At 32.5% G+C, this 114,681-nt stretch carries 128 protein-coding genes, 6 tRNA genes and 1 pseudogene (2 of these 135 running past the window's edge); 65 read left to right on the top strand and 70 right to left on the bottom strand.

Annotated features, from left to right (window positions below):
• On the bottom strand, positions 1–44 hold the 5' end (the start) of the coding sequence (locus HNP90_RS02690; protein WP_011977322.1) for a flagellin. Its footprint begins 646 nt before the window's first position; the window shows 44 of its 690 coding nt (coding positions 1–44); the start codon lies at positions 42–44; its stop codon lies off the left edge, out of view.
• 43 nt (positions 45–87) lie between these two features.
• On the bottom strand, positions 88–1,296 hold the full coding sequence (locus tag HNP90_RS09390) for an archaellin/type IV pilin N-terminal domain-containing protein (protein WP_011977321.1): 1,209 nt from the start codon (positions 1,294–1,296) through the stop codon (positions 88–90).
• Between the two features lie 304 nt (positions 1,297–1,600).
• Between HNP90_RS09390 and HNP90_RS02680 the strand changes: the two genes are divergently transcribed.
• A complete protein-coding gene (locus tag HNP90_RS02680; RefSeq protein WP_011977320.1) occupies positions 1,601–3,280 on the top strand; it encodes a HEAT repeat domain-containing protein in 1,680 nt (559 codons plus the stop codon).
• Between the two features lie 23 nt (positions 3,281–3,303).
• Here HNP90_RS02680 and HNP90_RS02675 read toward each other — a convergent pair whose 3' ends face one another.
• Positions 3,304–4,200 (bottom strand): coenzyme F420-0:L-glutamate ligase, encoded by an 897-nt coding sequence (locus HNP90_RS02675; RefSeq protein ID WP_048060423.1) that lies wholly within the window; start codon positions 4,198–4,200, stop codon positions 3,304–3,306.
• 50 nt (positions 4,201–4,250) lie between these two features.
• On the opposite strand from HNP90_RS02675, the gene HNP90_RS02670 reads away from it, so the two are divergent.
• Together HNP90_RS02670 and cobM are read left to right on the top strand one after the other, a co-directional pair.
• Complete coding sequence (locus HNP90_RS02670; protein ID WP_011977318.1) at positions 4,251–5,456, top strand: aconitase X; 1,206 nt, start codon at positions 4,251–4,253, stop codon at positions 5,454–5,456.
• A gap of 21 nt (positions 5,457–5,477) precedes the next feature.
• Entirely contained in the window at positions 5,478–6,242 is a 765-nt protein-coding gene (gene cobM / locus HNP90_RS02665; protein ID WP_011977317.1) for a precorrin-4 C(11)-methyltransferase, read from the top strand.
• On the opposite strand, the gene HNP90_RS02660 is transcribed toward cobM, so the two are convergent.
• On the bottom strand, positions 6,239–6,436 hold the full coding sequence (locus HNP90_RS02660) for a hypothetical protein (RefSeq protein ID WP_011977316.1): 198 nt from the start codon (positions 6,434–6,436) through the stop codon (positions 6,239–6,241). The two genes, cobM and HNP90_RS02660, sit on opposite strands and share 4 nt — an antisense overlap.
• Positions 6,423–6,785, bottom strand: coding sequence for a DUF2304 domain-containing protein (locus tag HNP90_RS02655; protein ID WP_011977315.1), 363 nt, complete (start codon positions 6,783–6,785; stop codon positions 6,423–6,425). Before HNP90_RS02655 ends, HNP90_RS02660 begins: the two co-directional genes overlap by 14 nt.
• 84 nt (positions 6,786–6,869) lie before the next feature.
• Between HNP90_RS02655 and pyrB the strand changes: the two genes are divergently transcribed.
• Both pyrB and HNP90_RS02645 read left to right on the top strand, forming a co-directional pair.
• Complete coding sequence (gene pyrB / locus HNP90_RS02650; RefSeq protein WP_011977314.1) at positions 6,870–7,778, top strand: aspartate carbamoyltransferase; 909 nt, start codon at positions 6,870–6,872, stop codon at positions 7,776–7,778.
• A 160-nt stretch (positions 7,779–7,938) separates the two neighbouring features.
• Positions 7,939–8,325 (top strand): 30S ribosomal protein S8e, encoded by a 387-nt coding sequence (locus HNP90_RS02645; protein ID WP_011977313.1) that lies wholly within the window; start codon positions 7,939–7,941, stop codon positions 8,323–8,325.
• A gap of 53 nt (positions 8,326–8,378) precedes the next feature.
• On the opposite strand, the gene HNP90_RS02640 is transcribed toward HNP90_RS02645, so the two are convergent.
• Both HNP90_RS02640 and HNP90_RS02635 read right to left on the bottom strand, forming a co-directional pair.
• A complete protein-coding gene (locus HNP90_RS02640; RefSeq protein WP_011977312.1) occupies positions 8,379–9,551 on the bottom strand; it encodes a bis-aminopropyl spermidine synthase family protein in 1,173 nt (390 codons plus the stop codon).
• A 108-nt stretch (positions 9,552–9,659) separates the two neighbouring features.
• Positions 9,660–9,733: transfer RNA gene (locus tag HNP90_RS02635), tRNA-Phe, on the bottom strand.
• A gap of 116 nt (positions 9,734–9,849) precedes the next feature.
• Between HNP90_RS02635 and HNP90_RS02630 the strand changes: the two genes are divergently transcribed.
• The 6 genes from HNP90_RS02630 (at position 9,850) to pdxT (ending at position 11,013) form a co-directional block, all read left to right on the top strand.
• A tRNA-Asn gene (locus HNP90_RS02630) sits at positions 9,850–9,926 on the top strand.
• A 38-nt stretch (positions 9,927–9,964) separates the two neighbouring features.
• A tRNA-Ile gene (locus HNP90_RS02625) sits at positions 9,965–10,039 on the top strand.
• Between the two features lie 15 nt (positions 10,040–10,054).
• Positions 10,055–10,129, top strand: a tRNA-Glu gene (locus HNP90_RS02620).
• 14 nt (positions 10,130–10,143) lie between these two features.
• A tRNA-Leu gene (locus tag HNP90_RS02615) sits at positions 10,144–10,228 on the top strand.
• A gap of 30 nt (positions 10,229–10,258) precedes the next feature.
• Positions 10,259–10,333: transfer RNA gene (locus HNP90_RS02610), tRNA-His, on the top strand.
• A gap of 116 nt (positions 10,334–10,449) precedes the next feature.
• Positions 10,450–11,013 (top strand): pyridoxal 5'-phosphate synthase glutaminase subunit PdxT, encoded by a 564-nt coding sequence (gene pdxT / locus HNP90_RS02605; protein ID WP_011977311.1) that lies wholly within the window; start codon positions 10,450–10,452, stop codon positions 11,011–11,013.
• Between the two features lies 1 nt (position 11,014).
• Here pdxT and HNP90_RS02600 read toward each other — a convergent pair whose 3' ends face one another.
• A complete protein-coding gene (locus HNP90_RS02600) occupies positions 11,015–14,107 on the bottom strand; it encodes a hypothetical protein (protein ID WP_011977310.1) in 3,093 nt (1,030 codons plus the stop codon).
• 19 nt (positions 14,108–14,126) lie between these two features.
• Positions 14,127–17,192, bottom strand: coding sequence for a hypothetical protein (locus HNP90_RS02595; RefSeq protein WP_011977309.1), 3,066 nt, complete (start codon positions 17,190–17,192; stop codon positions 14,127–14,129).
• Positions 17,193–17,503: 311 nt separating this feature from the next.
• Here HNP90_RS02595 and wtpA point away from each other — a divergent pair, with 311 nt between their 5' ends.
• The 4 genes from wtpA (at position 17,504) to HNP90_RS02575 (ending at position 21,254) form a co-directional block, all read left to right on the top strand.
• Positions 17,504–18,538 carry a tungstate ABC transporter substrate-binding protein WtpA gene (gene wtpA, locus HNP90_RS02590; RefSeq protein ID WP_011977308.1) on the top strand — a complete coding sequence of 345 codons (1,035 nt, stop codon included), beginning with the start codon at positions 17,504–17,506 and terminating at the stop codon, positions 18,536–18,538.
• 81 nt (positions 18,539–18,619) lie between these two features.
• The gene (gene modA, locus HNP90_RS02585; protein WP_011977307.1) at positions 18,620–19,423 is read left to right on the top strand and encodes a molybdate ABC transporter substrate-binding protein; all 804 of its coding nucleotides are present in this window, start codon (positions 18,620–18,622) and stop codon (positions 19,421–19,423) included.
• Positions 19,414–20,196 (top strand): ABC transporter permease, encoded by a 783-nt coding sequence (locus tag HNP90_RS02580; protein WP_011977306.1) that lies wholly within the window; start codon positions 19,414–19,416, stop codon positions 20,194–20,196. Before modA ends, HNP90_RS02580 begins: the two co-directional genes overlap by 10 nt.
• Positions 20,193–21,254 (top strand): ATP-binding cassette domain-containing protein, encoded by a 1,062-nt coding sequence (locus tag HNP90_RS02575; protein WP_011977305.1) that lies wholly within the window; start codon positions 20,193–20,195, stop codon positions 21,252–21,254. Before HNP90_RS02580 ends, HNP90_RS02575 begins: the two co-directional genes overlap by 4 nt.
• Positions 21,255–21,258: 4 nt before the next feature.
• Here HNP90_RS02575 and HNP90_RS02570 read toward each other — a convergent pair whose 3' ends face one another.
• Positions 21,259–22,449: an NAD(P)-binding protein gene (locus HNP90_RS02570; protein WP_011977304.1), complete on the bottom strand. Its 1,191-nt coding sequence runs from the start codon at positions 22,447–22,449 to the stop codon at positions 21,259–21,261.
• Positions 22,450–22,503: 54 nt separating this feature from the next.
• Positions 22,504–23,727 carry a proteasome-activating nucleotidase gene (locus HNP90_RS02565; RefSeq protein ID WP_011977303.1) on the bottom strand — a complete coding sequence of 408 codons (1,224 nt, stop codon included), beginning with the start codon at positions 23,725–23,727 and terminating at the stop codon, positions 22,504–22,506.
• A 301-nt stretch (positions 23,728–24,028) separates the two neighbouring features.
• Between HNP90_RS02565 and HNP90_RS02560 the strand changes: the two genes are divergently transcribed.
• On the top strand, positions 24,029–24,505 hold the full coding sequence (locus HNP90_RS02560; protein ID WP_011977302.1) for a multiprotein bridging factor aMBF1: 477 nt from the start codon (positions 24,029–24,031) through the stop codon (positions 24,503–24,505).
• A gap of 7 nt (positions 24,506–24,512) precedes the next feature.
• On the opposite strand, the gene HNP90_RS02555 is transcribed toward HNP90_RS02560, so the two are convergent.
• The 4 genes from HNP90_RS02555 to HNP90_RS02540 are packed head-to-tail and all read right to left on the bottom strand — an operon-like array spanning position 24,513 to position 27,135.
• The gene (locus HNP90_RS02555; protein ID WP_011977301.1) at positions 24,513–25,286 is read right to left on the bottom strand and encodes an isopentenyl phosphate kinase; all 774 of its coding nucleotides are present in this window, start codon (positions 25,284–25,286) and stop codon (positions 24,513–24,515) included.
• Between the two features lie 23 nt (positions 25,287–25,309).
• Positions 25,310–26,161 (bottom strand): methanogenesis marker 8 protein, encoded by an 852-nt coding sequence (locus HNP90_RS02550; RefSeq protein WP_011977300.1) that lies wholly within the window; start codon positions 26,159–26,161, stop codon positions 25,310–25,312.
• Positions 26,162–26,187: 26 nt separating this feature from the next.
• Positions 26,188–26,574, bottom strand: a complete 387-nt coding sequence (locus HNP90_RS02545) for a cell division protein SepF (protein WP_011977299.1) — start codon at positions 26,572–26,574, stop codon at positions 26,188–26,190.
• 6 nt (positions 26,575–26,580) lie between these two features.
• Positions 26,581–27,135, bottom strand: coding sequence for an Era-like GTP-binding protein (locus HNP90_RS02540; RefSeq protein ID WP_011977298.1), 555 nt, complete (start codon positions 27,133–27,135; stop codon positions 26,581–26,583).
• A gap of 76 nt (positions 27,136–27,211) precedes the next feature.
• Between HNP90_RS02540 and HNP90_RS02535 the strand changes: the two genes are divergently transcribed.
• Complete coding sequence (locus tag HNP90_RS02535) at positions 27,212–28,003, top strand: HAD family hydrolase (protein ID WP_011977297.1); 792 nt, start codon at positions 27,212–27,214, stop codon at positions 28,001–28,003.
• Between the two features lie 5 nt (positions 28,004–28,008).
• On the opposite strand, the gene HNP90_RS02530 is transcribed toward HNP90_RS02535, so the two are convergent.
• The 3 genes from HNP90_RS02530 to HNP90_RS02520 form a co-directional block, all read right to left on the bottom strand.
• Positions 28,009–29,226 (bottom strand): methionine adenosyltransferase, encoded by a 1,218-nt coding sequence (locus HNP90_RS02530; RefSeq protein ID WP_011977296.1) that lies wholly within the window; start codon positions 29,224–29,226, stop codon positions 28,009–28,011.
• A gap of 129 nt (positions 29,227–29,355) precedes the next feature.
• A complete protein-coding gene (locus tag HNP90_RS02525; RefSeq protein WP_011977295.1) occupies positions 29,356–30,540 on the bottom strand; it encodes a bifunctional hydroxymethylpyrimidine kinase/phosphomethylpyrimidine kinase in 1,185 nt (394 codons plus the stop codon).
• Between the two features lie 9 nt (positions 30,541–30,549).
• Complete coding sequence (locus HNP90_RS02520; RefSeq protein WP_011977294.1) at positions 30,550–31,413, bottom strand: radical SAM protein; 864 nt, start codon at positions 31,411–31,413, stop codon at positions 30,550–30,552.
• 196 nt (positions 31,414–31,609) lie between these two features.
• Here HNP90_RS02520 and HNP90_RS02515 point away from each other — a divergent pair, with 196 nt between their 5' ends.
• Positions 31,610–32,302, top strand: a complete 693-nt coding sequence (locus HNP90_RS02515) for a DUF169 domain-containing protein (protein WP_011977293.1) — start codon at positions 31,610–31,612, stop codon at positions 32,300–32,302.
• Between the two features lie 10 nt (positions 32,303–32,312).
• Here the strand turns inward: HNP90_RS02515 and HNP90_RS02510 are convergent, their stop codons facing one another.
• On the bottom strand, positions 32,313–33,683 hold the full coding sequence (locus HNP90_RS02510; protein WP_011977292.1) for an MFS transporter: 1,371 nt from the start codon (positions 33,681–33,683) through the stop codon (positions 32,313–32,315).
• 74 nt (positions 33,684–33,757) lie between these two features.
• Here HNP90_RS02510 and HNP90_RS02505 point away from each other — a divergent pair, with 74 nt between their 5' ends.
• The 3 genes from HNP90_RS02505 (at position 33,758) to HNP90_RS02495 (ending at position 35,279) form a co-directional block, all read left to right on the top strand.
• The gene (locus HNP90_RS02505) at positions 33,758–34,000 is read left to right on the top strand and encodes an MJ0307 family thioredoxin (RefSeq protein ID WP_011977291.1); all 243 of its coding nucleotides are present in this window, start codon (positions 33,758–33,760) and stop codon (positions 33,998–34,000) included.
• 114 nt (positions 34,001–34,114) lie between these two features.
• On the top strand, positions 34,115–34,930 hold the full coding sequence (locus HNP90_RS02500; protein ID WP_011977290.1) for a sulfurtransferase TusA family protein: 816 nt from the start codon (positions 34,115–34,117) through the stop codon (positions 34,928–34,930).
• A 13-nt stretch (positions 34,931–34,943) separates the two neighbouring features.
• The gene (locus HNP90_RS02495; RefSeq protein ID WP_011977289.1) at positions 34,944–35,279 is read left to right on the top strand and encodes a DUF5400 domain-containing protein; all 336 of its coding nucleotides are present in this window, start codon (positions 34,944–34,946) and stop codon (positions 35,277–35,279) included.
• 866 nt (positions 35,280–36,145) lie between these two features.
• Here the strand turns inward: HNP90_RS02495 and HNP90_RS02490 are convergent.
• The 19 genes from HNP90_RS02490 to HNP90_RS02400 all read right to left on the bottom strand — a co-directional run bounded on the left by HNP90_RS02490 (position 36,146) and on the right by HNP90_RS02400 (position 49,281).
• Complete coding sequence (locus HNP90_RS02490; RefSeq protein ID WP_011977288.1) at positions 36,146–36,820, bottom strand: tetratricopeptide repeat protein; 675 nt, start codon at positions 36,818–36,820, stop codon at positions 36,146–36,148.
• A gap of 172 nt (positions 36,821–36,992) precedes the next feature.
• A complete protein-coding gene (locus HNP90_RS02485; protein ID WP_011977287.1) occupies positions 36,993–38,960 on the bottom strand; it encodes a hypothetical protein in 1,968 nt (655 codons plus the stop codon).
• Complete coding sequence (locus HNP90_RS02480; protein ID WP_011977286.1) at positions 38,947–40,608, bottom strand: hypothetical protein; 1,662 nt, start codon at positions 40,606–40,608, stop codon at positions 38,947–38,949. Before HNP90_RS02480 ends, HNP90_RS02485 begins: the two co-directional genes overlap by 14 nt.
• Before the next feature lie 15 nt (positions 40,609–40,623).
• The gene (locus tag HNP90_RS02475; protein WP_052288944.1) at positions 40,624–41,331 is read right to left on the bottom strand and encodes a hypothetical protein; all 708 of its coding nucleotides are present in this window, start codon (positions 41,329–41,331) and stop codon (positions 40,624–40,626) included.
• A 12-nt stretch (positions 41,332–41,343) separates the two neighbouring features.
• Positions 41,344–41,715, bottom strand: coding sequence for a hypothetical protein (locus HNP90_RS02470; RefSeq protein WP_011977284.1), 372 nt, complete (start codon positions 41,713–41,715; stop codon positions 41,344–41,346).
• A gap of 12 nt (positions 41,716–41,727) precedes the next feature.
• On the bottom strand, positions 41,728–42,177 hold the full coding sequence (locus HNP90_RS02465; protein ID WP_011977283.1) for a hypothetical protein: 450 nt from the start codon (positions 42,175–42,177) through the stop codon (positions 41,728–41,730).
• 5 nt (positions 42,178–42,182) lie between these two features.
• Positions 42,183–42,509, bottom strand: coding sequence for a hypothetical protein (locus HNP90_RS02460; protein WP_011977282.1), 327 nt, complete (start codon positions 42,507–42,509; stop codon positions 42,183–42,185).
• Positions 42,510–42,642: 133 nt separating this feature from the next.
• The gene (locus HNP90_RS02455) at positions 42,643–43,134 is read right to left on the bottom strand and encodes a hypothetical protein (protein WP_258558898.1); all 492 of its coding nucleotides are present in this window, start codon (positions 43,132–43,134) and stop codon (positions 42,643–42,645) included.
• An 82-nt stretch (positions 43,135–43,216) separates the two neighbouring features.
• The gene (locus HNP90_RS02450) at positions 43,217–43,465 is read right to left on the bottom strand and encodes a hypothetical protein (protein WP_155810744.1); all 249 of its coding nucleotides are present in this window, start codon (positions 43,463–43,465) and stop codon (positions 43,217–43,219) included.
• On the bottom strand, positions 43,413–44,876 hold the full coding sequence (locus HNP90_RS02445) for a hypothetical protein (protein WP_011977279.1): 1,464 nt from the start codon (positions 44,874–44,876) through the stop codon (positions 43,413–43,415). Before HNP90_RS02445 ends, HNP90_RS02450 begins: the two co-directional genes overlap by 53 nt.
• Positions 44,873–45,217 (bottom strand): hypothetical protein, encoded by a 345-nt coding sequence (locus HNP90_RS02440; RefSeq protein WP_155810743.1) that lies wholly within the window; start codon positions 45,215–45,217, stop codon positions 44,873–44,875. The genes HNP90_RS02445 and HNP90_RS02440 overlap by 4 nt, the downstream gene beginning before the upstream one ends.
• Complete coding sequence (locus tag HNP90_RS02435) at positions 45,214–45,609, bottom strand: hypothetical protein (protein ID WP_011977277.1); 396 nt, start codon at positions 45,607–45,609, stop codon at positions 45,214–45,216. Before HNP90_RS02435 ends, HNP90_RS02440 begins: the two co-directional genes overlap by 4 nt.
• A gap of 19 nt (positions 45,610–45,628) precedes the next feature.
• Positions 45,629–46,087, bottom strand: coding sequence for a DUF2683 family protein (locus tag HNP90_RS02430; protein ID WP_011977276.1), 459 nt, complete (start codon positions 46,085–46,087; stop codon positions 45,629–45,631).
• Positions 46,088–46,477: 390 nt separating this feature from the next.
• Entirely contained in the window at positions 46,478–46,732 is a 255-nt protein-coding gene (locus tag HNP90_RS02425) for a hypothetical protein (protein WP_155810742.1), read from the bottom strand.
• 1 nt (position 46,733) lies between these two features.
• Positions 46,734–46,937, bottom strand: a complete 204-nt coding sequence (locus tag HNP90_RS02420) for a hypothetical protein (protein ID WP_011977274.1) — start codon at positions 46,935–46,937, stop codon at positions 46,734–46,736.
• An 11-nt stretch (positions 46,938–46,948) separates the two neighbouring features.
• A complete protein-coding gene (locus HNP90_RS02415; protein WP_011977273.1) occupies positions 46,949–48,307 on the bottom strand; it encodes a hypothetical protein in 1,359 nt (452 codons plus the stop codon).
• Between the two features lie 16 nt (positions 48,308–48,323).
• The gene (locus HNP90_RS02410; RefSeq protein ID WP_011977272.1) at positions 48,324–48,854 is read right to left on the bottom strand and encodes a hypothetical protein; all 531 of its coding nucleotides are present in this window, start codon (positions 48,852–48,854) and stop codon (positions 48,324–48,326) included.
• Positions 48,847–49,149 carry a hypothetical protein gene (locus HNP90_RS02405; protein ID WP_011977271.1) on the bottom strand — a complete coding sequence of 101 codons (303 nt, stop codon included), beginning with the start codon at positions 49,147–49,149 and terminating at the stop codon, positions 48,847–48,849. Before HNP90_RS02405 ends, HNP90_RS02410 begins: the two co-directional genes overlap by 8 nt.
• Positions 49,150–49,281: a DUF2080 family transposase-associated protein gene (locus tag HNP90_RS02400; protein ID WP_011977270.1), complete on the bottom strand. Its 132-nt coding sequence runs from the start codon at positions 49,279–49,281 to the stop codon at positions 49,150–49,152.
• 238 nt (positions 49,282–49,519) lie between these two features.
• Here HNP90_RS02400 and HNP90_RS02395 point away from each other — a divergent pair, with 238 nt between their 5' ends.
• Together HNP90_RS02395 and HNP90_RS02390 are read left to right on the top strand one after the other, a co-directional pair.
• Complete coding sequence (locus HNP90_RS02395; protein WP_011977269.1) at positions 49,520–49,876, top strand: winged helix-turn-helix transcriptional regulator; 357 nt, start codon at positions 49,520–49,522, stop codon at positions 49,874–49,876.
• A gap of 116 nt (positions 49,877–49,992) precedes the next feature.
• The gene (locus HNP90_RS02390) at positions 49,993–52,005 is read left to right on the top strand and encodes an AAA family ATPase (RefSeq protein WP_011977268.1); all 2,013 of its coding nucleotides are present in this window, start codon (positions 49,993–49,995) and stop codon (positions 52,003–52,005) included.
• A gap of 94 nt (positions 52,006–52,099) precedes the next feature.
• Here HNP90_RS02390 and HNP90_RS02385 read toward each other — a convergent pair whose 3' ends face one another.
• Positions 52,100–53,035, bottom strand: coding sequence for a hypothetical protein (locus HNP90_RS02385; RefSeq protein WP_011977267.1), 936 nt, complete (start codon positions 53,033–53,035; stop codon positions 52,100–52,102).
• Positions 53,036–53,205: 170 nt separating this feature from the next.
• On the opposite strand from HNP90_RS02385, the gene HNP90_RS02380 reads away from it, so the two are divergent.
• The 3 genes from HNP90_RS02380 to HNP90_RS02370 all read left to right on the top strand — a co-directional run bounded on the left by HNP90_RS02380 (position 53,206) and on the right by HNP90_RS02370 (position 55,806).
• Complete coding sequence (locus HNP90_RS02380; protein WP_011977266.1) at positions 53,206–54,228, top strand: hypothetical protein; 1,023 nt, start codon at positions 53,206–53,208, stop codon at positions 54,226–54,228.
• A gap of 295 nt (positions 54,229–54,523) precedes the next feature.
• A complete protein-coding gene (locus HNP90_RS02375) occupies positions 54,524–54,919 on the top strand; it encodes a hypothetical protein (RefSeq protein ID WP_011977265.1) in 396 nt (131 codons plus the stop codon).
• Positions 54,920–55,083: 164 nt separating this feature from the next.
• On the top strand, positions 55,084–55,806 hold the full coding sequence (locus tag HNP90_RS02370) for a hypothetical protein (RefSeq protein WP_011977264.1): 723 nt from the start codon (positions 55,084–55,086) through the stop codon (positions 55,804–55,806).
• A 64-nt stretch (positions 55,807–55,870) separates the two neighbouring features.
• Here the strand turns inward: HNP90_RS02370 and HNP90_RS02365 are convergent, their stop codons facing one another.
• Positions 55,871–56,746, bottom strand: a complete 876-nt coding sequence (locus HNP90_RS02365) for a tyrosine-type recombinase/integrase (RefSeq protein WP_011977263.1) — start codon at positions 56,744–56,746, stop codon at positions 55,871–55,873.
• Complete coding sequence (locus HNP90_RS02360; RefSeq protein ID WP_011977262.1) at positions 56,736–57,287, bottom strand: hypothetical protein; 552 nt, start codon at positions 57,285–57,287, stop codon at positions 56,736–56,738. Before HNP90_RS02360 ends, HNP90_RS02365 begins: the two co-directional genes overlap by 11 nt.
• Positions 57,288–57,426: 139 nt before the next feature.
• Between HNP90_RS02360 and HNP90_RS02355 the strand changes: the two genes are divergently transcribed.
• Entirely contained in the window at positions 57,427–57,975 is a 549-nt protein-coding gene (locus HNP90_RS02355; RefSeq protein ID WP_011977261.1) for a phosphatase PAP2 family protein, read from the top strand.
• Between the two features lie 2 nt (positions 57,976–57,977).
• Here HNP90_RS02355 and HNP90_RS02350 read toward each other — a convergent pair whose 3' ends face one another.
• Complete coding sequence (locus HNP90_RS02350) at positions 57,978–59,627, bottom strand: ATP-binding cassette domain-containing protein (protein ID WP_011977260.1); 1,650 nt, start codon at positions 59,625–59,627, stop codon at positions 57,978–57,980.
• 248 nt (positions 59,628–59,875) lie between these two features.
• Here HNP90_RS02350 and HNP90_RS09385 point away from each other — a divergent pair, with 248 nt between their 5' ends.
• The 10 genes from HNP90_RS09385 to HNP90_RS02305 all read left to right on the top strand — a co-directional run bounded on the left by HNP90_RS09385 (position 59,876) and on the right by HNP90_RS02305 (position 66,877).
• Entirely contained in the window at positions 59,876–60,007 is a 132-nt protein-coding gene (locus HNP90_RS09385) for a hypothetical protein (RefSeq protein WP_258558897.1), read from the top strand.
• Positions 60,008–60,240: 233 nt separating this feature from the next.
• Complete coding sequence (locus HNP90_RS02345) at positions 60,241–60,597, top strand: cation:proton antiporter subunit C (protein WP_011171573.1); 357 nt, start codon at positions 60,241–60,243, stop codon at positions 60,595–60,597.
• Between the two features lie 26 nt (positions 60,598–60,623).
• Positions 60,624–62,072, top strand: a complete 1,449-nt coding sequence (ehbF, locus tag HNP90_RS02340) for an energy conserving hydrogenase EhbF (protein WP_011977259.1) — start codon at positions 60,624–60,626, stop codon at positions 62,070–62,072.
• A gap of 17 nt (positions 62,073–62,089) precedes the next feature.
• On the top strand, positions 62,090–62,398 hold the full coding sequence (locus HNP90_RS02335; protein ID WP_011977258.1) for a hypothetical protein: 309 nt from the start codon (positions 62,090–62,092) through the stop codon (positions 62,396–62,398).
• A 9-nt stretch (positions 62,399–62,407) separates the two neighbouring features.
• Positions 62,408–63,169 (top strand): Na(+)/H(+) antiporter subunit B, encoded by a 762-nt coding sequence (locus HNP90_RS02330; RefSeq protein WP_011977257.1) that lies wholly within the window; start codon positions 62,408–62,410, stop codon positions 63,167–63,169.
• A gap of 11 nt (positions 63,170–63,180) precedes the next feature.
• Complete coding sequence (locus HNP90_RS02325; RefSeq protein ID WP_011977256.1) at positions 63,181–63,441, top strand: hypothetical protein; 261 nt, start codon at positions 63,181–63,183, stop codon at positions 63,439–63,441.
• A gap of 1 nt (position 63,442) precedes the next feature.
• The gene (locus HNP90_RS02320; RefSeq protein ID WP_011977255.1) at positions 63,443–64,888 is read left to right on the top strand and encodes a 4Fe-4S binding protein; all 1,446 of its coding nucleotides are present in this window, start codon (positions 63,443–63,445) and stop codon (positions 64,886–64,888) included.
• A gap of 19 nt (positions 64,889–64,907) precedes the next feature.
• A complete protein-coding gene (locus HNP90_RS02315) occupies positions 64,908–65,420 on the top strand; it encodes a 4Fe-4S binding protein (protein WP_011977254.1) in 513 nt (170 codons plus the stop codon).
• 9 nt (positions 65,421–65,429) lie between these two features.
• On the top strand, positions 65,430–65,873 hold the full coding sequence (locus HNP90_RS02310; protein ID WP_011977253.1) for an NADH-quinone oxidoreductase subunit B family protein: 444 nt from the start codon (positions 65,430–65,432) through the stop codon (positions 65,871–65,873).
• An 8-nt stretch (positions 65,874–65,881) separates the two neighbouring features.
• Positions 65,882–66,877 (top strand): respiratory chain complex I subunit 1 family protein, encoded by a 996-nt coding sequence (locus HNP90_RS02305; RefSeq protein WP_011977252.1) that lies wholly within the window; start codon positions 65,882–65,884, stop codon positions 66,875–66,877.
• 59 nt (positions 66,878–66,936) lie between these two features.
• On the opposite strand, the gene HNP90_RS02300 is transcribed toward HNP90_RS02305, so the two are convergent.
• A complete protein-coding gene (locus tag HNP90_RS02300; protein WP_011977251.1) occupies positions 66,937–67,230 on the bottom strand; it encodes a hypothetical protein in 294 nt (97 codons plus the stop codon).
• Between the two features lie 12 nt (positions 67,231–67,242).
• Positions 67,243–68,451 (bottom strand): molybdopterin molybdotransferase MoeA, encoded by a 1,209-nt coding sequence (locus HNP90_RS02295; RefSeq protein ID WP_011977250.1) that lies wholly within the window; start codon positions 68,449–68,451, stop codon positions 67,243–67,245.
• Between the two features lie 138 nt (positions 68,452–68,589).
• Here HNP90_RS02295 and mtnA point away from each other — a divergent pair, with 138 nt between their 5' ends.
• The 4 genes from mtnA (at position 68,590) to hisS (ending at position 72,775) form a co-directional block, all read left to right on the top strand.
• The gene (gene mtnA, locus HNP90_RS02290) at positions 68,590–69,555 is read left to right on the top strand and encodes an S-methyl-5-thioribose-1-phosphate isomerase (RefSeq protein WP_011977249.1); all 966 of its coding nucleotides are present in this window, start codon (positions 68,590–68,592) and stop codon (positions 69,553–69,555) included.
• A 204-nt stretch (positions 69,556–69,759) separates the two neighbouring features.
• Positions 69,760–71,076, top strand: a complete 1,317-nt coding sequence (aspS, locus tag HNP90_RS02285; RefSeq protein ID WP_011977248.1) for an aspartate--tRNA(Asn) ligase — start codon at positions 69,760–69,762, stop codon at positions 71,074–71,076.
• An 87-nt stretch (positions 71,077–71,163) separates the two neighbouring features.
• Positions 71,164–71,463: a metal-sulfur cluster assembly factor gene (locus HNP90_RS02280; RefSeq protein WP_011977247.1), complete on the top strand. Its 300-nt coding sequence runs from the start codon at positions 71,164–71,166 to the stop codon at positions 71,461–71,463.
• A 55-nt stretch (positions 71,464–71,518) separates the two neighbouring features.
• A complete protein-coding gene (hisS, locus tag HNP90_RS02275; protein ID WP_011977246.1) occupies positions 71,519–72,775 on the top strand; it encodes a histidine--tRNA ligase in 1,257 nt (418 codons plus the stop codon).
• A gap of 26 nt (positions 72,776–72,801) precedes the next feature.
• Here the strand turns inward: hisS and albA are convergent, their stop codons facing one another.
• Entirely contained in the window at positions 72,802–73,071 is a 270-nt protein-coding gene (albA, locus tag HNP90_RS02270) for a DNA-binding protein Alba (RefSeq protein ID WP_011977245.1), read from the bottom strand.
• A 111-nt stretch (positions 73,072–73,182) separates the two neighbouring features.
• Between albA and HNP90_RS02265 the strand changes: the two genes are divergently transcribed.
• Together HNP90_RS02265 and HNP90_RS02260 are read left to right on the top strand one after the other, a co-directional pair.
• The gene (locus HNP90_RS02265; RefSeq protein WP_011977244.1) at positions 73,183–73,860 is read left to right on the top strand and encodes an RIO1 family regulatory kinase/ATPase domain-containing protein; all 678 of its coding nucleotides are present in this window, start codon (positions 73,183–73,185) and stop codon (positions 73,858–73,860) included.
• Between the two features lie 23 nt (positions 73,861–73,883).
• A complete protein-coding gene (locus HNP90_RS02260) occupies positions 73,884–74,636 on the top strand; it encodes a proteasome assembly chaperone family protein (protein WP_011977243.1) in 753 nt (250 codons plus the stop codon).
• Between the two features lie 18 nt (positions 74,637–74,654).
• On the opposite strand, the gene HNP90_RS02255 is transcribed toward HNP90_RS02260, so the two are convergent.
• The 6 genes from HNP90_RS02255 to pyk form a co-directional block, all read right to left on the bottom strand.
• Positions 74,655–75,329, bottom strand: coding sequence for a hypothetical protein (locus HNP90_RS02255; protein ID WP_011977242.1), 675 nt, complete (start codon positions 75,327–75,329; stop codon positions 74,655–74,657).
• 66 nt (positions 75,330–75,395) lie between these two features.
• Positions 75,396–76,304, bottom strand: a complete 909-nt coding sequence (gene fhcD / locus HNP90_RS02250; protein ID WP_011977241.1) for a formylmethanofuran--tetrahydromethanopterin N-formyltransferase — start codon at positions 76,302–76,304, stop codon at positions 75,396–75,398.
• 301 nt (positions 76,305–76,605) lie between these two features.
• Positions 76,606–76,914 (bottom strand): ferritin family protein, encoded by a 309-nt coding sequence (locus tag HNP90_RS02245; RefSeq protein WP_011977240.1) that lies wholly within the window; start codon positions 76,912–76,914, stop codon positions 76,606–76,608.
• 123 nt (positions 76,915–77,037) lie between these two features.
• Entirely contained in the window at positions 77,038–77,589 is a 552-nt protein-coding gene (locus HNP90_RS02240; RefSeq protein WP_011977239.1) for an endonuclease dU, read from the bottom strand.
• A gap of 10 nt (positions 77,590–77,599) precedes the next feature.
• Positions 77,600–78,790 (bottom strand): bifunctional phosphopantothenoylcysteine decarboxylase/phosphopantothenate--cysteine ligase CoaBC, encoded by a 1,191-nt coding sequence (gene coaBC / locus HNP90_RS02235; RefSeq protein WP_011977238.1) that lies wholly within the window; start codon positions 78,788–78,790, stop codon positions 77,600–77,602.
• Positions 78,791–78,820: 30 nt separating this feature from the next.
• The gene (pyk, locus tag HNP90_RS02230) at positions 78,821–80,164 is read right to left on the bottom strand and encodes a pyruvate kinase (protein ID WP_011977237.1); all 1,344 of its coding nucleotides are present in this window, start codon (positions 80,162–80,164) and stop codon (positions 78,821–78,823) included.
• Between the two features lie 101 nt (positions 80,165–80,265).
• Between pyk and HNP90_RS02225 the strand changes: the two genes are divergently transcribed.
• Both HNP90_RS02225 and HNP90_RS02220 read left to right on the top strand, forming a co-directional pair.
• Positions 80,266–81,144: a DUF4013 domain-containing protein gene (locus tag HNP90_RS02225; RefSeq protein ID WP_011977236.1), complete on the top strand. Its 879-nt coding sequence runs from the start codon at positions 80,266–80,268 to the stop codon at positions 81,142–81,144.
• A 219-nt stretch (positions 81,145–81,363) separates the two neighbouring features.
• Positions 81,364–82,233, top strand: a complete 870-nt coding sequence (locus HNP90_RS02220) for a DUF4013 domain-containing protein (RefSeq protein ID WP_011977235.1) — start codon at positions 81,364–81,366, stop codon at positions 82,231–82,233.
• Between the two features lie 25 nt (positions 82,234–82,258).
• Here HNP90_RS02220 and HNP90_RS02215 read toward each other — a convergent pair whose 3' ends face one another.
• The gene (locus HNP90_RS02215; RefSeq protein ID WP_011977234.1) at positions 82,259–83,425 is read right to left on the bottom strand and encodes a methanogenesis marker 16 metalloprotein; all 1,167 of its coding nucleotides are present in this window, start codon (positions 83,423–83,425) and stop codon (positions 82,259–82,261) included.
• Positions 83,426–83,704: 279 nt separating this feature from the next.
• On the opposite strand from HNP90_RS02215, the gene HNP90_RS02210 reads away from it, so the two are divergent.
• The 3 genes from HNP90_RS02210 to HNP90_RS02200 all read left to right on the top strand — a co-directional run bounded on the left by HNP90_RS02210 (position 83,705) and on the right by HNP90_RS02200 (position 85,654).
• Entirely contained in the window at positions 83,705–83,932 is a 228-nt protein-coding gene (locus HNP90_RS02210; RefSeq protein ID WP_011977233.1) for a hypothetical protein, read from the top strand.
• A 121-nt stretch (positions 83,933–84,053) separates the two neighbouring features.
• A complete protein-coding gene (locus tag HNP90_RS02205; protein ID WP_011977232.1) occupies positions 84,054–84,836 on the top strand; it encodes a 50S ribosomal protein L11 methyltransferase in 783 nt (260 codons plus the stop codon).
• A gap of 8 nt (positions 84,837–84,844) precedes the next feature.
• Positions 84,845–85,654: an ATP-grasp domain-containing protein gene (locus HNP90_RS02200; protein ID WP_011977231.1), complete on the top strand. Its 810-nt coding sequence runs from the start codon at positions 84,845–84,847 to the stop codon at positions 85,652–85,654.
• A gap of 30 nt (positions 85,655–85,684) precedes the next feature.
• Here the strand turns inward: HNP90_RS02200 and HNP90_RS02195 are convergent, their stop codons facing one another.
• The 3 genes from HNP90_RS02195 to HNP90_RS02185 form a co-directional block, all read right to left on the bottom strand.
• Entirely contained in the window at positions 85,685–86,350 is a 666-nt protein-coding gene (locus tag HNP90_RS02195; protein ID WP_011977230.1) for a potassium channel family protein, read from the bottom strand.
• A gap of 14 nt (positions 86,351–86,364) precedes the next feature.
• Positions 86,365–86,919, bottom strand: coding sequence for a DUF483 domain-containing protein (locus HNP90_RS02190; protein WP_011977229.1), 555 nt, complete (start codon positions 86,917–86,919; stop codon positions 86,365–86,367).
• Positions 86,920–86,995: 76 nt separating this feature from the next.
• Entirely contained in the window at positions 86,996–87,484 is a 489-nt protein-coding gene (locus tag HNP90_RS02185) for a phosphatidylglycerophosphatase A (RefSeq protein ID WP_011977228.1), read from the bottom strand.
• 18 nt (positions 87,485–87,502) lie between these two features.
• Between HNP90_RS02185 and HNP90_RS02180 the strand changes: the two genes are divergently transcribed.
• The 6 genes from HNP90_RS02180 (at position 87,503) to HNP90_RS02155 (ending at position 93,417) form a co-directional block, all read left to right on the top strand.
• The gene (locus HNP90_RS02180) at positions 87,503–88,093 is read left to right on the top strand and encodes a stage II sporulation protein M (RefSeq protein ID WP_011977227.1); all 591 of its coding nucleotides are present in this window, start codon (positions 87,503–87,505) and stop codon (positions 88,091–88,093) included.
• Positions 88,094–88,170: 77 nt separating this feature from the next.
• A complete protein-coding gene (gene arcS, locus HNP90_RS02175) occupies positions 88,171–89,787 on the top strand; it encodes an archaeosine synthase subunit alpha (protein ID WP_011977226.1) in 1,617 nt (538 codons plus the stop codon).
• 61 nt (positions 89,788–89,848) lie between these two features.
• Positions 89,849–90,388, top strand: a complete 540-nt coding sequence (locus HNP90_RS02170) for a hypothetical protein (RefSeq protein WP_011977225.1) — start codon at positions 89,849–89,851, stop codon at positions 90,386–90,388.
• An 11-nt stretch (positions 90,389–90,399) separates the two neighbouring features.
• Entirely contained in the window at positions 90,400–91,305 is a 906-nt protein-coding gene (mmp11, locus tag HNP90_RS02165; RefSeq protein WP_011977224.1) for a methanogenesis marker protein 11, read from the top strand.
• A gap of 27 nt (positions 91,306–91,332) precedes the next feature.
• Positions 91,333–92,406, top strand: coding sequence for a tryptophan--tRNA ligase (locus HNP90_RS02160; protein WP_011977223.1), 1,074 nt, complete (start codon positions 91,333–91,335; stop codon positions 92,404–92,406).
• 39 nt (positions 92,407–92,445) lie between these two features.
• Positions 92,446–93,417 (top strand): cobalt-precorrin 5A hydrolase, encoded by a 972-nt coding sequence (locus HNP90_RS02155; protein WP_011977222.1) that lies wholly within the window; start codon positions 92,446–92,448, stop codon positions 93,415–93,417.
• Here the strand turns inward: HNP90_RS02155 and HNP90_RS02150 are convergent, their stop codons facing one another.
• Positions 93,418–94,203 carry a 7-cyano-7-deazaguanine synthase gene (locus HNP90_RS02150; protein WP_011977221.1) on the bottom strand — a complete coding sequence of 262 codons (786 nt, stop codon included), beginning with the start codon at positions 94,201–94,203 and terminating at the stop codon, positions 93,418–93,420.
• An 86-nt stretch (positions 94,204–94,289) separates the two neighbouring features.
• The gene (gene carA, locus HNP90_RS02145) at positions 94,290–95,390 is read right to left on the bottom strand and encodes a glutamine-hydrolyzing carbamoyl-phosphate synthase small subunit (RefSeq protein WP_011977220.1); all 1,101 of its coding nucleotides are present in this window, start codon (positions 95,388–95,390) and stop codon (positions 94,290–94,292) included.
• A 144-nt stretch (positions 95,391–95,534) separates the two neighbouring features.
• Between carA and serA the strand changes: the two genes are divergently transcribed.
• Positions 95,535–97,106 carry a phosphoglycerate dehydrogenase gene (gene serA, locus HNP90_RS02140; protein ID WP_011977219.1) on the top strand — a complete coding sequence of 524 codons (1,572 nt, stop codon included), beginning with the start codon at positions 95,535–95,537 and terminating at the stop codon, positions 97,104–97,106.
• Between the two features lie 27 nt (positions 97,107–97,133).
• Positions 97,134–97,547, top strand: coding sequence for an EamA family transporter (locus tag HNP90_RS02135; RefSeq protein WP_011977218.1), 414 nt, complete (start codon positions 97,134–97,136; stop codon positions 97,545–97,547).
• Positions 97,548–97,569: 22 nt separating this feature from the next.
• Here HNP90_RS02135 and HNP90_RS02130 read toward each other — a convergent pair whose 3' ends face one another.
• The 6 genes from HNP90_RS02130 to HNP90_RS02105 form a co-directional block, all read right to left on the bottom strand.
• Positions 97,570–97,812: a hypothetical protein gene (locus tag HNP90_RS02130; RefSeq protein WP_011977217.1), complete on the bottom strand. Its 243-nt coding sequence runs from the start codon at positions 97,810–97,812 to the stop codon at positions 97,570–97,572.
• A 102-nt stretch (positions 97,813–97,914) separates the two neighbouring features.
• A complete protein-coding gene (gene speB, locus HNP90_RS02125) occupies positions 97,915–98,763 on the bottom strand; it encodes an agmatinase (protein ID WP_011977216.1) in 849 nt (282 codons plus the stop codon).
• A 40-nt stretch (positions 98,764–98,803) separates the two neighbouring features.
• Positions 98,804–99,646 (bottom strand): polyamine aminopropyltransferase, encoded by an 843-nt coding sequence (gene speE / locus HNP90_RS02120; protein ID WP_011977215.1) that lies wholly within the window; start codon positions 99,644–99,646, stop codon positions 98,804–98,806.
• A complete protein-coding gene (gene speD / locus HNP90_RS02115) occupies positions 99,643–100,011 on the bottom strand; it encodes an adenosylmethionine decarboxylase (RefSeq protein WP_011977214.1) in 369 nt (122 codons plus the stop codon). Before speD ends, speE begins: the two co-directional genes overlap by 4 nt.
• Before the next feature lie 127 nt (positions 100,012–100,138).
• Positions 100,139–100,633, bottom strand: coding sequence for a pyruvoyl-dependent arginine decarboxylase (locus HNP90_RS02110; RefSeq protein WP_011977213.1), 495 nt, complete (start codon positions 100,631–100,633; stop codon positions 100,139–100,141).
• A 181-nt stretch (positions 100,634–100,814) separates the two neighbouring features.
• Positions 100,815–102,716: an IGHMBP2 family helicase gene (locus HNP90_RS02105; protein ID WP_011977212.1), complete on the bottom strand. Its 1,902-nt coding sequence runs from the start codon at positions 102,714–102,716 to the stop codon at positions 100,815–100,817.
• A gap of 119 nt (positions 102,717–102,835) precedes the next feature.
• Here HNP90_RS02105 and HNP90_RS02100 point away from each other — a divergent pair, with 119 nt between their 5' ends.
• Positions 102,836–104,407 carry a dihydropteroate synthase-like protein gene (locus HNP90_RS02100; RefSeq protein ID WP_011977211.1) on the top strand — a complete coding sequence of 524 codons (1,572 nt, stop codon included), beginning with the start codon at positions 102,836–102,838 and terminating at the stop codon, positions 104,405–104,407.
• Between the two features lie 70 nt (positions 104,408–104,477).
• Here the strand turns inward: HNP90_RS02100 and HNP90_RS02095 are convergent, their stop codons facing one another.
• A complete protein-coding gene (locus HNP90_RS02095; RefSeq protein ID WP_011977210.1) occupies positions 104,478–104,933 on the bottom strand; it encodes a 30S ribosomal protein S15 in 456 nt (151 codons plus the stop codon).
• Positions 104,934–105,062: 129 nt separating this feature from the next.
• Positions 105,063–105,578, bottom strand: a complete 516-nt coding sequence (locus HNP90_RS02090; protein WP_011977209.1) for a nicotinamide-nucleotide adenylyltransferase — start codon at positions 105,576–105,578, stop codon at positions 105,063–105,065.
• Between the two features lie 131 nt (positions 105,579–105,709).
• Here HNP90_RS02090 and HNP90_RS02085 point away from each other — a divergent pair, with 131 nt between their 5' ends.
• Positions 105,710–107,335 carry a tRNA uridine(34) 5-carboxymethylaminomethyl modification radical SAM/GNAT enzyme Elp3 gene (locus HNP90_RS02085; RefSeq protein WP_011977208.1) on the top strand — a complete coding sequence of 542 codons (1,626 nt, stop codon included), beginning with the start codon at positions 105,710–105,712 and terminating at the stop codon, positions 107,333–107,335.
• A 13-nt stretch (positions 107,336–107,348) separates the two neighbouring features.
• On the opposite strand, the gene HNP90_RS02080 is transcribed toward HNP90_RS02085, so the two are convergent.
• Positions 107,349–107,504 (bottom strand): hypothetical protein, encoded by a 156-nt coding sequence (locus HNP90_RS02080; RefSeq protein ID WP_011977207.1) that lies wholly within the window; start codon positions 107,502–107,504, stop codon positions 107,349–107,351.
• 185 nt (positions 107,505–107,689) lie between these two features.
• On the opposite strand from HNP90_RS02080, the gene HNP90_RS02075 reads away from it, so the two are divergent.
• From HNP90_RS02075 to bioD, 3 genes and pseudogenes are all read left to right on the top strand, one after another.
• On the top strand, positions 107,690–108,424 hold the full coding sequence (locus HNP90_RS02075; RefSeq protein WP_011977206.1) for a 6-carboxyhexanoate--CoA ligase: 735 nt from the start codon (positions 107,690–107,692) through the stop codon (positions 108,422–108,424).
• A gap of 8 nt (positions 108,425–108,432) precedes the next feature.
• A complete protein-coding gene (locus tag HNP90_RS02070; protein ID WP_011977205.1) occupies positions 108,433–109,545 on the top strand; it encodes an aminotransferase class I/II-fold pyridoxal phosphate-dependent enzyme in 1,113 nt (370 codons plus the stop codon).
• An 8-nt stretch (positions 109,546–109,553) separates the two neighbouring features.
• Positions 109,554–110,180 (top strand): annotated as a pseudogene (gene bioD / locus HNP90_RS02065) (dethiobiotin synthase); the annotation flags it as partial.
• A gap of 29 nt (positions 110,181–110,209) precedes the next feature.
• Here bioD and HNP90_RS02060 read toward each other — a convergent pair.
• Positions 110,210–110,506, bottom strand: a complete 297-nt coding sequence (locus HNP90_RS02060) for a hypothetical protein (RefSeq protein WP_011977203.1) — start codon at positions 110,504–110,506, stop codon at positions 110,210–110,212.
• Between the two features lie 88 nt (positions 110,507–110,594).
• Between HNP90_RS02060 and HNP90_RS02055 the strand changes: the two genes are divergently transcribed.
• Genes HNP90_RS02055 through HNP90_RS02040 form a run of 4 tightly spaced genes read left to right on the top strand, consistent with a single transcriptional unit; the run spans position 110,595 to position 113,133 of the window.
• Positions 110,595–111,539: a hypothetical protein gene (locus HNP90_RS02055; protein ID WP_011977202.1), complete on the top strand. Its 945-nt coding sequence runs from the start codon at positions 110,595–110,597 to the stop codon at positions 111,537–111,539.
• An 8-nt stretch (positions 111,540–111,547) separates the two neighbouring features.
• Complete coding sequence (locus HNP90_RS02050) at positions 111,548–112,303, top strand: TatD family hydrolase (protein WP_011977201.1); 756 nt, start codon at positions 111,548–111,550, stop codon at positions 112,301–112,303.
• A 10-nt stretch (positions 112,304–112,313) separates the two neighbouring features.
• Entirely contained in the window at positions 112,314–112,622 is a 309-nt protein-coding gene (locus HNP90_RS02045; protein ID WP_011977200.1) for a DUF749 domain-containing protein, read from the top strand.
• On the top strand, positions 112,597–113,133 hold the full coding sequence (locus HNP90_RS02040; RefSeq protein WP_011977199.1) for a DUF2096 family protein: 537 nt from the start codon (positions 112,597–112,599) through the stop codon (positions 113,131–113,133). The genes HNP90_RS02045 and HNP90_RS02040 overlap by 26 nt, the downstream gene beginning before the upstream one ends.
• A gap of 84 nt (positions 113,134–113,217) precedes the next feature.
• Here the strand turns inward: HNP90_RS02040 and mtrH are convergent, their stop codons facing one another.
• The 3 genes in view from mtrH to mtrA are tightly spaced (at most 24 nt apart) and all read right to left on the bottom strand, a layout consistent with a single transcriptional unit that may run on beyond the window.
• Positions 113,218–114,177, bottom strand: coding sequence for a tetrahydromethanopterin S-methyltransferase subunit H (gene mtrH, locus HNP90_RS02035; protein ID WP_011977198.1), 960 nt, complete (start codon positions 114,175–114,177; stop codon positions 113,218–113,220).
• Between the two features lie 24 nt (positions 114,178–114,201).
• On the bottom strand, positions 114,202–114,426 hold the full coding sequence (gene mtrG, locus HNP90_RS02030; protein WP_011171510.1) for a tetrahydromethanopterin S-methyltransferase subunit MtrG: 225 nt from the start codon (positions 114,424–114,426) through the stop codon (positions 114,202–114,204).
• A gap of 4 nt (positions 114,427–114,430) precedes the next feature.
• Positions 114,431–114,681, bottom strand: the end of a protein-coding gene (gene mtrA, locus HNP90_RS02025; protein ID WP_011977197.1) for a tetrahydromethanopterin S-methyltransferase subunit A. The gene runs 511 nt beyond the window's last position; 251 of the gene's 762 nt are visible here — the last part of the coding sequence; its start codon lies beyond the right edge, outside the window; the stop codon is at positions 114,431–114,433.

The following is a 114,681-nucleotide window of genomic DNA, read 5'->3' as shown; positions in this document are numbered from 1 at the left end:
CCAGAAGCACCTTTTTTGCTTTTCATAAATTCCGTTATTTTCATAGTTAAAACCTCGTTGTGGTTTTAATTAGGTTATTTTTTTAATTTATTGTAATTCTACAATTGATGTACTGTATGTTGCAGGTGTTGTGAATGAAACAATTCCTGGAGCACCAAATTCTGGCTGTAATTTTGCTGAAACAGCTTCTCTATTTGGAATTCCTCCAAATATTGCATTTGTATCAATAGCAACTCCAACGAGGTCACCTTTGTCGATAACACCGTCAGTAACTGTTCCTTGTAATACTAATATTTTGAAACTTGAAGCATCTACTCCATCCCAAACTGTAGTACCTGATAAACTACCTGTTGTGTCAGTGTAGGTTTCATCTTCTGTAACTGCAGTTATTGCAGCAGTAATTGTAATTGTGTCATCACCTATGTTGGAAACTGTACCTGAAACTGCACTTACTATTGAGCCGTCATCAAGGGTAATTGAAGCAGTGTCTCCATTTGATAATCCTGAATCGGTGTCAATATCTTCTGCTGTAGCACCAGTTATTGCAATAACTGTACCATCATTTGCATCTTCAGTAAATGTAGCTGAAGTCATGTCAATATTATCAATACCATTTATTTTTATAGAATCTTTAGTTCCATCTGCAATTGCAACCAATGTTGTAGCATCATCGCTGTCAAGTGCGATTACTAATGTGTAAGGTCCTGCCCCTGTGCTTGATATTACGGTACCTGTAACGCCATCGATATCTGCAATACCTGTAATCCATACGTCATCTACGGATTGTGCTGTTGCAGGAGCTAATGTAACTGCAGTACCTTCAGTTAATGTTGATACATCTGTAGCAGTTACAATTGTAATTCTGTCTCCACCTCTTGTAACTACTACGTCAGCAGTTGTGAGGCTTAATGCAGCTGTTGATGAGAATATGTCACCATCTGCTGATGCTGCTAATAATCCGTCGTAACTTAATACTTGATTTTGATCATCATATGTAACAAATATTTTAGTTTCTTTTAAGTCAATTGCAGCACTACCTGCATTTGGAGTAATATAAACTACCATTTTGTCTAACGTAGTACTTGCAAGTCCGGTAACCCCGTCGACTTGTAATCCGCTTGCAACCTGATCGGTACTTTCTTTTCCCGTAGTTGAAGCTTTTTGTTGTAAAAATCCGCTTGTGTTAATCAAAACACTTGCTGCAACTGCAGCAACTAATACCATTGCAATAAAAACAATCAAGGTACCTATTCCAGAAGCACCTTTTTTGCTTTTCATGAATTTTGTTATTTTCATATTTGAACCTCCAAAGTTCAAGAAATGGCTATTTAGGCATTTCCCAATGGAAATTTTAGTTCTGAATCCTTGAGATAATGTATCTCTCTTGGGGATATTCCCGAAGAAATATGTCGTTTTTTTATAATATATACCTTTTTTGCACTTGTTTTGGCATATAATGCTGTATTTGATGTTGTATGTAATTATGTATGTACTTATGTAGGTAAATTTGGTGAAAAACTGTTAACCTACACAAACACATGCAAAAAACGAATATAATCAATTCTATTCATAATAATATTACTATTAAAAGCGTGATATTATGATAGGATCTTTTAAATCAACGGAATACCATTTAAATCAGAAAAATAGTGCAAATAAAAAAGGAATGACAAGTTTTGATTTTTCAAATTTTCAAGATGTTCTTGCTGCTGGAAAATACGCATTTGAAAATGGGGAATCTATAAAATATTTTATTCCCAGTTATGAAAAAGCACTAAATGGTGACTTTAAAATAAAATGGGCGGCATTAAATTCACTTTCAATGGTCTCAAAGGCGAGCCCTTCTGAAGTTTTGCCATTAGTCCCAAAAATTGCAGAATTATTGGAAAATCCTGACTGGAGAATTCGAAAAAATGCAGTTTTATTTTTTGGAGATTTTGGGCTCATATGTTATGATAATATTAAACAGTACATGGAAAATTTGAAAAAATGTTTTGATGATTCAAACATTGATGTAATTTGCGCAACAGCATACGCAGTTTCAAAAATAATGTTAAATTCAAAATGCGAAGAAAAAATTGATTTATTTGAAATATTACGCGAAAAAATAACTTCAAAAGCAATTTTAATGGATTTAATAAAAAATATCGGGGAAATTAACCCTGATCTGATAAAATGCTGCCAAAATGATGTATTGTCCTGTTTAGATTCAAACGATTCTGCACTGAAGTCAAAAGTAATCAAGATTTTAGGGGATATTAAAGATTACGAACTCGATGAAAATACTTCTAAAATATTGATAGATTCGTTAAAAAGCGATGATTTAGAAATCAGACGAAGTTCAATTTATTCGATATGGAAATACTCTGAAAAATATCCGGAATACTTAAAAAATGCACTCGATACCCTTTTTGAATTTACAAGTTCTCCCGATAAATACACTAAGATATATTCGCTTCTGGCACTGAATAAATTAAGCTACACAGAACCACTTAAATTTGAAAATTTAAACATAAATCCATTATTGGACGAAGATTTGGACGTAATTTATCCTTCAATCACGCTTCTTTACAATTTATCAAAATACAGCCCGAAAGTTACTACAAGACACTATAAAAAAGTCTGTGTGTTGATGAATAATCCTGATAAATACATTTCAAAGCAGGCTCTTCGAATTGTGGGCAATCTTGGAAAATACGATCAAAAGTACATTAACAGATATATTAATAATGTAAGGTTGAAACTTTCAGACGAAGAACTCTCAAAAGAAGCAACGATTGCAATGGTAAAATCCGGCTACATCGAGAGAAAGAACCTCGAAATAATTTTAAAGGCTGCAGACAAGGCAAAATATAATATGGAGTTTTTAAGGGAAGTAATTGAAGAATATCCAAAAGAATTTCTTTCAAGTCTTGAACGAGAATTAATTAACTTAAGAAGGACGTGGAATCAGGAATACATAAATGATCTTTGTTACTCGATAAAAGAGAAAGTATCTTCAAATGATCCAGATTTTACGGATATAAAATTAGAAAGGCCCGAAATTGAGGAACCGCCTGTAATTGTGGCATTGAAGTCAGAATGCACCGAAGTAGAACTTGAAGATGGAAAACAGGTATATATTTTGGATAAAAGCAAATGTATTGAAACTTCGCTTTCAGGCGATCTTTTGGAACTTTTAGACGTGGAAAATAAAAATGAGTTTGATATTTACAAATTATCGCATGATTTGATGATCCAATCATTAATAGAATCTGCAATAAACGAACCAAAACGATAATAATATTTTTTTACTTTTTTAAATTATTCGCATTTTACAATAACTAACGGGCTGTGTTCCATCTCTTTTAAAACATCAACGGTTATTTCAAAGGTATTGTATTTTTTCATCAAATCGTGTATTGATTTAGTATATGGGACCTGAGAAGTATCCGAAAGGTTTGCAATATATAGAATCGTTTTTAAGGGGTATTTTTTGTAATTTTCGTTTCCTGAAATTGCAAGCGGGGTTGCGCCACATAGTCCTCCCTGATTTAGTATTTTTCCAAATTTCCCCAAAATATATCCAAAAACACCTATTTTTGAAATTATTCCATCAATTGCAATTGGAAGTGCAGTTACATAGCAATTAAAAAATCTGTACGTTGCATCTGTGTCAATTACCATGACAGTTAAATCCAGATTTAAGTCTTCTTTTATTTGTTTATGGAGTTTTTTTGCAGAATTTTCAGGGTTTTCTGGAAGGAGGGATGCATAAGTTCCAGGAACGTTTGTTAAATCAATTCCGCCTTCTGACGCAGGTTTTAGTGCGTATATTAATCCTACATTTTCGATTACAACCTGTTTGTGTTTCAATGTTTCCTTTTTTGGCATTTTTCTTAAATTTTTAACCCTATCTCCTCTGGTACCTAAAAGCGGGCCTAAAACATATCCCCAGCCGTATTTTGATAGGTAGTATGTAAAATATGCCCAGAATTTCGGGTCTGCCAAACTTTCATCAACAAAATTATCCTCACTTGTAGCGATAAATTTTTCACTGACTACTAAAAAATCCCCGTTTTTTATTTCAAATCCGTTTTCAATTTCATTTTTTAAAGAATTGATGGATTCTGATACAAAGTCTTCGTTTCTATCGATATATCTTGTTCTTATCGGTGTTGCAGTTATTTCCATTTTTTCACGAGTTAAAACTATCTCCATTATTTTTATATTTTGGGACTCCATAATTAGTAAGGTAAAAGGTGAAAATTATGCATCTGACGAGAGAAGAGGAAAAATTATATGCCGGAGAATACGGGGAAGCCCTAGAAACCTGCATGAACTTACTTGTATCTTTAGGGGATATTTACGGAGCAGAAAAATTAGTAGATATATCTTCTGCACAAGTTTCCGGTGTTTCGTATAAAACTATCGGTGAAAAAGGACTGGAATTTTTAAAAGATCTTGCAGATCAGGGTTTAAAGGTATCTGTTCCAACAACGTTAAATCCTGCTGGAATGGATTTGATAAGATACGATGAACTTAAATTTCCAAAAGATTTTGCGAAAAAGCAACTTGAAATAATTAATTGTTTTAAAAGAATGGAAATTGAAATAAGCTGTACCTGTACACCGTATTTAACTGGAAATGTTCCAATTTTTGGTTCACACGTTGCATGGGCAGAATCATCTGCTGTAGCTTACGTAAATTCTGTAATTGGTGCAAGAACAAACAGGGAAGGCGGACCTTCTGCGTTAGCAGCAGCAATTATTGGAAAAACGCCATGTTATGGGTACCATTTAACTGAAAACAGGCTTCCAACGCAAGTGTTTGAAGTTGACATGGAACTTGAGGATTCGAGTTCATTTTACGGAATTTTGGGAAGAATTACCGGAAGAATTGTAAAAAACGGAATTCCATACTTTAAATTTAAAAATTGCGAATCAATTAAAAATGATTATTTAAAATCACTTGGAGCAGCACTTGCAGCAAGTGGCGGTGTTGCACTCTACCACGTTGAAGGAATAACCCCAGAAGCAAAAAAGGGACTGGAAACTGGAAACCTTGAAAAAGTCGTTATTGGAAAAGATGATTTTGAAAAAGAGTACGAAAACTTCAAAACTTCGGAAAAACCAGATTTAATCTGTATCGGATGCCCACACTGCAGTCTCGACGAAATCAAAGAAGTTGCAGAGTTTGTTAAGGCAGAAAATGCTAAATTCAATGCAGAAGTCTGGGTATGCACATCAATTCACATGAAATCGATTGCTGACAGGATGGGATACACAAAAATTATCGAAGACGCTGGCGGAAAAGTAGTTGTCGACACGTGCATGGTTGTAGCCCCAATTGAAGATATGGGCTACAAAAATGTTGCAACGAATTCTGGAAAGGCTGCAACATATTTACCCGGTTTCTGTAAAAGCAACGTGATATATGGAACAACTTATGAAATTTTGAAAAAAGCAACTGAATAATTTTAATAAATCGGTGAAATGATGAAAAAGATGATTATTGTTGGAGCGGGCCCTGGAGACAAGGAATTAATCACGATAAAGGGAAAAAACGCGATCGAAAGTGCAGATATCTTAATTTACGCAGGTTCCCTTGTTAATCCTGAAGTTTTGGAATACAATAAAAAAGGCGCAAAAATCTACAACAGTGCAACGATGACACTTGATGAAGTAATTGACGTTGCAGTAAACGGAATCAATAACGGTTTAACGGTTGTAAGGGTTCATACTGGAGACCCTGCACTCTACGGTGCAATAAAAGAGCAGATTGATGAATTGGAAAAATATGAAATTGATGTAAATATCATTCCCGGAGTTACATCGCTTTTTGCAGCTGCTGCAACTTTAAAATCAGAACTGACACTTCCAGATGTCTCACAAACAGTAATAATTACACGACCTGAAGGAAGAACTCCAAAACCTGCAAAAGAAAGTTTAATCGCACTCGCAAAACACAACGCTACAATGGCAATTTATCTTGGAACAGGAATGATTGAAAAGGTATGCAGTGAGTTAATCGAAGGCGGTTACCCTGAAGATACCGCAGTTTCAGTAGTATATCATGCATCATGGCCTGATGAGAAAAAAATCAGGGGAACATTGAACGATATCTCTGAAAAAGTAAAAGGCGAAGGAATTACAAAAACAGCCCTTATAATTGTTGGAAATGTAACAAATCCAACTAATTATGATTATTCAAAACTTTACGACAAAGATTTTGAACACGAATTTAGAAAGCCTAAAAATTAAAGGCCTAATTCTTCTATTTTTTCCATTAAAATTTTCAAATCCGTCTTTTTTGGAACGTTCTGTTCATTATTTATTAATTCAACTAATTTTATTTTTAATTCTTTTATATCGGCTGATTCTTCAATTAATTCTCTTATATATTCCATATTCTGAACATAAGGCGCAGTTTCCATTACTAATTCATAGTTTTCCATCATTTTCACCTTTTGTTTTTTTATTGTATCTTTCATTAATTGCAATTTCTGAAACAATCGTAGTAATTTCTCTTTCAAGGTGTTCTGCCCTTAAATATGATTTGTAAACTAAGAAAAACAGGATTATGATTCCAAAGTAAACTAAAAAATCAATACCTCTTCCGATTCCAAGAACATGTGCAATTTTCCCAAGGAAATTTGGAAAACTTACCATAAACATTACAAAAATCCATCCGAAAATCCAGGTTAGTGCAGTAAATGGTGAAATCGCACTTTTTTTAGCCTGTACTGTAATTTTTAAAATAACAATAAAGCCAACAATAATCCCGATAATTTGAACAGGTTCCATTAATACACCTCGTCTGCATATATATGTTGCACCATAATTTTATATATATTTAATTTATAACTAATGAAAAATGTCGGTGGTTTGATGAGGCATTTAATTTCGATGAGAGACATCGGTCGGGAAGAAATTCTGAATATTTTAAACGAATCCGAAAAAATGGAAGCTATTTTAAATGAAAACGGTCACTGTGATTTTTTAAATGGAAGAATACTCGCAACTCTTTTTTATGAACCCTCAACCAGGACAAGACTTTCGTTTGAAACTGCAATGAAACGACTTGGCGGAAATGTTATTGGTTTTACAGATATTTCAAATACTTCTGTAACCAAGGGCGAATCTTTAGCAGATACTATCAAAGTAATCAGTGGTTACAGCGATTTGATTGCAATAAGGCACCCATCAGAAGGGGCTGCACGACTTTCGAGTGAAAATTCAAAAGTTCCGGTTATAAACGCTGGAGATGGATCAAACCAGCACCCGACACAGACGCTTCTTGATTTGTATACGATTAAAAGAGAAGTTGGACACATTGAAAATTTAAAAATCGCATTTATCGGTGATTTAAAGTACGGAAGAACCGTTCACTCGTTGTGTCAGGCATTATCACTCTTTAAAAGTGTGGAAATAAAATTAATTGCTCCTGATGAACTTAAAATGCCAAGAGAAGTAATTGAAGATATCGATGGAAAACTAAAACTTTCAGAAATGACTGACGTTGAAATTGACGATGTTGATGTTGTTTACATGACGAGGATTCAGAAAGAAAGGTTTGTCGATGTTAACGAATACTACAAAGTAAAAGGAATATATCGTCTTTCAAAAGAGCATATTGGAAACAAAAATGTGGTTATCATGCACCCCCTTCCAAGGGTTGATGAAATCGATTCTGAAGTTGATAATATTCCACAGGCAAGATACTTTAAACAGTCATTTTATGGAGTTCCTGTAAGAATGGCGATTTTAAAGCTTTTATTTGAAGATTCAATAAAATAATCAAACTATTATACTTATTTAACCTATTTTGAAATGCAGTTAATTTTTTATAGTATTATAGCAATCACATATTATACTCGCATACTCTCTCAAAAAATTTATTAGATATACGGAAAAACTTCGATTTTTTTAAAAAAATAAACGAGAATAAGGTGTAATCATGGCAATTTGGCAAGGAGCAAGCAGAAGGCTCTCAACAGGAGCTAAAGTCTGGAGAGCTGCAAAGAAACATAAAAGAGAAATGGGAAGACCTGCAGCAGAAACACAAATTTCAGACAGAATCAAAAGAAAAATTGTAAGATGCAGGGGCGCAAACTTAAAAGTTAAGTTGGAAAAAACAAACTACGCAAACGTCTTTGATCAAGCAAACAAAGTTTGTAAAAAAGTTGCTGTAACAAAAGTTCTCGACAACAAAGCAAACAAACACTACATCAGAAGAAACGTTATGACAAAAGGCGCAATCATCGAAACAGAAATGGGTAAAGCAAAAGTTACCTCAAGACCTGGACAAGATGGTGTTGTAAACGCTGTTTTATTAACAGAATAATTCTCTTTTTTTATTTTAAAAAAATTTAAAATTTTTATTTTTAAGTATATTAGTTAGTTCTGTTTTACTTTCGATCGTTTAACCATCGAAAATTTCTTTCCACCACATTCACAGGTTAACTCTTCTATTCTTTTTATTTTATCTCCAACTTCGTGGATTTTTTTGCAGTTCATGCACTGGTAGTATCTTAAAGTTGGTTTTAATTCTCCCGTGTATATTTTTTCAGAATTAACTTCTATCTTTTTCAAATTTTTTCCAACGAGTCTTGCCAGAAATGTGGTGTTTCCAATAATTTCTGTTCCTTCATAGAAGTTAAATCCGGGAATTAATTCGTAAATTAAAAAGTTCATATTGTTGATTGATTTTTGCAGTTCAATGTATTCCTCTACAGGCTTGTGAGAGAATGCAAGATACAATATACCGTTATCTCCGAGTGCTTCGATACCTCTGGACATGAAAAGTACCGCGCCGTTTAGGGTATATGGTGGATCAGTAAATATGGTGTCAAATTTGTTTACAAATTCACTTGGAAGTTCGTTTTTAAAGTCCCATTTTACAGTTTTAATGTTTAAATTCTCTTTTTTAGAAACTTCTGAAATTAATTTTAAAAGTCTATCATCGATATCCAAAACAACAACTTCACTGCAAAGTCCAGTCATTGCAGTTGAGATTGATGCTAGATCATCATCACCAACAAATAAAACTCTTTTTCCTTCTAAATCTCCCCGATCAGCCATTATCGCAGCTCTTGCAGTTGCAGTTTCAGGTGTTGCAAAAGACTGATCGATCATCGTGTTTACTTGCGGTCTTAATTTAGCATAGTTTTTTTGTTTTTTCAAGATTTTTTCAAATTTTTCATCAAATACAATGTTTCTTCCATTACATACTGGACATTTCAGGTCAGATTTAAGTTTAAGTCCAAGTTCCCTTTCAACAAAATCGACACCTTCTTTTGAGAATAGTGCCCCTTTATCGTCCCTTTTTAATAAGGATTCTCTTTCAAGAATTGATCTAACTTTAGATACGATTGGGAGTGGCAGTTTTACATACTGACCTATTTTTTTCGTTGAAATTGGCTGTTTTCTATATATGCATCGTAATATATCTTCAACAGCTCTTTCTCCTTCTGAAACTTTCACGTTTTTTGCAACACGCTTCAAAAATGATTTTTTAGCATCAATTTTTAAGTTTTCCGTTTTTTTACCCATGCTTCCTATAATCTTCATGAATCCACCAGTTTATATTACAATAAAATAATAGCATCTTATTATTAAAAAATAACACATAAAACAGTATATCTAAATTAATAAATTAATACTCCCAAAATAAAAACGTGCCAAGGGGGTGATTCGAACACCCGACAACTGGATCTTCAGTCCAGCGTTCTCCCAGGCTGAACTACCTTGGCAATTTCCAGTTAAATCCACAATTAAGCATATCTTTTTTAGTATTTATACTTTACTGCATAAAGTTTATATAGCAGAATGTTGATTGTTATTGTGCGGTCAAGTAGTATGACAGCGAGCCTCCTTAGCTCAGTAGGTAGCAGCGACGGACTGTTAATCCGTAGGTCGCAGGTTCGAGCCCTGCAGGAGGCGCCATTTTTTCTAACAAATTATTCACTCTCAAGACCGGGTACGGGCCCGTAGCTCAGGCTGGTTAGAGTGCTCGGCTCATAACCGAGTGGTCATGGGTTCAAATCCCATCGGGCCCATAATATATGAAACAAGCTCCAGTGGTGTAGTCCGGCCAATCATCCGGCCCTTTCGAGGCCGGGACTCGGGTTCAAATCCCGGCTGGAGCATTTTATTTTTAAGTGCAGGGGTTGTCGAGCCTGGCCAAAGATGCAGGACTTAGAATCCTGTCCAGTAGTGGTTCCAGGGTTCAAATCCCTGCCCCTGCATTATATCAATCGTAAAAGATGATTATTGTGGCCGTGGTAGGGTAGTGGCTATCCTGAGGGACTGTGGATCCCTCGACCCGGGTTCGATTCCCGGTCTCGGCCCCATTTTTATTTTAGGAAGATATATTTATTAATTTAGATATATAATTTATTATACAAATTTTTAAATAATGATTCAAAACTATCCGTATTAAGTACAATTTATAAAAAACGGTGAATTTATGAAAATAATGGGAATACTTGGGATTCAGGGAGATCTCGAAGAACACGAAGATGCAGTTAGAAAAGTAAACTGTATTCCTAAACGGATAAGAACTGTAGACGATTTAGATGGGATAGACGCTTTGATAATCCCTGGTGGTGAAAGTACCACTATTGGAAAATTAATGGTAAGCTACGGATTTATCGACAAAATTAGAAATTTAAAAATCCCAATACTTGGAACCTGTGCAGGAATGGTTCTTTTATCAAAAGGAACTGGAAAAGAACAACCATTACTTGAAATGTTGAATGTAACAATAAAAAGAAATGCATACGGTAGCCAAAAGGATAGTTTTGAAAAAGAAATAGTATTGGGCGGAAAAAAGGTACACGCAGTATTTATCAGAGCCCCACAAGTTGGCGAGATCCTTTCAAAAGACGTTGAAATAATTTCAAAAGATGATGGAAATATTGTTGGGGTAAAAGAAGGAAATATTATGGCAATTTCATTCCACCCTGAACTCTCAGAGGATGGAGTTATTGTATACGAATACTTTTTGAAAAATTTTGTCGAAAAAAATTAAATCAAAAATTCATACCCATTTTTCTTTTTTGAATTAATTCTGCTATTTCTGAGCTTATATATGGGTTCGGGCTGTTTTCAAATTCTTTCAATTCTTCAAATAAGTAATCTGGGATTTTATCTATTCCTTTTATTTTAAAGAATTTTATTAAAAAGAGCTTGGAATCATCATTTGAATTTTTAAGGTAGTCTATAATTCTTTTACTCACCTTTTCGAGGATATCTTCTTTATCTTCGAAATTACATGCATAGATTACCTCAAGAGCTTTTCTAAATACAATCCATTTTTTATCATCGCTTATTAAATTCAAAACTTTTTCATGGATATCAGGATAATCTGTACATTTAACATTTAATTTTACCAAATTTGCAAGGGTTTCTAAGCTTTCAACCTGTATTTGTGGCGTATTTTCATCAAGAAGTTTTGAAATGAGTGTCAAATATTCTTCTGATTTTGAACTGGTTAGAACAGCTTCTTCAAACCATGAAGATTTTTTATACATCACGGTTTTTAAAAATTCAAGTCCTTTTTGGGACAATAATGGATATTTTTGATTTAAAATAATTTTTGAAATATTTTTAAGTATTGGTCTTTTGTATTTTTCAAGTTCGTCCATTAAAATGGGATCTTCCAACTTTAAATTATTTTTTAGCACTTCTAAGAGAATTATGCTAATAATTAATGAATTTTTGTCTGATTCTAGGATATTAAATTTCATAAAATCTGAAAATTCAAGATTTACGTAATTTAGGGTTTTATAGTCTTGAGTTAGCAGATATTTCAATGAAAAATATATTTCTTTCCAGGTTTGAGTTTTCACATCGACAACTTCAGATTCGAGGTTATTTTTAGATAAATACCCATTAAGTTCAATTTTTTCATTAAATATTCTTTTAGATTCTTCAGTGCTGAGTTTTTCAAGTATTTTTAGTGAAAGTTCTGTTATTTTGGAATTTACTTGTGGATATATTGCAAATTCTTTTATTTTTTTAATAATTTTTCCATCGATCTCAAAACCTTCTAGAATGTATTCCAAAATTTCATTTAATGCATCTATTCGTCTTGAAACTATCATTTCGTCTAAATTTCCATAAATAATATTTTCGCGTGATTTTGGAACTTCTGGAAACCTATTTTTCAGTCTATTTAATATATTCTCTGCAATTTCAAAGTCTTTTTTAACAGAACATAATTCAAAGAATAAATCAAAAAATTCTTCAGTTAAATCCTGTTTATCAATGAATTCTAGTATTTTTAATATGTTTTCGCTATCTTTTGTTTTAATGTAGCTTCTCAATTTTACCTTAAGCCGGATTACTGCAGATCTTTTAAGTTCGAAATTATCCAACGCCTTTTCAAGTGTTTCAAACTTTTCTTCCAGATTTTTACTTTCATAACCGATTAAATCCTTTGAATTAGGAATTAATTTTAAGGTATCTTCACAAATTGTCCGAACAATATTAAATCGGTCTGTAAAATATTTAGTTGTAAGGGCGCTTTGAAATTTAGATTTTATTTCAACATTATTCAAGATTTCAGGATATTTTTTAAGTAACTTATTGTAAAAAATTGCCAAATCTTGCCGTATTTCCATATTTGGATCATCAAAACACGAGATGGATTCAATTATCAAATTTTCAGGGATTTTAAAACCCCTATCTAGAATGATGTGAAGTATCCATACACCAACAGATCTTACAAGATATACACGGTCATTAAGGACTGAGTTAATTAAACCATAGCTGTATTTTATATCATTTGGAACAGCATATGTGAGATTACCCAGTTTTTTTCCGATTTCAAACCTGTAAAACCAGTCCTCGCTGTCAAATTTTTTCTCAAGAGATCGAAACTGTTCAAAATTCATACTTTTTGGAACTTCAGCATATTCATTTACGAGACTTTCATTAAAATATGGGCTTATTTCCGGACGTACTATATCATAAAGTCCTAAATTTGCGATTAATTTAATTCCACTATAATAGTTTAAACTGTTATATCTTAAAATATTTCCAAAATTGTTATTTTCGAGAATTTTTTCAATATTTAAATTCAGTTCACTATTTTTCAATAAAACAAAAGAATTTAGCATTTCAAGCCCATAACTACTGATTAAATAGTTATCATGGTTTAAATACCGAGTAACTAAATTTTTAATAAGTTTTAAGGCTTTTTCAGAAGTAATGTTTGAATTAACAAGTATTCTTATGTACGCAGAAGTTAAAATTGCATTCAATCCATCGATTTCATTTTTATTTTCCAATGCATTGTAAATTGAGGGATATATTTCCGAAATTTCATTTTCAGATTCATTTAATTTTTTTAGTAAATTAACATATTTTTTAAGCGTAATTGCAGATATAATTGCATTTTTTTCTTCTGAATCAGTTAAATGTTTCAAAACAAGTAAAAATTCGTCATCACTAATTTCTTTTTTTAAATTAATTATCACTAATTTTTTAAATGCGTCATTTGTGTCATCCCAACTATTTTCATCGATATCTGGAGATTCTATTAAAAATTTTAATTCTTTTATAATTGATTTGGGAATATTTTCAAATTCGTCAAGTATTGCTTGAGCAAGTATTTTTGAAAGTTCTGATTTTGAATATAGTGAAATCATCGAAAGTTCGGGAAGTGAATTCTTAAGGTATTCTGGAGAATATATCGATACAAATCCCAATACTAACAATGCTTTTACAACTTCAAACCTATTTTTCGAATATAATTTTGAAGTATGGTATACTACGATATTATCGATTACTTTAGGGTTTACCGAATCTATGATCTGCCTTGAAAACTCTTTTACAAGGTGGTTTGAAAATTCGGTATGTATGTAAACATATATTAAAAGTTCTTCGGATTTTTCAGGATATTTTAAAAGAATATTTTTGATGGAACTAAGTAAATTTAGCAACACTGCAATATTATTATCGGAATTTAATAATACAATTTTTTGCAGTCTTTCTCCAAGTTCTTCTTTATCGAGATATCCCAAAATTTTTGCAGCTTCCGCTCTTTCCTTGTACTCGTTAGATTCGATAAACTTATCAAAAAGTGGTGTAAGGTCTTTTTTAGGCATATTCTGATACATATTGTGGCTCCAGTAATTATCAGATAATTTTTGATTCTATCTCTTCAATATCTCTTTTTATATCGTAATTTTCAGACTTTTTAAGTTCAAAAAGTTTATTTATCAAATTTTCGTCTATTTTGGATACATCCTGAATTTTAAAGAATCTCAATAATACCAATCTAGAATCATCGTTTGATTTTTCAATTTTTTCAATCAGAAGTTTGGAAATGGTGTTTAAAAGTTCTTTATCCATACTATAATCGCTAAGTACTTTTACAATTTTTTTGAAATTTGTCCAGCTTGAGGTATCCAGTAGGACAATAAGTTTTTCAAGAAATTCCTTTGAGAACGCGTAATATTTTGAATTTTTAGCATGGTAATCGAGTGCATCGAGAGTTTCTCCAACTACTTTATCGTCAGGATAATCTAAAAATAAATTTAAGAATATAATCCAGTCCCTATTTTTTGAATTTCCTGCGATATTCTTTGAAAGCCATTCTGGTTTATTTTTAACGATTTCTACAGTTAATAAAAGTGCATTTTTTGAAATTATGCTGTAATCTGTTGAAAGTGTTAGATAGTATAAATCATCCAGAAGTTCTGAATTTTCAACATCTATTTTATTTAAAAAATCTGAGTTTGGGTCATGAATTACATTTTTTAAAATTTTCAGGATAATTGTAATTAATATTACGGAAGGAATTTTTGAATAATCAGATAAAAAATACAGTATGTCGTTGAAATTAATCGATTCGTAATCGTAATCTGATTTTTTATGTAAAATATGGTTTAATTTTACGTAAAGTTCTTCTGGAGATATATTTTTTATTTTTTCATCAGATAGTCCCTTGATCCCCTTTAGATCGTTTAAATAGGTATCAAATTCTTCTTTTTCAAGAACTATTCGTCTGCTTTCAAGATCTGATTGCAAATTTAAAATATTGAGGCAGGATTTTGTAAGTTTTTCATCCCTGTACATTATTAAAATTTCTTTTATCTTCATACTCATTTCTTCGCTGAGTTCGAACCCTTCTTTTAAATAAACAAGGATTTCTTCAAGCCCGTCGATTTTGTGTTCAATTATCGGATTATTCAGACTGTTTGAGATTTGAATTTCAAGGGATTTTGGAATTAATTTGTACCTGTTTTTTAAATTATTTAGTAAATGATCTGCACTTTCATAATCTTTTTTTAGTTTTACGAGTTCTTCGATTAAATATGAAGAATCTACTTTTGATTCATATGTTTCGAGGAATTTTAATACTTTTGAAATATTTTTTTCATCATTTTTTAGGATGTAACTATCCAACATTATCTTTAATTTTTCCAGAAATGCAGCAGAAGATACGGGGTTTTCAAGATATGATTCGGGATAATCTACAATTTTTAATTCGTTCTGAAAATTTTCCGAACGGTTTTCTAGATTGTCTAAAATTTTATTTAGAATATCTTTTATAATGGCTTTTGAAGGAGAATGTTCTTCGGTTACGTGGAGATTTCCCAAGCTAAATTTAAGTTTTGATGCAATATTGAAGTTTTTCAGTATTTCTGAATTTTTTTCCAGTAATTCGTTGAAGAATAAGTAGTATTCAAGTCTCAATTCCCAGTAAGGACTTTTTAGGTTGTGGATTGCTTCTAAAATAATTTTTTCAGGGATTTTTACATCGTATTTTGAAAGTATTCGAAGCATCCATATGCCAATATTTCTGACGAGGTATACTTCATCATGAAGAATCTGGTTTAAAAGGTCAAAGTTTATAAAGTCTTTAGCTTCGTCAAAATACAGAACCGTTCCAATTTTTTTTGCACTTTCGTATCGCTCAAGCCAGTATTCATTTTCAAAATTTTTTTCAGTAGATTTCAAATACTGGTATCTTTCTGCAGGGCCCATGTAGCGCATTTTTAAATCAAGAGAACTGATTAAATACGGATTTTTATCGACTTTGGGTAAGGTATTATATTTTTCAATTAAAAGGGGCATTCCAAAGTGATAGCATAGAGGATGTTCCTTTAAAATATTTTCAAATGGATAATTATCAAACGTTTCATCAATTTTTTCATCTAAATCCAATTTTTTCATTTTAAACAATGAATAAAGGATTTTTAGGGAGTATGCTTTTGATAAATGCTCCTTTCCAGAAATATTCTTTTTTAGGTAGTAAAATATCTTTTCAAAATCCACATTTTTAGGTTCCATATCTAAAATACAGCACATATCCAAGATCAAATGGCATGAAACCAGCTCTTGTATATTATTCAAATGTTTTTTATAGAATTTTGAAATTTGGTCGTTAAATATCAAAGGATATTTTGAAAATGCATTTTTAACTTCTGAAATATTGTTTTTAAGTGAAATTGCAGCGAGCAATGAATAAAAATCGTTTTCATTTGATAGGTATTTTAACAATTCAATTATTGTATTTTCACCCAATTCTTCTGAAATTGCGAGGTCTGTTAGTGATTTGGAGATTTCATCATTGGTATTAACAGAACTGACTGGTTTTGTATCCATTTTTTTATTGAACACAAGGTGGGAATATCTCAAAAGGTTTCTATCAAGTTGTGAAAAGTCGTCAAGAGTTCCAAGTGCGATTAATTGCACCAACTCGGATTTATCATATGTTGATACCATTACAATTTCAGATAATGCTTTATCTAAAAATTCCGGGCTGAATCTTGAAATCAAAGAAAGTCCCACTATTCCTTTTATTCTTTCTTCCGTATTTTTTGAGTAAATTCCGTTTTTAAAATGTTCAACATGCCTCTCAATTACATCGGGTTCAAAAGCTTTTATCGCATGTTTGGCATGTTCTGAGAGAATGTTGTTCGAAAACTCTGTAGTGAAGTATATGCAGGATAAAAATTCGCTGAAAACTTCCGGAAATTTGTTTAAAATGTTTGAAAACGCAGTTATTACATTTAATCTTATTGAAATGTCATTTTCCAAGGTAAGTTTTAAAATCTCATCCATTCGACTTTTAATTTCTTTTATTCCCAGGTACCCTAAGATTTTGGTAGCTTCTGTCTTTTCTTTAACGTCTTTCGAAATTACGTAGCCATCAAACCTTTTCAATAATTCTTCTTTTGACATTTCCGCATACATGGCCTCACCAAAAAGACTGAATAAAATCAAAAATACTGCGTTGAAACTATTGTTATTACTTTTCTATTTTCCTACATATATCAATATTTCTATCCCGGATTTAACGTTTTATTTAAAAAAATCATATTATATCGTTATTAATATCATCAAATCTTTAAAAAAGTCTTTTTTATTTTATGTAATTAATTATGGTTACCTAGTCCACATAGATAATATATTTAATTATAAAATATTACGTCTGAAATCATCTAGTAATGTATATATAATTTTTAAGTACATAAGATAGGTGTTAACCTAATGGTGGTGGTATTTTGAATAAAAAATCATTAAATATCGTTGCAACGCTCGGGATATTACTTGTTCTCGCGTTCAGCGGATGTGTTGACCAAAGTGCTTCTGATTCCACTTCAGAAGAAAAGGTATTAAAAATATTCCACGCAGGAAGTCTTGCAGTTCCTTTCTTGGAATATGAAACATTGTACGAGGATGAATATCCTAACGTGGACGTTCAGAGAGAATCTGCAGGCAGTGTCGCTTGTGTTAGAAAAATAACTGAACTCAACAAAACCGCAGAAATATTGGCTTCTGCAGATTACACGTTAATCCCTGATATGATGATGCCAGACTATGCGGACTGGTACGTAATGGTTTCAAAAAATGAAATCGTTATCGCATACACTGAAAACAGCCAGTACTACGATGAAATTACATCAGACAACTGGTATGAAATTTTCCAAAGGGATGGAGTAAAATACGGTTTTTCAAGCCCTAATGACGACCCCTGCGGATACAGAACCCAGATGGTAGTACAGCTTGCAGAAACAGCTTACGGAGATTCAACAATCTACGACAATCTAATGCTTAAAAATTCAAACTTCATGGTTGATGAAAATGCGGATGGAACTTACCTTGTAAGAAGCCCTTCAACCATTGATGTTAACGAAGACAAAGTATTCATGAGGAGCAAAGAAGTAGACCTCTTGGGCCCCTTAGAAACTGGTGCATTCGATTACTTATTCATATACAAGAGTGTTGCAAATCAGCACAACTTATCATTCATAGAACTTCCTGATGAGATTAACCTCGGAAACTATGCAAATGCAGATGATTATGCTACAACAAGCATAATTTTAGAAGGTCAAAACAGTACGATTCTCGCAAAACCAATCGTTTACGGAATGACTGTACCTTCAAATGCAGATGACTACGAAGAAGGAGTTAGTTTTACAAAAATGGTATTGGAACACCCTGAAGTGTTCGAAAATTCAGGACAACCTGCAATTAGCCCAGCAATCGCTATTGGAAATGTTCCTGAAGAATTAAGCGACTTAGTCGTAATGGGATAATTAAAATCCCTTATTTTTTTTGCACTTTTTTACTTTTGAACATATGTGCAAAATTACTACTATCTATAAATCGGTGATAATTTGAAAAAAATATTGGTGCTAGGAATTGTTGGAGTTTTACTTCTAACCTGTTTTGCAGGCTGTACCGACAATTCAGCAGATGCAGGCTCTGAAAAGATATACGATGGTAAAACATTAAGATTGTGCTGTGGAGCAGGTTTGATGAAACCTATGAATGAAATAATTGCTAACTTTGAAAACGAAACCGGGGCAAAAGTTCAGGTTCATTACGGTGGAAGTGCTGAAGTATTCGGTGTTTTAACCACAACCGGTGAATGTGACGTATTTATTCCTGGTGCATACAAATATACTGAAGATGCAATGAAAGCAGGATACATATTAAATGAAACTGTTTTAACTGTGGTCGACCACGTTCCAGTAATCGCGGTTCCTGAAGGAAATCCTAAAAATGTAACGTGTCTTGAAGATTTAGCAAGAGAAGATGTATCTGTTGTTTTAGGGGACCCGCAAGCATGTGCTATTGGAAAAACTGCTAAAAGCATATGTGAAAAGAATGGAATATGGGAAGCTGTAAATGTAAATGTTGAAGTTTTCACGCCTACTGTAAACCAGCTTTTAATCTACGAAGCAACAGGACAGGCAGATGCGACTATAATCTGGGAAGACATGGTTACATGGGCAGAATCAGAAGGAAAAATTGTAGTTATTCAAATACCAAAAGATCAAAATACCATAAAAACAATACCTACTGCAGTTACCACCATGGCAGAGGATGTTGAATTTGCAAAAGCTTTCAATGATTATGTAGTTTCCGAAGAATCATTTGAACTCTGGCAGAAGTGGGGTTTTAACCCATGCAACTAATTAGTTTTAAAAAAATGTCAATTTTTCTGACATTTTTGTTTACATTTTTACTTTTTTTATCGATAAGTTCACTCATTTTAGTTCCAAAGTTTGAAGACGTGTTTGCCGCGTTATTTCATCCAGAAATGATCTATTCTCTTAAAGTATCGCTATATTCATCATTAATTTCAACAGCATTTGTTTTGGGATTTTCAATTCCTACAGGCTATGCCATATCTAGATATTCATTTCCTGGAAAAAGTATTGTCAAAGCAATACTTGATTTACCGATAGCATTTCCAGAACTTGTGTTGGGGCTTGCACTTTTGCTTTTATTTGGGCAAACTTTTATCGGGGACTTATTGGAGTTTTTTGGAATAAAGGTGGTATTTACTAAACTTGGAATAGTTGTAGCTCAGATTTTCACAGCACTCCCCTATGCAATAAGGATTGTATGTTCTACTTTTCAAGATATTAATCCGAGATACGAACTTGTTTCTAGGAGTCTTGGATACGGCGAGTTCGAAACTTTTAAAAATGTTACTCTTCCGATGGCGAGAAGTGGAATTTTTGCTTCATCGATAATTGCTTTTGCAAGATGCATGGGTACGTTTGGAACTGTCTTAATGCTTGCCGGTGGAACGTACATGTATACAGAAACGCTCCCGATAACGTTGTATCTAAACATGTCATATGGAAATCTTGGAATGGCGATTTCGAGTGGAATAGTACTCTTAATGATATCCTTTATTGCGATTTTGATATTTGAGAAATACGAAGGAGGGAAATTTTGAGTTTCGTTAAAGTTGAAAACTTAAATATCAATCTGGGCGAGTTTAAGTTAGAGGACGTTAATTTAAGTGTTGAAAAAGGAGATTACGTAACAATAATTGGGCCAACGGGTAGTGGAAAGTCCATACTTTTAGAAACTGCGCTTGGGTTTTATACTCCTGAAATTGGAAGGATATTTGTAGAAGAAAAAGAGATAACGAACTTAAATCCTGAAAAAAGAGATATAAGTATAATTTATCAGGATTATGCACTGTTTCCGCACATGACAGTTTATGAAAATATTGAATACGGTCTTAAAAAGAAATTGAAGGATAAAAACATCATAAAAGAAGAAATTCTTCAGATAACAAAGTTGCTTGGAATCGATCATCTTCTCAACCGAAAACCCGAAACATTAAGTGGTGGGGAAATGCAGAGGGCATCCATTGCAAGAGGGCTTATCATAAAGCCAAAAATCCTGTTTATGGATGAACCCTTCAGTGCACTGGACGTTAAAACGAAAGAAAAGATTAGGGTACTCGTTAAAAATGCAATAAAAAAATATGGAACAACGGTACTCCACGTAACACACGATTTCGATGATATCTGGAGTCTTGCAGATAAAGTACTGATAATGAAGGGCGGAAGAGTTTATCAGTATGGAACTCCAGAAAATGTATTTTCAAATCCTTCGTCCGAAATTGTTGCAGATTTTGTGGGTACAAATATTCTCGATTCAAAAGTGGAAGAAGTTTCAAATGACATTTCAGTTTTGGATGTTTCTGGAGTAAAGATATATTCTTCTGATATTGCAGAAGTTGGTGAGAATGTAAAAATATCGATTAGGCCAGAAAGTATAATCGTTGCTTTAAAATGTTTTGACAGCTCCGCAAAAAATGTATTCAATGGAAAAGTTACAGAAATCCAAAAAAGAGGACATCTGGTCTGGTTAACTTTGGATATTGGCGGCATTGATATAAAAGTTCTCATAACACCAAATTCACTCGAAGCTTTGGAAATTAAAGAAAATAAAAATTTATGTGTGATGTTCAAAGCATCAGGTGTCAAAATAATAAGATAATAAATTATTTTTTTAATTTTTCAATATGGTTTAAAACTGCAATGACACTCATCGCAACACCTTCAACTTCAATTCCCCCGACCCCTTTTACGCCATCTCCAACAAGTAATAGATTATCTCTAACGATTGGATTTAGGTCAGTTCCATTTGAAGCATGATTTACAGGCCAACCATTACCGTAACTTTGAATGGATATCACTTCGTAGTCTTTTCCACCAAATAATGATTCGATATCATTTAAAGCAAGGTTTATTTCTTCTTTGGTATTATTTTTGATCTGGGTTGCATGTAGCATTATTAAGTTATAGTCTTCTTTTGTCAAACTCCTGTCGACATTTGAAGGCTGGTTTAAACCGTTAATTCTTTCGCAATCAGTTGTAAATATAACACTTGCACCATCTACAAGACTCGATTTACTTGCAACATTTATTTTTATTCCTTTTGACGGAACTGGCTCTTTTTCAATAAATTTAACATTTGAAAGGCTTTCCGTTACTTTTGGAGATGCATTGCTTATTACTATGTCAAAGGGTTCTGAATCAATAAATGCACCATTTCCTTCAATTTCGATTTTTTCTACTGCATGACCAGTATAAATTTTTCCGCCGTTTTTATTAATTATTTCAACGAGGCTATCGATAACGCCCTTACAACCACCAACTGGAATTCCGGGGCCTCCAAATTTATGATATAATCTACTTATTTCCATAACTTCTGACATTGGGGTGTCATATGCATTTAAACTCAAAGCCCAACCGCTAAACGAGTTTCCAACCGCAAGAGCGAGGGGTATATCTTCTAAAAATTCACCAAATGGCATATTTTTGTCAATTTTTCCAAGTTTTAGGCTTGCAGCAAGTTTCAACCCTTTTAATTTTTCCTTTGTATTAACAAGTCCAAAAATGTCCTTGTATTCGTGATTTTTTCCGTTTACTCGAAAGTATCCATCTGGCACGGAATTTACTATTTTTACGTTACTACCTGCTCTTCGAAGAGTCTGTGCTAAATACCCGTCATTTCCATGGGGTATCATGTGAAGAGCTCCAGTAGTTAATTGAAACCCTTTATAAGGAATATTTGTAAACCTACCTCCAACAAATGGAAGTTTTTCGTAAATTGTAACTGAGTGTTCCTTTGATAAAATTGCACCGCTTAATAGGCCCCCAAGGCCTGCTCCAATAATTCCAATTTTCATAAACATCACTTAAAAAAGTTTAAAATAAAAATAATTTAAAAAAATAGTAGTTAATTATCCGTACATTACGGTTAATTGTGGCATATCGTAACTGCATTTTTCTTTTTTACCTGTAATTTTTGAGATAGCTTCTTTGAAGTCGTCCATTTTGATGAATTCTCTTTCTTCTCTTATCGCAAACATACCTGCTTCGGTACATACTGCCTTTAAGTCAGCACCAACCATGTTTTCTGCAAGTTTTGCAACTTCTCTCAAATCAACATTTTTGAGGTTCATCTTTTCAGTATGGATTTTCAAGATTTCAAGCCTTCCATCTTCATCAGGCATTGAAATTTCAATGATTCTATCAAATCTTCCGGGTCTTAATATTGCAGGGTCTAAAATGTCCGGTCTGTTCGTTGCAGCAATGATTTTTACATCGCCTCTTGAATCAAAACCATCCATTTCTGCAAGAAGCTGCATTAAAGTTCTTTGAACTTCTCTATCTCCACCGGTTAATGATTCAGTTCTTTTGCTTGCAACTGCATCGATTTCGTCAATGAATATGATGCAAGGTGATTTTTCTTTTGCAAGTTTGAAAACATCCCTTACAAGTTTTGCACCTTCACCGATGAATTTTTTGACCAGTTCTGAACCAACAACTCTAACAAATGATGCGTTGGTTTCGTATGCAACAGCTTTTGCAAGAAGTGTTTTTCCAGTTCCCGGAGGTCCGTAGAGCAGTACTCCTTTTGGTGGAACGATACCCACTTTTTCAAATAGTTCTGGGTTTTTAAGTGGAAGTTCTACTACTTCTTTAATATCCCTAATCTGATTGTTCAAACCACCGATATCTTCAAAGGAAATGTCTGGTTTTTCTTCAATTTCCATTGCCATAGCTCGGTAGTCTTTTTCTTTAGGAAGTACTTCTACAATTGCAAGTGTCTGTTGATTTAAACAAACTCTTGCTCCTGGAACAATGTCTTCAGGATCTACAAATTGTGAAAGGTTTACAAGGAAATTTGGGCCTGTAGAACTTTTAACAACTGCTTTTCTTTCGTTTACTTTGTCGAGTATTGTGCCGAGTATTAATGGCGGAATTCTTAATTTATCAAGTTCTCGCTTTAATATTTCATTTTCTTTTTTAATTTGTACGTTCTCTCTAGTTACATCTTTATTTTTTAATTCCAATCTCAAAACTTTACTTTCTAACTCTGCAATCTGAGTTTTCTCTTTAAATTCTTTTAAATCCATTTTATTTTTTTCTATATCTGTGGAATAATCATCTGGGTAACTCATGATTTACCTCCATAATAATTATGATAAAAATGATGCTATATAGCGCTTTCTCATTGATTTTTTTTCTCGCAAAACAGTTTTTACACCCATCGAAAACATTTTTACATCTTTCCAATAAGGGTATATGTTTATAATTTATTTGAGCTATATAAATTTATGGATATACTATATAAATACCAAAATAGATACTATTAAATAATTGAAAATATATTCTCTAATGAAGCATTTACCATTTAAATGCTATGTAATCTGGATAAATTGGTTAAAAATATCTCTAAATTTAATATATTAAGGTGTAGGTATGCAATGCGAACTCTGCGGAAAAGAGGTTAAGGATATCATTAAAACAAGAGTAGAAGGCGTAGAAATGAATGTATGCGAGGCTTGTGCAAAGTTTGGCATGTCGCCGAAAGGATATTCTAGAAAACCAAAGGCAGTATTCAAAACTGAAATAAAAGAAAAACCAGTTAAAAGACCTAGAAAAGATATGTTTGATAATTTAAAAACTCTGGTCGAAGATTACGGCTCTCTGGTAAAGGAAGCAAGGGAAAAGAAAAACATGACCTTGGAAGAACTTTCAAGAGCTGTTGGAATTAAAGAATCTCTCATTCACAAAATAGAAAGAAACGAAATCGAACCTGAGGAAAAATACGTAAAAATCCTCGAAAAAGCACTTGGAATTTCTTTCTACGAAGAAGGAGACTACAATTACGAAGCAAACAATGATGAAAGTGATTTTACACTTGGGGACTTTATTAAAGTTAAAAACAGAAAATAATTTAAAATTAGTTTATCAGTGTTCCTTTTACATTTTTTAAAAGGGCATTGTATATATTTCTTTTTTTATTTCCATTAAATATTATCGTTTCAATGCCTAAATTATAGCATTCCATTACTTTTAGATGCATTCCGCCAGTTACATCTTCTTTATTTGATGGTTTCAACGATTTTAAAACATCTTCGATATTTTTTGAATTGATATTTTCAATTATTTTAAATTTTGAATCCCACACACCATCGACATCAGATGCATGAAGACTTAAATCCGGGTTTAATTTTTTTGAAAGATATGGAAGCGCATGGTCTCCAGAAAAAATCTTGAAATTGCCTGTTTTTTCATCAATTACGATATCGCCATGGATTACTGGAACCAATCCCTTATCGAGCATTTTTTCAACTGCGTTTGTGTCAAAGTGCAAACTACAATTAGTATCAAAAGTGATAAAGGATGAAGCCTGAATTGAAACTGCAGGAATTTCGAAATTTTGAAGTTCTTCGATTACAATGTTGTTGAATTTACGCATTGCTTTTTGAATTTCCCAGTATCCTTTGCCCATATCTACAAATTTTCCGTCTTTAAGATATTTTTTTGCAACAGGGTGGCCAAAAGAGCCCCCGCCATGAACAATAATAAGTTTAAAATCTTCATTTTTGGATTTGTAGTGTTCAATTGCTTCTTTTATTTCAATCGCGATATTTTCTAAATTTTCCCAGTTTATCGAGTACGGGGTATTCTTATCGCAGAGGATGCTCCCTCCTAGTTTTAAAATTGCGAACATGGATATACACCAAATAAAAAAGATTATTGAGGAGGTTCTGTAAAGTAAGGTAGAGTTTCGTTTGTAGTTATCAAAATAGGCCTGTCAATTTCTTTCAACCGTTCAAATAAAAGTTCTTTTCCAGACTGTGAAAGTGCAAATATTGGAACTCCGCTTCCCGCCTGAGCTTTTATATTGAGTGATTTTGATTTCAACAAGTTTTTAGATGCACAAGCTGAGATTATATCGATATATTGTAGATAATCGTCATAATCTGAAAGCCTTATTCCCGTTGTATGAACTCCAAAAGTTATGATTTTTACATCATTCTTTTCCAATTTTTTTATTTCTAAAGCATCTTTCAAATTGGAAACAGAAACTCCAATTTTTTTGTAGCCCATTTTAATTGCAAGTTTTACGCCATTGATCTGATCAATCGAAGCATCGTCTTTTGATAAAACTATTCCTTTGGCAGTTTCAATTTTTTCAATTACTTCTTTTACAGGGGTAGTTTTGATAATTCCAGAAATTCTTCCACAAAGTCCTTGAACTAGTTTTGGATTATCTGTAACAACCGTTCCAGCACAGTCTGAAACAATAACAACAGCATCTAAAAATCCTTTATTTAAAGCGCTCATAAAAATTTCAGAAGTTCCAAATCCAACAAATGGGGAATCGTCTAAAACAACTCTGTCTTTTGTAAATAGCCCAAAACTTTCAATCCGAAATTCAACGTTTTTCTGGATTGATTCTTTGTTAATTTCTTTAATTTCAAAATGTTTTGCAAAAAGAGGACAAAATGATAGTATGGGATCGCTAACATCGACAACTTTCCCATTTTTTACGGTAACTTTCGCGTTTCCGAGAACTTCCATTACGTGGATATCTTCATTCAATCGAGTCACCATTTAACTTAAGTTAGTTATTCTTTCGTTTTCGGGGTTTCTTCTTTTACCATTCTTTCGATTGTGGTGTTTGAAGGAACTGCTAAAACTTTGGTTTCGCAGAGTCTTACTATTTTTCCGCCGGTTTTTCCAACTTTTTCTTTTAAACTGGATAAAACTTTTGCGTAATCATCATCAATGTCTCTTTCAAGGTTGATCGTGTTTGCAATAACTAAATAGCCTGCTTCAGTTAACACAGCTATTTCCGTTGCATCTTTAAAGTCTTCTAAGTCGCAAACTTTAATTTTTACAGTTTCAAGTCCTTCGTAGCCTTTTACAGGGAGTTCTACGTATTCTTCAATTGGTACAGGACTGCTTGTTTTTAATGTATCGCCTGAAATCATCTTTTTGATTTTTTTTAACAACACAGATCACCTTCTTAATATTTCTATGATGGTACTTAGTAATTCCCCGATACCTTCGTATGTGGTTGAGGATGTGAAAAAAACCTTATTTTCCAATCTCCCCTCAACATACTTTCTCAAATCTTCTCGTTTGGAATTTTCTATCAAATCACATTTATTAATAACTACTATAATAGGTTTTCGATATCGGAATTTCAATAAGTGGTGCAATTTTTCGAAACTTTTGAATAAGTCAGTACTTCCATCGATTATGTGGATTATCAAGTCCGAGTCATCAATTTCAGCATATGTTTTTTCAAGAACACTTCCAACCATAACAACCGATCTATTTTCGCCTGCGTAGAGCCCACCTAAATCTACAAACGTGAGTTTTGCAAAATCTGGATTAATTTTTTGTTTGCCTATTTTGATTTTTCCCCAAAATTTTTTTACAGGCATTTTGGTCGTTCCACCAACTTCTGAAACTTCTGAAATGTTTTTTCCAAAAATGGAGTTTACAAGAGACGATTTCCCAGAGTTTTCCGGGCCAACAAGTGCTATTTTAAACTGAAGTTCTTCCATAGTTATCCCAAAGTTTGTTAATTATAAAATATAATAATTACATAATATTTAATGTATAACAATTTTTAGTGATATCATGAAACTTGCAGTAGTTTTTGATGCATCGGGTACTCTTGTAAGCATAAGAAGAATTATCAAAAATGTGGTTACTCAGAAGTTTTTGTGTAACTGTCAGACTGTGGACATAGTAGATGAAAAAAAAGGAAGAAGTCTTGTAATTTTAAAAGAAAACCCTCTCGAAGTCCTGGATAATAAAAATCCGGATATTTTAATTTCGAGTTTTTTAAACAGTGTAAACTGGGGAATTACTTACTGCAACCCGCCAATTGACCAATCAGGAATTTTTAAAGATATTGAAACAAAATTAAAAGAACTTCAGGATCCTCTAACAGTTTTAAAAAGGTTTGACATTGAAACAGATTATGGTTCAGCAATAATTGCTGATACGATAACGGGTAGGATAGAGTATACTGTTGCAACCGGAGGCTGTATCTTCCCGGAAGTTTCAAAAACAATTCAGACACTAGAAAATATGGGGGTATCGGTATTTATTGCATCAGGAGACAGTAGGAAATACATAGAACGGCTTGGAAATATTATTGGGGTTGAAAATAAGTGTTTAATGCCCGAAGCCCACCATAAATTAAAAAGAGATCTTATTTTAAATTTAAAACAGGACGGTTATACCGTTGTAATGGTGGGGGATGCTTCAAACGATATTTTAGCAATGGAAGAAAGTGATTTATCAGTTATAACTCTTCAAAATGGAAACGTGTCAAAAAAAGCGCTTGAAACTGCTCAGGTAAAAATTGAAAATATCTCTGAGATAGTCGATGTAGTTAAAAATTACATGAATGAAAAAAAATAATTTAATTAGAAAGTGGTTACGTTTCCACTTACAATTCTTTCAGTTACTTCGGTAATGTTGTCGAGCCATTTCTGTGCAATTTCTTTAGCTTTAGGGCTTAAATCTTCTAATTCAAATCCATTTTCAGGAATCATTTCAATATCGAGGATTTTTGGTTCAGTAATTGGTTTTCCGATCTGGCTCAAAATCCTGATCTGGCATTCCCTTACTCCTTCGATTTTAGCAACATCTTCTGCAATGATGTTTGAGAGGATGTTGTAGATTTTTCCAATGTGGTTAATTGGGTTTTTACCGCTTGTAGCTTCCATACTCATTGGTCTGAATGGTGTGATAAGTCCGTTTGCTCTGTTACCTCTTCCTACGGAACCATCGTCACCCATTTCTGCGGAAGTTCCTGTAACAGTTAAGAAGATACAGTCTTCATCATCATCTGCAGTGTTGATGCATACTTCTAATTCGTGACCGTCTAAGTATTTTTTAGCGTTTTCTTCAACTTTTGCTTTCGCAAGTTCCTTAACTTTTACGTAATCTGCGCATGAGTTTACATATTTATCGACAGCAGCCATAGCAATTGTTAAAGTGATTTTTTTGCCTTCTCTAAGTCCCATAACTTTGATGTCTTCCCCAACTGCAGGGATTTCTGCTTTTAAAGCATCGCTGTTTAATAATTTTTCAGTTTCTAAAACGATTTTTTCAGTCGTACTGAGTGGAGCGTGACCTACACCAAATGAAGTGTCGTTTGCGTGAGGAATTTCGCTTCTTTTTCTGTCAAATACTTCAACTAAGTCAACGGAGCCCTGTCCTATTCTGCAGTCAACAACAACGTCCTTTTCAAGATCCATGTTTCTTAAAGCTTTTTTCAAGTAATCTCTTGCAGCGTTTACTGCGGTTGTGTTAACCGGTAATTTAATAATTTTTCCGCTTTCTTTATCTAAAACTTCCATTGTAGCTCTTCCTGAGAGCAAGATGTAAATTGGGCTTACCATGCATCCGCCGCCGAGTTCAGGGTATGCGTAACCTCCAACAAGTTCAACTTGGTCCGTGTTGTGGTGTAAAACTACGCCCATTTTTTCTTTGTACATTTTGCACAATGCAACGCTTACGCTTTCTGCAACACCGTCGCAAATACTGTCAGGGTGGCCGATTCCCTTCCTTTCTACGATTTCTACAGGGGTTTCATCAATTGGAGTTCTTTCCAATCTTTTAACAACGATATTTGCCAATAAAATCACCGTTTAAATTTATGGTACTCTCGATAAAAATACTAAAAGCATAATTGAATTTATATTATTTAAATCTACCTTTTATGAAATAACACGAAAATTCAAATAAAAAATGGAATTTTTTTGATTTTATCCGGTTTTAATAATATCTTCAATTTTTTGAAGCTTTTTAACAATTTCCAAAGAATCTTTTCCAAGAATTATTAAATCTGGTTTTTTTTCTTTAAAATACAAAATATCAGGATAAGATTCATCACAAACGACACAATTAGTTACAGCCGAAATAAGACTGTTTTTTTCTAAATTATCTATTAAATATATTGAAAGTTCTGAATTTTTTAATTTTTCCAATGAATATTCATCGAATTTTATTTTTGCACAAGCTCTCATCTGCGGATTAACTTCTTTTAAATTTAGTAATATTTCTGAAATATCATTTGAAATCCCAAATTTAATTTTTTCATCTTCACTTATTGTAGCAATATCTGCATAATTTTCAGGTAAAAGAATACTTTCAACAAGATTTAAATCTTTAAAAATGGAATTTTCCATATTCTTAATTAAATTTAAAGCATAAAATAGATTTCTTTCAACCGATTCTTTGGTTACATATGTTGGATTTGAATTGTACCCAAATTTTGTTTTTTCTGCGTAAATTACAGACCCAAGTACAAATTCTTTTGCAGATTTTATCGATTCTTCAACATTCATTTCATCGGATAAAAAACAGGTAATTGCAGAGGAATACGTACAGCCAGTTCCATGAACCTCTTTTTCCACGTATTTTCCAGTTATTTCAATATTTTTGTCATCAATTTTTAAAACATCTGTTTTTCCGGTTACAAGAACTGTAATATCATTTAAATCATGGTGGGAAGTTTCAAACATTTTTTCAATAATTTCAAATTCTTTTAAATTTGGAGTTATCAAAAAGCACTCTTTAAAAAATTCCAAATACTTTTTAATTAACATTTCATCCGAAAACTCGAAATGTGTGGTTGATTTCAAAACAGGGTCGCAAATTATGTTAAAATTATATTTATTTTTAAATTCTAAAATAATATCAATTGAATCAATGGTTAAAACTCCAGTTTTAACCCAATTTACTTCAAAATCTTCGAAAATTGCATTAAACTGCGCTTTTATCTCTTCTTTTGATAAATCTTTCTTTAAAAAAACTTTATTATTGTTTTGAGGAATAATTGATGTTATTATTGAAAGAGGGTTTTTTTGAAGTTCTTTTATCGTTTTTACATCTGTAACGATTCCCGCACCGCCTGTCGGGTCAAAACCTCCAACTGATAAGATATTCATGAAAATCACCTAGAATGAAATTGGCGTGTATTCCCTTTTTATTACTGGAACTTCTGAAACACAGTCGCTATTTATTGAATTTAATATAAATCCATCCATTGTTTTTAAATACACAAGTAAACAACCCTTTATAGTCACATTTACGTTTGGTGCAACTTTTTTAATTTTTTCAATCAACAGTAATAAATCTTTTATTTTTCCAACGTTTTCAAGGTTTCCAATTTTTTCAAGTTCATCTAAATTTTCAGGATGAATTACGAGTTGGTGAACCATCATTTCAGAAACACCGATTTCATTTAGCATTTCACCAAGTTTTACAAGTTCCTCATCGTTAAATCCTGGAATATATATTGATCGAACGATTGTGTGGAAGTATTTTGATGATAGTTTTATATTTTCAAAAACTTTTTCAAAAGTATCTTTTTTTACGAGTTTTTCATGCGTTTTATTGTCAGATGCACTCAAACTGATCATTATCATGTCTAAACCGAGGTCTTTAAATTCTTTTAATAGTTCTTCATTTAAAAGTGATCCATTGGTCTGTAAATCGCATCTCAATCCTTTAGATTTTACATATTTAATTGCATTTTTTACCTTTTCCGGGTGTATCAGTGGTTCACCGTACTGGCTTATGGTAACGGCTTTAAATTTACTTAAATCTCCATATACTCCTGGTTTTACACTCGTTAAATTAGAATAACAGAATATACAATCGTGATTACATTCTTGCGTTATTTCGATAGTTGGGTGGTGGTGAGGGTCTTCATTTTTTAGATCCATTCCTTCGCAACCAATGCAATGCTTTATAACTTTTAAATCATTTACAATATTTTCCAAACGGTCACAAATCTCATTTCTTAACGTTATTTTCAAAATTTCACCGGATTATTTCGAAAGATATTTATTTTTCAATCTTTAAAATTATACTGCACATACAACATAGATAAAATATATGGATAAAGGATAGTTGTGCAAGGTTTTAACACAAATGAAAACATTTATATATTACGGATGTTGATAGTTGTGTGTAAAACATACACAAATAGATTTAGTGGACTGGTGATAGTAAATGGAAATTCAAAAAATCAAAGAACTTGGAAAAAAACTTCAAGACCTTTTGGGACTCGAAAAACCTGCAACAGCAGTTAAACTTGCAAAATCAAAAGAAGAAATTCCTGAAGGTTATGCTGAAATAGAAGCGCCTGTAAGACACTGTGAAATGATTCAAAATGCAAGAATTGAAGGTAAAAAGTTCTACGCAACAGCAGAAAAACATGTATGTAAAGGTGGAGCTTATGCAATTGGAATTTTACAAAATCCGCCTGAACCATTAAAAACTGGGGTTTTATACCACAATTTAGGAAATTTCCCAACAGAAGAGGCTGCAATCAAAACCGTTGAGGCAATTCCAAGAGTTAAAGAAGAAATTTACGCAGGAGTTTACGCACCATTAAATGACGCAGACTTTGAACCCGACAGTATTGTAGTTTTAGTAACTCCAAAACAAGGTTTAAGACTTACTCAAGCACTCAATTATACGGCAGGCGGTAGGTTCCAGGCAGATTTTGCAGGAATTCAATCTTTATGTGCTGATGCAGTAGCTGCTGTAAAAACAAGAGGCGTCGCAAATGCAACACTTGGATGCAACGGTTCAAGGGCTTACGCACACGTTAAGGATGATGAACTCGTATTTGCATTTCCACTTTCAGATTTAGAAAACTTAGTTTCAGCATTAGAATACTTCAAAGAAAAATGGAATTAAAATTAAATAATTAATTTTTATTTCTGATATTTTTTCTAGCAAGTGACGCAAAAATTCCAATTGCGCATAATACTGCAGAAACTTTAAACGATGTAGTTATTCCCTGAAGGAATAGCGGGCTGAATTCTGCAGAGATGGAATTATTTCCAACATAAAATGCAATCAATACTGTTATTATTGCCATACTAATCATTTGACCTAAAATCCTTACGGTTGCAAGCATTGCAGAGGCAACACCTGCAAACTTCCTTTCAACTGAACTCATTATTGCATTTGTGTTTGGGGAGCTAAATACTGCAAATCCAAAGCCAAGAAGCACTAGATTTAAAATTATTTGATAGATGCTTGTATCTAACCTGATAAATGTAAATAATAACAACCCAACACAAGTAATTCCCATTCCAAGGGACGCTAAAATTCTAGGTTCAATTTTATCGGATAATTTTCCGGTAACTGGCGAAAATATTGCTTGTACAAGAGGTTGTGCTAAAAGGATCAGTCCTGCATCTTGAGCAGAAAATCCCCTCAAACTCTGAAGATAAAAGCTGATCAAAAACGCAACTGCATAAGTTGCGCCATAATTTAAGAGTGCAGCAAGGTTTGACATTGAAAATGCGAGATTATCTGTAAGAAGTTTGATGTTTAGAATTGGATTTTCTGTTTTATATTCCCTGCAGATGAATATTGATCCAAAAATTAATGAAGTTAATATAAAAATAGATCCACCTGAACTGAGTGTAATAAATCCGTATACCAAGAATACAAGCGAAATCATGTATGTAATTGAGCCGAAATAATCAAAAATCTCGCCTTTTGCATCACACCATTCATTTAATACGAATTTCTTGGCAATAATATAAGTTATAATCCCAATAATTCCTGAAAATAAAAATATACTTCTCCATCCGAAATAGTGGGTTAAAATTCCTCCAAGAAATGGCCCTAAACTTAATCCAATATAAACTGTAGCAATATTGATTCCAAGGGCTTTTCCTCTTTCGTTTAACGGATAAACTGAAGTTAGTATTGCAATAGCAGTTCCAAATATCATGGCACTAGCTATTCCCTGGAGTACACGAAATATGATCAATTGGTTAATTGACCCTGAAAATATTCCCATTAAAGACGATAATCCAAAAATTAACAATCCATTTAATAAAATTCGTTTCCTACCAATAATATCCGCAATCCTGCCAACAGGTAGCAAAAATGCAGAACTTGCAAGTAGGAATGAAGTTACAATCCACCCTAAAATGATGGTATCTGCTGAAAATTCTGTTCCAATACTTGGAAGAGCAAGATTCAATGCAGTACTCATAAAAGGGGTTAAAAATGATGAAATTGCGGCTACGATTGCCACTATGGATTTTTCGTTTCGCATCTGAATCGCCAAATATATAATGTCATAATCTTATAGTTTATTTAAGCAAATAAAAAAACTTATCGGGTGAATTTATGGTAAAAGTTGAAGTATTTACATCACCTATGTGTCCACACTGCCCAGCAGCTAAAAGAGTAGTTGATGAAGTTGCAAAAGAGATCGACGGACTCGAAATTGTACATATTAACGTAATGGAACATCCAGAAAAGGCTGCTGAACTTGGAATTATGGCAGTTCCAACCGTTGCAATAAACGGGGAAGTTAAGTTTGTTGGAGCACCAACAAAAGATGCATTAATCGCAGAACTTAAAAAATAATCTATTTTATACATTTCATTAATTTTAATTTAATTTTAATAATCGAGAAAACTCGAAAACACATAAAGAATGGTTGTGCATAATAATGACATATCTATAAATTATGGTGTAATCATGATAAAAGAGATAAACGTAAAATCACTCAGAAGTCCTGCAATGCTGGTAGAAAAAGTAATCGAGAAAACAGATGGCGGAATTTTGGTAATCGAAACCGATGGAGATTCCCAAATCAAAGAAATTTCCGAATTAATCAAAAAAATGGGATACAAAATGGAAGTCGATGGAACAGATATTAAGGTGAGTATTGGGGAAATCGAAGCTTCAAAATCCATAAATGTTGTTGGTGCTAGCTGTCCGGGTCCAATTTTGATGGTCGGTGAAGTTTTAGAAAGAATGGCTGTTGGTGAAGTTTTAGAAATAATTGCAGGGCCAAATGCGTTTACTGACCTTACCGAAGGACTGAAAAGCATGGGAAATGACATACTTTCCGCAGAAAAGACGGATGGCGGAAATTACAAGATTTTAATCAAAAAAGAAGAAAAGAAAAAAGAACTCGGAGTTTCATTGGATATCGATGAGGTATTTATCATCAACATGACGGGAACTGGAAATGCTGAAAAAGCATATGCAACTTTCATGATGGCAGACGTAGCTCAGAACATGAAATTGAAGCCAACGATCTTTTTAATGTTTGATGGAGCAAGTCTCGCATTGAAAGGAGAATGTGACAAGGTAAAACACCCTGCATTCCCAAAACTTGGTGATAAATTAAGAGCAGCAATCAAATCAGGAGTTAAAATATACGTATGCGAAATGAGTTCTGAATTCAGGGGTGTTGATAAAAAACTCGAAGACGGAATTGAGATTGCCGGAGCACCTACATTCTTTAGATTTCTTTCAAAACCAAATGCAAGGCCAGTATGGTTATAATTAAGGTGAAAATATGTCAGACGTAACAATGCTAGTATCTCTAGCTTTAATTTTTGGTTCAATGCTTTCTGGATTTGCAACATTTAGGATGAGTGGAATGAGGTTAATGCCACATTTTATAGCTTTAATTTTGGCATTTGTACTTACTATTGGAACATTCATAACTCCAAATACGATAGTATTCTACTTGGCAATCCTATTCCAGATTTTAGCGCCAATAACCGTTTGCGGAACCATATGTAATATTATAAAGACCCAGTACCAGACTACGGGGATATATTCATCCCACCTCGCATTAATGGGAATGTTGATTGTAATGGCAATTGGAAACTTATTAATGTATATATAACTTTTGTTGCCCACTGTGGGGAACATTAAGCACATACCAATATTCCTATTTTTTTACATCGAAGAAAGTTGATATTCTTAGATTTCAAAATAAACGATTAAAATAGCTTATTTTTTTAGAGCATTTAAAGACGAATAAAGCGCAGTTAAACGATTTTAACAAAAAAGTTACGAAAAACGATTAGATACAATTTAGGCTTTTTTTGAGGTAAAGCCCAAAATGACGTACAGACATTGACTCTCTATTAAGAGCCCTAACGGGCGGATCGATGTACGCCCTACACCCTCCGGGTGTATGGCTACCACACTTACAATGGGCTTCGCCCATGAAATGAGTCTTTGGACTTATTGATTTTATTGGAGTTAAGAACTGCTGCGCAGTTCATATAATCAAGCTTAATTTTAAACAATCAAAGCAATGTTTCAATTGCTTTCGCAGGTCGCGACCTGCTCAGAACTACCTGAAAAACTGCTTATATGATTTTATTTTTAGAGAGTGCAATTTTTCGACGGTAGCCCACGCAATTTAGGAAATATCAGAGGACAAGCCATGGCTTATATACCCTTTGGGTATATGTCGCCTATGGCGATTTTAGAGCTTAGCGCTTATTGATTTATGCCCCTTCGGGTGCGGAAACCCATATATAAGTTCCAAGAACTGAATTAATAACAAACTAACAACTAACTAACTGTAAATACTAATCATAAACTAACGATAATACAACAATTAAATTAAATAAAAAAGAATAAATACAGAATAATAACAATAATAACAAATAATTAAAGGTTAAATAATAAATAAAGAATAATAACAAATAAATAATACTAAATAACAATAAATAACCAATAATATAAGAAATAAGTAAATTAATCATATTTTTCAATAAAATCCAAAGCATCCAAAATTTGAACAGAATATTCAACACAATTTGGATCTACCTTTGACATTTCAGCATAATCTCTTGCAGTTTCATATTCTCCAAGATTCATTAAACATATTGCTCGAGCAATATAAAGATCACAAGAAGCATTAACTTTTTCAATCTTCATCAAACAATAATCTGCATTTCTATAATCATTATTTTGTAGATATTTAGTTGCATATTCTTCGTATGTATCATAATCAACATTTAATTTAAAATAAATATCAAAATGATTCCTAGTTCCATCTTGATAAATTAAATTAACGTTTGTTAAAGTTCCTGGATCTCTATCAACATTGTAAAGTTCATTTTCCAAACATTGAATTCTATCCTGATTATCAAAAATTAATTCATAACTAGATACATTTTTAAAATCACAAGCATAAAGACAAAAATCATACCTATTTGCAAAAATTGGTGCATTCCACGGATATTTTTTTAAATTTTCAGTAGAAATTTGAACAGTATTTACTTCATTTTGAACCGTTTCATTTTCATTTGAACTATCAACAATTTCAATAACTTTTTCGGTAAGGTCTGAATCTGGAACATTAACATTTACTGTAACACATCCTGAAAACAAAGTTAAAATTGAAATTAAACAAATTAATTTTTTCATAATTTCCCCCAATAAATTAACAAAATAGATTATTACTCAAAATATTAAAAAAAGTATTGTTTTATTTAAAATAATTATTCCAAAAACAAATAATATCAAATAATAAAAATATAGCTCCCCCTTTGAAAAATCAAGCAAAATTCCACCCAAAAAAATTAAAAAAAGTAATTAATTAGTATTTTTTACTCCATCCCTTAGAACCTTTTTTCTTATCATTTTCAAGGTAGTAGTAACCGCCAATTAAACATAAACAAATTATGACAGTCCACCATCCACCCGGAATATATGAAACAAGTGTTCCAATTACTGGAATATCATTTAATGTATCAAATATTGAATCAGAAGTAATTACTATTGATTCTTTTGATACTAACTCATCTGCCATGTCTTCATAGTACTCTCCATCAGTATCAAGACTTGCTTTGTAACAAACAGATGCTTTTAAGTACATTTCAGACGCTTCAAGATAAAGCTTGTATTTATTGATTTTCGCAGTCTTTTCATCTTCGGTATCTGTTGAAGATATTGATTTAATTACACTTTCAGCATTATTAAGACATGATTTTGCTTTATTTAATACTCTAATCATATCTGTATTATCATTTCCCTCTGCATAACCCATATCTTGATCTATTCCATCAAGTGCAGATTCTATTTCCGAAATTGCAGTATTTTTCACTTCTTCAAGTTCAGACTCATTTACATTTCCATCCAAATAAAGGTCTTCGAGTTCAGTTGCAGTATCAAGACCTAATATTTGAACATTATCGTTTACAGCGATCCAAGGTCTAACAACAGTCCAAACAGGTAATTTTTGACCGTCATCTCTTACAATTTCCCCATAGGTGATAGCGTAAACCTTCCAAGAAGCTACATTATCTGAATTTGATATAAATGGCAAGTTTCCTGAAATTTTATAAGTTGAACCTATATTCAAATTATCATAACTAGAAGATCCTGCAACCTCAAAGTTTGAATCATTTGATACAGCCAAAGTAACAATTCTTGTATCCACATTAGATAGATCCATATCTAACTCTTCTATACAATTATACTCTGCATTATACATTGCAAAAAAACTGTAAGAGCTACTTGAATCTTCAATATGTACTGGACTAGCCCATAACTGAGCAAGAATATTTGATGTTGAACCTTGATTTAACGAAGCATATGGAACCCATAAATATCCATATTCTTCCCAATCATTTACTGGAAGGGTACTTTTAGCACCACTCAATGAAAATACCCCATTCTTTTCATGTTTCCACATAGATGTAGTTTCAATATCCAAATCAACCGGAATATCGGGGCCCCTTCTCCATACATAAGATACCGAACCATCAGGATTACTTACAGCAACCTCATACCAGTTTTCAATATATCCAACAACATTTCCACAAATCTCAAACTGTTTATTTTGGGATGTTACTATACCATCCAACTCCAATAAATTAGAATTGGAAGTTAAACAGGATTTTACAGTTGCATACTTATCATCTGGAGCTTTAAGAATCGTAGCTTCACATATTGCAGAATCACCAGGATAAGCAATTGTATTTAATCCTGATTCGGTATAAGTCCAAAGTTTTATTCCTGGATCATCAATATCTTCAACCCATAAAGAATAACTTTCTAAATGAAAGTAATCATGATAAGCAGTTGTTGAAGGCTTATAAATACTCATTTGAATCGGAAAAGCGGAATATCCATATATTTTATCCCTACTTATAAGTCCAATATCTATTTTTCCAAGGCCAGTACCTTCAACAGAATAGTTCAAAAGTACTGAATAAGCAGAATTTACCGTATTAGAAACATTGTTTAAGGACTCCTGACCCGCTTCATTTAACTCCTCTGCTGAAAAATACTCTTTATCTCCAATACCTATTGCGGTCTGATTTTCTATATCATCAGTTTCAATTATTGCTGCATCATCAGGATCCAGAAATGAACTAAGAGAATCCATTGCACCAGTTATAGAATCCATCATTCCAGAAAATGAATCTAATAACCCAGTAGCGGTATCAACTACACTTGTAAATGTACCATATAACGGAATATAATCGGTCCACGCAGCATGAGAAGGACTTACGCAGAGAAGTAAAAGGATTAAAAAAGGGGCAAATTTATTTTTTACCATTTTTACCACCTTTTGTTAATTTTGAAGGTTTTTTACCTTTTTTCTTGGAAAATACATAATAAATTCCAATTATAATACCTAATCCTACTGGAACATACCAGTAATCAGTTAAGGTATCACTTACTGTATCAATTATTGAATCATCAGAAGTAACTACAACTGCAATAATATCTGAATCATCAGAAGATTCTGAAACACTAAATGCAATGTTTGTATCAAAGTCAGTACAGTACAGATGCAAATAGTAAATACCTTCTGTTAAATTAATATCAAGTGTTTCAACTCCATAAGGATTGAAAACCACATTTTGAGCATAAACTGAATCATCAGAACTATCTAACACTTCAACATTTAAAATTAAAGTGTTTCCTTCCTGTTCTGTAATTCTAAGTTCGTTTACCCCTTCTTCCCAATCAGGCATATACACAACAATTGGAAGCGAATTTACAGTATAATCAATTGATTTTGTAGTTAAAAAGTCAGTACTCTGAGTTCCTACATAAGCAGTACCAAATACAGTAGTTTCAATGTATCTGTTTCCTGTAAGGGTTCCAGAGTTAAACGTAACCGTTAAATCAATTGGTTCGTAGAAATTCCCAATAATATAGTCATCTCCATCTTTCGTTAAAGATTCAGTTCCTTCTTTTATTGAAACAATATCTTTTGAAAATGAAATCATTGTATTTTGAGATTCTATCATCGGTTCAATATGTAAGGTCATCTCAACTTCCATATTTGTTACAATATTTTCAGTAGTTACATTTGATGATATTAAATATAGCTCATCTTCGGGAAACATTTCTAAACTAACCGTTGCCCCTTCTTCAGTAACCTCTACTGTTTTAGTTTCGTTCCAGTATCCTTCTTTTACGAAAGTTAATTCATAATTTCCAGGAACCATCTTAATTACATCAGCAGAATTGTATGTGCCTATTTTAACAGTTCCTTCATAAACGTCAAAATCATTCACATTCGAAACTAAAGTAATTTCATACTTTTCAGGAGGTTCTATTAATGTAGTAACTAATGTATCATCATAATCTACATAATCAAAGATTGTTACAGAATAAAACCCGTAACCCTGGTATCCTAAACACGCTACCCTATGGTCATAGGTTCCAGAAACTGCCCTTGAAGTAAATTGACCAGAAGCCGCATTTTTCCCCTCAGCATGAGCTAAGGACTCAGAATTAAAGTAAATACATGATTCGGACCCATAATAATCTCCACCAGTATAGGCCACTGCATAAATATACGCATATTGTGCGTTTTCAACATATCCTGTACGTGTCGTAGTTGATGTTGAATAATATGTTGTAACAGTCGCAGGTTGATCACCGATATATGCTACATATTCTCCAGAAAACGGCAATACTTTATTATTATATGCTAAAACCGTACAAAATCTTGCCAAATCTTTTTCCGAAGAAAAATATACTTTATTATCCCCATATCCAATAACTACCGGGATATAATGACTCCATGAGGTGGTATTTAATGCAGAAAGCAATAATTCATCAGTATATGGGTTATTTAGTACCACATAATAATCGCTCGTTTGATCACTAGACGATATAGTTGTTGTACCTGCGTTTACTGTTGAAACGCACAACAAAACTAATAAAAAAAGAAGAAAGTGTTTTTTCATTTTTGAATCACTTCCTTATTTCTTATTTCCTGGTTTAAAGTTAGTTTTCTTCATGTTCCTGTATATTCCATAACAGAATATTACTCCAAAAACACAGATTATGGGTAAATTATCCCTAAAGAAATCGTTTAACTGTTCAAGTCTTGAATCAGCATCTGAAATAACGATAATTGTTACAGGAATGTCTTCTGTTGTATTATCAGTAGTATCATCAGTTGTGTCTTGTGGAAGTAAAACCATTGAAACGTTTAATTCTTCTGTATCTGGAACAATGAAGTTTAAACTTTCATTTTCGTATCCAGTTTTCACAGCAGTATAGTTGTAAGTTCCCGCAGTAAGTTCGAGTATTCTTGATGCATCGTCAAAAGTTCCAATTAAAGTACCTTCTTCATCGTAAATCTCGAAAGTATCGAGTTCTGAATTAATTACAATTGTATAGACAGTTTCATTTAATGTAACGTTGTATTCAGTTGCAGTTGTAGGATTAACTGTTAAATCAACTGAATCATAGTTAGTTGCAGACAGTGTAATATTGTGTTCTTCATCTGTAAAATTGATTACACCAGTTGTATTAATTACGCTTAATTCGGTTTCCCCTTCCGTAACTGTAACGCCATCAATACCGACGTTAAATGTAACATCTGTTGCACATACGCTTGAAATTAAGGAAATCAAGAGCATGAACAAAAGACCAAATCCTTTTACTGATTTTTTTAAATCCAAAACACTCACCTCTTAATCCCTGTAAGCTATTGCAACTGAAATTAAGAATATCAATCCCATAGCTAAAATTTGATAAGTTGAAGACTGTAACGCTTCTAACTGGAAGTAGCCGTATAAACTGATAATTCCTAAAATTACAGCAATTCCAATACCTTCCCACGTGCTAGTTTTCTTAACTCTTCTAAGGTCTCCCTTTCCACTCAAGGAAATAATTGCAAGACCGATACACACAACTCCATAAGCACCAACAAGTGAATTGATAAACCATTCACCGCCCATGACAACAGTGTGGGATGCTGCCATAACTAATACTAAACCAACAGCTTCCCAATATGAAATGGAACCGCCAGGCATGTTTATTGATTTTTCAAGTACATTCGTCAAATTAATTCACCTCTAATCATCTTTGTATAATTCAACTGCGAAGTAAAATGCAATAAATAACAGACCAAAACCCAATAAAACATCGGGTACTTTAGAAACTACTGGAGCAATTAACGAAGCAACTCCCGAAAGAGTATTTTCAGCAACAGCTTCAATAAACCAAATAACACACCATACAAGACCTAAAAAGTCTGTAACGTTCTTTCTTTTTGACAAGAAAAACAGCAAAGTTCCACAAAGACCATAAATAACAGTCGCTCCAACATCCAGGATAAAATCAATTATCCAACCGATGTATGGTATGGTCATTCCCGCAGTATCGCCCATCAAAGCAGTAACCAATGACAAAATCATAGCTCCAAAACAGACATTTTTAATCATATTTGGATTTGTAGCTACAGATCGAGCAACCTTACCAACAGATTCACGTCGATATTGTTTTGTCTGAGAATTCCAAGGCAAACATCTCACCTCTTTTTAGATTTTGTTGATTTTCCTTTTTTGTTCAGAGTGGTTTTATTTTTAGAATTGTTAAAATTAGTTTTTTTATTATTTGGAGTCTTAGATTTGTCTTTTACCCAAATCTGACCAGCAGGATTTTTATAAGCCCATATTACCGCAAGTAATAACAGCAATAATGCCAAAACAACGCAGACCCCTTGAGGAGTCAATGGAGACAAAATCGGAAACAACCAGATAAAGAAATTTCCAATTATTTCTTGAAGATATATCGAAGGCAACAGAAAAGCACCGATAAATGCAAATACTGAAACCTTATTTAACTTTAAATCCACACGAGAGCCACCTCATAAGTTCATAATTAATATGTAACTTAAGAAGGGTATAAAAATGACTAAAACGTCTAAATATCCCGAATATCTAAATATCGTGAATGTCCTGAATATCTAAATATCTAAAAAAGAGTAATTAAGATTTAATTCCATTTTTCTTAGCATGGGCAGTTTTAACTTTATCCATTGCCCTACTAAATCTATTTTTTCTTTCTTCTAATTCTTGATCTCTAAATTCTTTTAAAAGTTTATCACTAGGTTTAGGAACTGAAAAAGTAGCTCCAGATACATTTAATAAAAATCTTGCATCTGATTTTGAAAGAATTTGAGCAGGAGTAAAGAAGTTTCTAAGATCCTTATCAAGCATAAAATAACTAGGGCTTGACACAAGTATAACAGGAATATTTGTTCTAACTTCCTGGAGAAGTTTTACAAATTCTTTGTTTTCAGTTGTCGAAAAATCTCTTTTATTGAATTTTGTACCAAAATCATCTAAAAATAGACAATCACAGATATCAATCTGGTCAATATCTGTTGCAAAAATTGAAGAAATTTCATTTTCAGGATGTAATGTATTATAATCTTCTATTTGGTGATAGATACCTCTAAGACAGGTGGTTTTACCCATTCCTCGGTATCCCCAAACTAGAATACCAGAATGCTCAACATTTTTTCTATTCATCAATATTAAATCGATAAATGAAAAATAATTATTCATTTGTCTCCATCCTCTTATTTTCTTCAATTTCTTGAGATTCTTTATGTTCTTCTAATTTCATTAGCTTATACAAATAACCCCTTTTTTCAGGATTTCTTATTATTGCTTTTTCAATTCTTCCCCTTTGAAACTCAGGTGAGTATTTCTTTGGAATTACTGAATTAAAAAGCTTTTCGCACTTTGTTACATTATTTGGATTCACCAGTTGGGTTACTATCTCCAGTCTGTCCTCCTTCTCCACTTACATCACCTTCAAGTTTTACTCTTTCAATAACTTCATCAAGGAAAGGATCATCTCCTTTTTTCATCTTTTTAATACTATCAATAATATAATCTGAAAACTGTTGGAACTTATCCATAACAGAAGTAAACTTCTCTACACACACCCTCGAAACAGCAATTACTTCGTTTCCCCTCAATCTCTTCAAATCCATATTTTCATAGTTTATTTCATAATTTTTATCTATTAACTCATTTAAGCTCCATGTGAAGTGATAAGCATCTACTGCATCAGCATTCATTATTTTTGATAGTTCAACTGCTATAATTCCATTTTTAGGACTTATTTTATCTTTTAACCGTTCTAAATGTGATAAAACCCTGTTCCAAAACGTAGTTTCATTGTATTCTATTTTAGGTTCTATTATTGTATAATCAATTACTTCGTAAAGGTCTTCGGAATAATCTCCACCATAAGTAACTTTTGCAGGAAGGCAGAGCGGTAATCTAAGTTCATATATTCTATTTGCGTACCTTACAAACGTTTTACCCAATCTATTTACCGATGGAAGACTTAAAAACTCCCTTTTATTAATCAATTTTTTGTTAGTATCATCAGCTTTGCACTTGTGGAGTGCTATTGCATATAAATTTTTAACTTCGGGATTGAATATTTTAAATCCAGCCCAAAATCCGGTATATAGTGCTACAAAATAGAGCCATTTTCCATAGGAAAGTAAATATCTAAAATTCCAGTTTGATAAATCAAAGAACGGCAGTTTTAAAGTAAATTTCCATTTTCCAATTGTTAAAACCTCATACCAACCAAACGGAAGACCATATTTCATAGTAAGTATCCATAAAGCCAAAATTCCAAACGAACAACCAATATATGGTAAAACGTGTCTTTTTCTACCTATAATCATCCGTTCTACAAAGTACTTTTTAGTAATGTATAACGAAATTCCTGTTAAAATCATCATATAAGCCCACATTTTGGCAGTAAACCAACCTAATGCAGAGTAAGAAATTAAAACTATTTTATTTGGTAAAGTTAATGGAGTTGCAGCTTCTTTTACTGTAATAAATCCGTTACTATTCCAGAATGCAAAATAAATATTTCCAACCTTTAATTTAGGATTTTCAACCCTGTATTTAGTAATCTGATTTGGGGGTAAATCTATCAAATAAATCTGTTTTGAATACGCATCAAACCCTTTAAATGATACTGAATTATCCTTTTGATTTGAGAATTCAAATGTCAAAGACCCATCTGTAATATTATAATAAAAAGAAACTAACTCTATCCCATCCCAAGCATCAAGAGAGGGATTCATATTCTCCTCGGTTACAGAATCAAATACATCATAATCGTTTGCGTAAATTGTTGTAGGTATTATGAAAAGTAAAAATAAAAACAGATACCTTTTCATTGAACATCACTCCAGGAGTCATTATTTAATATAATATTGCAATCTCCTTTTAACTTAGAAACAATTTGAAAACTGTTTTTCTCAATTTTTAAAGCTAAATGTCTTTTTTTCCTTGTTTGAACACCTAACGATATTATTTGAGAGTCGTTTTCATCGTAAACCTGACTTAATTTATCGCATATTTCTGGAAGTTTTTCCCGGATATTGTAAACTAAAACAAGATAGGATGCTCTTCTTGTTGCAAGGTCTATCTTTTTCTTATCTACTCCTGAAAGATCAGAGTGAATATCTATCTCCACTGAAGGACTTTGAAAAGATGAAAGGGCAATCATGGGGATCACTTCAATCTCTCAATTTTCGAAACTTCTACTTGATGTTCGTTACATTTGGCAGTAAGATTAAAAACAAATGTTTCGTAATCACTTGGAAAATTAAAGTAAGATAATTCTTCTGTTCCATCTGAAAAGAACACCCTAAGACCCTTAAATGTTAATTTATTTTTTTTAGAATATCTTCTAAAATGAAGTGCCGAAATAAGCATAAATTCCAGAATAAGGAAAAACATCATCATTATATAGATTTCCATAGGAATTAATCTAATTAAAGCTAAAACTAAAGAAATTAAACCAATAATATACCAAATTTTAAAATATTGACCGACAAAATCAGATTGAGTTAAATATTTTCTTTTTTCTTTTTCCGCAATATCGTAAATGTCTATTATTTTTACCATTTAAACCACCAAAGGAACCTCATTCATAGCGTTTTCTTAAATTATCTACTTTAATAGGCTCTTTTTCCATGATTTTGTTTACTTTTTCGACAAATTCAGGTCTTAATTCGGGTTCAAGCGAATTCAATGTGTATTCTTCAACAACTTTTTCTTTTATTCGTTTTACACTTTCTATTTTCCAATTCTCTAAATTTTTAGTAAATTCAGATTCATTTAACGGATTTTCGTAGTATTCTGATTTAATGTAAATATCCCGATGTATTTTATAGAAAAAGTAAACCGCCTGACCATCTAACCCAATAGTATACTTTATGAAAATATTGTTCTTTCCAAACCTTCTTTTCGAATCTAAAACTTGAATTAACGGTCTATATGATGTACGCTCTGAAAAACCCATTTTTTTAAGAAATTCATCAATTTCTTTTGAATAATTAACTGCAAATCTTCTAAATTCTTCACCAGGTTCAAATTCGGGCATTTTATCACCTCATTCATAGCGTTTTCTTAAATTTTCACTATTTTCATTTAATCCAAATCAGCAGGTTTTTATAATTCTATTTTCAAAATGTATATTGACGAGAAATCGTCAAAACTCTTCACAGTGGCTAAATATTCATCCGAAATCTAAAATTAATTGCCGTTTTAAATACAAATATAGTTTTTTAAAATTTCGTTTTTTCCTTTTTTAACCCGATATATTGGTTTTGATTGCCCTAAAACTTTAAATAAGGCTATTTTCAGAATTTATATTGCCTGAGATGGGAATATCTTGGGATGTGGGGGACTTGACCAGTTTCTAAAATTGTTAAATATGCCTGAACAGTTCATTTTTGAGGGGATTTGAACTATCCTAATTTTTTAACTTTTTTTAAACAGATAATTCACTTCTAAACTTCCAGTAATGCCGGTATGCATTAGAATAAGTTGCTCTCATGGCTCTCTTGTATCTGCTCCACATTTCATTTTCAAATTCGGGTTTTGAAAGGTTCAACAATCTTTTTCTTGCAAGGATTCTAACATTTTTTACAAGGTATTCAATTGTAAGGTAGGAGAATTTTAGAGATTTTAACCATTCGATAAACTCATTTTGATAAATTAGAGATACTGAACCTGTTTTTGTCATTTTATGCACCAATAAATCCATCTTCTTCAATCTGTACTGTGTAAACTAAATTTTCAAGCTCGTCCTGAGTCATATTTCCAATAATTTTCATAGCTCCAGTGGTATCAATCAAAGCCATGCACTCTTTAGGGATCATTCCCTGTTTTTTCAACTGCTCTACAACTTCGTAAAGCCTTGAATTTGAAATTCTAAAAGGTTCTGCCATATTTAACAACCTTAAATCATTTTTTTAGAATATCCACATGAAGAACAAACGTATTCTAAAGATTTTTCGCTTTTAATCATGTAAGTCCGGCAATGCGGACAGATAAAGTATCCTCCAAGTTGTGAAGAAAGCCATCTTGCAAAATCTGTTTTTATCCAGACTTTCGAATTTGGCTTTTCTCTCTCAATCAAATCAGCTTTTATCAGCTTTTTCTGTAAACTCTGATTATCTCTTGTAAATTTAAATTCTGAATTTTTAGATTCAATAATCATTAAAAGCATATCTCGATCCCAATCAAGAGCAGATGCAAGTTGGCCTAAAAATCTACTGTAGGTCATTTCAACAGGTTTTATATCGTAAAGTGAAAGCCTGTATTCTCCCAAAACTGCATCGATACACATTTTTATCTTATCTTTCAGAATTTTTGGATCATCTCCAGAAAAAAAGTGAGATGCCCAGTCTTTGTGAACAGTCAATTCCATTCTCGCCAATCCAAAAGCTTTTTGATAGATTTTCATCTGGAAACGCTGTGATTTTAGATTTTTATTTAAATACATAGTTCTTGTAAGGTCTGAATGCTTTACAACCGATTTACAAAATGCAACATCACTAAGCCATGCAAATTCTGCAACATCTCTGTGAAGATATTCGCAAGGAATTTCTATTGAAATTGGAATAACTTCGGTTTTTTCAGGGTCAAGATCATACTCGAAAAGTTCGTACATCTTGTGTCTGTACTGAATTTCAACTTCCCTACACCAGGTAATGAACAATTTAGAAAAATCATCAAAGATTTTTTCTCGATCATCCATTTCAACAGGTAAAAAGTTTGTATCAAAGTTTCCAATTGTTGGCTTTGGAATATCGTTTAAATATCGGTAGTATTTTTGAAAGTTCACGTAAGCAACCGCCATATGGGGCTGTCGCATTGATATTGTAATCCAGGAGATTACTTCATCCTCAAAATCACAGAGTTTAAAATGAAGTCCGGTTCCGTGGCCCTTGTGGTCGACCATATTCTGTTTAAATTGAGGATAATTGTTGAATACATCGCCTCGGTAACTCATGTTTTTTCTTTCAGGTAAATCAAAATCGACTTTTTGAAATCCCTGAGTTCTCATTTCTTCAACCATTTTATCGATTCTTTTCTGGTCGTATTTATCGAGGTATCGATCCTTTCCCTTGTAGATATGTTTGAAGATATCTTTAGAAAAAATAGAAAAGTAAGCTCTATCTAGAGAAATTCTTGGAAATTCTAAAGTTGGTAGATCTCCGTGAATTTCTCTGATTTTTTCAAGAGCTTCCGCTTTCCTTACACTTTCCCTATCGACTCTTTTCTGTTCAGGTTCTGGAAGTTTTAGAAGTCGCATAAATAACTCTCTTTTTTTAAGCTTCTACAACGTATTTTTCCTGAGCAGTTGTCTTAAATTCAACATCTTCGCCAAATACCAAAGCCCTGATATGGTTTTCAGGAATTCCGTTTCTTTCTGCGAGAACTAAAATAGTATCTTTGTCCATTGTTCCAGTTTCAAATCCAGTTTTCCACTGTGAAACTGTTTCAACAGTTGAATAAGCATCCATCATTAATTTAATGGTTTCATTTTTCTCAATTTGATTTAACAGTGCCTTTAATGTTGAATACGAGATTTCAACGCTATCTTGTTTAAAACCATTTTTAACTCTGATTAATATTGATCCCACTGACTTTAGGGATGGAACATATTCATTTTTTGGATAATTTCCATTCATTACCTGTTTTCCTTCTTTTGTAAACATCGGGATTCCTTCTGTCCCTGCTGAAAATCTAACTGTTGTAGTTCCTACTTCGATTTCTTGTGATTTTGGAATATCTGCGAGATTGATTGCTTTTAAGCCTTTTTTTTCTGTTTTTACCATTTCTTTGTTGTTTTCAACCATATACATCGACCTTTTTGAATTGTTCTTGAATATTTCCTTTTTTTACAAATCTGGTGTAAATACCATCAAATTCTTTTTTGAGTTCAATTTCGTCCATCGTGTTAAATTCTGCGTTCATGTGTGCTATAAAATCAATTCCATTTTTTCTGAGTACATATCTTCTAAAACTTTTAATGTTGGAGGTCATTGGGTTCATTTCCAGATCCCGCATAAAAACTGTTAGATATTCTCTTTCACCACGGGCCACAACGAGATAAGTTTGGGGGGTGAATGAAATTTCAATTCGCTTAATCATCTAACCACGATGTTCACCTTGGATTTTGATTTTAACCTTTTTTCCTATCCAGCTTTTAGGTAACGTGATATGTCCGGTGTTTCCGAACGGTTTTACCTGTTTTTCGATAGGTTTTTTCTTTTCTTTGGTCATTATCGCCTCTTTTAGATTGGATTTTGTAATGTATGGGGGTGGGGGTATGTTAAGATAATTATCTTATGTTAATAATTTTCTTAACAATACTAATAGTGGATATCCAATTATTTATACGTTACTATTTTTATTAACATATTTTTTTAAAATAACATTACCAAAATTTAAAAACCTAGTGATTTAAAGGAACATTTCCAAATTTATATAACAAATAAAAAAATTTTAAAGGAAAATGAAAATGCTCACAAAGTTATTAGGAAAAAAATACGCCGTAGAAACACTACAATTTTTAGAAAATGGTGAAAAATACTTTGGAGAAATAAAAGATAGTCTTGAAACTCATAAAAGTAGTTTAAGTCTTCTTATGAAAGAATTAGAAGATGCAGATTTAATCTCAAGACGTGAAGAACCGTATAGAAACATGAATAAAGTTTATTTTAAATTAACAGAAAACGGAATAACTGTTTTAAAATATGTAAACTTAATAAATAATTTAGGCAATGAAAATACTGCAAAAAATAACCAAGATATTCATATTAAAAATAATCATGGAATTATCGCAAACAACATTCAAAATTTGAACGTAAAAAAGTAATTAGGGTAAATATTAATTTAAATTTTAATTTTTGAGAGTTTAAAGGGATTATTCAATAATTATGTTTAAATTATTTATGTTTATTGATTGAGGGAAAATTTATTAAAGGTGGGGAAATGGAAGAAATTATTTCAAAAGACAATGAAAAAATGATTAAATTAACAAAATTAAGGATTAAAAATTATAAATCAATAAAAGACAGTGGGGATATATTTTTATCCTCTGACGGAATCACCGTTTTAGCTGGAATGAATGAAAGCGGAAAAACATCTATTTTGGAAGCTTTAAATGATTTTAACGTGGGTAATTCAATAGCTTATGACGTAAGAAACATCGAAAATAGAGAATTGGAACCCGAAATAGAACTTTTTTTCGAAACCAATGAATTCTTTTTAAAAACTCTGTTTAAAGAAAAAGAAGAACTCAATTATAAAATGAATTTAGTAACATTAGAGACTTGTTTCAACAATCTTTCGGACGAAGAAAGAATTAAAAAAATAAATGCTATTAAACTACAACGTGAGGAATATTGGGAAGAATATGTCGATAAACATAAAAAAGCTATTTTTAATTTTAGTATTTCCAAAAATACTAATGGGTATACGGTTTCTAATTTTAATGAAATTTTTAAGCTTTCAAATGTTGCTTATGAGTTTATGGATGAATTTGGGGAAGTAAGTTGTGAAATAGGAAATATTTTGGATAGTTATCAGATCGAGTCAAAAATGCTACCAACGTTTAATTTTGATCAGAACGGTGTTTATTATTATGCACCACTATTAAGTGAATATATTTATTCAATAAATTCAAAACTTCAAAATAATATAAATCCACAAGACCAGACATTGATTTCAAAAATGTTATCGTTACTCCAAGAACTACTCGAAAACGTATGTGAACCAAAAGAACGTGAATCAGTATTATTAAAAAGAGTTCTGGAAAAAACTGTTCCAAATTTTATACTATTTGAAATATATGATAAAAATGGAATACCTGGTGACATTAATAAAATTAATTTAGATGATAATGCATTTTTGGCTGATTTAGCAACCATTTGTGGGTTGGATATGGAAAAAATTAAAAATGGAAATGTTTGTGATAAAATAAACCATTTAAATAGTACAAATAAAATTTTAAATGAAAAATATTCGCCTTTTTGGAATCAAGATGATTCTGAACTTAATATGGGCATATCTGACGGAAATTTAAATTTTATGATATCTGAAAACGGTACAGTATACCCTGTAAGTGTTAGGAGTGCAGGTAGAAAGTGGCATTTAGCATTTTTTATAAAAACATCTTCGCAGTTTAAAGAAAATGTAGAGAATATAATTTTAATCGATGAACCCGGAATTCATTTACACGCCAAAGCTCAAAGAGATATACTAAATAAAATAGAAGAAACATCGAAAAACGCTCAAATAATCTATTCTACCCATTCACCCTACTTGCTAAACCCCAAAAAACTAACTCGTATTAAATTAGTCGAAAAAACTATTGACGGCGGAACAAAAGTTAAGAACAAGGCCTGGATAACTGCTAAAGAAGATTCTTTAACGCCGATTTTAACTGCAATTGGTGAAGATGTATCTTTAGGGATAAGAATTGATAGAGTAAATAATTTTATAGTGGAAGGAATTTCCGATTATTTATATTTACAAGCATTCAAAAAACTAATAGATTTTCATTTAGAATTTGATATGATACCTTGTTTGGGTAATAATGTACTTTCCATAGTTTCTATTCTTAGAGGGTGGAATTTAGAACCTTATTTTATATTTGATAATGATAAAAAAGGTATAAAATTTAAAGAACAAATTTTAAAAGATGGTTTTATTCCAGAAGACGATATATTTTTCATGCTTGATAAAGAAGGCACTGTTGAAGAATTATTTTCAGAAAAAGACTTTAAAAAGCACGTTTTATATGATGAAAATGCAGATTTAAGTAAGGGACTCAACAAATATTTGAAGAATAGTGGCAAAAGTAAAGCTTTAATTTCCCAGCAGTTTTTGAATAATGTAGATGAAGGAAAAATTTTAAAAGACGATTTAAGTAAAGAAACATTGAAAAATGTCAATAGGGTATTTAATTGGATTTCAGAAAAATTAAATTCATCTAATAATTAAAAAATTCCTAAAAATAACCATATTTTTAAATTTTAATAACCATTCATATCTTAAATTTTAAATTACTCTTTTTAAATTGATTGAAAAAAAGTTATTATTTTGTGGTTTTAGCGGTTTCTTGGGGGGAATTTACATAAAATCGAACTGAAACATTATATCGTGGTTTGCCCCCATCTAGTTTTTTTTCTATTTTAGCAGTGGACTTCAATATGAATTTTAAACTACGTTCTATATTTAATTTATCAAAATACGTAAATGAAATTACCGGTTCAATGGGACATTCTATTGTTTCTATGCCATATTGGTATTTTTTATATTTTTCAGAAAATTTTAGTGTAGTTAAAACTAACCATGTGTAATAATATATCATATAATATCTAAATGTCATACCTTCATATTTTCCCTCATTGGAAGTTCCTTCGGGTAATAAATAATAAATTAAGTAGTCCTGCTCCTGACTTTGTGGAAAGTAAATAGTTTTACTGGTCAATCCACTTTCAAAAAAAGCAATAACTTCATCATAATTTAAAGAAGGTAACAATTGAACAAGGGATAACGGAAAATTCAATTCACCATTTAATTGTTTTATTATTTCATAAAATTTCTCGAATTCAAAAGAATACCTGTAATTACACGGAATTGCAGGATATTTACCGATATTCCTAAGTCTAAGATGTGTTTCTATAAATTTTTTAGCTTCATTAAGAGATAAGTTATTCTTACTAAAAAAATAACAATTAATCGGTTTAGTGGGATCAGGAATTATAATTGGTTCATATTCTTGTTCAATATGTTTTTGAGTAATTATCACATTTTTAAGCGTCATATATGCTAAAAAAATAGATACGATACATGAAATAATCATAAAAAATAGTGTGATATATTCCAACCTTGGAAGAACCTTATCTAAAAGAGACGCATCCCCATAATAAATTACGAGTATGATTGAAATAAATATCAAAATACTTACAAATAAAATTATACATTTTAAAATTTTATTTTTCTCCAAACATTCCTTAAATTTTCCCAAGTAATTCCCCTCGATAAAATTCAATTAAAGTAATTATTCTTCGATAAAATATTAAAGTTCCTCTTTTACAATTTAACATTAAGTTGAAAATCAAATTATAAAATTATTTATACAATTTTTAATAAATGGATATCCATTTGAGATTTAAACTAAGTGGGTTAGGGGATTTCATGATTATAGAAACGTTATTAATTTTATTTTTATTTTCTTTATTCTCAAAAGGTGCGAAAAACAAAAAAGAAGCACTTGAAATTATAAACAAGGATTTAAACGCACTTACAATTTTAAGCTATTTTAAAGAAAATACTAAAAACAATGTAGTTATGTCTGCATCTCCGGGAAGAATTTCAGAAGTCTTAAATGTAGATTTAACTGAATTAGAACCTTCATTTGATGTATTATCTGAGAAAAAATTAGTAAAAAAGATACATACGGGTTACAAAAACTGCCCTATAAAATACGAAATAACGCCTTTTGGAAGGACAGTAATTTCAGAACATTTCAGAAAAGAAAAACTTAAAAATAATCCTAATTATCAAAAACCAGCAAATCGCAGACCTAAAAATAATGGAGCATTATTTGATAAAATAAATGAAAATATCTCTCAAGATAAAAAGGAAGAAAAACCAAAAGAAATTAAACCAAAAGCAGAAGAACCAAAGAAAAATCAAAATTTAATTAAAAATAAATTTGAACAGGATGTTCCGATAAATTTCTACTCTAAAACCAATAATGACGAAAATTTAAGTTTTGAAATCGGTGAAGCTTTTGAAAACTTCGTTGCTGAACAACTATTTCCAGATCATCATTTTGTATTAACACATATGACTCCCAATTTTGCAATGAACAGTAAAAGATATTGTGAAAGTTCATTAAAACCCGATTTGGGATTTAGGGATAAAAAAACAGGTAAAGAGTTCTATGTGGAATGTAAATTCAGGGGGGGTTTAACCGAAGATGGAAAATACAGCTGGACTAAAGATAAAGATCAGGCAAACCGATACAGAGATATTCAAAAAGATGAAAATAAACAGGTATTCGTTGCAATGGGTCTTGGTGGAATGTCAAATAATCCAAGAAATATATTTTTAGTTCCTCTTGATGAAATAAAATATCTTGAACTATATCCTAGTGTTTTAAGAAATTGGGAAGTTTACAACGTTTATGATATATTTAAAATCGTAAATAGCTGATTTGGTGAAAAATATGGACGAAAGTTTAAAAATAGCAATTCCTATTTCAATTCTTGCACTCATTGGATTTTATTTAACTGGTGGATTCCATACGTTTTAAATAAGTATTTTCTTTAATTAACTCTTTTAAAGATAATTTCAAGTAATTTAAACATTACGCCCTTTTTACGTCAATTTAAAATCTAATCGATTTAATTTAAATACATTTAACGTTAATTAAATGTTAATTAAAAATTAATAATTAATTAAAAAGTGAGATATATTCTAAATTACAGATTATATCTATCGGGATATTATGGGAAGAACTAAATCTAATACTAAGAAAAATACAAAAAAAATGTCAAAAAATATGATTCCACGTAAAAATAAAAGTGGATTTGGTGATTTCTTAATTTTGGCATTATTTTTAATTATTTCATGGAAATACGTAGGTTTAGATATCTATACCATAATTATAATGGCTATTGTAGCACTTATTTTAGTTTACAATGAATGTGATTTCCCTTTAATTATTATATATTCTGGTATGGCAGGTATGCTTGCACAATGGGGACTCATATGGTATAATAAAAACTTGAATATATTTGATAATATTCTGCTTGCATTTGTATCTGGAAATATACTTTTGATTCTTGCTAGTTTCATAATGTTGTATTTTGTTTCAGAAATCATTAAAAAAGTATTAAAGTAAGTTGATAAAATGGAAATAGACGCGACAACCCAAATTTTAACATTTTATAGCATATGTTTACTTATTTTGTTTTTATATTATTCAAAAAGCATATTGTCAACAGACTACGAAAAAAAGGATAATAAAGAATTAAATAAAAATTAAATAATTATTCGGTGAGATAATTGCGAAGAGATTCCATAACAGGTAATTATAGAAAAAGCAATTTGCCGAAAAACGTAGATTACGTCAAAAGAATATTTGAACTTTTTAAATTTATTTTTTCAATTTATCTTGCCGTTTTAACTGCAATTTTAACTGCACATTATTATTTCAAAGAAAATCTTCAAGATTTTTATCTTTTCACAGGAATTTTTCTTTTTGTAATATTATATGTTTTGTTGCATATACTACCATTAACAATTGATTATGTAATAGCGTTCCTTTTAGAATATTATCCAGTTAATCTCAATGAAAATCTACCAATAAATGAATCTATCGTGGATTTTTCAAAATTAACGTGTCTTTCGTTGATATTTTCTTATTCTATTATAATATTGGGATCATTATACTCACTATTAAAATATGTGTTCGAAACAGGAATTGTCGATAAAATCAATACATCTCAACCCGACCTGTTCTTAAACATCGTACTTCCTCTTGCAATGGCATCTTATGGAACATATATAATATGTAATTTTAAAATGTTTCAATGTTTATTGGATTATAAACGGTCAACATCGCAAATTGTTAGGTTAGCTGTTGTAGTCTTGTTAATTATAGTTGCAATGACTGTAATTTTACTTTTAAACCTAGTTAAAGAACTACCACTCGGTATTTTAATTGAAAAAGTTGCTTCTCAAGAACTAAGTTTTGGTTTTTTGTCTAAACTTTTGGAACTTATTTAAAAAATTCTATAAATTCTTAAAGTATTCTTTTTTAATTGATCAAAACGTAAAAAATAATAAAATTTTATCTCAAAGCTTCTAAAAAGTCTTTTTTGATCTGTTCTTTGTTTTTATGAAGATAAATCGAAGTAGTTGCAATATCTTCATGACCCAAAATCAAAGAAAGTGTTTTCAAATCCATTTTTTTATTTATGCAGTTTGTTGCAAATGTATGCCTTAAAATATGCGGTGTAACTCTTATATGTAAGTTTGGAACTGCTCTATCGATATATTCAGAAAATGAAGCATATATTTTATTACTCTGCCTTTTTCCCTTTTTGCTTACAAAATAGCTGTCATCAACAGGGTATCGTAATGCTCTTTCATAATTCCATCTTTTTAAGTACATATAGAGCTCATCAGATATCGGGACAAAACGGTATTTGTCTCCTTTTCCACCTTTAACATGAATTATCCTATCGTCAAGATCAACATCAATAAATTTCAAATTTAAAAATTCGCCCCTTCTAAGTCCTGTCTGGACTAAAAACACGTACATGAAACGAAATTCAAAATCTTTAAGCCTTGAAAATACCAGTTCCTGGTGTTTTTCTGTGAGATAAACTCTTTCTTTTTTCGAGGGTTTCATTGATTTTCGATATTTTGAAATCGGATTCTTTGCAATATAGTTATTATCCACACAAAAGTCAAAAAACACGTTTAAATAAGTTAAATATGACAATTTAGTGTTTTTTGAACAGGATTTATTATTGTAATAAAATATTGCATCTGAAACTTCAACATTCATAAAAGAATCCTTTTTTATGAATTCCATAAAGTTTAAAATGATATTTTTGAGGTTTTTATTGTAACTTAAGCTTTTATGCTGGATATATTTAAAAAATTCATTGAAAATCTTTTGCGAATGAGTATTTAATATATTTATCCGTTCAGATTCCATTTTGAACACCAAATGAATCTAGTTCATAACCGGACCAGAGAGGTTTTTCTCTTAAACTGATAAATTCATTGTCAACACTTACGTAGCATTTGAAAAATCTGTTTTCATTTACCACGTACCAGAAAAGATCATTTTTCTTTGGATCGATATCTGCACCTATCAGATCAATGAGTTCATGAATCTGGTATCCTTTTGGATAATTGGCTTGAAGTACATTCATGATTTCTTTTAAAATATTTTCAAGCTCTTCCTGTCGATAAAGTTTATTTACTTTTTCAGCAGTTTCTACAACGATTTTTCTATGATCTTCAAAAGAATTATTGATTGATTCTGTACTTTCAAGTAGGATATCTAATTTAGAATCAAAGTCAATAACTGATCTTAAAACATCTTTCATAGTGTAATAGAATTTCATTGAAACTCTTGCAAATTCCGAAACATTTTGAAATCCGCACTCTCTTGCCATACGTTTAATTTCTTCTTCCTGATCTTCACAAACTCTAAATTTCATAGATTTGATTTTTTTATCATTTTCATCCAAAAAAATCACCATCTTTTTTTCTTGTAATTTTAACAATAAATTTTGGATTATTTATTGTACCGAGTCGTAGGCCTAGCTGGTACACATAAAGATAAGGTATTAATGTAATTTCACCAGTATAAAATTTGGTGAAATTTTAATGTTACTAAAAAGTTTACAAAAAACGGATATTGATTTATTTTATTTAGTGAATTCGGGAGTTAAAAACCCCATTTTTGATTTTTTAACTATTTTTATAAGTGATACCGTATATATCTCGATTTTGTTAATTTCTTATTTTTCATTTAAAAACGATAAAAAAGTTTTAATCCAAGTTTTATTTGCAATGTTTCTTTTATCCATACTCGTTTTTGCCATAAAGTATGGGGTAAGCGAGCCAAGGCCTTATGAAATGCTGGAGGGCGTAATTCTTTTAAAATATATGGGAACACAGCCATCCTTTCCAAGCGGGCACACAACAATTGCATTTGGATTTTGGATAATTTTTGCGAGAAATCTTAAAAATTCAATCAATTTAGATTCAAAAAAGTCATTTAAAATAGTGCTGTTGCTTTTATGGGCATTTTTAGTTGCATTTAGCAGGGTTTATGTTGGAGTGCATTTCCCACACGACGTGCTTGGAGGAATGCTCCTTGGAATAATATTTGGGTATATTTTCATTAGATTTTCAGAAAAAATTATAAAATAAGTTTATTGATTCATAAACTTTGAATTACTTCTTTCAATGAACTTTTCACACACTTCTTTTGGATTTCCTTCCATCAAAAGTTTTCCCTCATCGATTAAGATTGCACGGTCGCTTATCTCTTTTATTAGTTCAACGTGGTGGCTTATTAATATGATGGTAGTTCCAACAGTATCGTTTATTTTTTTAAGGTAGTTTGAAACTTCTCTAAGTGTTAGGGGGTCTAAATCTCCAAATGGCTCATCTAGCAATAATATTTCCGGTTCCAATGCAAGCTGAAGTGCCATTGCAACTCTTACTTTTTCCCCGCCGCTTAATTCAGTTGGTTTTTTGTTTAACGTTTCTTTGTTTAAATCGAGCGCATCTAAAAGTTCACTGGCATCGTATTCAACAGTTTTTGCTGGGAAAAGCTTTCTTACAACCATTTCAGAAATTCCAATTTTATCAAGTTTGTTTCGCATTTCAGTTTCTGGAAGATCTAAAAGCTGGTAGAGTCCATCAACCATTTTTGGGGAAATTCCAAGTTCAGCAGCTTTTGATTTTGCACTTGCAACTGTTTCAATACTTTTTACTCCAATTCTGTATTTTAAAAGTTCATTTACAGTTAAATAGTGTGCGAGGGAAAATTCCTGGTGCATAATTCCAATTTTTCGTCTTAAATTCATCCGTTCCCATCCAAAATCCAGTAAATCGATTCCTTCGAGTTTAACTATTCCTTTATCGGGTGCTTCAAGACCTGCAAGAAGTCTTAAAATTACAGATTTTCCAGTTCCACTCGGGCCGAGAAGTGACAAGATTTCTTTTTCTTTAACTTCAAAAGAAATATCTTTTAAATTGAGTGTTTCTCCACCGTTCACAACGTAGTATCTTTTAGATGCATTTTCAACTTCTACAATAGTTTTTTCAGTAGGTTTGGAGATTCTATCATATTTTTCAACCATATCTTTTAAAAATTCGTCAACTACTTTTTCTGGAGTATCTTTCATTACTATTTTCCCGTTTTCAATTAAAATACAGGATTTACACAAGTATTTATGAATTTCTGGGAGGTGTGAAGTTATAATTATTGTAACGCCTAATTTTTCGTTGATATTTTTTAAAACATCTAGGAGAATCTGTTTTGAAGCAGGGCATGCCATTGTCGCAGGTTCATCAAGTAAAAGTACCCCATCTCCATTTTTTTCGTAAATTTTTGCAATCTGCCTTCCTAAAATAAGTCTCTGTTTTTCCCCGCCACTTAAAATATTTGAGTAAGCATCCTTTTTATGTTCTAAACCAACTAATTTTAAAATTTCCGTAGCATCTCTTCTATATTCTTCCATTTCTTCTTCAACAGGTAGGCCTTCATCGGAATTGGTTCTAACTGCATAGAGTTTCCTTATAATATTGAATATTGCAGGTTCTGCCCACAAAGCAAAGTTTCTCTGAAGGTGAATCGCAGTAATTTCCCTTAAATTTTCCGTTTTTCCAGAAACTTCGATTTTTCCTTCGTCAAAACTTTCAGTCCCCCGAAGCATCTTTATGAGAGTCGTTTTTCCAGCACCGGATTTTCCTATAATGCCTAAGATATCCCCTTTTTTAACGTCAAAACTAACGTTATCAAGAGCAACCTTTTCTCCATACCGTTTTGTTAAATTCTCGACTTTTACGGCCATAATTATCACGCAGGGGTATTTTTTATAATCTTTAACGAATCTGAATATAACTACTAAGCTTCTGAAAATATAAAAGTGTCGTTATTATTTTTTTTCAAAAGACACCATTTTTTAAATTCTTTTTCCAAAATTGATGCGGATAAATATCCATTTTAAAAAGTTTAATTTAAAAAAAGCCGATTTTAAATTGATAATGTATATATAAATCTATAAAAATATCTTTAATTGTAAAAAACGGGGTGATTACAATGCCTGAAGAAAAAAGACGGGCAGAACAAAAGAAACAAGAGGGGCGGCAAAAACAAGCTAAGCAGGAACGCCAGGCCCAGCAGAGAAAAAGCGAAGAGTTGAAGAAAAAGGAATGGGAACATAAAAAATAATTAATTTTTTTATTTTTTTCGAAGTTACCATGTTTTAAAAAAGATAATCTGTATTCCTACTTTTTTAGACCATTTTATTTAATTTTAAATTTAAAATCGCGTCAATTGCATTTACCATAATCTATATATATCTAGTTTTTTAAAGGTATTTATCATTATAATTAATGATAGATTAAGAGGATTTTTAAATTTAACATTTTAAATCGAGTTTTTTGGTCCCAAACGGTGGTAATATGGATTTACAACTTGCTTCCTTTATAACTGCAGGTATTTTAATTGTTATCGGGTTATATGGGACTTTCTTTGTTGATAATGTTCTAAAAAAAATTATTGCACTTTCTGCGCTTGGAAACGGCGTAAATTTAACACTGATTGCAATAGGATACACTGGCGGAATAGTTCCTATAAAGGCACCAGAAATGGAATTTGCACTGTTTTCAACTCTTGCAAGCTACCCACTTCCTCAAGCGCTTGTTCTTACAAATATCGTTATCGAAGCTTCAATGCTCGCAATAATGCTTGGACTTTCAATAGTATTCTACAAAAAATACAAAACTCTAAAATCTTCAGAAATCTTGAAAGAAGACTAACGATTTAACTTTAAACGGTGAGCTCAATGAACTTACTTCCCCTGATTGTAGTTTTTCCTATGTTCGTGGCCATCATATTCAATTATCTTAACGGGAAAGATAAATTAATCAGGCCAATGACGCTTTTAATGGCTATTCTATTGTTAGCACTTCCATTTATTGGATCTTACGGAATTTATAATTTTGGAGCCCACGGCTTAGAAAATGGGCTTATTTCAGGAATATCTTACCTTTATACGCCCGTGAAACAGCTTATTATCACCGTTATAATGTTAATTGGCTCTTTAGTATTGATAACTGGCCTTGGAGAAAAAAAGTCAAACGGTCTCTTTGTAGCTTTAATGTTAATGGGTTTAGCGAGTGTTTCAGCAGTAGTTATGGCAGATGACTTGTTCAATATCTATGTATTCTATGAAATAGCTGCAATTGCACAAACCGGACTTGTTATTGCATCGGGTACCGAAAAAGCTTATAGGGCTGCTTTTAGATATTTAATACTTGGTAATTTTGCGGGTTCAATTCTTTTACTTGGAGTTTCAATGCTTTTAGCTGCAACCGGAACTTTAAATATTTCTGATATGCACAATTTCCTTTTAAACAATCCTTCAACTCCAACAATTTATGGCGGACTTTTAATGCTTATTATCGGACTTTGTTATGGTAGCGGACTTCCACCGTTCCATACCGTAAAAGCAGACATTTATGCGAGAGCAAAACCATTCATTGCTGCAATGCTTCAAACTTACTCAAAATTCGTACTGGTTGCACTGTTACTCGTGATTTTTAAGTTATTTGGTGGACTTTCTTATTTTACAAGTACACAAGGAGTTTTAATTGCACTGTCCGTTTTAGGAATGGTTTTCGGAGTTGTAATGGCACTATTACAAAATGATTATAAAAAATTGCTTGCATACCATGCTATAAGTCAGGGCGGTTATGTTGCAGCAGGAATTGCGCTTGGAACTCCTTTAGGAATTGTTGCAGGAATATTCCACGCAATAAACCACGTGATTTATAAAAGTGCTCTGTTTTTGGGTGCCCATTTGGTCGAAAGAAGAAATGCAGGAAATTTAAACAAACTTGGCGGCCTTCTTCCAGTAATTCCGGCAACTGCGTTCATGGTTTTATGTGCAAAACTTGCAATCAGCGGTGTACCACCATTTAATGGATTCCAGAGTAAATTACTGCTAGCAGAAGCTGCAATGAATGTCAATATGCCTGAACTTGCAATCATCATGATTCTTGTAAGTATCGGAACGTTTGTATCGATGATGAAGGCATTTTACCTGATTTACTTAAAGCCTTGCAGTCAGGAACAGATTGAAGAATACAAAAAAGCAAAACCTTCGAAATACGCAGTATTTTCACTTGCGGTTTTAACATTTTTGTGCGTACTTTTAGGTATATTCCCAAGCCTTGCAACAGATATTATCTATCCATTTGCAAATGAAATTGGAAGGGTATGGACGTTATAGTCTGATTCGGTGATAAAATGACTTACGGCGATTTCAAAAAAGAAATGGATGAACAAAACCACGGAGATGGAATTTCTGTTGGTGCAGTTTTAACGGCTGAATTTACGCTTTATGGATTTTTAATCCTCTCTTTATTTTTAATTTTTAGAGTATATGGAAATCTCTTAATGGTACTGATCGGCCTTTCTGTAATCGGTTTAGCGTACTCATGGATGCCATTAATATTCAAATTTCAAAAAGAAAATTCAAACGATGTAAATAACCAGCTTTTCTGGCTTTCGATGTTTTCGGGAATTCTGACAATGGTTATTTACTTTGCCAGATAAGGTGGTAAAATGACTCAAAAAAGAGAAATTGCAGTTTTTCTGTCATTTGTATTCTTTGGATCGGCAATATTATATTCGATATTCAATATAAATGTCGTAGAGGGCGTAAATTATATTTACACACAAAATTACATCGTTCCAAACTTGATAACGGCAGTTCTGTTTGACTGGAGAGGTTTCGATACTTTAGGGGAATGTATGATTCTTGTAACATCCGTTTTAGTTACGGGAATGGTTTTTGGAAGGGGATTATTCGAAACAGAATTTTTAAAGGAAGTTTATTCGGAATCTAACGAAGAATCAGACACCGAAACTGGATTTACTTCAATAATTAAGGTTTTAGCAATGCCTTTCAGTATATTATTAATGTCTTTGGGAGTTTCCATAATTTTGGGCGGACACATAACTCCAGGTGGGGGATTCCAGGGCGGTTCATTAATTGCAGCAGCATATATCTTAAGCATAGTTGCATTTGGATCAAAAACTCCTGTTAAATTTAAACACCACTTTTTAGAGTCATTGGAATCGTTTGGAGCAATATTATTCATGACGTTAGGTGTTCTTGGAATAATTGTTTCAGGGTATTATCTCTTTAATTTTGGAGATTTATTTGGATACCCTGTATTTTTATCCCCTTCAGGACTCGAAAATACTGGAATTATTCCGTATTTGAATATTGCAGTAGGTTTAAAGGTATTAGCTGGTCTTTCAACAATTACATTCCTATTAACTGGTGAAAAGGTAGTTAAAGACTACATCGTCAGGGAATAGTCGGTGATACAATGTACAATTTTGCACTCAATCAAATCATGACTTTAAATTTGAATTTTGTGGCCATCATAGGCGTTTTAGTCGGTCTCCTCTTGGGATTAAAAATCGAAAATAGAAATAACGTAATTTTATGGTTACTTGGAGCATTATTTATTTCATATTTAATGGGTCCAACGCCATATTATGAAGCAATACCTTTTTCACACATATTTTTCTCAGGAATTGTTGGAATTTTAATAGGTAGTGGAATTAAAGGTATTTCCGGGCGATAATATGATAGTAACAGACATCAAAAAATGCAGGACTTACGAAGAATGTGAAAATTGTAAAAATAAAGAAATTTCAAAATGCATGGAAGTTTGCCCGACAAATGCAATAAAGATGATTGACGGTAAAGCCTTTTCCTGTATTACCTGTGGAACATGTGCAAAAGAATGTCCAACCGGCGCAATTAAGAAAAACGAATACGGGGGATATTACGTCAACAGAAAACTCTGTACCGGATGTGGAATCTGTAAAAACGTATGCCCGATTGATATAATTGATATAAGAGAAGATTCAACTGGAAAAGCTTACCCCACTGGAATGTGTGTAATGTGTGGACTTTGTACTACTGAATGTCCTTATAATGCAAGACTCTACTTTGACCCGAGCAGCCTTAAAGATACCAAAAATAAAATGTTGATGGAAAGGTACTCTACAATTTTTAAAATGATGGGTAAAACTTACGAATTCCAAGAACCAAAACACGTGAAAATTGTAAACCCGACTGAGAGAAAAGTAAGACATTCAATTTCAATAGATACTGAAAAATGCAGTAGTTGTGGAAAATGTATCTATTCATGTCCTAAAGATACGATTATTGAATTAGAAGTGGTTGATGGATGTACTAGATGTAATATCTGTAAGGATGTGTGTCCTGTTGATGCAATAGAATACGGTGAAGTTACCGAAAACTGTATACTCTGTGGAAACTGCATTACAAAATGTCCTAAGGACGTTCTTGAAATTTCTGAATTTAAAGTTGTAAAAACAAAAGAAGACGTTAAAGCAAAACCTGAAAAACACTGTATAAATTGCGGTCTTTGTGTTGACAAATGTCCTTCAAACGCTTTAAGATTTGAGACCGGAAAAATACTTTACGATCCAAAAACCTGTACTTTATGTAACACTTGCGTTAAAGAGTGCCCTCAAGGAGTCAGGATAAATAAGGGAGAATTTGTTGATGGAGGATGTGTACTCTGTGAGTTATGCATTAAAGAATGTCCCGAAGATGCAATTTCCATCAAAGAAAGGTCAAAATTCAATTTGGTTGGTAAAGAAGAGTGCATTGCATGCGGAACATGTTCGATGGTCTGTCCAAACGATGCAATCACTGTAAAAATTGATAGTTTAAATTTAAGTGGAAATAAGGTACATTCAGAAGTTATTTTCAATGATAACTGTGTAATTTGCGAAAAATGTGCGATACACTGTCCAAGAGATGTTATTGAAAATACTTCTGGATACAAAAAAATAGTGGATAGGGAAAATTCGTACATAAGAACGGATGACGATTACTGCGTAAAATGCGGGCTTTGTACCATAATCTGTCCAAACGATGCAATAAATAAAGGCGAAATAAACACTGAAAAGTGTGAATACTGTTCAGCATGTGTTAACATCTGCCCTACAAGAGCGATAAGAATCTACCGAACATGGAATGAAAAAACCAAATAATTTAAGCAAAGGGATAATCATGACGTTAAAAGGACTTACAAAAGTGTTTATTTCTGGTTTTTACGAGAATCTGGAGCGAATAATTCTCGGAACTGACAGATATACCTCAAAAGAAATGACCGCAGAAATTTTAAAGGGCATTGAACTTCCACGCTCAGTATTTTCTGAAATCTGTATTGGTTGCGGAGGGTGTAAAAACGCATGTCCTACAAAGGCTATTGAAATGATACCTGTAGAACCTGTTAAAATTACAGAAACCTATTCCAAAGAATCAATACCCAAAATAGACTATGATAAATGTGTATACTGTTTATACTGTCATGATTTCTGTCCCGTATTTGCATTATTTAATGAAATATCTCCAATTCATCCAAGGCATGTTGGAGAAGACCTTGTTTTAGTAGATCTTTCAAAGTTACTCGAAAAACCGATCGAAATTCCTGAAGAACAGCTATCAAAGATTGCTAAAATACTTTCAATTAACATTTCGGGAATTGTTAAGCGGGAAAAGAAAGCGAACTCAAAAGTGTAAGGTGTAGTCATGTTAAAAGAGCTTTCAAGAAAGAAAAATATTCACGTCATGCTTGTTTATACTGGCGGATGCAATGGTTGCGATATCGAAGTTGTAAACTGTGTTCTGTCTCCATTTTATGATGCTGAACAGTACAACGTATTTTTAACGTGGAATCCAAGAGAAGCGGATGTTTTGGTGGTAACTGGCTGTGTCACAAAAGCAGTTTCTGCATCACTTAAAAAAATATACGATGAAATTCCAGAACCAAAAGCAGTGGTGGCAGCAGGAGCCTGCGCATTGATGGGGGGAGTTTATAAAAATATCGGAGCAGATTTAGGAACTTCTAGCTTTATAGACGGCCCAGTTGAGAATATAATTCCTGTTGATGTAAAAGTTCCAGGATGCCCGCCAAGACCCGAAGATGTTATCACGGGAATTGTAAAAGCCCTGCCAAAAATCTTGAACGGGTGATGAAGATTATGTTTGAAAATATTTTAACAATAGAAACGTTTGAAATTATCCTTTCAATGATTGGAATTCCTTTGATAGCTTTTGCGATTTCTACCTGGATTCCTGGAATTCAGAGAAAAATTCAGGCAAGAATTCAGCAAAGAAAAGGTCCATCAATATCTTCTCCGGGCTTTTGGGCGATATTTAAGTATTTATACAAGGAAGCAAAAGAGCCAGTTTCGGATCTTCCAAAACTGTACAAATTCATGCCCTTAGTTAGTTTTGTTGTAGTATGGATGGTTTTAGCATTAACAACAATAGTAAATTTCCACATTCTTTCAAACGAGATTGGTATCATCGGTCTTTTAAAAATTGAGGAAATGGGCTATATTATAATGGGGTCGCTTGCATCAACCGTAATGGGTATTCGAATGCCGTTCATTGATGAATGCAAAGGCAGCGGATATTTAAACACCATAAAGATGACCTTAGGACAGCTTTCAGCAGTTAGGGCATTTAAAATGATCACTGTTGGATCTTTCCCATTTTATTTGGCAACGCTACTCCCATTCGTACCTCATAAATCGATATTTTTAGTCAATTTGATTGGAAATAATTTTTTATTCACTTTAGGTGGGTTATTTGGAGCTTTGGCATACGTTATAGGATACATAATAATGACAAAAGACTACCCATTTTCAATAATGCACACAAAAGCGGACGTTATAGAGGGCCCTACAATGGAATACTCTGGAAAATACAGGGCACTTTACTTAAGCGTAAAAGAACTTTTAATGATAACTCTTGGAAGTTTGTTTGCAACATTATATCTTGGAATTGCACCGGATATCTTAAACCCAGTAACAATTATGATGAACTTTGCAGTTGCGCTAATATTCCCTATAATTTCTGCAGTAGTTAGTGCATACACCCCAGTATTTACTTTCAGGCAAGTATATCCTGTTTCGTTATTTGCGACAGTTCTGGGTCTTATGGGTGCCCTTTTAGCACTTTTGGGCGTTTAATTACATTTTAAATTTTTTAACTATTTTTTTAACTTTTATTTTAGTTTTTCAAATCATATTTAGCATCTGCCGTACGAGTTACCAGTAAACACTTTTAAAACAACTCCTATGAAAAAGCCAAACGTGGTTGTGATTACTACAGAAATATTATTTATTATAATGTAGCTTAGCATGTTTTCAAGCGGCAGAATGTACGCTAAACTGCTATTTAGCATATGTAAAAGGTAGGCTTCATAAACCAAGACGTTAAAAACTAAAACTATCGGATAAGTACTGTAAATTCTGTTTGAACGTATATAAAATCCTGAAAAAAGTCCAATTGTAAAAAATAGAAGAATTATCAGATAATTCATTTAAATCACCCGTTAAAATAAGTAAACTTCAACGAATTCGTCCTTTTCATATCCTTCAATATTTTCCTTTATCATCATATAACCATCTGCCTTCGTCATCGAGGACAAAACCCCACTTCCAGTTATTCTTAAAGGTTCAATTTTAGTGATTCCTTCAATTTCTACAAGTTTTACCCTTACGATATCAGTTCTTCCAAGTGATGATGCGATATTTCGATTTATCTGGAGTCTGACTGATTTTCGAGGTTTGAAGTAATTTGCAATCAAAAGTTCAAATTGAACTGCTGATGCAACAGGGTATCCTGAAAGAACGAATAACAATTTCTTTTTTCCATCAATTTCAGCTTCTGCAAAGCCGACAGGTCTTCCAGGTCTAATCTGAACCCCGTGAAATATTAAATTTCCAATTTTTTTAATTATCTCAATAGTGTAGTCCCTATCTCCTACAGATGTTCCGCCAGTGGTAATAACGATGTCATTTTCTAAAAGCGCCTGTTTAATTGCCTTTTCAAGTTCTTCGCTATTATCTGGAACTTTCCGGTATGCTGTTGGGGATAAACCAGTTTCTCTTACAAGGTCTGAAACCATCATGGAGTTTGAATTAACAATCATCGCACTTTTTTCGAGCTGTTCGATACTTTCAAGATCTTCGATATCAAGTAATTCATCGCCTGTTGCGATAACTCCAATTTTTAAAGAATAACACTTTATTTTTTTAATTCCAAGCGATGAAATTAAAGCAACGTGGTAAGGAGTAATCAAATCTCCTTTTTTAATGACAAGGTCTCCAGTTTTTACGTCTTCTCCGATTCTGGACACATTTTCATTAGGGTGAACTCCAGTATATATCTCAACGAAAGAATCGTATTCTTTAGTATATTCTTTCATTACAACTGCATTTGAGTTTTTCGGAAGTTTCATTCCAGTAGAAAGCCTGTAGATTTCTTCTTCATTTAATGAATCATTTTTGACTAAATTTAAGATAATCGGGTTTGTTTGGGATGCTCCAAAGGTATCTTCTGCAATTACTGCATAGCCGTCCATTGCAGACCTGTTAAACATCGGGATATTGCAAGGAGCGTAAATATCTTCAAAGCAGATTTTACCAAAAGCCTTCTTTATTTCAATTTCTTCAAATTTATCGTTCAATACTTCTTCAAATTTTTCAAAAACCTTATTTTTAGCGGTATTGTAGCTAATTAATTCCTTTACATATTTCATATGGTTCACCTGTAATTCAGAGGAATTTTGAAGTATCATGCTTAAATAATTTTAAATTTTAACAAAAGTGCATACATTAAATAGTCATTTGCGGTTACTTATTTTTAGTATCTTCGACTTATTTATAATGGTGAGATTTTGAATAAAGATTTAAGACCTATAATTTGGAATGATTCAGAAAAAAAGCTTGTATTAATTGATCAAAGGAAATTACCAAATGAATTGGTATATTTTGAGTGCAAAAATTACAAAGATGTATGTTTTGCAATAAAAGACATGGTTGTCAGAGGTGCTCCAGCAATAGGTGTTGCAGCAGCTTACGGAATGGCTTTAGCTGAATTAAATGGGGATGATGTAGAAAAAGCATGCCTTGAATTAAAAGAAACACGGCCAACTGCAGTAAATCTGTTCTGGGCACTTGAAAAAATTATTGCAGCGAAAAAATCTGGAAAATCAATACTTGAAGAAGCTAAATTAATCCATGAAGAAGATATCGAACTTTGCAAAAAAATCGGGGAAATCGGAGAAGTTTTATTCGAAGATGGGGATACCATTTTAACGCACTGCAATGCAGGAGCGCTTGCAACATCTGCATATGGAACTGCTTTGAGTGTAATTCGATTTGCACACTACAATGGGAAAAAAATCAATGTATTGTCTGATGAAACACGGCCAAGATTACAGGGTGCAAAATTAACATGTTTTGAGTTAAATTATGAAAATATTCCTGTAAAAGCGATATGTGATAATACTGCAGGTTTCGTGATGAGTAAAGGACTAGTCGACAAGATAATAGTTGGTGCTGATAGAATCCTTTCAGATTATCATGTTTTTAATAAAATTGGAACGTATTCGCTTGCAATACTTGCAAAATACCACAATATTCCGTTCTATGTTGCAGCACCTTATTCAACTTTTGATTTTGAAAGTCGGGTTGAAGATATTGTTATCGAAGAAAGGGATGAATCAGAAGTAACGCATATCGATAATGTGCGTGTTGTGGCAGAAGGGGTTTCTGCATACAATTTTGCATTTGACTGCACGCCTCCAGAATTGATCACCGGAATAATTACCGAAAAAGAGATAATTTATCCAAACAAATAATTTTAACCTTTTTTTATATTTTTTAGATATTTAACATATTTTTAAAATTCTCGATTTAACTATAAATCCAAATGAAACACTTGAAAAACATTTTATAATATGCGCTCTACTCTACATTACAGTATAAATATCATAATAATCATTAGTTTTGTTAATGTTTACGAATGAATCACAGATGAATTAACTAGATTGTAAGGTGAAATGGTGTATTTAATAGCAGATTGGAGAAGAACACACTACTCAGAAGAAGTAATTCCTGAAATGGACGGTCAGGAAGTTATTTTGATGGGATGGGTTCACTCAATAAGGGCTTTAGGAAAACTCGCATTTGTAATTTTGAGAGACAGGGAAGGAACAATTCAAGCAGTAGTTCCAAAACAGAAAGTCGACGAAGAAACATTTGAGATTGCAAAAAAATTAGGAAAAGAAGATATAATTGCAATCAGGGGAAAAGTAGTTGCAAACGAAAAAGCTCCAAAAGGATTTGAAGTAATTCCTATTGAAATAAGAGTACTTAACAAGGCCGATGCACCGCTTCCACTCGATCCTTCAGAAAAAGTTCCTGCAGAAATCGATACAAGACTCGACAAAAGGTTCTTAGATATCAGAAGACCTAAAATTCAGGCAATATTTAAAATAAGATCTGAAATGTTAAGATCAATCAGAAAAACGTTTGCAGACGAAGGATTTGTCGAAGTAAACACTCCAAAATTAGTTGCAAGTGCGACAGAAGGTGGAACTGAATTATTCCCTATTTCATACTTTGAAAAAGAGGCATTTTTAGGCCAAAGCCCACAGCTTTACAAACAGATGATGATGGCTGGTGGATTTGACAAAGTGTTCGAAATTGCACAGATTTTCAGGGCAGAAGAACACAACACCAGAAGACACTTAAACGAAGCAGTTTCAATCGATACAGAAATGTCATTCGTAAACGAAAAAGATGCTATGGCAATGCTTGAAAAAGTAGTTTACAACTGTTACGCAGATATTGAATACAACAGACCTCAGGAAATTGAACTCTTAGAATTAAACTGGGAAATTCCTGAAAAAACATTTGACAAATTAACCTACACCGAAGCAATCGATATTGCAATTTCAAAAGGCGTAGAAATTGAATGGGGAGAAGATTTATCAAGAGCTGCTGAAAGAGCAGTTGGTGACGAAATGGGTGGCCTTTACTTTATTACTGAATGGCCAACACAGACAAGACCATTTTACACACTCCCACATGAAAACGACAATAAAGTCTGTAAAGCATTTGATTTGATGTACAAAGAGCTTGAAATATCTTCAGGAGCTCAGAGGGTTCACAAATACGACCTTTTAGTTGAAAATATTTCAAATATGGGTATGAATCCAGATTCATTTGAGACGTACCTTGAAGCATTCAAATTTGGAATGCCCCCACACGCAGGATGGGGACTTGGTGCTGACAGGTTTGCAATGGTTTTGACCGCACAGGACAACATCAGAGAATGTGTATTATTCCCAAGAGACAGGCAGAGATTAACTCCATAATCATGCCTTTTTCGTCTTAAATCCAATAATGCAGATTTATATAAAAAGAAATTCAAGTTATGTTATTTTCCAGAAAAGGTGAAAACTATGGTTTCTAAAGATGATGTATTGAATGCATTAAAACAGATAGCAGACCCTCACATGGGCATCAGCATTGTTGACATGGGACTCATAAGTGATGTAGAAGTTAATGACGAAGGAATCGTTTCATTTATCTTAACACCTACAAACCCTGGCTGTATGAGTGTAATTCACATGGCTGGTGGTGCAAAACACGTTGTAGCGGAACTCGAAGGAGTTAAAAAAGTTAACGTTACAGTTAAAGGACACATGATGGAAGAAGATATAAACAAAATATTAAGCGACGAGCCAGTCGAAAAACAATAATTTTTACTTTTTTCATTAAAATTTAAAATTTACGCACTTAAATTTGTTAGAGTTGATGATCATGTTTCAAAAACCTAAAGGTACACGGGATTTTTTACCTGAAGAAATGAAAAAAAGGAAAGTAATCGAAAAAAAACTTAGAAAAGTTTTTGACAGTTATAATTTTTCTGAAATAAACACGCCTACATTCGAAAGCTTTGAATTACTCTCTAAAAAAACAGGAGACGAAATCAGAACACAGCTTTTTGTTTTTAAAGACCATGGAGACAGAGAAATGGGTTTAAGACCTGAATTGACGTCTTCAGTTGCAAGGTTCTACATAAACGAGTTTAAAAATACTCCAAAACCAGTTAAACTCTACTACTTTACAAACTGTTTCAGGTATGAAAACCCGCAGGCTGGAAGGTACAGGGAATTCTGGCAGATGGGCTCTGAACTTATTGGAAGTAATAAACCTATTGCAGATGCAGAAGTTATAAACATGGCAATAGAAGGTTTAAAAGAAATTAACATGGATTTTGAAATAAACATTGGACACCTCGGTGTTTTAAAAGGTGTTTTTGAAAAATACGATCTTTCAGACGATGAAGGAAATGAAATAAGACGTCTTATCGATAAAGAAGATATGGATGGATTAAAATCAGCTTTAAACAGAATAGAATCCGAAAAAAATATTGAAATTTCAGAAAAAGTATTTGAAGTTCTCGATTTAAAAGGCGGAAGAGAAGTAATTTCCAAATTAAAAGAAAAATTAGCTGAATTTGAAAGTTCAATAGCTGCTTTAGAAAATCTTGACAGCATTCTTGAATTTGTGCCTCACGAATACATTATAAACTTCGGAATTGCAAGGGGACTTGACTACTATACCGGAATGGTCTTTGAAATTTACGGAAAAAGAGAAGGTGCAAGACAGGTATGCGGTGGTGGAAGGTACGATAATTTAATCGAGCTCTTCGAGGGTGAACCAAGCCCTGCTGTTGGTTTTGCTTACGGTTTTGACAGAATAATGTTAAATATCGATGATTTTGAAGTTGAAGAAGAATCAATATTTGTAGTTCCGGTTAAAAGTAGCGATATGCTTCTTAATGAGTGTTTGAAAATTGCAAAAACATTAAGGGAAGCTGGAAAAGCAGTAGAATTAGATTTAATGGGCAGAAAATTAAATAAAGCATTAAATTATGCGAATACAAAGGGCATTAAAAAAGTAATAATTGTTGGCGAAAATGATATTTTGGAAGGAAAAGTCGCTTTGAAAAATATGGAAACTGGAGAACAGTCTTTAATTGAATTAAAAGATATTTTAACTATCTAATTTAATTTTTATTAAAAAAGTAATAATTATTTCGTAAGAATTATTTCGATTGTGGATACGTTAATGGACTTTCCATCTTCACTCTGTACTTGGTCAGTTCCTAAATTTATTTCTTTAATCTTAATTTCGGGCATGAATCTTTTTCTAACCATTTCTTCAACGTCAACGGCTCTGCTGATTGCCTTGCCTCTGGCTTTTATAATAACTTCATCAGCATTTTCGGAGTTAAATTGAGTAATCACTGCAAGGACGTAGTTCATCACGCCTTTGTTTCCAACGTACACTGTATTATCCATCGTATCCCTCCTTAAAATTAACATATTAATTTTGATATATATAATTTATTAATTAATCCTTATCGCAGGAACTTAAATATGGAGATTATTTAAAACGTATTTGGTGCAAATATGGCCAATTTAGATTTAAAAATAGATATTGCGGGTCTCAACGCTATTTCTTCAACATTATTTGACTGGGAAATTTTAATAAAACTTTCAGAATATATTGTATTTACGGAGTACGTTGGAAGGGGACATAGGGGAGTTGTTTTTAAAGCATTTAGCGATAAATATGTTGATAAATATGGAAATCATATTATTTTAGCAGTAAAAATTCCAAGGCTCGATACGCCAAAAATTACAATTCCAAACGAGGGGCGAATCTTAAAAAAAACTAATTCATTTGGTGTGGGCCCAAAAGTTTACGAGTATTCTGAAAATCACATGGTAATGGAATTTGTTGATGGGGAAATGTTAAAGGATTGTATTGATAATTTAACTCCTGAAGAGATTTTATTTGTAATTGAAGAAACTTTAAGGCAGTGTCTTCGTTTAGATCTTCATAAAATCGACCACACTGAAATTCAGGGTGGAAAACATATAATGGTTTCAAAAAAAGGAATTTATATTATAGATTTCGACAAGGCTCGTGAACACGGCCCTAAAAACTTTACAAGTGCAATGTCTTTATTATTTGGGGAAAACTATATATCAAAGAAAATAATGCATTTATTAAACCTTTCAGAAGAAAAGATTATATTACTTAGAAAATATGCAAAAAATTATAAAACATTGTTTAAAAATTAATTAAATGGATTTCAGGGGATAAAATGGTAAAAATTATTGAGAACAAATTAATTGACGCAGAACCTTTAAAAGATGCGGTTTTAATTGAAGGACTTCCTGGAATCGGGCACGTTGGAAGAGTAGCTGCAGAACATATTGTTGAAGAATTCAACGGTGAAAAGGTTCTTGAACTTTATTGCGATGATTTTCCGCCACAAATCGTTGTAAAAGACGATGGAACAATTGAATACATGAAAAACGAATTTTATCTTGTAAAAGAACCAGTTCCAATGATAATTGTTCTTGGAAATACCCAAGCATTATCTCCAAAAGGACAGTACGTTCTTTCAGAAAGAATTGTAGACATTGCAATGAAATACGGTGCTACAAAAACATACACACTCGGCGGATTTGGAATTGGAAGAATTTCCGATGAGTTAAAAGTGTTTGTTGCATCAACCTCAAAAGAACTTTCAGAACAGCACAAAGAACTTGGTGCAGAATTTAGAACCGATGGCGGAAGTATAATCGGTGCAGCAGGTTTAATGCTTAAATTTTCAAAATTAAAAGGAATTGAAGGCATTTGTTTAATGGGTGAAACTCCGGGCTACCTTGTTGACCCAAAATCTGCTGGAAATGTACTTGAAATGCTTTCAAAAGCAATCGGGTTTGAAATCGACATGAAAAAACTCGATGAAAGAGCAAAAGAAATGGAAAAATTCTTAGAAAAAGTACAGATGCAGGAGCAAGGAATGCAAGCTCCACAACATCACGATGATTTAAGCTACATCGGATAATTATTTAATTTTTTTATTTTAAAATCTTAAACCCTGTTCTTTTAAAAATCCAGAAACCTGTCTTTTCAAGTGTTCATCTTCTGACTGTATTCCTTGAGGATACACAAATGCTTTATCGTCAATATTTATTCTCGGATAGTCCATTTCGAGAGTTACTTCCTCTAAAAGACATTTTTTAAGGTACATTGTAGTTTTTGTAAGGTTCATGAGTGACGGAGCTTTAAATGGCGGACTATTTCTTGGTAATCTCCATTTCGTCCCATAGTACGAGATGTAATCGGGATTTATCAGGATAAAAACTTCCCCGTATATTTCAAGAACTAATGTCCATGAAAAAATTCCTCTTGTAAAACCTAAAAGTCTTCCCAAATACGAAGTTTTCGGGTTATCATAGCATACTTTTAGGGTTCTACCAACGATTCTCGAAAGCGCTTCTTTTGAATGAATTTCTTTTGGATTTGTTGGAAGCGAAGTTTTTGGCAAAATGTTTGTCGGAACGCACTTTATCGGTTTTATCATGTGCAATGCACTAAGCGGATAAAAATAGTGATGATTTTTTTTATTTAGCATCACCACCCCTTCAATCAACCCATTAAAATCGCATTTTACGATTTTTCCCCTGTATGTATTAAATGATTTGTTTAGCGTAAATTCTGCAAGGACGTCCTTACAAAGAGCTTTTTTTGGTTTCAAAATAAAACCTCCTGATTAAATAGTCGTGTAAATTGCATTATAAAAAATAAAAGTAGTTAAAAAGAATTAGAATAATCCTTGTAATTGTATTTGGAAAGGACCTAATTTTCCACCGTAGTTTCCTGCAGTGATTTTTTTAACGCCTGGAACTGTTACGGCAGCTTTAATTCCTGCTTTCATAGCAGCAGCAACTGCAGCTTCGTCAATACCGTCGATAACGATTTCATAAACCCCGTTAACATCTGCTGGAATTTCGCTTCCTTCAACAGTGTCTTTTAATGTAGGGCACATTTTTTCGTTTGTGGTTGCAGCCATGAAACTGTATTTAGGGTTTGTGTATCCTACTTTACTTCCTGAAGCAACGATTCCACCGGTAAATGGTGTGATTGTTTTTTCAACTTGGCTAATTGCATCAACTGCAGCTTCTGCACCCATTAATGCAGCCATATTGTTTTCAGCCATAATAAAGAAGTTACCTCCTGCAACTCCTTTTTTAATTCCGAGTTTACTTTCAATGAGGAAGTCTCCACCCATGATTGGAACTGAGTAAAGTGTTTTTCCGCATTCTTCGCAGGTTACTTTTTTCTCGTATCCGTCACCGAAGTATTTTAATTTGAAACCAACTTTCAATTCTTCTGTAGCATCTTCGCCCATTGCGTTGAATACTGCTGTTGTTGGAGCTGTTAATACACACTGTCCGATTCTTTCTAATAATTGGTGTTCTAATTCTGCTTTCTTAGGGTGGCAGATTTCAATAATGTATCCTGGCCTTCCATCAGGTGTTTCTGCAGGGGATACGTATTTTTCAATACCTGCTTCAGCTGGGCACATGATAACTGAGCATGCAAATCCTGTTGCTTCAGTTGCAGCTGCTTTTGCTAATCTTTCTGTTGCTGCTGTGATCAATACTCTTGAAACCCAGATCGGGAATCCTTCTGCGAATGTGTCTTCAATTACTACACCGTTTAGTTCCATGTTATTCCTCCGTACTTCTTATATAGACAGAAAAAATATGAAAAAACTATTATTAATATTTTTTTATTTGATTTTGGAAACTAAGGGCATTAATGGCCTTTAAAAAGAAAATAACAGTTAATAATTCCCCATTTTTTATAAAAAAGTCTTTTAGTCAATATTTAAAAAGCCCCTTCCATAAATATGTGAAATTCTCAGACATTCTGGAATTAATTTTAGAATTTAAATTTTTTTATATAAAAGAGCAATATTAAAGGGCCCAAAAGGGCTCTTTAAATGATATTTGCTATTAATATTTACTTCATTTACTTTTTAGCTTTTCAATTTCTTCCTCAACTTCTTCTGCACCTTCGGCATAGAATTTTTCTTCATCTGGGCTAAGCTCTTTTAAAAGTCTTAAGAACTCTCCAGCATGTACTCTTTCCTCATCAGCTATATCCTTTAAGACCTCAATAGCAAGTTCGTTATCCGTTGATTCTGCTAACTGCATATAGAGCTGTATTGCTTCATATTCAGCTGCGATCATAAAACGTATAGCACGAATTAATTCCTCATCAGTTAATTTTTTGTCTTTTGCAACCCCTGCAAATGGATGTCCAAAATCTGGCATAAAAAAAGCCTCCTTTTTTTCTTATACTTTAATAATTTTCTTTTTTTACTTAAAAATAACTTTGGAAATATTTACATACCGAGCATACTTCAGGTGCTTTTTTGCCCATTATAAAAAAGTCTTTTAGTCAATATTCAAAAATCCCCTTCCAACAATATGTGAAATTCTAAGGCATTCTGGAATTTTACTTCTAAGCCTTGTTTTTTTAATTATTTTGCAAGCATCTTCAAAACTTATTCCAATATATTGAATGACTATATTTTCAAAAGGTTCTGGGTTTGGAAAAGATTCGATCATTTCAATTTTTTCTGGAAATTCAAAAAAATGTTTTTTTAAAGCAGATTTTATTTTCAAAAGGTCAGGTTTTCGTTCAATAATTACAATTACTGGAATTTTTGTTTCATCGTAGATTTTAACAATATCTGCAATATTAAATCCGCCAAATGTAACGCCATCTAAAAAAATAGCATTTATTTTTGTAAAATGTTTATCTTTTACAATTTTTAAAATTTTTTCAGTCGAATCAAAGCCATCCTTTTCTATTTTTTTAAAGTATATCTCATCGACTATTTTATTTCCCCTCATATATGTTCCAATAATCAGCGCTTCTTTATCAAACTTGTTAAATGGCGCATCATCGATTCCAATAACTCCAATTTCATCTTTGTATTCCAAACTATCCCTTTTAGAGATTATTTACAACTTCAACAATTTTTTTGGATATTTCATCTTTAGTTCCAGAAATTTTCAGGGTATTTTCTCTATCAATAATCAAAATTTCGTTTAAATCATCGCCAAAATAATGTTTTGAAAGATCGTTTGCAACAATTACATCTAAATTATATTTTTCAAGTCTTGACTGCGCTTTTTCCTTTAATTCGTCTAAATTTATCCCATATTCTGCTTTGTATCCAATAATAATTTTTTTAGGGAATTCTTTCCTTAATCTTTCCAAAACTTTTGGAGTCTGTTTTAAGTTTATAACTTGTGTTTCGATATCGGAACTTAATTTTCCTTCAAAATTAGATTCAGGAGCATAATCTGAAATTGCGGCACATGAAATAATTATATCCGCGTTTTCACCACGTTCAAGCGCTTTTTCAAGCATTTCTTCTGAAGTAACAACATTTTCTGATTTTATATAATATGGAATATCTTTTCCAAGTCCTTTTATCACTTCAACGTCGTAATTCTGTCTACAAAATTCTTCTGCAAGTGAAATGCCAGTTTTTCCAGAAGAAAGGTTCGTAATTACTCTTACTTTATCAATTGGTTCAGCAGTTCCGCCCGCTAGAATAAGCACTTTTTTCCTTTCTTCTTTTCTATCAGAAAATACATCAATCGCAAGCTCTGAAACGTCTTCAATTGAAATTGCTTTTGCTTTTTCTTCTTCCATTTTTGAGCCCATTACAAAAACGTTATTTTTTTCAGAAAGCGTTTTTATATGACCCTTAACCGTATCTAACATGTTCTGATGCATTGACGGAGCAATTATAATTGGTTTTTTTTCTAAAAACATCATTGCAGTCGTGTTTACAATGTTATCTGCGAGATTCAGTGAAATTTTAGATATTATATTGGCAGTTGCCGGAAAAACTATAATTCCATCGCAGTTATTGTATAAATCAACATGTTCGATTTTTCCAGTGATTTTGTCCATTACTTCGTTTCCGCATCCAAATTCAAGTGAGTATTTTCCAACAATATCCTTTGTTTCTTCAGTCATTATGCAGTAAACTTCAGCACCGTGTCTGATTAATTCTCTCATCAATCTTGGCGCTTCAATTGCTGCAATTGATGAAGTAACTGCTACAACGAGTTTTTTACCATCAAGCAATTTTGATTTTGCTCCGTGAAGTGTTTTTGTAGGGTGCATTTAAATCTCCTTTTTAAAGCTGTTGTTTGATTATATGCTCTCAACTTTTATAACGTTTGTTTTTTTCTCGCCTTTTGGGTGCCCGAGCGTTACAACGTATATCCCTGTTTTAATCATATCTTTCGCAATATTTTTAGATATTTCAAGTACTTCATCAACATCTCCGATTTCATCAATTTTTTTTGGAATTACTCCCCACACAAGTCTTAATTTTCTAAAAATTATATTTTCAGGAGCAAGTGCAATAATTGGCGAGTTAAACCGGAATTTTGAAATTCTGAGCGGTGTTTTTCCAGACGTTGTAGGGGTGATTATAATTTTAGGATTTAATTTTTTTGAAAGAGCTTCAACTGCGTAGGCAATTCCGGAATATATTGAATGTTCTTCAAAGTTGATTTCTTGTTTGTATTTTGAAATATCTCCTTCTGAAACCCTTGCAATATTGTCGAGAGTTTTTATTGAATCAATTGGGTATTTTCCAATTGTAGTTTCATTTGAAAGCATTAAACAGTCAGTTCCATCAAATATTGCATTTGCAACATCAGTAACTTCTGCCCTTGTAGGATATGGATTATTAACCATTGAATCAAGCATCTGTGTTGCAGTAATTACAAGTTTTCCCTTTTCATTTGCAAGTTTTATGATATTTTTTTGAATTATCGGTAAATATTCAATCGCTACTTCAACTCCAAGGTCTCCTCTCGCAATCATTACTCCATCTGAATGATTTAAAATCTCATCAATATTCTTCAAGCCTTCTTTGGTTTCAATTTTTGCAATAACTGAGCAATTTCCGGAATTTTCTTTAATTAAATTTTTTAAATTCAAAATATCCGTTTCACTTCTAACAAACGAGAGCGCAATATATTCAAAGTCATTTTCAATTGCAAATTTCACGTTTTCTATATCTTCAACTGTTAAATCGTTTGGAAAACACCCATCAGGAAAGTTTACGCCCATTTTTTCTTTTAAGGTTCCCCCAACCAAAACACGTGCAATTATCTCTTTTTCAACACTTTCAACGATTAATTTTATTTTTCCATCATTAATCAGGATATTTTGGTCTTTTTCAATACATTTTGGGATATATGAAATTAAAATATCTTTTCCAATTTTTACAATTTGATTTTCAACAAGTTCTGAAAAAGCTGATTTTTTTATTCTAATCTTATTTCCCTTTAAATCCATGAGTTTCGCAATATTTTTTTTATTTAAAATATCGAGATATTTTTCAATATTTTCCTTATTCGCATGAGACATGTTAAAACGAATCCCATCAATAAACTCAAGACTTTTTTCAAAATCTTCTTCAAGAGATGGTCCCATGGTAACCAGAATTTTGGTTTTTCTATATTCAGTCGATTTTTCAACCAAAATACCCCTCCAAAATGTAAAATTATTAAGTAATTTAAAAAGAAAATGATTTAATAAATTATATCTTAATTTAGTTATAATAACATCGGGGTGTTTATGTAATGTTTTTTGAAAAATATATTAAAGATCCACTACAGTATGCGTGGTCGGATCCGAAAAAGATATTTGTGGGAGGAGTTCTTCATTTAATTTCTATGTTTGGGATATCTGTTGGAGTTATGGTCATGTTTGCAAGTGCAATTCCTGTTTTAATGAATATTGCACCTGAAATTGCATTATTTGCTTCACTTGGTGGAGTTTTATTTGGATTTATAATTGCAACAATTGGTGTGGTCGTTTATGCATTTATCGGCGGATACTGTGTGAAATTAATTGAAAATACTCTTCAAGGCAGTTCTGAACTTCCAGAATGGGAGAATTTTAAAGAACTTTTAAAAAAGGGTGCGTATTTTTTAACTGGACTTTTTATTATTTATGCAGTATTTACTCTAATAACAACAATACTCATAATTCCGTTTTATTTACCCCTATGGTTGACTATGTGGTCGGAAAGTTTTTCCAATATGCTTATTATTGGAGCACTTATAAATTTGATATCTTGTGGAATGGCAATTGTCCAGACATTATACATGGAACTTGCACCGATTAATTTCGTGGATAAAAATGATTTCAAGGGATTTTTTGAGGTAAAAGAAATTATTTCAAAAATGTCTATTGAATACGTGCTTGTGCTTGTTGCAATATCCATCGTTACTATCTTGATAACTATGATTGTGTGTATACTACTATTAATTCCCGTGCTTATTGGAACGGTTACTAATAATGTACTCTTAATGGCTTCAATATCCATTATTGTACTTGCAATGCCGTTTTTATGCATGTTTTTTACAGTATTTTGGTATAGAAGCATTACGAATTATTATCTGTCTAAAAAAGAAAGTATGTTGGAAGAAAAAACGGATCTTGAAAATAATGAATAATTATTTTTTTATTTTAAAATAACACTTAACTTTTAAATTCTTCTTTTTCGATACATTTTGGAATATATACCATCAAAATATCTTTTTTAGACGATTCTTTTAACCAAAATCACCCATACAAAAGGTAAAATTAATAATTACATAGATATGCAAGAAAAAAAATAATTTAATTAGGCATATCAAAATTAAATTATGATAGCATTGCGGGTGTTTGGAAAAATGTTTTTTGAACGGTATATTAAGGATCCACTACAATTCGCATGGTCCGATCCGAAAAAAATATTTGTGGGCGGAGTTTTCCAATTAATTTCAATTGGGGGAATAATATCAGGACTTGTTATAATGTTTGCAAGTTTAATCCCATCTTTAATGGATATTGCACCGGAACTTGCATTAGTTACATCTCTTGGCGGAGTTTTACTGGGTTTTATAGTTGCAACGATTGGTGTAGTTTTCACTGCTTTTATTTATGGATATTACATGAGAATAATTGAAAATACCCTTGAAGGCAGCTTTGAACTTCCAGAATGGGAAGATTTTAAAGAACTTTTAACTAAGGGGGCATATTTTTTCCTTGGAATTTTCATTTTACAAGTGATATTTGGAATAATAAGCGTTATCGTCACAGCACCATTTGTTATACTTTTGATGTTAAATGATGGTTATTCAAACTTGTTGATATTTAACATTTTCATGAATTTGGTGTCTTTTGTACTTTCGGTGATTGAAGCACTTTACATAACCCTTGCAACGATTAATTTCGTAGATAAAAAGAAATTCATGGGATTTTTTGATTTAAAAGAAGTAGTTTCAAAAATATCAATAGAATACGTACTTGTACTTGTTGCAGTGGCACTCGTTTCAATATTGGTGGTCATTCCGGTGATTATTATATTATTGATCCCAGTATTAATTGGAATATTCACACAAAACGTATTTTTAATGATTGCAATAGCCCTTATTGTACTTGCAATGCCGTTTTTACAGATGTTTTTAACGGTATTTGGATACAGAAGCTATTCAAATTATTTTTTATCTAAAAAAGAAAGTATTTTGGAAGAAAACACGGATTTTGAAAATAATGAATAATTATTTTTTAACTTTAAAATAAATATTACAATTCAAATTCTTCTTTTTCAATTCGTTTTTTAAGTTCTTTCGCAAGTTTTAATGCTCTAATTCTATCAGACTGCCTGCAAGTTATTGGAATATCCAAAATACTTTTTCTATCCATCTGGTATACTCCATAAGTACAGGAATCAACACAGACCCCGCATCCAAAGCAGTTTTCATTTGGAAGGCTTCTTTTTCCCAAATGGTCAAGCCTTACGATTGCATTTGTAGGGCACATTTTTTGAGCTTCACAAAAATCACAAACTCTGCATCGGTTAATATCAACTTTGGGTCTTAATTCAGCATTTTCCCATACTTCGGAATATTTTCCAGAACCGAGACTAGTTCTTCCAAATACATTTGTTAGCGGAAGTTCTATTTCAGAATCAAGCGTCTTTAAATATTCTTTATTTTTTTCGTTTACTTCGATCGGAACCGCAATCGTGTTAAAAATCTCTGCACCTGCTGACGTTACAAATCCCCCAATATAATATTCGTCCATTTCATGCATATCTGCTGAAATCATCATGTTTGGTTTTTCTTTTGAGGATCTGGTTCCATATCCCAAAATAAGTCCTTCTGCGCCATTCACAAGTATTTTTTTTCCAGTAATGTATTTTTCATCAGAATACATATTTTGGAGCGGATTTAGTTCCCCGCAGCCTGAAAACGAAGCTTCTCCAGGTTTTAACATTTTTCTATGAAATATTGTATTTACTGGTTCTCCAGTGTTTGTAAGTGCCACATAATTTTTAAATGCATTTCTGGTTCCAACAAGTCTTGCAGTTGGTATATCCTCTAATTTTAACATTTTTCTATATGTTTTTCCAGCTGATTCAACGACTGCTTCGACTTCTTTTCCTGAAATTAATTCCTTGAATAAAAATCCTCCACCGTAATTTCCAGAATGTTTTGTTCCATAAATTGTGCAGTCAACACTTCCTAAAAATTCATTTGGACAGGGTCCAGGATATCCTTCAATTCCATTTAAATAGAATTTTTCAGCTTTTTTAAATGATTCTCCAATTGGAATGTGAAATATCCCCAAAGTTCCAGACATTATTCCGCAAGTGCCTGCCGTTACAACGTTAACTTCGTCAATTTTATCTTCTTCGTTATTTCGAATCATTTTTTTTAATTCGTCAACAGTAATTACTACTTTTTCCATAATGGCACCAGAATAGTTTTTAATCGATCCTTTTTAACTTACGATATGTTTTCTTACAATGTTTTGGAAGGTATATCTTAAGAAATTTTTGGAAAAACTTTCAATCCTTATTTTTAAAAGTTCTGGATTTATTATAATATTTTTAATTTAATTATAATATTTATATACTGATAAAAGTCATAATTTTAACTACTGGTTTATAATATCGCTATTTTAGTTTTTAAGTTCCAATAAATTAATTTAATTATATATTTCAATGGTTTTGAATGGGGGCGAACCATGTTAAATTTTGAAATAATTCATAAAAATGAAATAATTGCAAATGGGAATTATATTGAGGATATGGGGCCAAACGGAAAAATATTTGTAATTCCTAAAAATTTGGAAGAAGGACTAAAGGTTACAGCTTTTTTGAGTGAAATTTCCAAGAAAATTCATAAAATGAACTCAAAAGATGAAATATATTCTGATATTAATGTTGGAGAATATTCTCTGAGATTTGAATAACTAGAAATTGGATTTATGAATTAACAATCTTTTTTATTTTTATAACCAATCTTTAAGATTGGTATGTTTAATATATCACCAAAGATATTCATTTTTAAACTAAAATTCTCTGGTGGTCTTGGTGGAATTAAAATTGTCTGTACCTCAGTGGCACTACAGTATGCTTTTAGATGATGAAAGAGTTTCAGTATTTAAGGAAGCAGTTGAAGAATCCGTAAAATCTGGTAATATCGTATTTGATCTTGGAACTGGAAGTGGAATTCTTGCAATGATTGCAGCAAAAAATGCAAAACACGTTTATGCAGTTGAATTAGATCCTATAACAACTGACTATACTAAAGAAAATATAAAAGAAAACGATTTTAAAAATATTACTGTTATCGAAGATGACGCGGCTTATTATCCCTTTTCAGAAAAAGCAGACATCGTAATTGCAGAACTTCTCGATACTGGATTGATTACCGAACCACAGGTTCCGGTTTTAAATTCAATAATCAAAAAAGGGCTTTTAAAAGAAGGGGGAATAATAATCCCAGAAGAAGTTTATAACTCTGCACAGATTGTTAAATCAAAAATGGACCACATTTATTACGATGAAGAAGTAACGTCAGAAGAGGTTTCAAACGAAATTATTTATGATACTATTAATTTTTACAAGGTAAATGATGAAGATGTCGAATATTTACTTAACTTTGATTTAAAAGAAGACGTAAAAAATCCGGCAGTAAGGTTGAACACTTATACAAAATTAAAAGAGGATCTTATTTCTGGTTCAAGCCCCATGTTAAATCCACCGCTTGTGATTCCAATAACTGGAGAATTAAAGGCAGGAACTGTTAAAATAAAATTATCCTATGTAATGGGCGGAGATTTGGAGTCTATAAACGTTCAAATTATAAAATAGGGATTTTTATGAAGATCGGAATATTGGCGCACAAAAAAACGCCTGAAAATTTAATGATTTACGAAGAACTTAATAAAAAATGTAGCGTTGAATTTATCGACCCGTTAGAAGTTTTTATGAGATTCGAAAACTATGAATTTGATTTAATTTTATCAAGGGTTGAACGGGATTTTTTAAAAGAAGGAATTTATGCATTAAATGATATTCCAAAAGATATTCCAGTTATAAATTCCGCCGAAACCATTCAAACATGTCAGAATAAATATTTTACATACTTAAAATTAAAAAAAGTATCTCCAAAATCATTTTTAACATATTCCGGGGATATGTCTGGAATTATTGAAAAAATAAATGCTAATTTTGGATTTCCCTGTGTCATAAAGCCAATATATGGCGGATATGGGGACGGGGTTTTGAAGGTAGATTCAGAGTCTGGATTTGCTGAGGTATTTAATAAAAAAGATGAAAGAAGTGAACTTTTTGTTCAGGAATATATTCCATACATTCATGACATTCGGGTTTTCGTGTTGAATAATGAAATCATCGGATCGATGGAAAGAATTCCAAAAAACAGCTGGAAAGCGAATTATTCTCTTGGTGCAGAAATAAAAGAATTTAATCTATCAAGTGAAGCAAAAGATATGGTTTTAGATTCTGTAAAAAAACTGGGTGCAGATATCGTTGGAATCGATGTTTTAATCTCAAAAGATAATACTTATATTTTGGAAGCAAATATCACGCCGCAGTTTAGGGGAATGATGAATTTTGTAAATGTTCCAGAAAAAATTGCAGATTACTGTTTAAAGTACTTAAAATAAATTTTAAAAAGATTATTTTTAATTTTTAAATCATTCCTTGTTTTCACTTGAAAAGACTTTTCTAACTTCTTCCAATGAATCTGTTTTAACCAAAATTAAGATTCTATCGTATGCTTTTAATTCAGTACTTCCATCCGGAATTTTTAGCTCGTTTCCTTCGTAGATCGCAATTATGACGTAGTCCTTTGCCCCACCAAGTTCCCTGATTTTTTTATCTGCAACTTTTGATGTTGGAGGAATTATGAGTTCTAATATTTCTGCATCCCCCCTTCCAACGATTGCAAGGTCTACAACACCAGGTCTATCGATTAATTTTTCTATGTAGTTTGCTGCAACAAGCTCGGGGCTTATTACAACACCAATTCCAAGACTTTCGAACACGCTTTTGTAATCCGGTTCACTAACTCTTGCGATAGTTTTTGGAACATTGAATTTTTTTGCAATCAATCCACTGATCAGGTTTATTTCTTGATTTCCAGTAACTGCAATAAATATTTCTGCATCTTCAATGCCTGCATTTTCAAGCGATTTTGTTTTTGTACAGTCCCCATTAATTACGAGGGCATCGATTTCGCCTGCAACTTCTTCACATGTTTTTTTGTTCTGATCGAGCAACACCAAATCGTGTCCCTTACCTGAAAGCGATTTTGCAAGTGAAATTCCAACTCTACCCATTCCTGCAATGATAATATACATAAATTTACCCTTTTTTATTTTTTTACAATTATTTTTTCAAAATATTCATCATAAGCCCCATGATAGTGAGGTAATTCCCTAAAAAGTTCTTCTTCTAACTTTAAAAGTTTATCGTAAGTTTTTTTATCTATTTTACCAATTAATTTATTATTTACGGCTTCTTTACAATTGATACTGCACGGAATAAATCCGGATGGAAGTATAATTGCGTATATATCTTCATCAAAATCCATACTCTCAATTTCTTTCAAATGTTCTGAATCGATCCCATATCGTGCAGTTTCGGAAAAAGATTTTACACAGCATTCTGGGTAATCTAAAAGTTCACCAAGCTCTAAGTCATCAAGCCTTCTATATATTCCAAGTTCTGATGAGACAAATGGATCTATCGCAGGTCTTATTTCTATTCCGTATTTTTTTACAATTTCAATCTGTGTTTCCAGTCTTTTCAGAATATATTCAAACATATCTTCAGGCATCGATTGAATATGCTTTGAAAGCACCAGAAATTTACTAGAGTTATTATCTCTTAATTCGACTATTTTTTTATAAAGTCTTTCAATTTCCATAGATTTCCCGTTCTTTGAGATTATTTTGTTTTATATTATATCGAATATATTAAAAAAAGATATTGTTTTGAAAATTCTATTCAAAAACTTTAGACATGCATCCACTTACAAATCCTGCAACAGCATCATCTAAAAACATGTATCCTTCTTTATCAAGTTTTCCAATAATTCCTGGTTTTTTTGCATCGTACCATTTGAAATTGAATGTGGCTTTGGTTCCTGCAATTTCATTTGCAATTGCCATTCCAATAACTTCATCTGCGTAGATGTAAGTCGGATCACTATCGTAATCGAAGGGAAGGCCCCCATTTCTTCCCCGTTCATCCATAACGATTGCAGATATCAAAAGAGTCGATACATTTGGATTTTTAATCTGTTTTTCCATAATTTCTAGGAATTTTGTTTCTATTTCTTTTTTTTCGGATTCATCGCAGATACACATGTACATTCCGCATTTTAGCATATTGTCAAAATTAACGCCCAAATTAGACAAAAGTTTGACAACATCACTTTCCAACATGTTTTTATCCGATGAATTGCATTTATTTTTTAAAGATTCAGTCACAATATCACGCTTGGTACCATGAGTAAGGAAGTTTACGAAATTTTAGAGATTTTTGATGCATTGAAAAGGCATAAGAATACAATTTACTTAGTTTTGGCCATATTTTTAGCAACATTTGTACTTTCTTATATTTTTATTTTTTATGACATGTTTCAGTTCCGTTATTTTGGAGATTTGATGTATGAAACATTTAAAATAAAAGTTCAGAGCTTTTCAATAGAAAATAAGGGCCCATTTGAAATAATTGCGATAATTTTAGCAAATAACCTATTTGTCGCAGCTTTTACATATATCATTATGTTTTTTGCACTTATAAATATCGCCGTAAATTCATATCTTTTGGCTTATGTTTTTTATTTAACAAATCCATTAGAATTTATACTTTTAATCGGACCTCATGGTATTTTCGAAATTCCAGCACTTATTTTGGCAGCAACTTCGGGTTTAGTCCTTTCGATGAGTTTAATAAAGAAATTTAGGAAAGAAAAACATTATAAAGATTATTTTATGGATTCTTTGCGGATTTTTTTAGTTTCTATAGTATTATTTGTGATTGCAGCATTTGTTGAGGTGCTTGTAACCTACCAAATAGCCCTTAGGATAGTTTAATAATATATGAGATATATTTTAATTTTAAAAGTTTAATCAGATTTTTGAAATTTCGATTCTTATTTAAAGGTGTTTAGATGTTAGAGCCGATATTATACGATATAGGAAGAATTTGCAAGGAGAAACACGAATTAACTTCTTCCACGACCACTCCAAAAATAATTGAGTTTGATATAGACGTTCCATTCCTAAAAACTCTAAAAATTCCTTTTGATGCACCAAGGGAAGTTGCAGAAGAGTTCGTAAAATTAAATAAATCAGAATATGTAAGAAAAAGTGAAATAGCTTACCAGATAATAAATACTGGAAAATATTCTGATTTAATCGATATTGAAGAAAATATGGATATTTACGTAATTTCTGACCTTCGAAAGATGGTAAAAAGAAGGGAAATGATCGAAATCATTCCAAACGTAAGGGAAAAAATTTCTCCAAATTCTGGGATATACGTTCCAGGTGCAATGCCATCAGAAATTCCATTGCTAGTTTATATGGGTGCAGACTATTTTGATTATTCATCTGCAAGCTACTATGCAGCGCAGGGCTACAAATTTAGTAAAAATAGACTCATAAAATCAGAAGAAGATTTTGAATCTTTAAAGACGTTCAACGAATCGATAATTGATCAGGTTTTAGATGAAGTAAAATTCTGCATCGAGACAGGTTCTTTAAGAAATCTCGTAGAGGAAACTACGATTTCAAATCCGTATTTAAGGTCAAATTACAGGCGATTCAAACCTGAACTTACAAATATTCCAATTTCAAAGCCAAAAAAAATAATCGTAACGATTGATGAGACAAAAATTCCAGAAGTTAAAAAGTATATTGAAAGGGCAAAAAATTACGAACCCTATACAAATGTAATCATACTTCTTCCATGTTCCTCAAAAAAACCATATTCATATTCTAAAAGCCACCAGTTCTTCATAAATGCAATTAATTCCGTAAAAATGCCAGTGGAAGAATTGATTTTAACTTCACCTTACGGAGTAGTTCCAAGAGCTCTTGAAAGGCTTGTGGATTATGATATTCCTGTAACTGGAGAATGGAGTTATGATGAGATAGAGTTTATAAACAAATATCTAAAAAATTACATCGAAATCGCAAAATCTAAATTTGAAGAAGTAAAGATAATAGCACATCTACCAGAACACTATCTTGAAATTTTGGATATCGATGAAGATTACATAATTTCTTCAGATGGGGATCCAACGTCTGACAATTCGTTAAAAAATCTCAAAAATATCTTAAAAGAATTAGATCAAACCGCCGATACAAAATCAAAACGTGCACAGAGACTTCATAATTATCAGGAACTTGCAAAATTCCAACTCGGAAAGAACTTTTTACCTGAAGATGTAATGATAAAAGGAAGACACGTTAAATTCTTCATAAAAGATGGAAAAAATACGGTTCAATTAGCTTCAATTAATGATAACGGCCTTTTTGTTTTAACTTCTCAGGGTGGAGAACTTCTTGGTAAAACAAACTGGGTAGAAGTTGATTTTAACGTTAAAAAAGGTTCATTATTCGCTCCAGGATTTAAAGATGCTGATGAATCCGTTTCTGTAAATGACGAAGTAGTTATCGTAAAAAATAATGAAGTTCTGGGTGTTGGAAGGGCATTAATGAGCGGAAAAGAAATGAAAAAAGCAACGCATGGTGTTTTGGTAAATATAAGGCATGTTAAATAATAATTGCTGAAATATTTAAAATTAAACAATTCAACTAATTCTAATATTCGACCGTGAAATTATGGCAGAATACAACAAAAAGCTGAAAAAACTCGCAGAACTCATACTTTTAAAAGACCCGCAATTTGAAGAAAGTTCAAAATTAAAGGATGTTTTTAAAAGTTATGTGGGCATGTATAACGAAATATGCATTTTAGAGGATACGTTAAAGGATCTGGATCGCGATCTTGTAAATGTGCGAGAAATACAGTTTTTAGACAATGAACTTAGGGCATATACTCATAAATTAAACGATCTTGAAACCCATCTTAGAAAATTGCATGCACATAAAAGAATTTCAAACTACGACGAGTTAACCGGTTGCCTTCACAAGTTGAAAAATTTAAATATTTCGGTTGATAATTCACTAAAATGGGATATATATAATAGAATGGTTGGATTGGATAGGAAATTACGAAATATTGAAAGAGACCTCGAATTCATAATTTTAAACTATGCTCTTTCGAGAACAGACATTGATAAAAAAATATCTAACTATGAAAAAGATTTATTTGATTTAATTTACGAAGAGATTATGAATTACCTCGAGATCGGGGCTTAATTGGTGAGAAAATGGCTGATTATGTATCTTATAAGAAAATTGTGGCAATGGTTGACGAAGAACTTGGACTTACGGAGCTTATTGAAGAACATCCATGTCCGAACGGTTCAGAATGGCTGATGTACCAGTATCAAAGAACATCTCCAGTAATTGTTTCATCATGGAGAAGTGGAAATAAACACCATTTTATTTTAAAGAATGGAAAAAACGAGCTTAATTTAGTTCCTTCAATTAGTGCAGCAGGAATTGAAGAAGTTTATTTAAAAGATGGGAATGTCCATATTGTTTATACGGGCCTTGCAGGTGCAGGGGTTGGAATTGAACTTAGAAAAAATGCTAAAAATGTGATCAGTGCTGAATTGATCGAAAAAGGTGGGGGATCAAAACTTGGAAGGGGAATGATCCAGACTCCAAAAATGGAAAAAATAACCGTTGGAATAGACGATACCGATACAAAAGAAGAAGGTGCAACTTGGGTTTTAGCAAATGAGGTTGGAAATTTAATTGAAGAATCCAAAATGGGTTTTTACATCGACCACACGATAACCCAGTTATTCCCTGGAAATCCAAATAAAACACAAAATTGTGTGTCAATTGCGCTTACTTTTGCAGTTTACCCAGAATACAAGTATAAAATCGGAAAAGAAATTGAAAAACTTTTAAAAGAAAAAACACTTTCCGAAAAAACTGCAATTGCAATTTACAGGGGACTTACTCCTTCACAAAGCATGAAACTCTACACCATGAAAGCTAAACGGGAAATGGTGCCTATAAACGAGGCTAAAATGGTTGCAATGAGAAACAACATTGAAATTATAGAAGTTACTGGTAACGGCGGTATAATTGGTGCTGTAGCAGCATTAGGACTTGCAGAATGTCATAAAACTGCTGCAAAATTGCCGGAAAACTATGAATAAGTTATTTGATTTAATTAAGGTGAAATATTGATTACTCCTTGGGATGTTTCAGACGATTTGGACTATAAAAAAACAATGGAGCAATTTGGTGTAAATCCAATTTCAGAAATTGTAAACACGTTAAAAGAACCGCACAGCTTCATGAAAAGAGGGATTGTGTTTGGGCACAGGGATTTTCAAAAAATTGCAGATGCAATGAACAACGGAAAAGACTTTACCGTAGTTTCAGGCATGATGCCCTCTGGAAAAATGCATTTTGGACATAAAATGGTTGTTGACCAGCTTTTATACTACCAAAAATATGGCGCAGATATATACATTCCAATTGCTGATTTAGAGGCTTACTGGGCAAGAGGAATGGATTTTGAAACCACTAAAAAGCTTGCAATTGAAGAATACATAACAAATTACATCGCTTTAGGACTCGATCCCGAAATCAATGTTTATTTGCAATCAAAAAATGAAACAGTAAAAGACCTTGCAATGCGACTTTCTAAACGGGTGAATTTCACTGAAATGAGGGGAATTTACGGATTTGGTGGAGAAACAAACATCGGGCACGTTTTTGCACCAATTGTTCAGGTTGCAGATATACTCCATCCTCAGCTTGAAAAAAAGGTTCCCGTTGTAGTTCCAGTTGGAATTGACCAGGATCCGCATATAAGGCTTACAAGAGATATTGCGGGAAGATACAAAGATTTTAAATTTATTGCGCCATCTTCAACTTATCACAGATTTATAACTGGTCTTTTAGGCGGAAAAATGAGTTCATCAAAGCCTGAAACTGCAATATATCTTTCAGATGAACCTACAAAATCATTTAAGAAAAAAGTCATGTCATGCAAAACTGGTGGACGGGAGACTCTCGAAGAGCAGAAAAAACTTGGTGGAGTTCCTGAAGAGTGTGTTGTATATGAATTATACACTTACCACTTAATAGAAGATGATAAAGAACTTAAAAAATTATATGAACAATGTAAAAGCGGGGAATTAACCTGTGGAACCTGTAAAAAAGAATGCTACCAAAAATTAGTTGAGTTCATGACTGATTTACATGAAAAAAGAGAGCAGGCAAAAGAAGTTGCTGCAAAACTTCTTTAAAATTAATTATTTTTTGAAATTTCATCTTTTGGGGTTATGATGATAAAAATTGTTTACATTACAGAAAATGCCAAAAAACTGGCAAACGATGTAAAATCGGTTTTTGATTACTATTTTTATGATAACGAAGTTTTTAATATAAAAGATTTTGAAATAACTGGAAACGAAACCGGGTTTATCTTTATAATGGCTTCAGGAATTGTTTTGAGAAAATACATTACAGAAATTCAAAATGATAAATTAAAAGACCCTTTTGTAATTTTGATGGACGAATCAAAAAAATACGTAGTACCGCTTCTCTCAAACCACATAGGTGGTGGAAACTATTTTTCAGATTTAATCGGAAATTCTTTGAATTTGAATGTTGTTAAAACAACTGCAACAGACGTTAACGGAAAAATTGGGATTGATGAACTATCAAAAATTTATTTTTTAGAAAATCCATTGAAAAAAGATATACTTTTGATAAATAAAAAAGTTTTATCTGAAAAACCCGATTTAATTATTCCGAAATCCTGGAAAGCTTCTAAAAAGTTATTAAATTCTTACAATGTTTCTTTTCACAACGAAAATTATGTTTCAGTTGATGATATACTTTTAGAACCAAAAACTGTAAGTCTGGGATTAGGTTCGAGAAAAAATATTGAAACGAATAAAGTGTATTGGGCAGTTAAAAAAGCGCTTTATTTAAGGGACATTCCTACATGGAGAATCGATTCCTTTTCAACGGTATCCATTAAAAAAGATGAATCTGGAATTTTGAAAACTGCTGAAAGATTTGGTAAAAGTCTGTTTATATTTGAAATCGATGAAATAAATGAAATTTATTCAAAAATGTCTTTAAATCGTTCTGATTTTGTGTTTAAAACGATTGGAACTTACGGAGTTTGTGAACCCTGCGCAATTCTTGGAATTTTAAAACTTACTGGAGAAACCAATTTTGAAATGAAAAATATTGTTTTAAATAAAATGAAAAAAGACGGAGTTTCTGTTTCAATTGCAGTAAAGTAGTTACATTTTAACAACATCGAGTATATTTTTCAAACCCTCTTCTGGAGTTATTACTTGGGCCCTAACTTCTCTTAAAATTCTTTGAATTGTAAATTTCTGCATACTTTTATGTTTATGCGCTTTTTTAATCAGCTGACAGCCGTAAGACTGGTTTATATTAATGTTAAACTCTTTTAAAATAGTTCTGCTTTCATCCTTTGCCAGTGATAAAAATGATAGAATATTTAGACGAATAATTTTATTATCGAGTTTTTTAATTGATAAATAACCAATTGAAAGCATATCTCCATATATTATATAGCTTATATCATTTTTTTCAGCGTAATTTAAAATTTCAGATTCAACTGTGCTGTGGCATCTCCCGCAGGGGTGGTATTTTCCAGATTTTGTATCTTCAAAAATAGAATCCAAGTTCACATCGATAAATTCGTGTGAAACATCTAACACGCTTGCAAGTTTCGATACATTCTTTTCAGTTTCCGCATCCATTATATATTTAGAACGCACTGTAACTGCACAAATTTCAAAAATTTGATTTGCAATAATTATTGATGTAGTACTATCTACGCCCCCACTAAATGCAACCACTGCTTTTTCTTTTTCCAGATTTGGATCTGTTTTATGGCTTGTTAGATATGCTAAAAATTCATCAAAATCCTTGTTTCTAACTTTGTGAAGTTCCAGTAATTTTTCATAAATTTCTTTTGAAATTTCATTTTTTTGATAGGTTAAATCAAGGGCTTTTTTTGAAGATTCAAGAGCAGTGGTTTTAATTTGTGGATCCATAGTTTTTCCTTTGATTTTAACGTAAAAAATAAAATTATATTCAAAAGTTATATTAAATTTTTAAAAAAGTAATAGTTTTGAAAAAGTTAGTATGCTTTTTCTGCTTTAAACTTAATTCCAAGTTCAACCATTTCATCAAAGAGGAATCTAGCATCATGTGGACCAGGACCTGCTTCTGGGTGGTACTGAACACTCCACACTGTATTTTTGATGTCTTCTGATTCAATTTTTCTTATTCCTTCAACTGTATCATCGTTTAAATTCATGTGCATCAGTTCTGAACCTGCTGGAACTATTTTATCATCAGTAGCAAATCCGTGGTTTTGGGATGTGATGTACACTTTTCCAGACTCAATATCTTTTACAGGCTGGTTTCCGCCCCTGTGGCCGAATTTTAACTTGTAGGTTTTTCCTCCAAGTGCTATTGTAATTAGCTGGTGGCCAAGGCAAATTCCTGTAACTGGGAGTGTTCCAATTAAATTTTTAACGGTATCTACCGTTTCAAGCATGTTTTCAGGGTCTCCAGGGCCGTTTGAAACAAGTACAAAGTCTGGGTTGTATGATAAAATTTCTTCTTTTTTAGAGTTGTATGGAACTTTTATAACACTGCATCCCCTTTCAACGAGGCAGTTTACAATGCTCTGTTTTACTCCGCAATCGATAAGGACGCAACTTGTTTTTTCATTTTCTGCGTTGTATGTAACTGTTTCTTTAGTGGACACTTCAGGAACAAGGTCGATTTCTGAAATATCTGGGTATTCTACTACTTTTTTAATTAATTCTGTTTCTTCATCTTTAGTTATCGGGTTGGTGGACGTTTTTAAGAGGGATCTAATAACTCCTTTTGATCTTATTTTTCTTGTAATATATCTCGTGTCTACGCCTGAAATTCCCGGAATATTGTATTCTTTTAAAAATTCGTCGAGTTCTAATCCAGTCATATCTTTTACAACGAATCCTTCTGCTTTAATTCCGTCACTTTCAAACCATTCCTTTTCAACACCGTAATTTCCTTCCAAAGGATAAGTCATTGTAATAATCTGGCCCTTGTATGAGGGGTCAGTTAATATCTCAACATATCCTGTCATGGAAGTGTTAAATACGAGTTCACCGAGCACTTCGGCTTCTGCACCAAATCCATCCCCTCTGATGATGGTGCCGTCTTCCAAAACTAAAATTCCGTACATCAATTCCACCGTAATTTTTCTATAAGTTTGTTATCATGATATTTATCTGTTAGGTTAGTTTGAGTAATTATTTAAATTATTAACCATAACTATTTTGTGTTAAATTGAGATGTGTAGTAATTGTGTATTCATTTAGGTGATTAAATGTCAAAAGTACTTATAACAGACCCGCTTCACGAGAGTGCCGTTGAGATTTTAAAACAGGCAGGCGAGGTCGAAGTAGCAACCGGGTTAACAGTTGAAGAGATAAAATTAAAAATTAAAGATGCAGATGCTCTGGTAGTTAGAAGTGGAACAACCGTTACAAGAGAAATTATCGAAGCATCAGAAAATTTAAAAGTCATTGCAAGAGCTGGGGTTGGTGTAGATAACGTTGATTTGGATGCTGCAACTGAAAAAGGAGTAGTTGTGGTAAACGCACCAGATGCATCATCAATATCAGTTGCAGAGCTTTTATTTGGTATGATGCTTTCAGCAGCAAGAAACATCCCTCAGGCTACTGCATCAATTAAAAAAGGCGAATGGGACAGGAAATCATTTAAAGGTATGGAAATTTACGGAAAAACGCTTGGTATTGTTGGACTTGGAAGAATTGGACAGCAAGTTGCAAAAAGAGCTCAAGCATTTGGAATGACAATTGTTGCATATGACCCATATATTCCAGAAGATGTTGCATCAGAACTTGGAATAAAATTGTTAACTGTAGATGAACTCTGTGCAGCAAGTGATTTTATAACACTTCACGTTCCATTAACTCCGAAAACAAAACACATGATTGGAAAAGATCAGATTGCACTCATGAAAAGCAACATGGTTATTATGAACTGTGCAAGAGGCGGTTTAATTGACGAAGCTGCACTCTATGATGCACTTAGCAGTGGAAAAATTAAAGCAGCGGGATTGGATGTATTTGAGCAGGAACCTCCAAAAGACAGTCCTCTTTTAACACTCAATAATTTAATTGGAACTCCTCACCAGGGAGCTTCAACAGAAGAAGCACAGTTAAGCGCAGGGACAATTGTTGCAGAGCAAACTGTTAAAATTTTAAAAGGCGAATCTGCTGAAAACGTTGTAAACCTTCCAATGGTTCCAACCGAAAAAATGAAAAAATTAAAACCTTACATGATTTTAGCAGAAAAAATGGGTTCTATGGCAATACAATACCTTGACAATTCAATAGAACTTTTGGAAATCACCTACATGGGCGGACTTGCAAATGAAAAGACCGAAATAATTAAAAGGTCATTTTTAAAAGGCATATTAGCACCAATATTACTTGCAGGTGTTAATTTAGTAAACGCTCCAGTAATTGCGAAAAGCAGAAACATCAAAATTGCAGAAGGCACAATGTCTGAAAGCGATTATGGGAATTCAATAAAGATTGTTGCTAAAGGATTAAATGATGAAATTTCGATAATTGGAAGCATCGAACACAATGAAATTGTTTTCAGGGAAATCAACGGATACAGAATGGATATAAAACCTGAAGGAACAATCTGTATAATAAAACACATCGACAGACCGGGAATGGTTGGAAAAGTTGGAGTACTCCTTGGTGAACACGGAATAAACATTGCAGGAATGCAAGTTGGAAGAAGAGAGCCTGGAGGACACAGTATTATGTTCTTGGATGTTGACCACATGATTTCAGATGATGTAATGGAAGAAATCCAGAAAATAGAAAATGTACGGGCTGTAAAATCAATAAACATTTAATTTTTCAATTTTTTTTGAGGGGCGGGTATGGACGGCGTACTTATTGGACTGATCGCTGCAGTATTATATGGCGTGGGTACTTTTTTTGCAAAAATTGTTTCAAATGAGGATCCGTATCTTCAGTGGATCATTGTAAATATCGTTGGAATTTTTTTATGTGTTATATTATTTGGTGGAAAGTGCCGGAATCTACTCGATTATCCAAATAAAGTTTTAATTTACGGAGTAATTGCCGCAGTTTTGGTAATACTTGGAACACTTGCACTTTATTATGGACTTAACAAGGGAAAAGCAAGTTTTGTGGTACCATTATCATCTATCGGGCCTGCAATAACCACGATTTTAGCAGTAATTTTTTTAAAAGAGCAGTTAACATACCCGCAAATAGCCGGGATTGTAATGATTTTAAGTGGAGTAATTGTACTCTCAATTAACAGTTAAAATAGAATAAAAATAAGTTAAATTAAATTCCGAGGTATTTCTTAGCGCCTTGGGATCCTATCTGTAATTTTATAGCGTTTAATACTTCTTTTACGTCTTCAACGTTTTCAGCATCGTTTAAAGCTTTTCTAAATGTTTCCTTTTTGTCGTCCACAACGAGACCTATTAAATATTCGACAGTTGTTACAAGTTCAATGTACCTAGTGTCTTGGGAGATTTGTGATTCTATTTCCTCAATAGTTTTCATTACATTATCAGATACCAAAATATCACCACGATTCTTACTTTTTACAGATATGTTTATTTTTATATTTAAATTTTAACATTTGATTTTGAATTAACGCGTATTTTTGCGAATATTGACGTATTATTTGCTTATGGTGAGTATCAATTCACGAATGATTTTTGCTGCCGTAACAGATGTAATCTTGCCAATGTCGTAATGAGGTGAAACTTCAACCACGTCAAAACCAACAATTTTTTCCTTAATTTCTTCCAAAAGATAAAGTGAGTTTATAAGTTCTTTTGGAGTAAACCCGCAAGGTTCTGGAGTCCCAGTTCCTGGTACAAATGCAGGATCGAGTACATCAATGTCGATTGTTACGTAAACTGGTTTTTCAAGTTCTTTAATCGTTTTGATATCGTCTTTTGTAGGCATTTCCATTGAAATATTGGTATTTTCCCATCCAAATTCCCATTCGTCATGGTCGCCACTTCTAATTCCAAATTGGAAGATATCTTTTGTTAAATCGTAAGTTCTTCGTATTACACTTGCATGGGACTGCTCATTTCCCATGTATTCGTCCCTTAAATCGCAGTGAGCATCAAAGTGAATTACTGCAAAGTCATCATAAACCGATTTCACAGCTTTTACAACTGGGTAAGTTACAGAGTGTTCCCCGCCAATCATTACAGGGATTTTTTTAGCTTCTAAAATTTCTTTTGAAGCGTTGTATGCCCTATTTATAATTTCAGACTGGTTTCCTTCCATTAAAAGATTATACTTGTCGCAAATTTTTACATCAATTAAATCTCTCTTTAAAATCGGGCTAAACGTTTCAAGGCCCCAAGAAGCGTTTCTAACTTCATCAGGCCCAAATCGTGCTCCTGGTTTGTATGATGTTGTAGCATCAAATGGGATTCCAAAAATAACAAAATCAGCATCGTTAAAATTATCATAAGCGGCAATAAACTTGGAGTAATCTTCAAAATACATATGATATCACCAAAGAAATAAACAATAAAAAAGGTAGGAATTAATCTTTTAAGTATCTGGGTGTAGCTAAAAATACTCCTTTGTGGACTTCGTGGTCGTAGTATTTTGTAGCCATGTCTTTTAATTTGTTTTCAATTTCCAAAACATCTGAAGTTAAGGGATCGTTTTTCTTTGAAGCCAATGTAAAGCTCCAGAATCCGCTTGGGTATGTTGGAATACTGCAAACAAGTGGGCGAATCGTTGAAAAGCCAGCATCTTTTAAGTGTCCTTTGATTTTATTTATCAATTTTTCGTGTAAAAGCGGGCTTTCAGTTTGTTGAACCATGATTCCGTCTTCATTTAAACATTTGAAGAGGTTGTTGTAGAACTCTTTTTCGAATAATCCTGCTGCAGGGCCAACCGGGTCTGGGCAGTCTACGAGGATTACGTCGTATTTTTCAGTAGTTTCTGCAACGTATTTTATACCGTCCGTGATGATCGTGTTTACTTTTTCGTTGTCTATTTCGCAGCTTAAAGTTGGAAGGAACTTTTTAGCAACTTCTACAACCTGTCCATCGAGTTCGACGAAGTCTATTTTTTCAACGCTTTTATGTTTTAAAACTTCCCTAACAGTTCCGCCATCTCCACCGCCGATAACAAGAACTTTTTTAGGGTTTCCGTGAGTAAATAGTGCAGGATGTGAAATCAATTCGTGGTATATGAATTCATCTCTTTCACTGGTCTGGTACGTGTTTTCTAAAATCAGGACTCTTCCAAATTCGTAAGTGTCAAGAACCTGAATTTCCTGATATTCGGACTGTCCAACGTAGAGGATATCTTTTAATTTGGTCGAAAGGCTTAAATTTTCAGTCTGTGGTTCTGTGTACCATGCATCAAATTTCATTCTTTCACCTCATCAACTTCAATGATTCCTCTTTTTATATCCATAACATCTATTTTTTCAGGTTTTAAGAATTTCTGAATTTCTGGAATTGTATCGTGTGGAGCAACGTGTTCTCCGCAGGTAAATACATCCATTGCAGCGTATCCAAGTTCAGGCCACGTGTGAATACTTATGTGGCTTTCAGATAATACTGCAACCCCGGTTACCCCCTGGGGTGAGAATTTGTGTGTTTTTACACAGATTAATGTAGCTCCGCATGCTTTTACTGCGTCAACAAGCATTTTTTCTATGCCCGGCTGGTCATCCAGGGCTTGATTCTCGCATCCCCAAAGTTCGAGGATGATGTGTTTTCCTAACTGTTTCAACGATCTCGCCTCTTTTCACGTTTTTTTTGTAGTTTATGTTTTTTTGGACAGTTTTGTTTAAAATCATGGTTTCAATATCCCACATATGTGAAATTTTATGATAGTTTCTGTTTACAAGTATATTATTTTATTTGTACCAGAGAGCTGCAGCTGCAAATGCACATCCGATGTTTTCAACGGTGTGTTCTGAAGCGATTGAAATGATTTCGTCGATTTCCCAGCCTCTCATTTCGAAACCTTCTTTAGCCATGTTTCTAACTGTGTCTTCACACTCTTTCTTACCGCCGATGCATTCGTATTCCATGATAAGACCACATAATTCTTTATCTTTTGGAACTGCAACGCTGATACCTGCTGCAACGGTTTCGCCTTTTACTTCGCTTATTTGGTAACCGTATGCGGTAGGAACAAGTGAACCTTGCGGGATTTTTGGGAGTGGAATAATTGCTGCTTTTGGTGGCATGATACTGCTGATTCTGATCAAGTTTAAGTTTCCGATACCGGATTCTAACAGTGACATGTCGAAAGCATTAAGTGGGTTGTTTGCATCTCCAGTTCCAGCTACAAGGGAAATTGTATTTGGAGCTTCAAATGGGGAATGTATTGCGCTTGTTTTCATCATAAGGATAGACACCTCTCGTATTTTTTAAATTTTTAAGTTTTAAATAGCTATACAAAATAGAAAATAATAATTAGCAAACTAAATAAAATATTATCATATATAAATCATTCGGTCGCAAAAACAAAAGGAATAAAGCGGTATTCTTTAATTATTTCGAGAAATATTCAATCTTTTCTTTTGATTATCGGTTATCATTGAAACAATTTAAAAATTTTGAGTATGCATCGTCCTTTATCAACAAATTTTTGGAGCCGACAACTATCAACTTTCGTCTCGCCCTCGTAACTGCAACGTTTAATCTTCTTAGGTCTTTTAAGAATCCCATTTTATCAGTTCTGACAAAAGATATTACTATGACTTCATTTTCTCGGCCCTGAAACCCGTCAACGGATTTAACTTCTATTTCATCAGTGTTTAACTTGTTAGAGATATATTTTACCTGCGCATCATACGGGGTTATTACACTTACGGGGATTTCATATTTTCGAAGTTTTGAAACTATTTCGTCTACTTTTTCAGCTTCTTCAACGTTATATGATGATTTAAACGAGTCCTGTTTTTCCTGACCGTTCACATTTATAAACTGAAGCGGTTTTTTGTTTACAATATCTTTATCTTCTTTTGAGACGTTTTCTACAATATCGAGCAGATTGTGCGATTTTACAGATTCGTGTGCGATAAGTTTATTTTCGTAGAACATTTCATTTGAAAATTCCATAATTTTTTCATTCATTCTGTATTGGACCTGAAGGATCTTTGAAAAATCGGGATTTTCACTGATCAACCTTTCGAAGAGTGTTTTTTTAAGTTCCAATTCTTCACTTAGGACTGTTGGTGGAAGTTGCTTGTGATCTCCTGCAATAATCAATTTTCTAGAAAGTACAATTGGAATTAATGAGGAAGGTTCCATTGACTGACTTCCTTCATCGATTACACAAACATCAAATTTGTAATCTTCTAAAATCTCGCTTCCAGCCATGGAATTTGTGGCAACAACAACATCACTTGTGGATATGATATCGTCAATTAGCTTTTTTTCAAATTTTTGGATATTTTCTTTTAATTTAACAATATTTTCACTGCAAATTACCCAATCAGCCATTTTTTTAATGGTTTCCTTTGGAACGCCCCGTATATCCTTATTTAATTTTGAAAAAATAATTATATCATCATCAGTCATCCCCCTTCTCCATTTTGGATCAGGTCTTTTGAAACTTTTTCTCACTTCGTAATTTTTCTGAAGATCCATTTTCATCTTTTTTAAGGTATTGTAGTTAGGATGTTCTGTAATTTTATTTTGGAGAGAATATTTCATCAATTTTTTAGAAATTCTTGAAGGGTGTCCGATTCTAACGATTTTGAAAGATTCATACTTTGAAATGTTTGACAAAATGTTGTCAACTGCAATGTTTGAATCTGCCGTTGCAATCACTTTATTTTTCCTTAAAGCTTCCTGTAAAATTACTTCAGAAATAGTTCTTGTTTTTCCAGTTCCAGGGGGCCCATGTATTAAATATAAATCTCTTGCAGCAAGAGCTTCTAAAACCGCTTCTTTTTGATATTCGTTTAAACTATGGTCTAAAAATCGAATTTCTGTTTTTTTAGATTGTTTTGGACCATCTACTCCCAAAATAATATCAATAAGTCGATTATCCGTACTATTGAATTTATCAAGTGCATTTAGCATTCTTTTAAATGTAACATCATTTACGTAAAGATCGATCCTTATATCGTTTAAAGCCCATTTTGGAACATTTTCCATTGAAACGTCCACGTGATTTGATCCAATTTCAATTACAGTTCCTAAAAGGTCACTTTGGAGTGGATTTCCCCTGCTCACTAAAACAACATCTCCAACGGAAATATCTGTTTTCTTAAATTTTTCACGTCTTCCATATCTTACAATATATTCTCCAAAAAATTCTCGAAGAACTTTTCCGTTTAAGTTTAAAATGGCTCTTCCAACATTTTCACGTTTTATTCCTAATTTTTTAATTTCTGCCTTGTGAAAATTTATTTCGTGGTCTCGCTCTTTTCTAACGAGTCCCTTAAATTTATTGACGTAAATTTGCTTCAAAGTCATCATATCACAAACATTATTAGCTACTAGAAATATATGTACTAGTAATTTTTAAGATTATTCCTAAAAATTAGAAATTTCTCGGATCCCAATTTAAAAATTCCATATTTTTCGGTGATTTAATGAAAATACTTGTTATAACTGGAAAGCAGGCTTTTAATAAAGTTTCATCTGCAATAAAAAATTACGACTTTATCCACGTTTTTGAAGCGAAAATTTCAATTGCTGCTTTTTTAACCCCTAATTTGATAATAAAAGAAATAAAAAACATTGAAACATCAAAAAATAAAAAATTATCCGAAATATATGATTTTGTACTCGTAACAGGACTTATAAGACACGATTTAGCAAGAATTTACGAAGAAACAGGAATAAAATGTTTCAAATCAACTAGGGAAGCTTCAGATATTCCAGTTTTAATAAAAAATCTCGAAAAAATTAAACTTTCAACAGTAGATTATGCAGATTCGCAGATTGCTAAATTCATACGAGAAAATGCCGAAAAAGAAATAGAAAATGCCGAAAAATTACCCTTAAAAAACGGAAATATAAAAATAGGAAATTTAAAAGTTGGAAACGATTACCCGATGAGAGTACTTGGTGAAATTGTCCATGTTCCGTGGCTTTCTAAATACGAACTCGAAGAAAAAGTAAATTATTACGTTGAATCCGGAGCAGACATGATCGATCTGGGAATGGTTAGTAATGAAGATTATTCTAAAGATTTAAAGCAAATAATCAAAACTGTACGGGATATTACTGATAAACCGATCAGTGTCGATACACTAAATACTAAAGAACTTATTGAAGCAGTAAATTTAGACGTAGATATGATTTTAAGTGTGGACTCAGGAAATTTTGGGGAATTACTTCCACATTTAAAAGAAAAAAACACGGTGTCAGTTGTTCTTCCAACAAACTACAAAACAAATGAAGTTCCAGAATCAATTTCAGAAAAAATTCAGAATATGGAAAAAATTCTTAAAAAATTTGAAGAAAATAAGTTAACGGCTGTCGCAGACCCGATTTTAGAGCCGATAAATAACAGTGGTTGTAATTTCACAGAAAGTGTAATTGCATGCTACGAATTCAAAAAAAGAAACAATATACCTATGTTTTTTGGAATTGGAAATGTTACAGAATTATTTGATGTTGACAGTAACGGAGTAAATGCAAGTATTGCGGCAATTGGTCAAGAAATTGGCGGAAATATTTTGTTTACTCCTGAAGCTTCACAAAAGTGTAAATTTTCAATAAAAGAGTTGAAAATTGCGTCAAAAATGTTGTTTTTAGCAAAAAAACGAAATTCACTTCCAAAAGATGTTGGATATGACCTTATAAATTACAAAGATAAAAAATTCGATGAAGAGTTTGATTTAGAAGATGTAAAAATAATTGATGCAGTTGAAAATGAAAAACAACTTCTTGATAGGGGAAGCTTTAAAATTCGCGTTGATCGGAAAAATAAGGAAATAATCGCAACGTATTATGTACATACTCAACCAAAATTGATTATTAAAGGACATACTCCTAAAGAAATTTATGAAACTGCGTTACGGGAAAATTTAATTACTAAACTGGATCACGCAGCATATTTTGGAAAAGAACTTAGAAATGCGGAACTTGCGTTAAAAATTGGTAAAAAATATAATCAAGACTTTGACTTATTTTACAATGAATTTTGGAATCAATAAAATATCATAAAACTATTAAAAATACTGTTTTTAATTTTTCAAAAAAGAATAAAAAAAGAAATTAATTTGATTATTCGACCAATAATCTTGCAGTGTCTGGTGAGTATCTCCATTTAGCTGGCAATACTTTTGTACCTCTGTAGTACTTAACCAATCTTCTGATTTTTGATTCGATTAATTTTAAACCAACTGTTGAGTGTGTGTCTCTTGGGTTGTTTTCCAAGTGGTTTCTCAAGTTGATTGCTTTTTTCATTAAGTTGAAGAGATCTTCTGGAACTTCTGTGTAAAAACCAGCTTCTTTCATGATTGATGAAACGCTTTTGCCAGTTACTAATTTTACGCTAGGGACTCCATACATGTCTCTTAAAATGTTTCCGATGATAGCTGACTGTTTACCGTCTTTTGCCATTTCAACGATTTTTGCTTCAATATCCTCAGCGCTCATTGAAACCCATTCTGGAACTTCTGTTCTTAATGGTCTCGTTGAACCGGAGGAACCTCTTTTTCCTGAGTGTAATCTTGCCATTTGTATCTACCTCTAGATGATTCCCAGTCCAATGAGTAAGGTTATTACCTAAGTCATTGACTTAATCCTGTTAGTTTGATATCTTATATATAATTATTGGGTAGCAATTGAAGATAATTTCTACGTAAATTACTCTTCATCGTAGTCTTTTTCACTCAATCTTCTGATTCTGTTGATTCCATCTATTTCTTCAATTACTTTTACAACTTCTTTTGGAACAAGATGTTCCCAGTCGCTTCCTTCAAGCATTTTTTTCCTTATTTTTGTTCCAGAATAATCTGTTCTATTGTATAATTCCGGTTTTTTAACTGTGTAGTTTTTTTCAGAGAATAATTCTCTAACAAGCGAATTTCCAGTATACACTGTAGTAAATGGCGGAGTTAACGATTCAACAGACGAAACCCATACTGCATTATAATCTATATCATTAATCGGGATTGCATAATAATTTATATCGTAATTTTCAAGGGTTTTTGTAATCATCATCATTCGCTCTCCTGCGGTGAACGGATCTGTTAGGGTATGGCTTTTTTGACAGCTTCCAATACCTATGATTATCTCGTCAACTTCTTTTGAAATCTTTTTTATTATTTCCAAATGTCCCTTGTGAAATGGCTGCCACCTGCCGATTAGAAAAGCTCTCATAAAACCACCAATTTCCGTAAAAAGATAAACATAAATATAATTTAATAAGATAATCGAATAAGAATTACTTAATAAAGTTATATTCTGTTTTTATATATTACTGTTTATTCATGCCGAGACAGGTGATTTTTTTGAGTGACTATCCGGAATTTATACGATGTATCATTTCTAATCTTTTAGCTGAAAAAGAAAAAATAAAGGATCTGGATCCAAAGAGGAAAAAACAAAAGGTAGAGGATATCAAGGCGAGATGTCTTCGTAAATTTGATTTAAATGTGGGATTTCCTCCAAATTCAGATATTATCAGTCAGGCCTCAGAAGAAGAAAAAAAGGAATTACTTCCTCTTTTAAGAAAAAAACCCATAAGGACACTCTCAGGTGTTGCAGTGGTTGCAGTAATGACTTCACCTGAACCATGCCCACATGGAAAATGTTCGTTCTGCCCTGGTGGAAAGGAGAGTAATTTTGGAGATGTTCCACAAAGTTACACGGGAAAAGAGCCTGCAACAATGCGTGGAGTAATGTACAATTTTGATCCATACGTTCAGACGAGTGAACGGCTTTCACAGCTTGAAAAAGTAGGTCACCCAACAGATAAGGTAGAACTGATAATAATGGGTGGAACTTTTCCGGCAAGAGATATCGAATATCAAGAAAATTTCATAAAAAGATGTTTCGATGCAATGAATGGTGAAGTTTCAGAAACTCTTGAAAAAGCTCAAGAAAAAAACGAAACTGCAAAGCACCGATGTGTGGCACTTACTCTAGAAACAAGGCCTGATTATTGCAATGAAAAGGAAATCAATGAAATGCTTAAACTTGGAACTACAAGGGTAGAACTTGGAATTCAGAGTACAAACGATGAAGTTTTAGAGTTTGTAAAACGAGGACACGGAACCGATGCATCAATTAAGGCAACCCAGCTTTTAAAAGATAGCGGATTGAAAGTTTCATACCACTTAATTCCCGGACTTCCAAAAACAACTCCAAAAATGGACAAAGAAACAATTAAAACAGTATTTGAAAATCCAAATTTCAAACCAGACTTGATTAAATTTTATCCATGTCTTGTAATTCCTGGAACTGAAGTCTATGAATTATGGCAGAGTGGGGAATTTATTCCGATGACTGATGAACAGGCTGTGGAAGTTATTACCTATGGAAAATCAATCATGCCGAAATGGGTCAGGACTTCAAGAATTCAAAGGGATATTCCTGTAACGGTAATTGATGCAGGCGTTAAGAAAAGTAACCTTGGGGAACTTGTTTACAATAATTTGGAAGAAAAAGGAATATCTTGTAAATGTATACGGTGCAGAGAAGTTGGCCACGTTACCTATAAGAAAGGAATAAAGCCCGATGTAGAAAGTATATCGTTATGCAGGGAAGACTACGAATCAAGCGGCGGAACCGATATATTCTTATCGTTTGAGGATACCAAAAACGATCTTTTAATAGGCTATTTAAGACTTAGAATTCCAAGTAATCCATTCAGAAAAGAAATAACTGATAAAACTGCACTTATAAGGCAGGTTCATGTTTGTGGACAGCAGAAAGAACTCGAGGGTAATTCAAAAGAACTTTCATGGCAGCACAAAGGTTATGGGAGACTTTTAATTGATGAAGCTGAGAAAATTGCAAAACAAGAGTTCAAAAAAGATCAATTATTAATCAACAGTGGAATTGGAGTCCGAGAATACTATAAAAAACTGGGATACAAAAGAGTAGGTCCGTATATGGGCAAAAATCTTAAATAATTTCTTTTTTAAATTAGTGTAAAACTATGGATGCGATTACAACGATGTTAAATGCGTAAGCTGCGTATTTTATAGTATTGTTTCCTCTGTATGGCCTTTTAAGGTCATTTGAAATTTCGTTGATTTCTGTAAGTTCTACATCCGTTGTTTTAACTTTAGTATTTATCATAATTTCACCTTCTGTTGGATATTACTATAATCTACCCCATATATATAGATATTTGCTCATTATAAATCGTGATAGATGTTTTTAATGAAAAATAATGACAGATTGGCCGTCTTTATTATAATTATCGATAATGATAAATACAAAAAAATTAATCTATATTTAAGCAAGAAGTAAGTGATTAAAAAATGTTTAGTTTAAAAATGAGAGCTTCAAGAAACGGAAAACATGTTTCGGGAGCTGAAAGATTAGTTACGGAAGAAAAAATTGAAGAAATTTCTTCAGAACTGATAAAACGTGCAATGGGTCATGAAAATGGCGTTCCAGATTTCATAAATTTAAAGATAGAAAAAGTTACAGAAAAAATAAATAATTTAAAACATCTTGAAATAAAAACAGTTCATTCAACTTCAAAAGAGACTTCAAGGGTTATTGCAAGGAATCTTTTGAAAAATGAACTGGAAAAATATTATTTAAAGAATGGAAAAGACATCGAAAAAATCGATGAATTGATTGATTTTGCATTTAAAATAATTGACGAAGGAAATATGCGTGGAGCCGCAATTTTGGATCTGGATGGAAATCGGCTCGAAACTGATTCAAATCGGGGAATTCGTGTAAAAAACATTGATACAACAGATGAATTATCCGAAAAAATATTGGGGAATAGCTCATTATCTGAAAGGACTGTCGATGCAATCGCAATTGCAACAAAAGTTGTAAACTGTGGTGTAATTTCAGAACTCTGCACATCTGATAATTTTTCATATACGACAGGTTATATTGCAACTAAAGATGGATATTTTAGAATTTTAAATCTTAAAGGTAATGGCGAAGTTGGCGGAAGAGTATTTTTTGTTGAAAATTCAAAAATCGATGAATTATATGATAAGCTTGAAAACATGCCGGTTATTGTTTATTAGGTGCGTTTATGTTTCGGAAAAACTTAAAAAAAGAGCTTGATTTGATAAAACATCAAAACCTCTATAGAAAATTAAGGGGGGAAGTAGGTATTGAACTAAACTTCTCTACGAATGATTATTTGGGTTTATCAAAAAATAAAGAAGTAATTAATGCATACGATGATGGATTAAAATACGGTGCGGGGGCAACAGGTTCAAGATTAACTTCTGGAAACGTAAACCATGAAAAACTTGAAGAAACAATTTCTAAGTTCAAAGAAACTGAAAAATCGCTGGTTTATTCTTCAGGATATGGCGCAAATTTGGGAGTTATAAGTTCACTCTGTAAAAAAGGAGATTTAATTTTGAGCGATGAATTAAATCACGCATCAATAGTTGATGGAATACGACTTTCAAGGGCTGACAAAAAAATTTATCCGCACAATAATATTTCAAATTTAATCGAAATTTTGGAAGAAAACCGAAATTATGAAAATAAATTCATTGTAACCGATGCAGTATTCAGTATGGATGGAGATATTGCACAAGTAGACAAATTAAAAAAAATAGCAGACGAATATAATGCAGTTTTGATACTTGATGATGCACACGGAACCGGTGTTTTGGGCGGGGGAAAAGGAACACTTCATCATTTCAAAATAAAACCTACTGACAATATTATTCAAATAGGAACCCTTTCAAAAGCAGTTGGAACGGTTGGTGGATTTGTAACTGGCATTGAAGAATTAATCGATTATTTGATAAATACTTCAAGAAGTTTTATTTATTCAACAGCACTTCCTCCAGCAGTAATTTCTGCGAGTATTAAATCTTTTGAATTGATAAAATCAGGTGAATTAACGGATAAATTATCTAAAAATATCGATATTGCAAACAAAATCTTTAAATCTTCAGGATTTATTCTGGAAGAAAAGATTACTCCAATATATCCATTTTTATTCGGGGAAAAATCGATAAAAATTTCAGAAGAACTTTTAAATTACAAGATATTTTGTGTTGGAATTCGTTATCCGACCGTTAAAAAAGGTTCTGAACGAATAAGAGTAAGTATAACCGCAGAAAATAAAAAGGAAGATTTTGAATACCTATGCGAAAGCATTTCAAAAATAAACAATGGGTGATTTAAACGCTATTTGTAACGGGAACCGATACTGGAGTTGGAAAAACCTACGTTTCAGTAATTTTAGGAAAAATTTTGAAAGAAAGGGGCATAAATGTTGGTTATATGAAGCCTATCGAGTCAGGCGGGGTTGAGGATACAACCTATGCTAAAGAAGAACTTAATCTTTCTGAAGGTATTGAAACATTAAACCCGATAAACTTGAAAAATCCGCTATCTCCAAACATTGCTGCAAAAGTTGAAGATTTTGAAATAGATATCGAAAAAATAAAAGAATCTTTTCAAAAATTAAAGGAAAATCACGATTATTTAATTGTCGAAGGGGCCGGTGGAGTTTGCGTTCCAATAGTGACAAATTATTTAATGGCAGATTTGATAAAAGATTTAAATTTACCTTGTGTATTGGTTGCAAGACCCGATCTTGGAACAATCAACCACACAATATTGTCAGTTGAATATTTGCGAAAAAAAGGAATTTTGGTAAAAGGAATTATTATAAACTGTATCAATAAACTTGAAGATGTTCCGTACTATGAAGAAACGTTTAAAACAATTGAAGAGTTTGCAGATGTTGAAATAATCGGAATTGTAAAAAATAAAGACGATTACTCGATAAAAATTGAAAAAATGCTTTAAATTTGATTTATTTAATATTACCTATTCAATTATTTTTTTATAATTTCTAAATTCTGCCTTATTTCATAAATTTTAGCAACCAGTAGTTCTTTATCTTTTTCAGAAATCTCTTTTTTAGAAACTTCTGATATTAGTTTTTCCTTTCTAAAATCGATTAAATTCAAAATTGAAGTGAGTTCGAAATCACTTTTGGTTTCTTCGATTATTTTTTGCCATTTTTTTCCAATTTCATCTATTTTAGATTCGATTTCTAATTTTTCAGTTCTGTTTATAATATTTAGGCGTCTTTTGAGGTCATTTACGTTGGATTTTTCGTTGAGTATCATTTTAAAACCATGCAACAGGTTATATATTGGGGAATTAGTATAATCAAAATTACACTAGATTATATTTATTATTTTACCCGGTGATAATTTGGATGGTACCTTACTTGCAGAGGCCTTTTACAGTTCTTTTTTATATACATTGAGGATTTCCGCAGTTGTACTTTTAACCATATATATCGTGAATTATTTTGTAAACAAGGGACTTTTAGAAAAAATTTCAAACCGCGCTTTACCATTAACCCAAAAACTTAATTTAAACAGTTTTTTAGTTTCTTCGATATTAATTTCATTTTTCAGTCCAACTGTGGGATACACAATGCTTGCAGATGGAATAACTGAAAAAGAATTAACCGAAACAGAAGTTTTGGCAGGAACCCTCGCAAATTCATTTCCTGCAGTATTATCACACATGATAACGTACTACGTCCCAGTAGTTATACCTATTTTAGGGTATACGGGTATAATTTATGTAATTTTAAGGCTTTTAATTGCATTTACAAAAAGTATTCTGGGACTCTCAATTCTTCTCATGATTTCAAGCAAAGACGAAAGAAAAGTACAAAATCAGTTGAATAATAAAAAGAATAAAAATAATAAAACGAGTCCATTTGAAAAAACGTTTAAATTTGCAAGAAGGTTTGTTCCAGTGATGTTTGTTTCTATGTTTTTGGTTTTGTATATGTCAAAAACCGGATTTTTTAGTATATTTTCTATAATCGTAATGCCTGTAACGGATATTTTTAATTTAAATCCAAATACTGGAATTTTAGCAATAACCGAGATAATAAATGTTTCAGCTGCAATGGTAATGGCAGGAACTTTCTTAAATGACGGTTCATTGACTCCAAATGAGGTTTTAATCGGGCTTATATTTGGAAATATTGTGGCCTTTTCTACAAGGTCTGTAAAACATTCAATTCCGCTTCATTTTTCATTGTTCGGTTCAAAAAGAGGTACTAAAATAATACTTTTAAATTCGAGTGTTACAATAGTTTTAGATATCTTGATAATCGGGTTTTTACTTATGGGTTAGGTGTTTTCATGAATTTAGATGATTTTAAGTATATAGATTCCCACTGTCACGTTGAAGATAAGTCACTCAACAAATGCCGTGAAGAGGTCATAAAAAGGGCATTTGATGAAAAAGTGCAGATGGTAACAAGTGGTACGAATTTGGGCAGTTGCAGGAGGGCTGTTGAATTAAAAGATAAATATGGAATGTACATAACTCTTGGATACCACCCTGGAAGGGTTAATGCAGAGGATAATGCAATTGACAAAGTTTATAGATTTATTCAATCAAAAGAAAAGGATATTTTAGCAGTTGGTGAAATAGGGCTTGATTTTGATACCAAAAATATCGAAAGACAGGAAATTATATTTAAAAAATTTATAAAACTCGCTGAAGAATTAAATAAGCCCGTAGTAATTCATGCAAGGGGTATGGAAGAGCGTTCTTATGAAATTTTAAAGAATGATTCAGTTTCAATGTATCATTGTTACAGCGGTTCGCTAGAACTTGCGAGAGAATTGGTCGAAAACGGCAATTTTATTTCATACTCTACGTTGGTATGTTTTTCAGATCATCATAAAAATCTTGTTAAAAATCTTAATCTTGAAAATATAGTCGTAGAAACAGATAGTCCTTATCTTTCACCGATAAAAGGTGAAAAAAATGAACCAAAAAATGTAATAAAGGTTATTGAATCGATATGGGAATTAAAAAAGGATGAATATTCCTTAGACGAAATCACTAAAATTATATACAATAACACAAAGAGGTTATACCATATTTGAGGGTGATAGATTGGTAAAATTCACTGCAAAATTGATATCGATCATAACTGTGGAAGAAGCTTTGAAATCTGAAGTTTCTGGAAGTGTTCGTGTCAGGGCGTCTTATGATAACAGGGAACTTGATCCCACTCAAAATGTGGCAATACTTAATATTGAAGGAACTACCAGCTATCAGGCTTATTTTGTAGATCCAGATACGGATATTGAAAAAATAAAGGCAGACGTGGAAAGATACGGTGCAGTATTGAACCACAATTCAGAAGAAATAATTAAAAAATATGTCGAGAGGATGAATGATGAAGGATGCCAAGGGGATTGATAAACAGTGGGTAATCTTGAATGAACTGGCATCAAAAGTTTCTAAAGTAAAGCCACTTCCTGAAGACGTTTACTCAAAACTCAGGATGGCAAATAGTATAATTACCTATTATTTACTTGACGAACACGCAAATTTTGAAGTTTTAAGGGATGCCGAAAAAGAAATCTCTAAAATACAGGTAATTTTGTTTGGACTTTCAGATCCAGATACTTCAAAAGAATATTTGATCAAAATGGGTCAGGCATTGAGAAATGAGATTGATCTTGAATTTCCATTGAAACAGAATACTTTTAATACAGAAGTTAAACGAAAGAAAAGTTCTGAAACAATAAGGGTAACTATGCCGGTAGAAGTTCATATAGAAGTTCTTGGAGAACTTAGCGAGTGCAACGGCGTAATATTTGAATTAAGTCATGAAGATAACCAAAAAGTTCTTATTGAAGGCGTAAAAGAGAAAATAACTGCTGCATTGAAAGAATTTTCTGTAATATGGAAATTTACTGATAATTAACTTTTTTTATTTTTTTATAAATTATAATTTGTATATTTAAATTTTAGAATATTATTTTACAAAATAAAAGAGAAAACAAATTAATTAAATTAATTTGTTTAATGGGTGTTCTGCAACGGGTACTGTTCCCATTTCTTTTGCGGTTTCTGCGATGATCATATCTGTCATTGCAACTGCAGGGAATGCGAGTTCAGAGTTATCGATTGGACCGTATAAAACGAAATCTCCTGAAGTCATTGTTTGTACAATGTTTGCACCGATATCGCATACGTGGTGTACGTCTTTTGATAACTGGTCTTTTCCTTCTTCTCTTAATCCTTTTCTGAATTCTCTAAGCCAGTCCCATGCTGAAGGTACGTTGTGAATACCGCTACCTACTGGTAAACCGAGTTTTGCTTTAACTGCAAAAGCAGCTCTAACAGCGTGACCTGCACCGTTACCCATTGGGGTTACTGCAACGTCGATGAGTGGGTATTTGATACCTGCTTTTTCTGCAAGTTCTAACATACCGATGTCTTTTGTTTTACCACCATCGTTTAATACGTTTAATTTACCTCCAACGGATGGGTCCATTGGGTCGAAACATAAAACGATTGAAGCTTCAACATCACTGTTTGTTAAGTTTTCAATTTCTTCATCTTCTGCAGCAACGTTAATTGAGTTGTAGATACACTGATTTGCGTATCCTGCTTCTGTAGCTCTGTTTGCAGCAGCCATTCTTGCTTTACCGGATGTTGAGTCAAGTAACATTGGACCTTCCCATACTTCGGAAACGAAATCAATGTAGTTAACTAACGCTTCTTCAGTACCGCCGAAAACTTGCACGAATGCGGAGTTTCCTGTAATGTCTTGCATTTCAGCTTGTTTGTTGATTAAAGCTTCAGCAGCTTTCTTATCAAAGATACCTTTTTTAGCGTCTTCTACAATTTTGTGTCTTGCGTAGAAAATTGTACCGGATAATGCTGTTGGACATTCTCCTGGCTGTCCACCGAATTTTGCACCAGCGAACTCAATAATCATCTGTTCTTTGTCAAATCTAAACATTATTCCACCTCTGTTTAGGCTATCTCATTTTATTAAGTCAAATAATGGTAAAACGGTTCCGAGAACATATACGAATATAAATCCTATTGCGAGTCCGTATGCAATACCTACGTCTCTACCTGCCTTTTTACCGGTTCTCTGGATTATTTCAGCGTTGGTATTTTCAACGGTGTTTTCGATTTCATCGAGTTTTGCTTGAAGTCTTTTGTAGTCTTTTGTTGGTGTGACTACTGTTGGAATTTCAGACATTTACTCACCCCATCAAGAATTTTAAAGCTATTGGGATTGCAACTAATGCGATAGCAAATACTGAACCATACATTAATCCTGTAATGGTTTCAGTTTGAACACCGGAAGCTAATCCAATGTCTCTTGTCATCAATCCTACTTTGTAATCCAATGCTTCGTTTAATGCTTTTATTGATTCAATGTCTGGTTCTGCTACAGTAGGGATACCTTCAATTACGAGGCCTCCTTCATCTTCACTAGCAGCAGCTCCTCCAC

It is taken from the genome of Methanococcus maripaludis (assembly GCF_013760955.1).
Classification (GTDB): Archaea; AGJL01; Methanococci; order Methanococcales; family Methanococcaceae; genus Methanococcus; species Methanococcus maripaludis_A.
Note: the sequence above shows the minus strand (reverse complement) of the source record. Positions and strands in the feature narration are given on the sequence as shown.

What these genes read in the sequence shown, in the direction of transcription:
- HNP90_RS09390 (WP_011977321.1), bottom strand. Translation starts at nt 1,296, where the DNA reads ATGAAAATAACAAAATTCATGAAAAGCAAAAAAGGTGCTTCTGGAATA.
- HNP90_RS02680 (WP_011977320.1), top strand. Translation starts at nt 1,601, where the DNA reads ATGATAGGATCTTTTAAATCAACGGAATACCATTTAAATCAGAAAAAT.
- HNP90_RS02675 (WP_048060423.1), bottom strand. Translation starts at nt 4,200, where the DNA reads ATGGAGATAGTTTTAACTCGTGAAAAAATGGAAATAACTGCAACACCG.
- HNP90_RS02670 (WP_011977318.1), top strand. Translation starts at nt 4,251, where the DNA reads ATGCATCTGACGAGAGAAGAGGAAAAATTATATGCCGGAGAATACGGG.
- cobM (WP_011977317.1), top strand. Translation starts at nt 5,478, where the DNA reads ATGAAAAAGATGATTATTGTTGGAGCGGGCCCTGGAGACAAGGAATTA.
- HNP90_RS02660 (WP_011977316.1), bottom strand. Translation starts at nt 6,436, where the DNA reads ATGGAAAACTATGAATTAGTAATGGAAACTGCGCCTTATGTTCAGAAT.
- HNP90_RS02655 (WP_011977315.1), bottom strand. Translation starts at nt 6,785, where the DNA reads ATGGAACCTGTTCAAATTATCGGGATTATTGTTGGCTTTATTGTTATT.
- pyrB (WP_011977314.1), top strand. Translation starts at nt 6,870, where the DNA reads ATGAGGCATTTAATTTCGATGAGAGACATCGGTCGGGAAGAAATTCTG.
- HNP90_RS02645 (WP_011977313.1), top strand. Translation starts at nt 7,939, where the DNA reads ATGGCAATTTGGCAAGGAGCAAGCAGAAGGCTCTCAACAGGAGCTAAA.
- HNP90_RS02640 (WP_011977312.1), bottom strand. Translation starts at nt 9,551, where the DNA reads ATGAAGATTATAGGAAGCATGGGTAAAAAAACGGAAAACTTAAAAATT.
- pdxT (WP_011977311.1), top strand. Translation starts at nt 10,450, where the DNA reads ATGAAAATAATGGGAATACTTGGGATTCAGGGAGATCTCGAAGAACAC.
- HNP90_RS02600 (WP_011977310.1), bottom strand. Translation starts at nt 14,107, where the DNA reads ATGTATCAGAATATGCCTAAAAAAGACCTTACACCACTTTTTGATAAG.
- HNP90_RS02595 (WP_011977309.1), bottom strand. Translation starts at nt 17,192, where the DNA reads ATGTATGCGGAAATGTCAAAAGAAGAATTATTGAAAAGGTTTGATGGC.
- HNP90_RS02580 (WP_011977306.1), top strand. Translation starts at nt 19,414, where the DNA reads ATGCAACTAATTAGTTTTAAAAAAATGTCAATTTTTCTGACATTTTTG.
- HNP90_RS02570 (WP_011977304.1), bottom strand. Translation starts at nt 22,449, where the DNA reads ATGAAAATTGGAATTATTGGAGCAGGCCTTGGGGGCCTATTAAGCGGT.
- HNP90_RS02565 (WP_011977303.1), bottom strand. Translation starts at nt 23,727, where the DNA reads ATGAGTTACCCAGATGATTATTCCACAGATATAGAAAAAAATAAAATG.
- HNP90_RS02560 (WP_011977302.1), top strand. Translation starts at nt 24,029, where the DNA reads ATGCAATGCGAACTCTGCGGAAAAGAGGTTAAGGATATCATTAAAACA.
- HNP90_RS02555 (WP_011977301.1), bottom strand. Translation starts at nt 25,286, where the DNA reads ATGTTCGCAATTTTAAAACTAGGAGGGAGCATCCTCTGCGATAAGAAT.
- HNP90_RS02540 (WP_011977298.1), bottom strand. Translation starts at nt 27,135, where the DNA reads ATGGAAGAACTTCAGTTTAAAATAGCACTTGTTGGCCCGGAAAACTCT.
- HNP90_RS02535 (WP_011977297.1), top strand. Translation starts at nt 27,212, where the DNA reads ATGAAACTTGCAGTAGTTTTTGATGCATCGGGTACTCTTGTAAGCATA.
- HNP90_RS02525 (WP_011977295.1), bottom strand. Translation starts at nt 30,540, where the DNA reads ATGAATATCTTATCAGTTGGAGGTTTTGACCCGACAGGCGGTGCGGGA.
- HNP90_RS02515 (WP_011977293.1), top strand. Translation starts at nt 31,610, where the DNA reads ATGGAAATTCAAAAAATCAAAGAACTTGGAAAAAAACTTCAAGACCTT.
- HNP90_RS02510 (WP_011977292.1), bottom strand. Translation starts at nt 33,683, where the DNA reads ATGCGAAACGAAAAATCCATAGTGGCAATCGTAGCCGCAATTTCATCA.
- HNP90_RS02505 (WP_011977291.1), top strand. Translation starts at nt 33,758, where the DNA reads ATGGTAAAAGTTGAAGTATTTACATCACCTATGTGTCCACACTGCCCA.
- HNP90_RS02500 (WP_011977290.1), top strand. Translation starts at nt 34,115, where the DNA reads ATGATAAAAGAGATAAACGTAAAATCACTCAGAAGTCCTGCAATGCTG.
- HNP90_RS02495 (WP_011977289.1), top strand. Translation starts at nt 34,944, where the DNA reads ATGTCAGACGTAACAATGCTAGTATCTCTAGCTTTAATTTTTGGTTCA.
- HNP90_RS02490 (WP_011977288.1), bottom strand. Translation starts at nt 36,820, where the DNA reads ATGAAAAAATTAATTTGTTTAATTTCAATTTTAACTTTGTTTTCAGGA.
- HNP90_RS02485 (WP_011977287.1), bottom strand. Translation starts at nt 38,960, where the DNA reads ATGGTAAAAAATAAATTTGCCCCTTTTTTAATCCTTTTACTTCTCTGC.
- HNP90_RS02480 (WP_011977286.1), bottom strand. Translation starts at nt 40,608, where the DNA reads ATGAAAAAACACTTTCTTCTTTTTTTATTAGTTTTGTTGTGCGTTTCA.
- HNP90_RS02455 (WP_258558898.1), bottom strand. Translation starts at nt 43,134, where the DNA reads ATGGGTAAAACCACCTGTCTTAGAGGTATCTATCACCAAATAGAAGAT.
- HNP90_RS02445 (WP_011977279.1), bottom strand. Translation starts at nt 44,876, where the DNA reads ATGAAAAGGTATCTGTTTTTATTTTTACTTTTCATAATACCTACAACA.
- HNP90_RS02435 (WP_011977277.1), bottom strand. Translation starts at nt 45,609, where the DNA reads ATGGTAAAAATAATAGACATTTACGATATTGCGGAAAAAGAAAAAAGA.
- HNP90_RS02430 (WP_011977276.1), bottom strand. Translation starts at nt 46,087, where the DNA reads ATGCCCGAATTTGAACCTGGTGAAGAATTTAGAAGATTTGCAGTTAAT.
- HNP90_RS02425 (WP_155810742.1), bottom strand. Translation starts at nt 46,732, where the DNA reads ATGACAAAAACAGGTTCAGTATCTCTAATTTATCAAAATGAGTTTATC.
- HNP90_RS02420 (WP_011977274.1), bottom strand. Translation starts at nt 46,937, where the DNA reads ATGGCAGAACCTTTTAGAATTTCAAATTCAAGGCTTTACGAAGTTGTA.
- HNP90_RS02415 (WP_011977273.1), bottom strand. Translation starts at nt 48,307, where the DNA reads ATGCGACTTCTAAAACTTCCAGAACCTGAACAGAAAAGAGTCGATAGG.
- HNP90_RS02410 (WP_011977272.1), bottom strand. Translation starts at nt 48,854, where the DNA reads ATGGTTGAAAACAACAAAGAAATGGTAAAAACAGAAAAAAAAGGCTTA.
- HNP90_RS02405 (WP_011977271.1), bottom strand. Translation starts at nt 49,149, where the DNA reads ATGATTAAGCGAATTGAAATTTCATTCACCCCCCAAACTTATCTCGTT.
- HNP90_RS02400 (WP_011977270.1), bottom strand. Translation starts at nt 49,281, where the DNA reads ATGACCAAAGAAAAGAAAAAACCTATCGAAAAACAGGTAAAACCGTTC.
- HNP90_RS02395 (WP_011977269.1), top strand. Translation starts at nt 49,520, where the DNA reads ATGCTCACAAAGTTATTAGGAAAAAAATACGCCGTAGAAACACTACAA.
- HNP90_RS02390 (WP_011977268.1), top strand. Translation starts at nt 49,993, where the DNA reads ATGGAAGAAATTATTTCAAAAGACAATGAAAAAATGATTAAATTAACA.
- HNP90_RS02380 (WP_011977266.1), top strand. Translation starts at nt 53,206, where the DNA reads ATGATTATAGAAACGTTATTAATTTTATTTTTATTTTCTTTATTCTCA.
- HNP90_RS02375 (WP_011977265.1), top strand. Translation starts at nt 54,524, where the DNA reads ATGGGAAGAACTAAATCTAATACTAAGAAAAATACAAAAAAAATGTCA.
- HNP90_RS02365 (WP_011977263.1), bottom strand. Translation starts at nt 56,746, where the DNA reads ATGGAATCTGAACGGATAAATATATTAAATACTCATTCGCAAAAGATT.
- HNP90_RS02355 (WP_011977261.1), top strand. Translation starts at nt 57,427, where the DNA reads ATGTTACTAAAAAGTTTACAAAAAACGGATATTGATTTATTTTATTTA.
- HNP90_RS02350 (WP_011977260.1), bottom strand. Translation starts at nt 59,627, where the DNA reads ATGGCCGTAAAAGTCGAGAATTTAACAAAACGGTATGGAGAAAAGGTT.
- HNP90_RS09385 (WP_258558897.1), top strand. Translation starts at nt 59,876, where the DNA reads ATGCCTGAAGAAAAAAGACGGGCAGAACAAAAGAAACAAGAGGGGCGG.
- HNP90_RS02345 (WP_011171573.1), top strand. Translation starts at nt 60,241, where the DNA reads ATGGATTTACAACTTGCTTCCTTTATAACTGCAGGTATTTTAATTGTT.
- ehbF (WP_011977259.1), top strand. Translation starts at nt 60,624, where the DNA reads ATGAACTTACTTCCCCTGATTGTAGTTTTTCCTATGTTCGTGGCCATC.
- HNP90_RS02335 (WP_011977258.1), top strand. Translation starts at nt 62,090, where the DNA reads ATGACTTACGGCGATTTCAAAAAAGAAATGGATGAACAAAACCACGGA.
- HNP90_RS02330 (WP_011977257.1), top strand. Translation starts at nt 62,408, where the DNA reads ATGACTCAAAAAAGAGAAATTGCAGTTTTTCTGTCATTTGTATTCTTT.
- HNP90_RS02325 (WP_011977256.1), top strand. Translation starts at nt 63,181, where the DNA reads ATGTACAATTTTGCACTCAATCAAATCATGACTTTAAATTTGAATTTT.
- HNP90_RS02320 (WP_011977255.1), top strand. Translation starts at nt 63,443, where the DNA reads ATGATAGTAACAGACATCAAAAAATGCAGGACTTACGAAGAATGTGAA.
- HNP90_RS02315 (WP_011977254.1), top strand. Translation starts at nt 64,908, where the DNA reads ATGACGTTAAAAGGACTTACAAAAGTGTTTATTTCTGGTTTTTACGAG.
- HNP90_RS02310 (WP_011977253.1), top strand. Translation starts at nt 65,430, where the DNA reads ATGTTAAAAGAGCTTTCAAGAAAGAAAAATATTCACGTCATGCTTGTT.
- HNP90_RS02305 (WP_011977252.1), top strand. Translation starts at nt 65,882, where the DNA reads ATGTTTGAAAATATTTTAACAATAGAAACGTTTGAAATTATCCTTTCA.
- HNP90_RS02300 (WP_011977251.1), bottom strand. Translation starts at nt 67,230, where the DNA reads ATGAATTATCTGATAATTCTTCTATTTTTTACAATTGGACTTTTTTCA.
- HNP90_RS02295 (WP_011977250.1), bottom strand. Translation starts at nt 68,451, where the DNA reads ATGAAATATGTAAAGGAATTAATTAGCTACAATACCGCTAAAAATAAG.
- HNP90_RS02280 (WP_011977247.1), top strand. Translation starts at nt 71,164, where the DNA reads ATGGTTTCTAAAGATGATGTATTGAATGCATTAAAACAGATAGCAGAC.
- hisS (WP_011977246.1), top strand. Translation starts at nt 71,519, where the DNA reads ATGATCATGTTTCAAAAACCTAAAGGTACACGGGATTTTTTACCTGAA.
- albA (WP_011977245.1), bottom strand. Translation starts at nt 73,071, where the DNA reads ATGGATAATACAGTGTACGTTGGAAACAAAGGCGTGATGAACTACGTC.
- HNP90_RS02265 (WP_011977244.1), top strand. Translation starts at nt 73,183, where the DNA reads ATGGCCAATTTAGATTTAAAAATAGATATTGCGGGTCTCAACGCTATT.
- HNP90_RS02260 (WP_011977243.1), top strand. Translation starts at nt 73,884, where the DNA reads ATGGTAAAAATTATTGAGAACAAATTAATTGACGCAGAACCTTTAAAA.
- fhcD (WP_011977241.1), bottom strand. Translation starts at nt 76,304, where the DNA reads ATGGAACTAAACGGTGTAGTAATTGAAGACACATTCGCAGAAGGATTC.
- HNP90_RS02245 (WP_011977240.1), bottom strand. Translation starts at nt 76,914, where the DNA reads ATGCCAGATTTTGGACATCCATTTGCAGGGGTTGCAAAAGACAAAAAA.
- coaBC (WP_011977238.1), bottom strand. Translation starts at nt 78,790, where the DNA reads ATGCACCCTACAAAAACACTTCACGGAGCAAAATCAAAATTGCTTGAT.
- HNP90_RS02225 (WP_011977236.1), top strand. Translation starts at nt 80,266, where the DNA reads ATGTTTTTTGAAAAATATATTAAAGATCCACTACAGTATGCGTGGTCG.
- HNP90_RS02220 (WP_011977235.1), top strand. Translation starts at nt 81,364, where the DNA reads ATGTTTTTTGAACGGTATATTAAGGATCCACTACAATTCGCATGGTCC.
- HNP90_RS02215 (WP_011977234.1), bottom strand. Translation starts at nt 83,425, where the DNA reads ATGGAAAAAGTAGTAATTACTGTTGACGAATTAAAAAAAATGATTCGA.
- HNP90_RS02210 (WP_011977233.1), top strand. Translation starts at nt 83,705, where the DNA reads ATGTTAAATTTTGAAATAATTCATAAAAATGAAATAATTGCAAATGGG.
- HNP90_RS02200 (WP_011977231.1), top strand. Translation starts at nt 84,845, where the DNA reads ATGAAGATCGGAATATTGGCGCACAAAAAAACGCCTGAAAATTTAATG.
- HNP90_RS02195 (WP_011977230.1), bottom strand. Translation starts at nt 86,350, where the DNA reads ATGTATATTATCATTGCAGGAATGGGTAGAGTTGGAATTTCACTTGCA.
- HNP90_RS02190 (WP_011977229.1), bottom strand. Translation starts at nt 86,919, where the DNA reads ATGGAAATTGAAAGACTTTATAAAAAAATAGTCGAATTAAGAGATAAT.
- HNP90_RS02180 (WP_011977227.1), top strand. Translation starts at nt 87,503, where the DNA reads ATGAGTAAGGAAGTTTACGAAATTTTAGAGATTTTTGATGCATTGAAA.
- arcS (WP_011977226.1), top strand. Translation starts at nt 88,171, where the DNA reads ATGTTAGAGCCGATATTATACGATATAGGAAGAATTTGCAAGGAGAAA.
- HNP90_RS02170 (WP_011977225.1), top strand. Translation starts at nt 89,849, where the DNA reads ATGGCAGAATACAACAAAAAGCTGAAAAAACTCGCAGAACTCATACTT.
- mmp11 (WP_011977224.1), top strand. Translation starts at nt 90,400, where the DNA reads ATGGCTGATTATGTATCTTATAAGAAAATTGTGGCAATGGTTGACGAA.
- HNP90_RS02155 (WP_011977222.1), top strand. Translation starts at nt 92,446, where the DNA reads ATGATAAAAATTGTTTACATTACAGAAAATGCCAAAAAACTGGCAAAC.
- HNP90_RS02150 (WP_011977221.1), bottom strand. Translation starts at nt 94,203, where the DNA reads ATGGATCCACAAATTAAAACCACTGCTCTTGAATCTTCAAAAAAAGCC.
- carA (WP_011977220.1), bottom strand. Translation starts at nt 95,390, where the DNA reads ATGTACGGAATTTTAGTTTTGGAAGACGGCACCATCATCAGAGGGGAT.
- serA (WP_011977219.1), top strand. Translation starts at nt 95,535, where the DNA reads ATGTCAAAAGTACTTATAACAGACCCGCTTCACGAGAGTGCCGTTGAG.
- HNP90_RS02135 (WP_011977218.1), top strand. Translation starts at nt 97,134, where the DNA reads ATGGACGGCGTACTTATTGGACTGATCGCTGCAGTATTATATGGCGTG.
- speB (WP_011977216.1), bottom strand. Translation starts at nt 98,763, where the DNA reads ATGTATTTTGAAGATTACTCCAAGTTTATTGCCGCTTATGATAATTTT.
- speE (WP_011977215.1), bottom strand. Translation starts at nt 99,646, where the DNA reads ATGAAATTTGATGCATGGTACACAGAACCACAGACTGAAAATTTAAGC.
- HNP90_RS02110 (WP_011977213.1), bottom strand. Translation starts at nt 100,633, where the DNA reads ATGATGAAAACAAGCGCAATACATTCCCCATTTGAAGCTCCAAATACA.
- HNP90_RS02105 (WP_011977212.1), bottom strand. Translation starts at nt 102,716, where the DNA reads ATGACTTTGAAGCAAATTTACGTCAATAAATTTAAGGGACTCGTTAGA.
- HNP90_RS02100 (WP_011977211.1), top strand. Translation starts at nt 102,836, where the DNA reads ATGAAAATACTTGTTATAACTGGAAAGCAGGCTTTTAATAAAGTTTCA.
- HNP90_RS02095 (WP_011977210.1), bottom strand. Translation starts at nt 104,933, where the DNA reads ATGGCAAGATTACACTCAGGAAAAAGAGGTTCCTCCGGTTCAACGAGA.
- HNP90_RS02090 (WP_011977209.1), bottom strand. Translation starts at nt 105,578, where the DNA reads ATGAGAGCTTTTCTAATCGGCAGGTGGCAGCCATTTCACAAGGGACAT.
- HNP90_RS02080 (WP_011977207.1), bottom strand. Translation starts at nt 107,504, where the DNA reads ATGATAAATACTAAAGTTAAAACAACGGATGTAGAACTTACAGAAATC.
- HNP90_RS02075 (WP_011977206.1), top strand. Translation starts at nt 107,690, where the DNA reads ATGTTTAGTTTAAAAATGAGAGCTTCAAGAAACGGAAAACATGTTTCG.
- HNP90_RS02070 (WP_011977205.1), top strand. Translation starts at nt 108,433, where the DNA reads ATGTTTCGGAAAAACTTAAAAAAAGAGCTTGATTTGATAAAACATCAA.
- HNP90_RS02060 (WP_011977203.1), bottom strand. Translation starts at nt 110,506, where the DNA reads ATGATACTCAACGAAAAATCCAACGTAAATGACCTCAAAAGACGCCTA.
- HNP90_RS02050 (WP_011977201.1), top strand. Translation starts at nt 111,548, where the DNA reads ATGAATTTAGATGATTTTAAGTATATAGATTCCCACTGTCACGTTGAA.
- HNP90_RS02040 (WP_011977199.1), top strand. Translation starts at nt 112,597, where the DNA reads ATGATGAAGGATGCCAAGGGGATTGATAAACAGTGGGTAATCTTGAAT.
- mtrH (WP_011977198.1), bottom strand. Translation starts at nt 114,177, where the DNA reads ATGTTTAGATTTGACAAAGAACAGATGATTATTGAGTTCGCTGGTGCA.
- mtrG (WP_011171510.1), bottom strand. Translation starts at nt 114,426, where the DNA reads ATGTCTGAAATTCCAACAGTAGTCACACCAACAAAAGACTACAAAAGA.